Source organism: Kitasatospora sp. NPDC054795 (assembly GCF_053611565.1).
On sequence record NZ_JBSHAP010000006.1, the window covers coordinates 31,700 to 136,502 of the forward strand.

Consider the following 104,803-nt stretch of genomic DNA (forward strand, 5'->3'; position numbering starts at 1 on the left):
TCCACCCCCTCACGGGCCGCCCCTCACGGGGCTGCCCCCCGCCGGGCTGGCGGGGGGGCCGCACACCCCCCCTGTTGGGGGCCCCCCCCCCCCCCCCCGGCACGCCCCCGTACGGGGGGGCCCGCCGCGCCGCCCGTGGCCAGAGCCGTGCCCGGCGGCGCCCGACGCAGCGAGGAGACAGCGAACATGACGGTCTACCAGCCCCCCGGCACGCCCAGCAGCATCGTCGCCTACCGCTCCCGGTACGAGCACTGGATCGGCGGCGAATGGACGCCTCCGGTGCGCGGCGAGTACTTCGGCAACCCGACCCCGGTCACCGGCGAGGTGTTCACCGAGGTCGCCCGGGGCACCGCCGAGGACATCGAGGCCGCGCTGGACGCGGCCCACGCCGCGGCCCCGGCCTGGGGCCGCACCTCCGCCGCCGATCGCGCGCAGGTGCTGCTGCGGATCGCGGACCGGATGGAGACCAACCTGGAGCAGCTGGCCGTCGCGGAGAGCTGGGAGAACGGCAAGCCGGTGCGCGAGACGCTGGCCGCCGACCTCCCGCTCGCGGTCGACCACCTGCGCTACTTCGCCGGTGCGCTGCGGGCCCAGGAGGGCAGCCTCTCCCAGCTGGACGAGGACACCGTGGCGTACCACTTCCACGAGCCGCTGGGCGTGGTCGGCCAGATCATCCCGTGGAACTTCCCGATCCTGATGGCGGTCTGGAAGCTCGCCCCGGCGCTCGCCGCCGGCAACGCGGTGGTGCTCAAGCCCGCCGAGCAGACCCCGGCCTCGGTGCTGCTGCTCGCCGAGCTGACCGCCGACCTGGTGCCGCCCGGCGTGTTCAACATCGTCACCGGCTTCGGCGAGGAGGCCGGCGCCCCGCTGGCCGCCAGCCCCCGGATCCGCAAGATCGCCTTCACCGGCGAGACCGGCACCGGCCGGCTGATCGCCCGCTCGGCCGCCGAGAACCTGATCCCGGCCACGCTGGAGCTCGGCGGCAAGAGCCCCAACGTGTTCTTCGCGGACGTCGCCGCCGACGACGACGCCTTCTACGACAAGGCCGTCGAGGGCTTCGCGATGTTCGCCCTCAACCAGGGCGAGGTCTGCACCTGCCCCAGCCGTGCCCTGATCGAGACCCCGGTCTACGAGCGGCTGCTCGGCGACGGCCTGGCTCGGGTGCGGGCGATGCGCCAGGGCAACCCGCTGGACACCGAGACCCAGGTCGGCGCCCAGGTCAGCGTCGAACAGCTGAAGAAGATCCTCTCCTACTTCGAGATCGGCCAGGACGAGGGCGCCAGGATCCTGGTGGGCGGCGAGCGGGCCGACCTCGGCGGCGCGCTGGCCGGCGGGTACTACGTCACGCCGACGGTCTTCGAGGGCGACAACTCGATGCGGGTCTTCCAGGAGGAGATCTTCGGACCGGTCGTCTCGGTCACCCGCTTCGACGGCTTCGACCAGGCCGTCGCGCTCGCCAACGACACCCAGTACGGGCTCGGCGCGGGCGTGTGGACCCGCAGCATCAACACCGCCCACCGGGCCGGGCGCGCCATCCAGGCGGGCCGGGTCTGGACGAACTGCTACCACGCCTACCCGGCCCACGCGGCCTTCGGCGGCTACAAGAACTCCGGCATCGGGCGGGAGACCCACAAGGCGCTGCTGGAGCACTACCAGCAGACCAAGAACCTGCTGGTCAGCTACTCCCCCGACGCGGTCGGCTTCTTCTAGACCCGACGAGCCCGGGAGCCCGGGAGTCCGGGAGTCCGGGAGTCCGGGAGTCCGGGAAAGCGGAGCGGGAGGCCCATCGGGGCCTCCCGCTCCTCGCCACTCCCCGTGGCGGGCTCCGGGGCGAATCGCCTGTTCCGGGGATCAAAGCACATGAATGCGGCCAATTCACCGACGCGCCGCCGACATGCCCGGACGGCCCGCGCGAAAGCCGTAGACAGGACTCCCCGCCCCTCACCCCCATCAGGGAGTCCCGCGTGACCATCGCCCCCACGAAACTCAGCGACCCCGCCGTCCGCGCCTTCGTCACCGCGGTCAACGCGGGCGACCGCGAGGCCTTCTTCGCACTGCTGGCCCCGGACGCGACCATGGCCGACGACGGCTCCGAGCGCGACCTGGCGGACTGGGTCGACCGGGAGATCTTCGGCCCGAACGGCCGGATGGCCGTCCAGACCGAGTCGAGCGGAGGCCACGCGCTGGTCGCCGAGTTCACCAACGAGACCTGGGGCACCATGCGCACCGCCTGGCGCTTCACCGTCGACGGCGGGAAGATCCACCGCTTCGAGACCGGCCAGGCCTGAGGCTACCGGTCCAGCCCCAGGCACCCCCGCACCGCGCGGATCAGGTTCCGTGAGCGGATGTCCCCGGTGACGCCCGGCTGCATGCCGTTGGTGACGTAGCCGAAGCCCAGCCCCAGGTCGGGGTCGGCGAAGCCGAGCGAACCGCCCCGACCCGGGTGGCCGAAGCTCGCCGGGGAGGCCATCGGCGCGGTCGGGCCGTGCCGCCAGAAGCCCAGGCCGAAGGTGGAGTTGACGATCAGCACCCGGTCCGGCCCGCTCACCGCCGACTCGACCGCGCGTGCCAGCACGTCGGGGCCGAGCAGCGGCGGCAGCAGCGCGCCGGAGCCGTCCGGGCGGTCGGCCGCGCCGATCAGTGCCGCGTAGAACCGGGCGAGCGACCGGGCGGTGCCGATGCCGCCGGCACCGGGGATCTCGGCGGCCTGCACCGCCGGGTCGTTGAGGTCCACGCCGGGGCGCACCGAGGCGAAGGAGCGGGCGGTCAGCGAGGCCGGGTCCTGGTAGGCGTCCCGGACGGACTGCTTGGGTCGCAGCCGCAGCCCGCTCGGACCGGTCCGGGCCGCGTCCGGCGCCGGGAGGTCGACGAGTCTGCCGACCCTGGGCGCGGCGCCGGCCGGCAGCCCGATCCACAGGTCCAGCCCGAGCGGCCGGGCGACCTCCTCGGCGAAGTACTGGCCCAGCGTCCGGCCGCTGACCCGGCGCACCACCTCGCCGACCAGCCAGCCGAAGGTGTACGGGTGGTAGCCGTGCGCGGTGCCGGGTTCCCAGGCGGGCGCCTGCGCGGCGACGGCAGCGGCCGCGCGCTCCCAGGTGAGCACGTCCTCCAGCCGCAGCGGCACGTCCAGCGCGGGCACTCCGGCCTGGTGCGAGAGCAGCCAGCCCACCGGTATCCGGCCCTTGCCGGCCGCCGCGAACTCCGGCCAGTACGAGGCCGCCGGGGCGTCCAGGTCGAGCAGGCCGCGTTCGGCCAGGAGCAGCGCGGTGGTCGCGGTCAGGCCCTTGGTGACCGAGCGCAGCACCTGCGCGGTGTCCGCCGTCCACGGCACCGCGGGCGCCGGCCGGCCGCCGACCTCGGGCCGGGCGTCACCGCCCCACAGGTCGACCACCTTGCGGCCGCGCACGTACAGCGCGAAGGCCGCACCGAGCTCACCGTAGTCGGCGAAGTTCCGCACGAAGGCCGCCCGTACGGGCTCGAACCCCTCGGCCGTCTCGCCCCAGATCTCCACCACCGCGTGCCGCCCTCGACCAGTTCCGTTGCTTCTCGTGCCACTCGCGTTCGTTCTCGATCTCCTTCGATCGAATGCGTTCGAACCGAGCCCCGAAACCCTAACCTGTCCCTCATGACCAACCCTGCCGAGGAACTGCTGGACATCGTCGACGAGCACGACCGCGTGATCGGGACCGCCCTGCGCGGCGAGGTGTACCGGCGCGGGCTCACCCACCGCTGCGTCTTCATCCTGGTCCGCGACCCGGCCGGGCGGATCTTCGTCCACCGCCGCACCGACACCAAGCTCTTCGCCCCCGGCGCGTACGACATGTTCGTCGGCGGCGTGGTCGGCTCCGGCGAGACCTACGCCGAGGCCGCCGTCCGCGAGGCCGAGGAGGAGCTCGGCGTGCACGGCATCGCCCCGCGCCCCCTGTTCAAGTTCCTCTTCGAGCAGGACCGGCTCTCCTGGTGGTGCGACATGTACGAGGCCGAGTGGGACGGCCCGGTCTCCCCCCAGGAGTCCGAGGTCGCCTGGCACACCTGGCTCACCCCCGCCGAACTCGCCGACCGCCTCACCCGCGACTCCTTCGTCCCCGACGGCCGCGAGGCCTACCGCCGCTACCTGGACCTCCGGTCCGCGTAGCGCCGCCACGGCCTCGGCGTTCGGGGCCGGTGCGCGGGCCGGAGGGCAGTGGGCCCCTGTCTCCACCGCGGGGCCCTCGACGAACTAGGGTGGCGCGCATGGCCTCCCGTACGCCGTCACCGACGGCCGATCGCGCAGCACGGACCTCCGCCTCCGCCCGGGCGGCGGGCGAGCGGCCGCGTCGGCGGCTGAGCGTGGACGAGCGGCGGGAGCAGCTGATCGCCGTAGCACTGGAACTGTTCAGCCGACGGCCGCCGGAGGAAGTGTCGATCGACGACATCGCCGCCGCCGCGGGAGCCTCCCGGCCCCTGGTGTACCACTACTTCCCCGGCAAGCAGGCGCTGTACGAGGAGTCGCTGCGGCGGGCCGGGCAGGAGCTGTCGGCCCGGTTCGAGGAGCCCATGGACGGGCCGCTGTCGGAGCGGCTCCACCGGGTGATGGGCCGCTACCTGGACTTCGTGCAGAGCCACGGGCCGGGCTTCGCCGCGCTGCTGCGCGGCGGCTCGGTGGCGGCCAGCGCGGGCACCTCGGCGGTGATCGACGACGTGCGCAGGGCCGCGCAGGAGCAGATCCTGGCCCACCTGGCGCTCCCCGAGCCGAGCGCCGGACTGCGGCTGACCGTCCGGGCCTGGATCGCCAACGCCGAGATCACCTCGCTGGAGTGGCTGGTCGAGCGCTCGGTGCCGCTGGAGGAGCTCCAGCTGCACCTGGTGCAGGAGTTCGTCGCCTCGCTCACCCTCACCGCCGCCCGCGAACCGGCCCTCGCCGCCGAACTGGCCTCCTTCTTCGCCGACGAACGCCCGGACGGCCCGACCGGGCGTCTGGTGCGGGACCTCACGGGGCTGTTCGCCGTGCCGGGGATCGTCGAGGCGGTCACCGCGCTCGCCGCCGGCACCCCCGAGGACGGGTCCGCGCAGGCCACCGGCACCACCACCGAGTGATCATCGGGTCATCCTGCGGTTCGGTCCGGACGGCGGGCTCTGATAGGAATGAGCCGGGATCTGACGACCCGCCGCCGCGGCGGGCCCGGTCCCACCCGAACCACCGACGGCAGACGGAGCAGAGCGGGGGGCTCACCAGGTGACCCAGGACGTGCAGTTCAGCGTGGAGGCCAATCCCTTCGCGGCGGCGGAGCAGGTCTGCGCGACCCTCGGCACCCTCACCGACGCCCTCTTCGACGAGTGCACCTCACGCCACCCGGCGGCCTCGCTGAGCGCCCCGCGGGCGGCCGAACACCCCGCCGCCGAAACGCTGTTCGGCCTGCCCCTGGCCCCCAACGGCCCGGTGCACACCGCCCTCGACCGGCTCGGCACGGTGACCACCGCCGGCACCGCCCGGCCGGGCACCGGCGCACGGCTCACCGACCGGGTGGTCACCGCGCTCCAGGCCCGGTACGGCGGCGGCGCGGTGCGCGGCGCCATCGCCGACCGGGGCACCACCTCGGCCGCGCTGTTCCAGCTCCCGGTCACCGGCGAGTTCGCCGACGCCAAGCTGCGCCCGCCGTTCGCCCCCGCGCTGGCCGCGCTGGCGGCCGGGCAGCAGACCCGGCAACCGGTCGAACTGCCCACCGGCGCGGGCGCCGAGGTCCGGCTGGTCGTGCCGCCCGGCTTCCACGCGCTGACCTCCCCGGGCGGCCCGCCCGGCGTCTCCGCCCGTGCGGTGCCCCCGCTGCCGGCACTGCCCGGCGACACCCACCGGCCCGGCGACACGGACCGGCCCGGCGGTACGGACCCGGCCACCGTGGCGGCCGCCAACGAGCTGGCCCGGCACCTGGCGGAGGTCGCCGAGGAACTGTTCAGCGCCACCGGCCCGGAGCCGCGGCGCGACTTCGCGGTGATCTCCGCCACTCTGGCCGACCTGATCCGCGACGCGGGCGTCGTCTACGCCGGCGTCTGCGCCCTGGAGCTGGACGACCGCACCTCGGACGCCGCCCTCGTCGTCTCGCTCGCCCGGCACCCGCTGCCGATCACCGCGCTCGCCACCGAACTGGCCACCGTCCGGCGGCACGCCGAGGTGTGGACCGTCCTGCTGCCGGCCGGTCCGGCCGCCGTCCTGGTCGAGGGCCGGACCGCCCCGGTGCCCGGCCCGCTGGCCGCCGACGGGCAGCGGCGCTGGGTGGTCACCTCGGCCGTCCAGGCCTTCGTGCCGCTGCCGGACGGCGGGACGGTGCTGTGCGCCCAGCTGTCCACGGCGCGGCCGGAGGACTGGGAGCTGTACACGGAGGCGTTCGCGGAGCTGCTGAAGAGCGTCCAGTTCGGCTGGGACGGCGTGCCGGCCGCGATGAGCGGCGTTCCGGCCCAGGCTCCCGCTCCGGTCCGGACGCCCGCCCCGACGCAGGCCCCTGCTCCGGCTCAGGTTCCGGCTCAAGCCCCCGCTGCCGCTGCCGTCGCTGCCGCCGCAGAGAAGGAGGCGGAGGCGGAGGAGAAGCCGGTGCACCTGCGCGGCACACCGGTACGGGTACCTCCCGCGGACTTCAACCCCTTCGCGCCCGTCGCGGAGGTCCTCTCCTCCGGCGGGGAGGACACGGCACCGGATGCCGAGGGCCGCCCGAAGAGCACGCCGGTGATGGTCCCGCCGGCGGACTTCAACCCCTTCTCCATGGAGGGCATCCCGGACGCGCCGGGCGAAGCACCCGCGGCCGGGCCCGCCGACGCCGCCCCGGTCGCCGACCCGTTCGGGACCACGGTCACGGCCGACCAGAAGGCCGATCCGTTCGGCACCACCCTCCCCTCGCAGGGCCCCGCCGTTCCGCCGCCGCCCTCGACCCCGCCCGTCATCCCGGCCCAGGCCCCGCCCGTCGCGGTGGAAGCGGCGGCACAGGGATCGGAGCAGCCCGAGGACGCGGAGGAGGCGGGTCCGCGCAAGGGCACACCGGTGATGGTCCCGCCGCCGGACTTCAACCCCTTCTCCATGGAGGGCATCCCGGCCCTGCCGACGGACGAACCGGAGCCGGTAGCCGCGGTCGGCGCCGAGCCGGAGAACCGCCCGTTCGGCTGAGCCGGGGGCGCGGCGAGCCGCCGCACGGTGACACGGCGAACGAATGACGGCCGACAGTCGACAGATTTCAGATTTCAGCGAACGAAATCTGTTATCTGTCAGCTGTCATCCGTTACCCGCTGACCGGCTTCGGCGCTCAGCCCGCCCGCCGGGCCAGGTGCACCACGTCCGGCACCCCCCGGGCGACCGGGACCTCGTGCGTCACCACGTCCGAGAAGCCCACCGCCCGCAGCGCGTCCTCGAAGGCCCGCGAAGGCTGCGCACTCCACACGGCCAGCACCCCGCCGGGCCGCAACCGGTGCCACAGCACCGTCAGCCCGTCCGCGCCGTACAGCCCGTCGTTGGACTCGGTGACGGTCCAGTCCGGCCCGTTGTCGATGTCGAGGCACAGCGCGTCGTAGCGCTCGCCGTCCGCCGCCGCGAGGTACTCCAGCAGGTCGGTGTGGAGAATCTCGACCCGCTCGTCGTCCAGTGCGCCGCCCGAGAAGGCGCCGAGCGGGCCGGTCCGGTGCCAGTCGATGATCGCGGACTCCCGCTCGACGATGGCGATCCGCCCCCAGCGCGGCTCGGCCGCCGCGTACGCCAGCGAGAATCCGACCCCGAGGCCCCCGATCAGCACCGACGGCCGCTCGACCGGGCCGCCGCCCGTACGGTCCAGCTCGTCCAGCGCCGTCTGGATCAACAGCCGCTCCGAGCGCCCGTCGGCGGTGTCCATCAGGAAGCAGCCGTTGGCGATGATCTCGAAGTCCCGACCGCGTTGCCGGAGCACCACCTCACCGTACGGGCCCTCCCGCCGGTCGAGCGTGACGACGGCCTCGCGGCCGTCGCGTTCGGGCAGCGCTGTGGTCATCCGTCCTCCTTGGCGGACTCGGGTGAACTCGGGTGAACTCGGCCGCACCACCGCCCTGGTACCGGCGGGCGGGGCGGGCTTGCGCCCGACAATAGCCGAGTCCGCACCGGGGTCCGTCAGGTCGTGACCAGCACCGCCGCGTACGAGACTCCCGCGACGACCACCCAGGATCCGAGCCCGAGCAGTGCGATCCGCCCGCCGGTGCGGGCCATGGTCGGCAGGTGCACCGCACTGCCGAGACCGAACAACGCGGCTGCCAGCAGCAGTTCCTGGGCGTCCGAGGCCAGGCCGAGCACCTGCTCGGGCAGCACCCCGGTGGTCCGCAGGACGATCATCGCGAGGAAGCCCGCCACGAACAGCGGCACGATCGGGGGGCGATTGCCGGTCTTCACCGACTTCTCACCCGGCTTCCCGTCCGCCCCGCCCTCCGCCGGAGCCCCTGCCGCCGACGTCACCGCCGCCGAAGCCCCGGTCGAAACCCCCGCCGGAGCCCCCGCCGTGACCTTCATCGAAGCCACCCGCGCCATCCGCGCCGCCCGCAGGTTCCGCCGCGCCATGACGGCCACCCCCGCGACCAGCGGCGCCAGCAGCACCACGCGCATCAGCTTGACCAGCACCGCCTCCCGCAGCGCCCCGGCCCCACTGGTCTGCGCGGTGGCGACCACCTGCCCGACGTCGTGCACGCTCGCCCCGACCCAGCGCCCGAACTCCAGCTCGTCGAGCCCGAGCGGATGCTGGAGCAGCGGGAGCACGGCGATCGCCAGCGTCCCGCACAGGGTGACCAGCGCCACCGAGGCCGCGACGTCCTCCTCCTCGCTGCCCGCCGCCTGGCTGACCGCGCCGATCGCCGAGGCCCCGCAGATCGAGTACCCGGTGGCGACCAGGAGCGGCTGGTCGCCGGGCAGGCCGAGCCGCCGGCCCAGCCAGAGCGTGCCCGCGAAGGTGGCCGCGACCACGGCCAGCACCATGGCCACGGTGGCCCAGCCGAGGCCGAGCACGTCGTCCAGGCTGAGCTTGAGCCCGAGCAGTACGATCCCGAGCCTCATCAACCGCTTCCCGGCCGTGGAGAGCCCCGGCCGGGCGATCCCGCGGACCACCGGGCGCACCCCGGGCAGGTGGGCCGCCGCCATGCCGAGCACGACGGCGGCGGTGAGCTTGGGCACGGCCGGCACCAGCGCGTGGACGCCCAGCGCGGCGGCCACCCCGAGGGCGGCGAGCAGCAGCCCGGGGGCGTCCCCCCGCATCGGGGGCAACGAGCGGGTACGGGCGGCGCGGTGCCGGAGGGTCAGTGCCACGCCGGGATCACTGCTGCCCGTCGGCGGGCATCCGGTAGACCCGCCGGATGCTGGTGCCGAGCCGGGAGACGTCCGCACCGTAGACGTGGATGGAGATCGCCGTGCTGCTACAGGAGTTGCGCACCAGGTGGATGTCGCCGGGCGGGGCGAAGGCGGCGACGGTACCGGCCGGGCCGGCCACGTGCTCGGTCTCGACCAGCCGGGCGGTGGGGCCGCCGGAGACCAGCCGGTAGCGGGTCTCGCTCTCCTGCCCCTGGTGGACGCCGGCCACGCACCAGGAGACGTGGTCGTGGATCGGGGTCTGCTGCCCGGGCAGCCAGACCAGCGCGACGACGGAGAAGCTGCCGTCCTCCTCGGCGTGCAGGACGTGCTGGCGGTAGCGCTGCGGGTCGCCCTCGCGGTGGGCGGGGGCGAGCAGCGCGTCGGGACCGTCCGGGTCGGCGTGCAGGTGCGGGGCGAGTCGCTCGCCGACCAGGTAGGCGGTGAGCTCCGGCGGGAGCCCGCGGTCCACGACGGCGCGGATCTCACTGATCAGCGCGGTCATCCGCTCGGTGAGTCGGTCGCTGCCGACCGTGGCTGAGGGAGTCATCCCAGCAGGTTCAACCCTGGCGACCTATCACGTCCAAGGAGGGTTCGTAAGGAACCTCCCCACTAACGCTTATATGTCAGCAGGCAGCCGCTCACCGGTTGTCCACTGCCGGTCGCCGGTTACCTGCTGCCGGTCACCTGCTGCCGGTCGCCGGCGCCCTCCTGCTGCCGGTCGCCGCCGGGAGTCGCCACCCGGGTCGGCGCTCAGCACCCGACCCGACTCGCCGCCGCCTGCCGCAGGTGGTCCAACACGAGCCCGGTGGCCGGGATCCGGCGGTGCTCGCGCAGCACGTACGCGCTCACCTGTCGCCGCAGGTGCGGTTCGACGGCCCGCCCGGTGACCTTGCGGTGGCACATGAAGGAGAGCACCAGTGCCGGCATCAGCGCGATCCCGACCCCGGCGGCGACGAGCGACTGCACCGCGAGGTTGTCGTCGGTGGAGAACACGATGTCCGGCGCGAACCCCTCCTCCGCGCAGACGTGCAGCAGGTTGGCCCGGCAGCGCGGACAGCCGGCGATCCAGCGTTCGCCGCCGAGGTCGGCCAGCCGTACGGCGTGCCGGCGGCCGAGCGGGTGCCCGACCGGCAGCAGCACCGTGAGCAGGTCCTCCATCAGCGGGATCTCGTCCACGCCCTCCGGCACCTCGGTGGCCACACCGGGGTAACGGAAGGCCAGCGCGATGTCGCACTCCCCGCGCAGCAGCCGCTGGACGGAGTCCGGCGGCTCGGCCTCCAGCAGTTCGACCCGCACGCCGGGGTGCTCGGCCAGCAGCCGGGCCATCGCCTCGGGTATCAGGGTGGCGTTGGCGCTGGGGAAGGCGCAGACCCGCACCCGTCCGGCGCGCAGTCGGGCGAGTGCGGCGAGCTGCTGCTGGGCGGCGGACATGCTGTCGAGAATCAGCTCGGCGTGCCGGGAGAGTGCCTCGCCGGCCTCGGTGAGCCGCAGTCCGCGCCCGGCCCGGGTGAAGAGCGGAACACCGACGGTGCGTTCGAGCGCCTTCATCTGCTGGGTGATGGCGGGCTGGGTGTAGCCGAGCTCGCGGGCGGCGGCCGAGTAGGAACCGGCCCGGACGACCTCGTGGAACGTCCTGATGTGCCGCGAATCGAACACCGGCTCCATGGCCCCTCCCGCCCATCCGTTCTCGACAGCCCCGCTACGGCCCCGCCCGGACCGTGCTCGGACCGCGCCCGGGCCTCGCCCGGACGCCCGAGAATCATAAGAGGAATTTGGAGGTATCGACCCCAACCCCACCCGTACCTATGGTTCAGCCCCGAACCGGGCTCCTCACTGCTGCGCCGACGGCGGCAGCCCCATCGCCACCTCGGCCTTGACCACCGGTGCCCCGCCGCGCACGCTCGGGCTGCGCCGGCTGCGCCGTTCCACGAAGCGGGCGAGCCAGGAGAGCAGCAGACACATGCCGATGTAGATCGGTGCGATCACCATCACCACCGGGATGAACGGCAGGTCGTAGTCCAGGTTGGTGGCGATCAGCTTGCCTGCGTGCAGGAACTCCTCGTAGGTGATCAGGAAGCCCAGCGAGGTGTCCTTGAGCGCGACCACCAGCTGGCTGATGATGGCCGGCAGCATCGCCCGGTTGGCCTGCGGCACCAGGACGTACGACATCACCTGGGTCTTGCGCATGCCCAGTGCGTACGCCGCCTCCCGCTGCCCCTTGGGCACCGCGAGCACGCCGGCCCGGAACACCTCGGCCAGCACCGAGCCGTTGTAGAGCACCAGCCCGGTCACCAGCGCCCAGAGCGGCTGCACCTTGAGCGCGACGAAGACGAAGAAGATCATCACCAGCACCGGCATGGCCCGGAAGAACTCCACCACCAGTGTGGAGAGCCAGCGCACCACCCGGTGGTCGGAGAGCCGCCCGGCCGCGAACAGCGCGCCGAAGGGCAGCGCGAACAGCACCGTCCAGCCGAAGGCCTTGAGGGTGTTGCCGAGCCCGCGCAGCAGCAGTTCCTGCACGCCCCGGTACTCGAACGGCTGCCACTTGGCGTACGTGAACTGGTTGGTGTGGAACAGCATGTAGATCACCCAGCCGATCAGCGCCGCGATCAGCAGCAGCGCGATCCCGCCGTACAGCCGGTGCCGGGCGAGCGCCTTCGGGCCGGGGATGTCGTACAGCGCCGAGGATTCAACGGTCATCGGGACACCGCCACTCGTCGTTCCAGCAGGTTGAAGACGGCGCTGATGGCCAGGGTGATGATCAGGTATCCGACGGCGATCCAGACGAAGGTCCAGACGATGCTGTAGCCCAGCTCGTTGATGGTCCGGTAGGTGCCCAGCAGCTCGGTGACGCTGAACGAGCCGGCAATCGCCGTGTTCTTGGCCAGCGCGATCATCACACTGCCGAGCGGCGCCACCACCGAGCGGTACGCCTGCGGCAGCACCACCAGGCTCATCGTCTGCCCGAAGCTCATACCCAGGCTGCGGGCCGCCTCGCCCTGCCCGGTCGGCACCGTGTTGATGCCCGAGCGCATCGACTCGCAGACGAAGGCCGAGGTGTAGCAGCCCAGCGCGAGCACCGCGAAGGTGTAGAAGGGCAGGGTGATGTTGAACCGGGGCAGGCCCAGCACCACGATGAAGAACAGCAGCGTGAGCGGCGTGTTGCGCAGCAAGGTCACCCACACCGTCCCGAACACCCGCAGCGGCTTGACCGGCGAGACCCGGAAGCCCGCGATCAGCACGCCCAGCACCAGCGACAGCACGGCGCTCACCGCGAACAGCGAGAGCGTGCCGAGGAACCCCTCCCAGTAGGTCGACCAGTTGTCGATCAGCGTTTTCACGGCGCGGCCCTCTCAGTACCGGTCGATCTGCGGCGGGGTGGGCGCCGGCTCCCCGGAGAGGCCGAGGGTCGCCTCGAAGGCCCTCTGCCAGTCGCCGTTCTGGATGTGGTGCTCCAGCGCGTCGTTGATCGCGCCGCGCAGCACGGTGTCCTCCTTCGGCACCCCGATCCCGTACGGCTCGGTCGAGAACAGCGGGCCGACCACCTTGAGCTCGTCCGGCACCTTGGCCGCGTACCCGAGCAGGATCGCGTTGTCCGTGGTCACCGCGTCGACCTGGTTGGTGATCAGGTTGTCCACGCAGGCCGAATAGGTGTCGTAGCCGATCAGCTCGGCCTTCGGGTACTTCGACTGGATCCGCTGGTACGGCGTCGACCCGGCCGCCGAGCAGACCTTCTTGCCGTCCAGGTCCTCCGGGCCGTGGATGGTGTCGTTGTTCTTGCGCACCAGCAGCGACTGCCCGGCGATGAAGTACGGGCCGGCGAAGCCGACCAGCTTCTTCCGGTTGTCGTTGATGGTGTAGGTGCCGACGTAGTAGTCCACCTGGCCGTTCTGCAGGGCGGTCTCGCGGTTGGCCGAGGCGATGGTCTTGAACTGGATCCGGTCCGGTGGGAAGCCCAGCGAGGCGCCGACCATCTTGGCGATCTCGATGTCGAAGCCGGAGTACTCGCCGGTGGCCGGGTTCTTCTGGCCCAGGTACGGCTGGTCCTCCTTGGCGCCGACCACCAGGTGGCCCCGGCTGCGGGCGGCGTCCAGGGTCGGCGAGCCGGTGATCGCGGAGGCGTCCTGGACCTGGTAGCTGGGCAGGGCGCTGGGCTGCGGGCCCTTGGGCGGCGGGGTCCCGGGCTTGCCGCAGCCGGCCGCCAGCGCGGCGAGCAGCAGGGCGACGGCGAGCACGCGCCTGCCCGCCCGTGCGGCGGGCCGCACCCCGGGCCGCGCGACCGGCCTCCCCGCAGGCCGCACCACGGGCGTCGTCTCACGGTTCACGGCGCCGCCTCAGTGCTTCAGGATCTTGGACAGGAAGTCCCGGGCGCGATCGCTCTCAGGGGCGCTGAAGAAGTCCTCCGGGGCGCGGTCCTCGACGATCCGGCCGTCGGCCATGAACACCACCCGGTTCGCGGAGGCCCGGGCGAAGCCCATCTCGTGGGTGACCACGATCATCGTCATGCCCTCGCTCGCGAGCTGGCGCATGACGTCCAGCACCTCGTTGATCATCTCGGGGTCGAGCGCCGAGGTGGGCTCGTCGAACAGCAGGGCCTTCGGGTCCATGGCCAGCGCGCGGGCGATCGCGACCCGCTGCTGCTGCCCTCCGGACAGCTGCGCCGGGTACTTGGTGGCCTGGTCGGCGAGGCCCACCCGCTCCAGCAGCGCGTGGGACTTGGCGTCCGCCTCCGCCCTGGGCCGGCCGCGGACCTTGATCTGCGCGAGCGAGACGTTCTGCAGCACGGTCTTGTGCGCGAACAGGTTGAAGGACTGGAACACCATGCCGACCTCGGCGCGCAGCCTGGCCAGGCCCTTGCCCTCCTCGGGCAGCGGGCGGCCGTCGATCAGAATGGTGCCGTCCTCGATCGGCTCCAGCCGGTTGATCGCCCGGCAGAGGGTCGACTTGCCGGAGCCGGACGGGCCGATGACCACGACCACCTCGCCGCGCCCGACCGTCAGCTCGATGTCCTGCAGGACGTGCAGGTCCCCGAAGTGCTTGTTGACCGCGCGCATCTCGATCAGCGGGGTGAAGGCCGAGGCGCCGGCCGGCGCCGGCCCGGGGGCTGCGGTCACCTGTTGCGCCGTCCCTTCAGCAGCCAGCCCAGCGCGACGCCCGCGATCAGCGTGGCCAGCAGCGCGATCCAGAGCGGCGCGGTGACGGTGAAGACCCAGAACTGGATCTGAACCCTGTCGAGGTTGGCGAACAGGAACCACACGGCGAGGACGACGATGACGCCGATCCCGATGTAGCGCGTGGGGATGCCGCCGATCTCACCGCGCGGGGAACGGGATGGTCCGTCTGAAATCTTGGTCACCGGAGCAGTCTGCGGGCCTGGCGGCCGATTTGCCCGGTTACGCGCTCTTCCGGGGCAGGGAGTAACCCGTACGGGGCAATCAGGCCCCGTACGGGTTTGAGTCCGCTCCGGTCCAGTCCAGCCCGACTCCGGTCCGGCCGCCGGCCGGACCGGAGTCCCGCTACCGCTCGTCCCGCCAGGACCGCCAGAGCGCCGCGTACGGACCGTCCGCCGCGACCAGCTCCGGGTGGCTGCCGTACTCGCTGATCCGCCCGCCCTCGACCACCGCGATCACGTCCGCGTCGTGCGCGGTGTGCAGCCGGTGGGCGATGGCGATGACCGTCCGCCCCTCCAGCACCCGGGAGAGCGAGCGCTCCAGGTGGCGGGCGGCCCGCGGGTCCAGCAGGGAGGTGGCCTCGTCCAGCACCAGGGTGTGCGGATCGGCCAGCACCAGCCGGGCCAGCGCCAACTGCTGGGCCTGCGGCGGGGTCAGTGAGGTGCCGCCGGAGCCGACCTCGGTGTCCAGGGCGTCCGGCAGGGCGTCCACCCAGGCTCCGGCGTCCACGGCGTCCAGCGCGGCCCGCAGCTCGGTGTCGTCCGCCCCGGGCGCGGCCAGCCGCAGGTTGTCCCGCAGGGTGCCGACGAAGACGTGGTGCTCCTGGTTCACCAGGGCGACCTCCGCGCGCACCCGCTCGGCCGGCATCCGCGCCAGCGCCGCCCCGCCGAGGGTCACGCTGCCGCGGCCGGGGGCGTAGATCCCGGCCAGCAGCCGGCCGAGGGTGGACTTGCCCGCGCCGGACGGCCCGACCAGCGCGACCCGGCTGCCCGGGGGGACGTCCAGGCTGATCCCGTGCAGGACGTCGGCGCCCTCGCGGTACCCGAACCGGACGTCCTTCGCCTCGACCCGACGGCCGTCCGGCAGGACGGACTCGTCCCCCTCGTGCTCGGGCACCTCGCGCACGCCGACCAGCCGGGCCAGCGAGGCCTGGCCGATCTGGAGCTCGTCGTACCAGCGCAGGATCATGTCCACCGGGCCGGTCAGCATCTGCGCGTAGAGCACACCGGTGGTCAACTGGCCCACGGTGATCCAGCCTTGGACGGTGAACAGCCCGCCGAACAGCATGGTGGCGAGCACCGCCAAGGTGTAGACCGCGTCGATGGTCGGGAACCAGACCGAGCGCAGCCACAGGGTGTACCGCTCCCAGGCCAGCCACTCGCGCAGCTTGCGGTCGGTCAGCCGGACCCGCTGGTCCCCCAGCCGCAGCGCCTCCACCGTCCGCCCGGCGTCCACCGTCTCGGCCAGCACGTTGCTCACCGCCGCGTACCCGGCCGACTCGCTGCGGTAGGACTGCGGTGCGCGCCGGAAGTACCAGCGGGAGCTGACCAGCAGCAGCGGCAGCCCGATCAGCGAGGTCAGCGCGAGCAGTGGCGAGGTGACCAGCAGCGCGCCGAGCACCAGCAGCAACGACACCACGGCGACGGCGAGTTCGGGCACCGCCTCGCGCACCGACTTGTCCAGCCGGTCGATGTCGGTAGTGCCCCGGGAGACCAGGTCCCCGGTGCCGGCCCGCTCCAGCACGCCGGTCGGCAGGGCCACCGAGCGGACCAGGAAGTCCTCGCGCAGGTCGGCCAGCACCCGCTCGCCGAGCACCGCGCCGCGCATCCGCGACCAGCCGGTGAACGCCGCCTGCACCACGAGTGCCAGCAGGTACCAGGCGACCGCCACCGCGATGGTGGCCCCGACGGTCCCGGTGGCCAGCGACTCGACCAGGCGCCCGAGCACCCAGGGCCCGACCAGCCCGGCCACGGTGGCCACGGAGTGCAGCGACACCACCGCGGAGAACCCGGCGCGGTGCCGCCGCGCGAGCAGCAGCAGATATCCGCGCACCGCGGCCGGGGAGCCGACCGGCAGGGTGGCGGCCGGCTCCTGTTCCTCCTGGAACGGAGGCTTCATGACGTGCTCCTCGCTTGCGTGGCAGGGAAGTTGACGATGTTCCTCATACGGCCTCACCCACCGGAGCGGCCGCCTCCTCGCCGCGGGTGACCACGGCCCGGTAGGCCGGCTCGGCGCGCATCAGCTCGCGGTGCGGCCCGGCCGCGACGACCCGGCCCTCCTGCAGCAGCACCACCCGGTCCGCCCGGTCGAGCAGCAGCGGGCTGGTCGCGAACACCACGGTGGTGCGGCCCGCCCGGGTGTCCCGCAGCCCGGAGGCGATCCTCGATTCGGTGTGGGCGTCCACCGCGCTGGTGGGCTCGTCCAGCACCAGCACCGGCGGGTCCGCCAGCAGGGCGCGGGCCAGGGCGAGCCGTTGGCGCTGCCCGCCGGAGAGCGAGCGTCCGCGCTCGGTGATCCGGGCGCGCATCGGGTCTCCCCCGCACTCCGGAGAGCCCTCCGCCAGGGCCGTCAGCACGTCCTCCGACCGGGCCGCCGCCAGGGCCGCGGCGGCCGTGACCCGCCCCGAGGACGGGATGTCGAAGAGCTCGGCCAGCGTGCCGGAGAGCAGCACCGGCTCCTTGTCGTGGACCAGCACCGCCGCCCTGGCCTCGGCCAGCGGCACCGCGTCCAGCTCCGTGCCGCCGAGCCGCACCGGGGCCTGCGCCCGCTCGCCCTCGGCCAGCGGGACGTGGCCTCCGAGCCGCTCGGCCAGCGCCCCCGCGAAGTCCGGGTCCCCGCAGACCACCGCGGTCAGCTCGCCGGCCCGCACCGTCAGCCCGCTCGTCGGGTCGTGCAGGTCGGCCTTGTCCGGCCGGACCAGTGCGGCCTCCGCCGTGCCGGCCGTCCGGCCGAGCGAGAGCACCCGGACGGTCCGCGCGGCGGAGACCCGGGCAACACTCCACGCGTGCGCCGCCTCGCCCAGGATGCGCAGCGGGGCGGCCAGGAAGGCGGTGGCGCCGTAGACCGCGATCAGGGTGCCGACGGCAAGCTCGCCGGAGGCCACCAGCCGGGCGCCGTACCAGGTGACACCGACCACGAACAGGCCTGGCAGCAATATCTGTTGAGCCTGCATCAGCGACTGGATCCGGGCCGAGCGGACGGCCGCGGCCCGGACCTTCTGGGAGGCGGCCCGGTACCGCTCCAGGAACAGCTCCTCGCCGCCGATGCCGCGCAGCACCCGCAGCCCGGCAACGGTGTCGGCGGCCAGCTCGGTGGCCTTGCCGCCGAGGGTGCGCTGCTGCTCGTAGCGCCGCTCGAACGGCCCGATCAACGGCCAGACGGAGGCCGCCAGCACCGGGACGCCGAGCAGCACCCCGGCCCCGAGCACCGGATCGACCAGCAGCACCGCCATACTGACGGCCAGCCAGACGATCACCGCCGACCGGACCCGGGCGACCAGTTCGACGTACCAGCCGATCCGCTCGACGTCCCCGCTGCCGACCGCTACGACCTCTCCGGTGGCGATCCGGCGGGACAGCCCGGCCCCGAGGTGCGAGGCCTGCCGGGACACCAACTGCCGTACGTGGGTGGCCGCGTGGATCCAGTTCCAGACCGCCTGGCGGTGCACCAGCACGGCGCCGAGCGCGGCACCCGCGCCGAGCAGCAGCAGGATCCCGCCGGCCCGCCAGATCCCGCCGGCGTCACCGTCCACGGCGGCCTGCACGCCGAACCCGAGCGGTATCGGCAGGGCGGCCCGGCACCCCATCTCGATCAGCGACCAGAGGGTGGCGAGCACCTGCCCGCGCCGCTGGCGGCGCTGCAGCCAGCGCAGGAAGGCCGGGGGTGAGGAGAGGTCGGGACTGCCGGGATCGGCCAGCGGCAGGGGGGTGAGCAGCATGACACTCCGATACGAGCGGTGCGCGGCCACGAGCGCACAGGGGTTCGGGAGAGCTACAGGAGTTCGAGGAACGGCGCACACGGAGCACCGGGGTGACGTGCGCGCAGTGCGGACGGCAGCCCTACGGCGGGCGGCCCGACGAGGAGCGGCCCGAGCCGACAGGCGGATGACGCGCGGCACGGCAGCACGGCTGCGGCGCGACGTCGACGATGCGCCCGGAGCGGAGCCGGACGGGGTGGGATGGGCACGAAGGGCCCGAGAGTCAGGACGTCATGATCGGGAGCCTGCCAACCTCCGCGCGATCTGCGCAACGTGTTTTTCACCACGGGCTTTTCGCCCCGGCCCGCGCGCTCCGCACCCCGGCCACCGCGAGCCGGACCCGCACGCCCCCCGCACGCCCCGCCGGGGCGGTCCCCGCCCCGCCCCGGGTCGGCCGACCCCTCGACCAAACCCCCGCAAAGCTTCACCCAAGATTCGCCCGTTCGGCGGGAACAATCACACCGGGACGCCAGTTGCCCCACTGGAACCACAGGACAATCAGGAGGGCACCCCTTCTCGTGAGCACCATCCCCACCGTCACCCTCAACGACGGCGCGCAGATCCCGCAGCTCGGCTTCGGCGTGTGGCAGGTCCCGGACGCCGAGGCCACCCCGGCCGTCCGCACCGCGATCGAGGCGGGCTACCGCTCCATCGACACCGCGGCCATCTACGAGAACGAGGCCGGCACCGGCGCGGCGATCGCCGAGGCCCTGGCGGGCGGCGTCGCCCGCGAGGACCTCTACGTCACCACCAAGCTGTGGAACTCGGGCACCCGCGACTGGTCCGGCGAGCAGGGCCGCGACGCGGTGCTGCGCGAGTTCGACGCCTCGCTGGCCAAGCTCGGCCTCGAATACCTCGACCTCTACCTGATCCACTGGCCGCGCCCGATGCACGGCGACAGCTACCTGAACATCTGGAAGGCCTTCGAGCAGCTGAAGGCGGGCGGCCGGGTCAGGTCGATCGGCGTCTCCAACTTCGGCACCGAGCAGCTGAGCCGCCTGCTGGACGAGGCCTCCGTCGCCCCGGTCCTGAACCAGGTCGAGCTGCACCCGTACTTCCCCCAGGCGGAGCTGCGCGCGTTCCACGCCGAGCACGGCATCGCCACCGAGGCCTGGAGCCCGCTGGGCCAGGGCAAGGACCTGCTCGCCGAGCCCGCCCTGGTGAAGATCGCCGAGAAGCACGGCCGCACGGTCGCCCAGGTGGTGCTGCGCTGGCACCTCCAGAGCGGCGTGATCGCCATCCCGAAGTCGGTCACCCCGTCCCGGATCCGCGAGAACCTGGACGTCGCCGGCTTCGAGCTGGACGCCGAGGACCTCGCGGCGATCGCCGCCGTGGCCACCGGCAAGCGGATCGGCCCGGACCCGCAGGAGTTCGACTGGAACTGACGCCCGGCCCGGGGGTCCGGCCCCCGGACACCCGGATCGCCTGACGGCCGTCATGCCGAAGGCCGCCCGCTCCCGTGGGGGGAGCGGGCGGCCTCAGGCGTACCCCGATCCGCCAAAGTCCATGGCCATGGACCCTCAGCGTTTTGGCGAATCGTTTTGGCTACTGCGGCGAAGTCTTGACCTAGAGCCTGCCCGCCTTCGCGATGAGCGCGAGCGCGGCCTCGTGCTCGCTCTCCTCCAGCGGAGCCAGCAGCAGCCGCTGGACCTCGGCCACCCCGGCGGCCGAGCGGTGCAACAGGTCCTGTCCCGCCGGTGAGAGCGAGAGCAGGTTGCGCCGCCCGTCCGAGGGGTCGCGCCGGCGCTGCACCAGACCGCGGCGCACCAGTCGGCTGACCATCTCGGCCATCGTGGCCTTGTCCAGCGAGGCCAGCTCGCCGACCGTGCGCTGGTCGGCGCCCGGTTCCAGTTCCAGCGCGTCCAGCACCGCGTACTGCGGAGCCGTCAGCTCGGCGCCCACGTGCTCCGACCAGAGCTTGGTGTGCACCTGCTGGCTCACCCTGATCAGGTAGCCGATCGCCCGCTGGGCGTCCAGTATCGGCCGCGCGTCGGTGATGACGGCGACCGCCGCGGGCTCCAGCCTGGCTATCTTGGCCATCACCCGGACGATCTCGACCTGTTCCTCCGCCGTGAGCGGTTCGAACAGGACGCGCTGAACGCGGACCACACCACCGGTGGCCTCGCGCACCGCCTGGGCGCCGCCCTGCGAGAGCGCCAACAGTTTGCGCCGGCCGTCGGCCGGGTCGCGCCTGCGCAGCACCAGGCCGCGGCGGACCAGCCGCGCGACCATCTCCGCCATCGTGGCCTTGTCGAGCGAGGCCCGCTCGCCGACCGTCCGCTGGTCCGCACCCGGTTCCAGGGCCAGGACCAGCAGCACGGCGAACTGCGGAGCCGTGAGATCGGCTCCGACGTGTTCGGACCACAAACGGGTGTGGACCTGCTGTGCAACGCGAATGAGGTGTCCGGGCGACTGCTGCAGTCGCGCAGACACGCGGGTTGTCGGGATCTCCCCCAGCACCATGTATCCGTCCCGATGTCACACCCGGTGTGTGTGGGACACCCGGGTGGGGCAGTAACGGCGAGTGGGCGTCCAGCTATGAGGGAGGGCGCTCCAGCCGTGCAGCCGGTGGCTGCTGGCGGACACTATACAAACGGCGGGCCCTTGCTGGCAGGCAGGGGCGGATAGTAGACGCAGGTTCGGCAACATTGGCATATTTACGGACTGCGAACGGCTTGCAGTAACCCGTTCTCAGCAGAAAGCCGACCGGTCGGTCCTTACCCACCGTCACCTGCGTCTCTCCACTCTGGCCGCCTTCCCTACCCGCCGGTAGGGTGTGGCCACCCTCTCCGGGGGCTCTCCCCGGGAGGCACCCCAGAGAGAGACGAGACCGAGCATGACCGAGCAGAGCACCGCCCCCCGGGTCGCCGTCGTCACCGGCGCCGCCCGCGGCCTGGGCGCCGCCACCGCCGTCCGGCTGGCCGCCGACGGCTACGCGGTCGCCGTCCTGGACCTCGACGAAGCGGCCGGCAAGGAGACCGTCGACCGGATCACCGCCGCCGGCGGCAGGGCGCTGGCCGTCGGCGCCGACGTCTCGGACGCCGAGCAGGTCCAGGCCGCCGTCGACCGGGTGGCCGCCGAGCTCGGCACCCCGGTCGTCCTGGTGAACAACGCGGGCGTACTCCGCGACAACCTGCTCTTCAAGATGTCCGAGTCCGACTGGGACACGGTCATCAACGTTCACCTCCGCGGCGCCTTCCTGATGACCCGCGCCGTGCAGAAGCACATGGTCGACGCCGGTTTCGGCCGCATCGTCAACCTGTCCTCCTCCTCGGCCCAGGGCAACCGCGGCCAGGCCAACTACTCGGCCGCCAAGGCGGGACTCCAGGGCTTCACCAAGACTTTGGCCATTGAGCTGGGCAAGTTCGGCATCACGGCCAACGCGGTCGCCCCCGGCTTTATCGCCACGGACATGACAGCAGCCACTGCCGCCCGGGTCGGCATGGACTTCGAAGACTTCAAGCGGGCTGCGGCCTCGCAGATCCCGGTCCAGCGGGTCGGTGAGCCTGAGGACGTCGCCCACACCATCTCCTTCCTCGCGAGCGAGGGCGCCGGCTTCGTCTCCGGCCAGGTGATCTACGTCGCGGGCGGCCCCCTCGACTGAGCACGGAACCTACACAGGGTTACCACGGAGTGGGAAGCCGGCCGCACCGGCCTCCCACTCCGCCTGCTTTACCGGGGCTTTTGCAGAGCCATTCGACGACCACACTGACTTTCGATCCTGGAATAGTCGAAATCACCCCCCGAGCCAGCCCTGATCGACCCAATTGTCGATTTCCCGGGAAAATGACAATTACCACCGGAATAGCCCTGTCCGGCTGGGTAAGGTCACCCCGTGCAATCCAGAAGTACCCACGCTCCCATTCCGCGCCAGAGGCCGGAGCGCCGCACCCCCGAACCCGACCGCCGGGAACGACCCACCACCCCGGGACACACCCTCCCCCCGGCAGGCCCCGGCCCCGGTGAACCCGGCTGGCCCCCGATGGGCCGACGGCAGGCCGCCCTGCTCGCCGTCACCCTCGCCGGCTACCTGCTGGTACTGGCCGGGGTCCTGCTCAACACCGAGCTGGTCGACCTCGACTGGTCGGTCCGACTGCTGCGTCCCTACGAGCGGTGGCCCCGGCTGGAGCCGCTGCTCGACACCTGGGTGGTCGCCGGGCAACGCGGGCCCTCGGCGATCGCCGCGTTCTGCTGGCTCGGCTGGCGGGCCCACCGCCTCGGCCGGCTGCGCCCGCTGCTGGTCATGGGCATCGCGCTGCTGTTGCTCAACGTCACCGTCGGCGCGGTCAAGATCGTCACCGGTCGGCTCGGCCCGCACTACGCCCAGTACGTCGGCTCGCCCGAGCTCTTCTCAGGCGGCACCATCTTCCCCTCCGGCCACACCGCCAACGCGGTGGTCACCTGGGGGGTGCTCGCCTACCTCGCCGTCCGCTGGCGGCGCACCGGCGCGCTGATCGCCGCCGCCACCGCCTGCTCGATCGGCCTGACCACGGTCTACCTGGGCACCCACTGGGTCACCGACGTCCTGGCCGGCTGGGCCGCCGGACTGCTCGTCCTGCTCTCGCTGCCACTGCTGGAGCCCCTGGTCGCCACCGCCGAGCAGCGGCTCCACCGGCGCTTCGCCCGCCGGCACCTGCCCTGCTGAACCGAACCGCACCCGAACCGAGCCTCGGCGAACCCCGAAGCCGAACCGGCCCCCGAGCCGACGGAACGGGCCGGACCTACCCCTCCCAGCTGCGCTCGACCACACCGTTGCGCACCGCGAGGTTGAGCCGCCCCTGGCGGTACTCCATGGTCATCAGGTCCCCCGGCTCCAGCACCCGGACCGACGCCCAGCCGTGCCTTCGGGCCAGCTCCCGGGCCCGCTCGATCCGCAGCCCCGCGTATCCCTCGCCGTCCTGGCCCCCCGCCCCCGCACCGGCGCCCGGACCCGCCGCGCCGGACCCCGCCCCCACCGCGCCCGAACCCGACATCGCGCCTCCCCGGCTCGCCTCCTCGGACGTACGCTGGAATCGTAGCCCGACCGGCGTGGTCAAGAGGTGAACGGCATGCGCACCACCACCCCGCGACGGTGGCGCAGCGGCACCGAGCCGGCCACCGCCCGCAGCGATCTCAAGCTCCGCTACCTGCTCTCGCTCACCTTCACGCCGCTGTTCGCACTGGCGACGGTGGGTTTCGCGCTCTGGGCGGCCGCCTCCCCCGCCAACGGCGCACCCAGCCGGGGCACCCTCACCGGCTTCGCCGTGGCCTGCGGCCTGCTCACCCTGTTCGCCGCCGTCGATCTCGTGGTGGTGATCCGGCGTCGCCGGACCGAGCTCTGACGCGGTGTCTCCCATGGAGTGGGAAGTCGGCCCGGCCGACTTCCCACTCCGCACCGCGGACTTCCCACGCCTCCGACACCCGCTCCACGTCCCCGGCTTCCCGCGCCGCGCCACCCACGGCCCCGGTCTCAGCGGCCGCCGACCGCCTGCTTGACCAGCGTCCGCCCGAAGTCCCACATCAGTCCGCTCCCCCGGTGGGCCTCGTCCATGATGTCGGTGAAGGCGTCCACGAACCGGTCCACATCGCGCTCGGTGATGATCAGCGGCGGGATCAGCTTGATCACTTCCAGGTGGTCGCCGGACACCTGGGTCAGGATGCGGTGCCGCTGCAGCAGCGGCACCACCACCATCTGTGCGAACAGCCCCTTGCGCGCCGCCTGGAGCGCGGCCCAACCGGTGCGCAGCTTGAGCGACTTGGGCCGGCCGAACTCGATCCCGATCATCAGCCCGCGCCCGCGCACCTCGGCGAGCAGCTCGTAGGTGTCGACCAGTGCGGCCAGCCGTTCGCGGAAGTGGTCGCCGACCTTGCGGGCGTTCTCCACCACCTGCTCGTCGCGCATCACCTCCAGGGTCGCCAGCCCGGCCGCCATGGCCTGGGCGTTGGACCCGAAGCTGGCCGAGTGCACCAGCACCCGGTCCATCGAGGAGTACACCTTCTCGAAGATCCAGCCCTTGCCGAGCGTCGCCCCGATGGGCACGTACCCGCCGGACAGCGCCTTGGCCGCGCAGACGAGATCGGGCAGGACTCCGTCCTCGTGCTGGTAGGCGAAGAACTCGCCGGTGCGGCCGATGCCGGTCTGCACCTCGTCGCAGATCAGCAGCGCCCTGTGCTCGTGCAGCAGGGCCTGGGCGGCGCGCAGCCAGCCCGGCGGCGGAGCCTGGACGCCCTTGCCCTGGATCGGCTCGACGATCAGCCCCGCGACGTCGCCGCGCTTCAACTCCTTGGCCAGCGCGCCGAGATCGCCGAGCGGGATGGCGGTGTCCGGCAGCAGCGGATCGAAGCCCTTGCGGAATCCGTTCTCCCCGTTGACCGAGAGCGAGCCGGTGGTCAGTCCGTGGAAGGCGTGGTCGGCATAGAGGATCCGCCGGCGTCCGGTGGCGTACCGGGCGAACTTGAGCGCGGTCTCCACCGCCTCGGTGCCGCTGTTGCCGAAGAACACCCGGTCCAGTCCGGGCGCGTACGACAGCAGCCGCTCGGCCAGCAGTCCGGGCAGCGGCGGGCAGTCGAAGCGGACCAGGTCCGGCAGGTCGAGGTCCATCACCTGCTGGACCGCCGAGCGCACCACCGGGTGGTGGCGGCCGAGCGCGAAGATCCCGAAGCCGGCCAGCATGTCGAGGTACTCGTTGCCCTCGGCGTCGTAGAAGTACTGGCCCGCGGCGCGCTCGTAGTACTTGTCGAAGCCGATGGTGTGCAGCATGCGCGGCAGCTGCGGATTGAGGTAGCGGCTCTGCAACTCGTAGCGCTCGCCGCCGCGTTCGGCGATCAGGGCGGCGAGGTCGAAGGGGCGGTCTGGGTCAGCCGGCATGGCGCGGGTTCGCTCCTCGGGTCGGTAGCAGGTTCTTGGCGAAGACGGCGGTCTGGGCGGCGACCCCGGTGCCGGTCAGTCCGGCCTCCTCCAGGATCTCCCCGCGCGAGGCGTGGCCGAGGAACTCCTGGGGCAGGCCGAGCACCCGCACCGGCACGTCCACGTCGGCGTCGCGCAGCGCCTGGGCGAGGACCGAACCGACGCCGCCGGTACGGCCGTTGTCCTCGACGGTGACCACCAGCCGGTGGGCGGCGGCCAGTTCGGAAAGCGCCGGGTCGACGGGCTTGACCCAGCGCGGGTCGACCACGGTCGCGGTGAAGCCCTCGGCGAGCAGCAGCCGGGCCGCGTCCAGGCAGGCGGAGGCGGTGGTGCCGACCGCGACCAGCAGGATCTCCGGCACCCGCCCGGTGCGCAGCAGCACGTCCACCCCGCCGATCCGCTCGACGGCCGGCACCGCGGGTCCGACGTTCCCCTTCGGGAAGCGCACGACGGTCGGGGCGTCCCGGACCTCGACGGCCTCGCGCAGCTGGGCGCGCAGCTGTTCGGCGTCGCGGGGCGCGGCGAGCCGCAGGCCGGGGACCACCTGGAGGATCGACATGTCCCACATGCCGTTGTGCGAGGCGCCGTCCGGCCCGGTCACTCCGGAGCGGTCGAGCACGAAGGTGACGCCCAGCCGGTGCAGGGCGACGTCCATCAGGACCTGGTCGAACGCCCGGTTGAGGAAGGTCGCGTAGACCGCGACCACCGGATGCAGCCCGCCGGTGGCCAGCCCCGCCGCACTGGTGACGGCGTGCTGCTCGGCGATCCCGACGTCGAAGGTCCGCTGCGGGTAGGCCTTGGCGAACGGGGCCAGGCCCACCGGCTGGAGCATGGCCGCGGTGATCGCCACCAGGTCCGGCCGCTCGGCGCCGAGGGTGACCAGCTCGTCCCCGAACACCGAGGTCCAGGAGACGCCGCCGCTGGGCGAGATCGGCAGGCAGGTGTAGGGGTCGATCGGGTTGACGGCGTGGAAGCGGTCGGCTTCGTCCTGCTCGGCCGGCCGATAGCCGCGCCCCTTGACGGTCAGGCAGTGCACGATGACCGGCCCGCCGAAGTTGCGGGCCTGGCGCAGCGCCTGTTCGACCGCGCCCAGGTCGTGGCCGTCGATCGGTCCGAGGTACTTGAGGCCGAGGTCCTCGAACATGCCCTGCGGGGCGAAGGCGTCCTTGAACCCCTTCTTGGCTCCGTGCAGCGCGTCGAAGATCGGCTGGCCGACCAGCGGGGTGCGCTGCAGGGCCTCCTTGCCGAGGGCGAGGAAGCGCTCGTAGCCCTGGGTGGTGCGCAGGGTGGCCAGGTGGTTGGCGAGGCCGCCGATGGTCCTGGCGTAGGAGCGCTCGTTGTCGTTGACGACGATGACCAGCGGCCGGTCGCGCGCCTCGGCGATGTTGTTGAGCGCCTCCCAGGCGAGCCCGCCGGTGAGCGCGCCGTCGCCGATCACCGCGACGGTGTGCCGGTCGTGCTGGCCGAGCAGTCGGGCGGCCTTGGCCAGGCCGTCGGCGTAGGAGAGCGCGGTGGAGGCGTGCGAGTTCTCGACCAGGTCGTGCTCGGACTCGCCGCGCGAGGGGTATCCGGAGAGTCCGCCGCGCATCCGCAGCCGGCTGAAGTCCTGGCGGCCGGTGAGCAGTTTGTGGACGTAGCTCTGGTGTCCGGTGTCGAAGACGATCCGGTCGTACGGCGAGTCGAAGACCCGGTGCAGCGCGATGGTCAGCTCCACCACGCCGAGGTTGGGCCCCAGGTGGCCGCCGGTGCGGGTGACGGCGTCGATCAGGAAGTCGCGGATCTCGTCGGCGAGCAGCGGGAGTTCGGCCGCCGGGAGCTTGCGCAGCTCGGCCGGCGACGTGACGCGGGAGAGCAGTGACATGGGTACACCTCACGACTCGGAGCGGTGCGGTGGCGCCTCCGGCCGGCCCGGGCGGCGCGGGGCCCGGCCCGGTTCGGGAACGGACCCGGTTCGGGAACGGGCCCGGCCCGGTAGGGCGGAGCAGGCCCGGGCGCGGGGCCCGGGCCGGGGTGCCGACCCGGGGGCCGGCTCCCGTCTCAACGGCCCTTGTTGCCGCTGACGGTCTCGGTGATGGCGCGCAGCGACTGCTGGAGCGAGCCCATCGTCGCGAGGACGGCGGTCGGCTCGTAGCCGCAGTGGGCCATGCAGTTCTCGCAGCGCGGGTCCTTGCCGCGGCCGTACTTGCTCCAGTCGGTCTTCTCGACCAGTTCGCGGTAGGTCGGCACGTAGCCGTCGGCCATCAGGTAGCAGGGCCGCTGCCAGCCGAACAGTGAGTAGTTGGGGATGCCCCAGGGGGTGCACTCGAAGTCGGCCTTGCCCTCCAGGAAGTCCAGGAAGAGCGGGCTGTGGTTGAGGCGCCAGCGCTTGCGGTTGCCGTCGGCGAAGGCCGTGCGGAAGAGCTCCCTGGTCTGCTCGACGCCGAGGAAGTGCTCCTGGTCGGGGGCCTTCTCGTAGGCATAGGCGGGCGAGATCATCATCTCGTCCACCTTGAGCTCGTCGTTGAGGTAGTCCAGCACCTCGATGACGGTCTGCGGGGTGTCGGTGTTGAAGAAGGTGCTGTTGGTGGTGACCCGGAAGCCGCGGCGCTTGGCCTCCTTGATCGCGGCCACCGCCTCGTCGAAGGTGCCCTCCTTGGCCACCGACTCGTCGTGCCGCTCGCGCATGCCGTCGATGTGCACCGCGAAGGTGAAGTACGGCGAGGGCGTGAACTTGTCCATCTTCTTGCGCATCAGCAGCGCGTTGGTGCAGAGGAAGACGTACTTGCGGCGCTCGACCAGCTGCCGGACGATCTCGTCGATCTGCGGGTGCATCAGCGGCTCGCCGCCGGCGATCGAGACCATCGGGGCACCCGACTCCAGGACCGCGCCGACCGCCTGGGCCACGGGCATCCGCTGCTTCAGGACACCCGCCGGGTGCTGGATCTTGCCGCAGCCCTCGCAGGCGAGGTTGCAGGCGAAGAGCGGCTCCAGCTCGACGATAAGCGGGAACTTGTCCCGGCGCTTGAACAGCTTCTGCTGCATGAGGTAGGTGCCGACCCGCACGGTCTGGCGCAACGGCATGGCCATGGCTAGCTCGCCTCCTGGGGGAGCGTCGAGGATGTGGGGTGGTTCAGGTCTGCGGAGCCGGGCGCGCGCTCCTGCCGGTACCAGTCGACCAGGGCGGGGACCGTCGCCCGCAGGGTCCGCCAGGCACGCACCCCGGCCGGGAGGGTGCCGAACCGCAGCAGCTCGTGCTCGGGCGTGTCCACCACCACCCGCAGGACGGCCGCCGGCAGCGCGGGCCGCACCTCGCACAGCGCGGCCAGGACGGCGGCGGCCTCCATGTCGACGGCGAGCGCGCCCTGGAGGTGCAGGGCGCGCCGTTCGATGCCGCGCACCACGTGGTCGGCGGTGTGGTGGACGCCGGTGTGCACGGTCAGGCCGCGCTCCTTCAGCGCCCGGGTGAGCCCCGGGCCGGAGTCGACCGGGTACAGGTGGCCCTCGGCGTCGCGCACGCCGTCGGCGGCCACCACGTCGCCGGGCAGGACGCCCGGGCCGACCGCGGCCCCGAAGCCGGCCACCACCACGGCGCCGTAGCCGGCGGGGGCGGAGCCGAGCAGCCGTCGGACGGCCGTCCCGGCGCGCCGCCGGCCGACCCCGGTGCGCACCAGTACCGGGGAGCCGCCGACCGCGCCGCGCCAGTCACCGCCGCGCAGGGCCCAGACCTCGGGGCCCAGGGCGCAGAGCACCAGCAGGGGCGCGGTGGTCACCGGGCCGCCCCGATCGCCGGGGCGCCATCGGGCCGGCCCGTACCCGGGGCGCCGTTGAGGTAGCGGCCGAGCGCGGTGACCGGGAAGACCAGCCGGTACAGGTGGTAGTTGATGGAGAAGTCCCACGGGAAGCCGGTGCCGGTGAACTGCGGCTCGTCCCAGGTGCCCTCGGGCAGCTGGGTGCGCACCAGCCAGTCCACGCCGCGCTCCACCGCCGGGTTGGCCCGGCCCTGCGGCCCCTCGCCGGCCGAGAGCAGCGCCATCAGCGCCCACGCGGTCTGCGAGGCGGTGGAGTCGCCGCGCCCGGCCCAGCGCGCCGGGTCGTCGTAGGAGCGCATGTCCTCGCCCCAGCCGCCGTCGGCGTTCTGCCGGTCCTCCAGCCACCGCACCGCCCGGCGGATCGCCGGGTGCTCGTCCGGGACGCCGGCCGCCACCAGGGCGGGCAGCACCGAGCCCGTGCCGTAGATGTAGTTGGTGCCCCAGCGGCCGAACCAGGAGCCGTCCGCCTCCTGGTTGCGCAGCAGCCATTCGACTCCGCGCCTGGTCCGGGGGTCGCGGGAGCGGCCGGTCTCGGCAAGCATCTCCACCACGTGCGCGGTGACGTCGGCGGACGGCGGGTCGACCACCTCGCCGAAGTCGCAGAACGGCAGCCGGTTGGGCAGTGTGCCGGTGTTGTCCACGTCGAAGGCGCCCCAGGCGCCGTTCTTGGACTGCATGCCGAGGTTCCACAGCACGCCCCGGTCCACCGCCGCGTCGACCTTGCCCGGATCGGGGTGGGCGACCCGGCGCAGCGCCAGCACCACCTCGGCGGTGTCGTCGATGTCGGGGTAGGTGTCGTTCTCGAACTCGAAGGCCCAGCCGCCGGGGGCGAGCCCGGGCCGCTTCACGGCCCAGTCGCCGGGTTTGCGGATCTCCTCGCCGAGCATCCAGTCGACGGCGGAGACCAGCGCCGGGTGGTCGGCCGGCACCCCGGCGTCGACCAGGGCGATGGTGGCCAGGCAGGTGTCCCAGACCGGGGACTGGCAGGCCTCCAGCCAGCGCTTGCCGTCCTCGGTGTGCACGGTGAAGCGGTCGAAGGAGGAGAGCCCGGCCTTCACCACCGGGTGCTCCAGCTCGTAGCCCTCCAGGTGCAGGGCGATCAGCGAGTAGACGGCGGGGGGCTGGATGCCGCCCCAGCAGCCGTCGGCCTCCTGCCGTTCGACGATCCAGCGGCAGGCCTGGGAGACGGCCAGTCGGCGCAGCGGGCGGAAGGCCCGGCGGTGGTAGGCGTGCAGCGCCTTGTCGAGGCGTTCGAAGAGGCCGTCCCAGGTGGTGGCGGGGGCGAGCGGCCGGTGGGGGTACGGGTCGTTCGGGTCGGTGTGCAGCTCGGTGAGCGCGAAGGGGGCCGGACGGACCGGGCGGTGGGACGAGACGACGGTCAGCGGGACGATGGTCTGGCGGGCCCAGCAACCGAAGGCGTAGATGTTCAGCGGCAGCCACTTGGGCAGGAAGATGATCTCGGGCGGCATCTCGGGCAGCCGGTCCCAGGGCCACCAGCCGAACAGCGCGAGCCAGATCCGGGTGAACACCCGGGCGGCCGCGATGCCCCCGGCGGAGCGGACGTAGCGGGCGGCGGCCAGCATGTGCGGGGCGTCCGGGTCGTCGCCGGCCAGCTTGAGCGCGACGTACGCCTCGACGGTGGTGGACAGCTCGGGCGGCCCACCGTGGAAGGTGGACCAGGTGCCGTCCTCGCGCTGCTGGGAGCGGATCCACTCGGCGGTGGCGTGGGTCAGTTCCTCGGTGCGGATTCCGAGGAACTGGCGGAGCAGTAAGTCCTCGGCATCCATGGTGACGTTGGTCTCCAGGTCGCCCTTCCACCAGCCCTCGGACGACTGCAGGGAGAGCAGGTGGGTGGTGGCGCGGGCCAGGGCCTCCCGCGCGTCGGCCGGCCGCAGGTCCGCTCCACCGGCCGGCCGGAGCTGGTCGGTGTCCTCGGGCTGCCACCGCCCCGTACCCAGCAGGGCCGGGGGGCGGTCGCCCACCGCGACCGGCTCGGGATCGTACTCAGGGTCGAGCCGGCCGTCCGCGGTTGCTGTCAACGTAACGTCACCTCTCTCGTACCACCACGAATTCGGCGAGTGCGACGAAGTGCTCGCGCACCTCGTCGGTCATGGGCACCTCGTCCAGGGCGGCGAGGGCAGTCGTGTGCTGGCGGCGGGCCTCCTCCCGGGTCCAGGCGCGGCCGCCGGCCTCCTCGATCAGCGAGGCCCGGTCGGCGAGCTCGGGCTCGCTCTCCTCCCCGCGTCCCTTCGGGTCGGCCAGTTGCTCGGCGAGCCGGCGCGAGGCCGCTCCGCCCTCGGCCAGCGCGGCGGCCACCGGCAGGGACTTCTTGCGCTGGCGCAGGTCTCCCCAGTGCGGCTTGCCGGTGACCTCGGTGGCACCCCAGATGCCGAGCAGGTCGTCGACCGCCTGGAAGGCCAGGCCGAGGTGGTGTCCGTAGCGCTGGAGCGCGCCGGAGACCTTGTCGTCGGCGCCGGCCAGGACGGCGCCGATCGCCGAGGCGGCGGCCAGCAGGGCCGCCGTCTTGCCGCCCTCCATCTCCAGGCACTCCGCGACCGTGACGCTGTCGCGCTGTTCGAAGGCGACGTCCATGGCCTGGCCGTCGATCAGCCGGCGGGTCGCCGTGGTGAGCAGTCGGACGGCACGCGCGGCGTCGGTGGCGCTGGCGCCGCCGGTCACCGCGGCGTCGAGCAGCACCTCGGTGCCGAGCGTCGCCAGGGCGTCGCCGACCAGGATCGCCTGGGCCGGCCCGAAGACCGTCCAGGCGGTGGCCCGGTGCCGTCGGGTCTCGTCACCGTCCATCAGATCATCATGGAGGAGGGAAAAGTTGTGCACCAGTTCAACCGCGACCCCGCCGGGCACCCCCACCTCGGCCGCCGCGCCGGTGGCCCGGGCGGACAGCAGCGCCAGCGCCGGGCGCACGGCCTTGCCGCCGTCTCCCGTCACCGGCGTGCCGTCCCGGTCGATCCAGCCGAAGTGGTAGGCGGCGACGGTGTCCATGGGTGCGGCCAAACGGGCGACGGCGGCCCGTAGCGGCGGGGTGCAGAGCGTACGGCTGCGGGCGAGCAGCTCCGGCACCGAGACCGGTTCGGCGTGCGCCGTGCCTCCGACGGCGAAGCCGGTGCGTGACTCCACGTGCGTTCCCTCTCCCTCGTGGTGCCGGACCGCACGGGGCGGCCGGGTGCCGGCAGTGCGGCAGGTGTCGAATCGAGTGCCGGTGCCGATGGTGCCGGTGGTGCCGATATCAGTGGTGCCGGTGCGGCCGGACGGGCCGCGGCCGGCGGTTGCGCCGATGCGCTCGACGGTACGCCCGTCGGCTCTGGCGGGCTCTCCGGCGGCGGGGCCCGCCGTCACCTGGGCCACCTCCCGTCGCCGCGGTCCACCGGCACCCGGGTGCCGGCCGCGGCGAGCGCGGCGTCCGCCGCGGCGTGGCCGCTGCGCACGGCCCCTTCCATGGTCGCGGGCCAGCCGGTGGCCGTCCACGAGCCGGCCAGCAGCAGGCCGGCGACGTCGGTGCGGGCCGACGGGCGCAGCGCCCCGTTGCCCGGGGCCGGGTCGAAGGTGGCGGTGCGCTCCCGGGTGACGAAGAAGTCCAGCACCTCCGCCTGGGCCGCGGCCGGCAGCAGCCGGCCCAGCTCCGGCAGGTAGCGGCGGCGCAGCTCGGCGACCGGGAGGTCGATCTCGTCCTGCGCGGCGGACTGCGACAGCGCCAGGTACTGGGCGCCCGGGTGGGCCCGGCCCAGCGGGGCGGCGGCCAGGCCGGAGTGCGCCGTACGGTCGAAGACCCACTGGACCGGGGAGCCGAGCGCGGCGAAGAACGGCCGGCGCAGCACCTTGCGGTCGTAGATCACGTGCACGTTGAGGATCGGCGCGGTGCCGAAGCCGGCCAGCCGGTCCTGCCCGGGGATCGCGCTCGGCGGCAGCAGCGCGGCCGCGCTGTCCTGGGCGCCGGCCAGGACGACGGTGTCGGCGGTGAGCAGTTCCCCGCTCTCCAGCCGGACGTCGTGCTGCGGCGCGGCCGGCTTCAGTTCGGCCACCCGGGACCGCAGCAGCACCCGGACGCCGGCCCGCTCCAGCTCGGCGAGCGCCCGGTCGTGGTGGATCGTTCCGAGCGGGACGGCGGAGACGCCGATGTCCGAGGCGCCCGGGTCGGAGAGCAGACCGGTCTTGAACACCATCCCGGCGAGCGCCATCGACACCTGGTCGGCCCGGCCGTTCAGGGTGGCGACGCCGACCAGGTCCCACAGCGCGGCCTGGGTGGCGGCGTTCTGCCCGTTGCGGCGCAGCCACTCGCCGAAGGAGATCGCGTCCAGCTCCGGGTCGGCGAGGTCCAGCCGCTGCAGGGCGAGCGCGCCGCGGACCACCCGGGCGCGGTCGGCCGGGGACAGGTGCGGGTAGCGGGCCAGGCTGGCGGCCAGGTGCAGCGGGACGGGCAGGCCGGCCCGGCGCAGCCGCCCGAGGGTGCGCACCGGGGCGGCCTGCGGCCCGGTGACGGAGAGCACCGGGATGTCGAGGCGCTCCTGGAGGTGGACCAGCCGGGTGGCGCCGAGCCGCTCCAGCAGGCCGCGGTAGGCGGTGCAGCAGCGCAGGTAGACGTGCTGGCCGTTGTCGACGGTCAGCTCGCCGCGCTGGAAGGAGAAGGCCAGGCCGCCGAGCCGCGGCCGCCCCTCGGCGAGGGTGACCCGGTGGCCGGCCTCGGCGAGGCGCAGTGCGGTGGTGATCCCGGCCAGACCGCCGCCGACCACGACGGCGGCCGGGCGCGCGGCATCGGCTCGCCCGGTCATCGGCCCTCCCCCTCGCAGTCGGTGGACCGCCCGCAGGCGGTCGCCGAAGCCGGTACTCGTCCGGTCGGCACGGATCTACCCGCACGTGATTCCACGCTGACACAGCGTGACAGAACTGGTGTGAGAATCAAGAACGCCCCCCGGCGAGCCCGGAAAGCGCCACGTACGCCTTCTCCCAGCCCGGCAGGGAGACCCGCCCGCGCAGCACCGATTCCGGGTCGGTGGCGATCCGGCCGAGCAGCCGGTGGTAGATCCCGGCCATCGCGGCGGTGCAGGCGCGGCTGCGGCGGTCGAGCATCGGCAGCAGCCGCAGGCCCTCCTCGAAGGCCGCCTGGGCTCGGGCGGCCTCGAAGGCCACCAGGCCGGTGAAGTCCGCGCCGACCGGCGGCTCCGGCAGGGCGAAGCCCTGCTCGCAGCCGAACCGGACCAGGTCCTCGGCGGGCAGGTAGGTGCGGCCGTTCAGGGCGTCCTCGCGCAGGTCGCGCAGGATGTTGGTGAGCTGCAGCGCCAGGCCCAGGGTGTCCGCGTAGCGCGCCCCGAGGGCCGGGTCGTCGCAGCCGTAGACGCCCAGCGAGAGCCGCCCGATCGCGCCCGCCACGCAGCGGCAGTAGACCTTCAGCTCCTCGTAGGTCTGGTACTCGGCGCCCTTGAGGTCCATCTCGACGCCGTCGATCAGCTCGTCGAAGCCGCCGAGCGGGATCGGGAAGCGCCGGGCCGCGTCGGCCAGGGCGACCTTGATCGGGTCGGTGTCGTCCTCGGCGACGACCCCGGAGCGGACCTCGTCCACCAGTTCCCGGGTGCGCAGCAGCGCCTCGGCCTTGCGGTCGTCCGGGAGGTCGCCGTCTCCGATGTCGTCCACCCGGCGGGCCAGGGCGTACAGGGCCGACATGGCCAGCCGCTTGGGTTCGGGCAGGAGCCGGATGCCGTAGCTGAAGTTGCGCGCCTGCAGTCCGGTGACTGCCTCGCAGTACCGGTACGCCGCCATGACCTGGGCCGACGCCAGTGGTGATACCGCCACTCGGGCGTTCACCTTCCCTTCGCGAAGATGGCCGCCGCCTTCGCTGCGAGGCGGCGCTTGTCAGGCTTCGCCTGCTGGGCGAGCACGTCGTACCCGGCGTCCTCGACGGCCGCCAGGGCCGCGTAGCCGCCTGCGGTGAATCCCGCCAGGAGCAGTCGAAGCCTCCCCCGAACCGTACCTACCAATGGTGCGCCGCGGTCGAGCAGGGTGCGGGCCCGCTCGACCTCGAAGGCGATCAGCTCGCGCACCGCGCCGTCGGCGGAGGGGGCGGCCAGGTCCGCCTCGGTGACGCCGAAGCGGGCCAGGTCCTCGGCGGGCAGGTAGATCCGGCCGTGGGCGAGGTCCTCGGCCACGTCCTGGATGTGCTCGACGACCTGGAGGCCGCTGCACACGGCGTCCGAGAGCTCGATCCGCTCGGGGGTGGAGACGCCGGCGATGGCCAGCACGAGGCGGCCGACCGGGTCGGCGGAGAGGGTGCAGTAGCCGAGCAGGTCGTCGAAGGTCGCGTAGCGGGCGGTGGTCTGGTCCACCCGGTTGGCCTCGATCAGACGGCGGAACGGCTCGGGGGTCAGGCCGTGCCGGTCGACCAGCGGGACGAGCGCGTCCAGCAGCGGGTGGCGGGGCCGGTCGGCGCCGGTCCCGGAGCCGCCGGCGGTGCGCAGCGCGGTCTCGAAGACCCGGTCGAGGTCCCGCTCCAGTCCGTCGAGCAGGGCGAGCCGGAAGGCGGTCTCCTGCGGGGTCGGCGGGCCGGGCTGGGCCGAAGGGGTGGCGGGGGACGGCTGCTCGACCCCGAGCAGGCGGGCGGCGGCGGCCGGGTCGGCCAGGTCGCCGTCGCCGGCGTCGTCGACCAGGCGGGCGAAGCCGTACACCGCCATCAGGTCGTCGCGCCAGGCCGCGGGAAGGAAGAAGGGGGCCACGGGGAAGTTCTCCGCGCCCGCCTTGTTCAGGGTCTGTCCTGCGGAACCGTTCACCGGCGTATCTCTGGGCTGGGCCGAAGCCGACACTGCTGTCACTCCCCCGTTCTACACCGCGTGGCACGACCGGCCCGACTCGGACACGCGTCCGAGCGCGGGGGCCACGCACGGCACACCGCCCCCGGGACCACCAGGCTGGCACGCCGGGGCCCGGCGGAAAAGAGCGCCCCGCCCCGGGCACCACGCGCTCACCCCCGCGGCGGCGGGCCGACCGGGGCCGCGGGGCGTACGGACCGGGCCGCGGGCACGGTGAAGGGCCGGCTCCGGAAGTTCCGGAACCGGCCCCTGGGGTGTGACGGAGACTACGGTCGGTCGCCGCGCTCGTAGCGGCTGACGACCTCCTCGGTGGGTCCGTCCATGACCAGCTCGCCGGCCTCGATCCATATGGTCCGCTCGCAGACCTCGCGGATCGAGTTGTTGTCGTGGCTGACCAGGAAGACCGTACCGGCGGACTTGCGCAGCTCGTCGATCCGGCGCTTGCTGCGCTGCTGGAAGGCCTGGTCGCCGGTGGCGAGGGCCTCGTCAATCAGCAGCACGTCGTGGGTCTTCGCGGCCGCGATCGAGAAGCGCAGCCGGGCGCCCATGCCGGAGGAGTAGGTGCGCATCGGCAGGGAGATGAAGTCGCCCTTGTCGTTGATGCCGGAGAAGTCGACGATGTCCTGGTAGCGCGCCTTCACCTGGGCCGGGGTCATGCCCATCGCCAGGCAGCCGAGGATGACGTTGCGCTCACCGGTGAGCTCGTTCATCAGCGCGGCGTTGACGCCCAGCAGCGAGGGCTGGCCGTTGGTGTAGATGCCGCCCTTCTCGGTCGGCAGCAGGCCCGCGATGGCGGCCAGCATGGTCGACTTGCCGGAGCCGTTGGAGCCGATCAGGCCGATCGCCTCACCCTTGTACGCGGTGAAGCTGACGCCCTTGACCGCGTGCACCTCGCGCACGCCGGAGGCGCGCTTGCGGCTGATGATGCGGCTCAGCGCCGAGGTGGCGCTGCCCTTGCCGGAGCCGGCGCCGTGCACCTTGTAGACGATGTGCACGTCGTCGACGACGACGGTGGGCTCGCGGGCCACGTCCGTGTCCGGGACGGTGTCGCTCGTGCTCAGGTCGATGTCAGCCACGGCCGTACTCCTCTTCGGCCTTCCAGAAGAAGACGTATCCGACGACGAACATGCCCACGCCCCAGGCGAGGCCGTACGCCCACTGGTGCGGCGGGAGGGCCTGGTGCACCGGCTGGTGCGGGTTGTAGATGACCGGCGCGAAGGCGTGCCGCAGCAGGTCCATGTAGATCGACGCCGGGTTGAGCGACATCAGCGTCTGGATGTAGTGCGGCCAGTGGGTGATCTTGTCCTGGATGCTGAACATCACACCGGACAGGAACATCCAGGCGCGCATCACGAACGGGATCAGCTGGGAGATGTCGCTGGTCCGGGAGCCGATCCGGGCCATCACCAGCGAGATGCCGGTGTTGAAGAGCGTCTGCAGGAGCAGCGCCGGGATGATCAGCAGCCAGGTCCGGCCCGGGGTGATGCCGGCGGCGAGCACGGTGACGACCAGGACGACCATGGAGATCAGCAGCTGCTGGAGCTGGATCACGGTGAAGGCGATCGGGAGGCTGGCCCGGGGGAAGTGCAGCGCCCGGATCAGCCCGAGGTTGTCGGAGATCGCCCGGGTGCCGGCCTGCACCGCGTTCTGGGTGAACTGGAAGACGAAGACGCCGATGCAGAGCCAGGCGATGTAGGTGTTGTCCGGGAAGCCCTGCTTGCTCGCCAGGATCACGCCGAAGACCAGGTAGAACACCGCGCAGTTGAGCAGCGGGGTCACCACCTGCCACAGCTGGCCGAGCTTGGCGTTGGTGTACTGGGCCACCAGGCGGGCGGTGGCGAAGGCCCAGATGAAGTGGCGCCGGGCCCAGAGCTGCTTGGAGTAGGCGAACAGGCCGGGACGGGCACCGCTGACCGCCAGACCGTACTTGTCCGCAAGCTGCTTGGGGGTCAGGCCCGCGTCCACCCCTCTGGGGGCCGAGAGGCTGACGGGTTCACTCACTGTCGACACATTCGTCCTTCACGCGGGATCGGTCGGGGCGGCCGGTCGGCGAGGTCCGCCGGTGCACCGATGGGGATCCACTGGGATCTCGGGGGAGCCGGCCGGTGTGTGGGCACCGGCCGCAGCGATCGGGCATTCGATGCGGATGCCATCGGATGCGATCAGATGATCGGTGGTCGGCCCAGCCTGGTCAGTCGCCAGACGGTACGCCACCGCATGGGCCGCCGCGGACCGCAGGGTTCGCGCCAGCCCGCCCGGAACCCGCCCCACCAGGCCTTCAGCGCCTCCGGGGAGGGGCGGCGGGCCAGGGTCAGCAGGAACCAGGTTCCCGGATAGAGAGGCACCAACAGGGCCGGAAGGTTCCGCCTCGCGAGCCAGACCCGGTTGCGGGCCACGTTGTGGAAGTACGTCGCGTGGCGGGCCGGAGAGGTCGTGGGGTGGTGCAGCACCACGTCCGCCCGGTAGTCGATGGCCCAGCCGGCGTCCAGCGCGCGCCACGCGAGGTCGGTCTCCTCGTGGGCGTAGAAGAACTCGGCGGGCAGCTGCCCGGCCTGCTCGAACACCTTGCAGCGCACCGCGCTCGCGCCGCCGAGGAAGGTCGTCACCCGGGACGAGCGCAGCGGGTCGCTGGCGCGCAGCCGGGGGACGTGGCGGCGCTGGGTGACCCCGGTGTCCGGATCCGCGATCCGGAAGGCGACGATGCCCAGCTCCGGGTCGGCGGTGAAGGCCTCGCGCAGCAGGCGGGCCGAGTCGGTGCGCGGCAGGTTCCCGTCGTCGTCCAGGAAGAGGACCGCGTCGACGTCCGCCCCGTTCCGGCCGAACAGCTCGATGCCGACGTTGCGCCCGCCCGGGATGCCCAGGTTCTCCGGCAGCTCGACGCTGCGCACGTCCTCCGGCAGCGGGGGCAGCTTCACGCCCTGGCCGACCACGGCCAGTTCGACCGCCGGGCCCTCCTGGGCGCGGACGGCCTCGATCAGGGCGTTCAGCTCGGCCGGCCGGTTGCCCATGGTGATGATCACGGCGCCGAGGCGGAAGTTCTCCGCGGTGGTCCCGTTCATCGCAGCCTGCTGGAGAGGACGATGCTCAGCAGGTGCAGCACGGTCTGGAGCATCGCGATCGCCGCCAGGACGACCACCGCGAGCCGGGTGAAGAGGAGTCCGCCGTGCACGGCGTCCGCGACGCCGGCGGCCAGGACGAACAGCGAGGCCTCGACCGCGCCGACCAGGCGGTGGAACTTCAGGAAGGAGGCCGCCCGGCGGGCCCTGGCGACGGAGGAGGACCGCGGCACAGAGGCACTGTCCTCGACGGCCGTCATGCCGCTGCGCGCCCGGGCCACGTCCACCAGGTCGGTCTCGGACTTGATCAGGATCGCGCCGAGCGCGGCCAGGGTGCCGAGGAAGGCCCACTCCCAGTGCGACCCGGCGCCCTCGCGGTGCAGCAGGTCGGTGGCGCGCAGGCCGAGGCCGGTCAGCAGGGCCGCCTCGGACATGTAGTGGCCGACCCGGTCCAGGTAGACCCCGGTGAGCGAGGTCTGCCGGCGCCAGCGGGCCACCTCGCCGTCCACGCAGTCCAGCAGCAGGTAGACCTGGATCAGCAGGGCGCCCAGGACGGCGCCCGCGATGCCCGGCACGACCAGCGCGGCACCGGCCAGGATGCCGGTGAACATCATCAGGTACGTCAGGCCGTTGGGCGTGATCGCCGTCATGGTGGAGAGCACGCGGGTGATCCGCAGCGAGATCTTCCGCATGTACAGGCGTCCGGCCCAGTGCTCGGCGCTGCGGCGCTGGAGCATGCCCTCCGGGTGGATCACCGCGCGCAGTTCCTCGATCGAGGGCCTGCGGCTCAGGTCCACCGGGGGCCGTTGGGCTCCCGCGGTGGAGGGGTCAGCTGTTGACGGCTTGGACATAGTCGGCGTACGCGTCCCTGATTGCGGAAGGGGAGAGGTCGAGGTGTTCGAGGATGGTGAAGCGCCCCGGTCGGGTGTTCGGAGCGTAGTGCACCGCTTCGGTGAACTCCGCCTCGGTGAAGCCGATCTGAGCGGCGGTCACCGGCAGTCCGTGGCTCGCCAGGCGCTCCACGATCAGACCGGTCAGCTCGCGCTCGCCCCGCAGGAAGCTGGCGAAGGCGGCGCCGAGGCCGACCTGCTCGCCGTGCTGGGCGGACCGCTTGGGATACAGCACGTCCAGGGCATGCGAGATCTCGTGGCAGGCACCCGACGAGGGCCGGGTGCTGCCCGCGATGTTCATCGCGATGCCGGACAGTACCAGGGCCTCGGCGAGCGCCGTCAGGAGGTCCTGGTCCTGGATGCCGCCCGGGTGCCGCAGCAGGTTCTCGCCCGCCGAGCGGGCCATCGCCACGGCCAGTCCGTCCACCGGCTCACCGGTCACCGCGTGCGACAGCTCCCAGTCCGCGCACGCGGAGATGTTGGAGACGACGTCGCCCACTCCGGCCGCCACGAAGCGCGGCGGGGCCTGCCGGATCACGTCCAGGTCGACCACGATGCCGATCGGGCTGGGCACCCCGTAGGAGCCGCGCCCGGCGTCGTTGTCCAGGGTGGAGACCGGCGAGCAGATGCCGTCGTGGGCCAGGTTGGTGGCGACCGCGACCAGCGGCAGGCCGACCCGGGCCGCGGCGTACTTGGCGGCGTCGATGATCTTGCCGCCGCCGAGGCCCACGATCGCGTCGTAGTGCCCGCCGCGCATCGCCTCGGCCAGCCGCACCGCGCTGTCCAGGCTGCCGTCGTCCACGTTGTACCAGTCGGCTCCGGGCAGGGCCGGCTCCAGGCGACGGCGCATGGCCGAGCCGGAGCCGTTGCTGATCGCGACCGCGATCCGGCCCGAGGCCGACAGCCGCTGGTCCGCGAGGATGCCGCCGAGCGCGTCCAGCGCGCCCGGGCGGATCTCGACGAACAGCGGCGACGGAACCAGTCGGGTCAGTACCGGCACGCGATCTCCCGCGCCTTCGCCAGGTCGTCGTGGTTGTCGACCTCGACCCAGGAGACCTCGCCGATCGGCTGCACGTCGATCCGCAGGCCTCGGTTCACCATCTCCTGGTAGCCGTCCTCGTAGTACAGCTGCGGGTCGCGCTCGTAGGTGGCGCGCAGCGCGTCGGTCAGGTCGGCGGCGGCGGACGGGTTGATCACCGTGACGCCGATGTACTCGCCGGTCGCCTCGGCCGGCTCCATCAGCTTGGTGATGCGGCGCATGCCCGTGGCCGGGTCGACGATCACCTTCATCTCCTCGTCGGCGAGCTTCTTCACCGTGTCGAGGGCGAGCAGGATGCCGGGGGCGGTACCGGACTCGGTCAGCCGCCGGTTGCCCTCCAGCATGGTCCGCTGGACGGAGACCGGGTGGACGGTGTCGCCGTTGGCGAGCAGCAGGCCCTCGGCGAACAGCTCGCGGGCGCACCACAGCGAGTAGGCGTTGTTCCACTCCTCGGCCTTGTCGTTCTCGACCAGGTGGAGCTTGACGCCGTACTTGTTCTCCAGGGCGTCCTTGCGGTCGTACACCGCCTCCTTGCGGTAGCCGACGACGATCGCGGCCTCGCGCAGTCCGACCTCGGCGAAGTTGCCGAGCGTGAGGTCCAGGACGGTCCGCTCCCCGTCGACCGGCACCAGAGCCTTGGGCAGGGTGTCGGTGTACGGGCGCAGCCGGCGGCCGGCGCCGGCTGCCAGAACGAGGCCGATCATGCGGGTCTCCTGATCCGTCGTGCTGTGCGCGGATCTGTGCCGGAGGTCGGCGGCGCCACCGGTTCGCCCGGACCGGCGTTCGACCGGGGCGGGCGGCGGCGCGCCGGTGCCGGCACAGATCCGGGCACCGTGTCGTATGTGATGGTAGGCGACCGGGGCGACCGGCCAGAACGCGCCCGGGGGCCCGGGGCGGCCGACGGGGCGGCGGGACCGGGGCTGCGGGCGGGGCGGCAGGCGGGCACGACGGCGGCCGGAACGGCAGGCGGAACGGCGGCCGGGGCGGCGGCGGAGCAGCCCGGGGCGGCGGCGGAGAGGCCCGGGTGACGGCGGAGCGGCCCGGGGTCCGCACCGGCTCCGCCGGGCCGGTCGAACAGGCTCCGAACGCGCGGCGAACGGTTCTGCGAATTCCGTGCCCCTTTCGGGGGCGTCCCGGATCCTTCTCTGGCAGGTTTCCGATTCCTCCGGGTCATGATCCGTCCGGTTGTGCGTGGGACCCCTGGCGAGTGCCACCCATACGGCAGACTGGGGCCCGACGCCGGCGCCGGTGCCCCTGCTGTGTCCGCCGCACTCCACCCGGTGCGTCGGAGACACCCGATGCTCCCGTTGCTCCCGCTCCCGAAAGAGGCCCCATGCCCCAGAGTCTGCCGACCGACCCGACGCACTTCGCCGCCGAGATCGACACCGGTCTCGACGTGGAGACCGATGTCACGGTCGACCCCAGGGCCACCGGATCCGCCCCGGCCGGAGCCGAGATCCTGCTGGAACTGGTCGACGACGAGGGCGTCACGATCGGCACCGGCGAGAAGCTCTGGGCCCACCAGCAGCCGGGCCGCCTGCACCGGGCCTTCTCCGTCTTCCTGTTCGACCGCCAGGGCCGGCTGCTGCTCCAGCGCCGGGCGCTCGGCAAGTACCACTCCCCCGGCGTCTGGTCGAACACCTGCTGCGGCCACCCGTACCCGGACGAGCCGCCGTTCGTCGCCGCCGCCCGGCGCACCGCCGAGGAGCTGGGCGTCGCGCCGGCGCTGCTGTGCGAGGCGGGCACCGTCCGCTACGACCTGCCGGACGAGGCCTCCGGGCTGATCGAGCGGGAGTGGAACCACCTGTTCGTGGGACTGGTCACCGCGCCGGTCGAGCCGACCCCGGAGGAGGTGGACGACTTCGCCTTCGTGACCGCGCAGGAGCTGCGGGAGCTGCGGGCGGAGCGGCCGTTCTCGGTCTGGTTCGAGACGGTCTTCGAGGCCGCGCTGCCGGGCATCCGGGAGATCGCCGGGCGGGACTGGTAGTCCTGGCCCGACCGCTCCGGCCGCTCCGGCCAACCCGGCCGTCGGCCCGGTCATCGGCCCGGCCGGTCAGTGGCCGGGCTCCGGGGGGACGGGCAGCGAGGCCCAGATGACCTTGCCGCCCTCCCCCGTGTGTTCGACGTCGCACACCCCGCCGGCCTGCAGGGTGACGCTCTTCACCAGCAGCAGGCCGCGCCCGCCGGTGCTCGCGGTGTCGTTCTCCAGCGCCTTCGGCCGGTACGGATCGCCGTCCTCGACCGACACCCGCACCGAGGCCCGGCGCACCGACAGCTCGGTGACCACCTCGGGGGACAGGTCGGCGGCGTGCGTCACCGCGTTGCTCACCAGCTCCGACACGATCAGCAGCAGGTCGTCCACCAGCTCCTGGTAGCGCACCCCGGCCATGCCCTGGGCCAGCAGACGGTCCCGCACCGCGTGCCGGGTGAGCGGCACCGAGGCCTCGGTGGCGGGCACCGGGAAGCGCCACACGCCCTCGGCGGGACCTCCGGAGACCGTGGCCCCGCCCCGGCCCTCCATCCGCCTGTCGCGTCTCGGTTCGGCCTTCGCCGCTCCGCTGATCTGCTCCACGTCCAGCCGCCCTTCGTCCGCGACCCGGGAATCAGGCGATCCGCTTCATGGCGCCCTCGGTCCACAGACGCTACGAGAGCCGTCGCGGCGGCCGTGGCACCGTCGACAAGTTGCCCGTGTCGGACCGGTTCCGGCCGCAACCGACCGCGGCCGGTGCGGGAGTCGACCGATTCCTTCGCGGACGCCACCGGTTCGGGCCGGATTCGAGCGCGTTCCCAGGCCGTACCAACCTGTGCGGGCCGCGCTCCGGGCCGTGTGCGGGCGGTACGGGCCGCACTCCGGGCAGGCTCAGGGCTCGCCGCGGGCCCGGTACGGCCCTGGCGTTGCGGCCCGCGGGGGCCGGACGGGCCTCGGACCAGGATGTCCGGTGGCCCCGCCCCGAGGAAGCGCAGGTGAGAAGCACTCCAGAACCCTGGTAATGTTCTCTCTGTCGCCGAGGGGGCGAGAAAAAAACCCCCGAAGCACACACCCGGTCCGGGTGGCGGAATGGCAGACGCGCTAGCTTGAGGTGCTAGTGCCCTTTATCGGGCGTGGGGGTTCAAGTCCCCCCTCGGACACAGCCGAATTCCCCGTGGGAGCCGAAAGGCACCCACGGGGAATTTCGTTTTTCGGGCCGCCCCTTTCCCGGGCCGGCCCCGGTCGCCATCCCCGGCCACCACCCCTTCCGGGCACTGTGGCCCCGGTCTCCTCGCCGGTCCGCACCGGCCCGGACGCCGGACACGAGATGGCAACAATCGGACGGTTTGAGCTTCCTCTGAGGTATTCGCCCGTTTTCGGAACATAGGCTGCTCTCCGTTTGTCCGAAATACCGACTCAAAATCGCAAAAACACCGACACCACCCGATGAACCACGAGCGAGAGGACCGATACGTTGAGTGAGCCCGAATCGTCGACGGCATCACACCAGAACTACCGCCGATCGCTCGGCACGATCAGCCTGACCGCGGTCGGGCTGGGGTCGATCATCGGCTCCGGGTGGCTGTTCGGTGCCGAGCGGGCCGCCAAGCTCGCCGGACCCGCCTCGATCCTCGCCTGGGTGATCGGTGCCGCGGTGGCGCTGACCATCGCGCTCACCTACAGCGAGCTGGGCTCGATGTTCCCCAAGGCCGGCGGCATGGTCCGGTACGGCCAGTACTCGCACGGGTCGCTGGCCGGCTACCTGGCCGCCTGGGCCAACTGGATCGCCATCGTCTCGGTCATCCCGGGTGAGGCCACCGCCTCCGTGCAGTACATGAGCTCCTGGCACTTCGGCTGGGCACAGGGGTTGTTCGACGGCAAGGAGCTGACCCTCAGCGGAGTGGCGCTGGCCAGCGTGCTGCTGCTCGTCTACTTCGCCCTCAACTGGTTCGCGATCACGCTGTTCGCCAAGACCAACACCGCGATCACCGTCTTCAAGGTCGTCGTCCCGACGGTGACCGCCGGTGCGCTGCTCTTCGCGCACTTCGACACCGCCCACTTCACCGACCACGGCGGCTTCGCGCCGAACGGCTGGAGCTCGGTGTTCACCGCCGTCGCGGTCTCCGGCATCGTCTGGGCCTTCAACGGCTTCCAGTCCCCGCTCAACCTGGCCGGCGAGGCCCGCAACCCGGGCAAGTCGCTGCCGAAGGCCGTCATCGGCTCGATCCTGATCGCCCTGGTGATCTACGTCGCGCTGCAGATCGCCTTCCTCGGCGCCATCCCCGGCGGCGACCTGGCGAACGGCTGGAGCAACCTCTCCTACACCTCGCCGCTGGCCGACCTGGCCATCGCCTGGGGCCTGAACTGGCTGGCGATCACGCTGTACGCGGACGCCTTCATCTCGCCCTCCGGCACCGGCATGATCTACGCCGCCACCACCTCGCGCATGATCCACGGCGTGCAGGAGAACGGCCACCTGCCCAAGATCTTCGGCAAGGTCGACGCCAAGACCGGCATCCCGCGTCCGGCGCTGGTGCTCAACCTGGTGGTCGCCTTCCTGTTCCTCGCGGTCTTCCGCGGCTGGGGCTCGCTGGCCGAGATCGTCTCGGTGGCCACCGTGATCTCGTACATCACCGGCCCGGTCGCCGTGATGGCGCTGCGCCGCCTGGCCCCGGACCTGCCCCGGCCGGTCCGGCTGCGCGCCATGCCGGTGATCGCTCCGGTCGCGATGGTGTTCGGCTCGCTGGTGCTCTACTGGGCCCGCTGGCCGCTCACCGGCAAGGTCATCCTGCTGATGGCCGCCGGTCTGCCGATCTGGGCCTGGTACGAGCTGCGCAAGCCGTTCGCCGAGCTGAAGCCGCACCTGAAGGCGGGCGCCTGGATGGTCGCGTACCTGTTCGTGATGGCCGGCGTCTCCTGGGCGGGCAGCGCCGACTTCGGCGGGCACGACTACCTGCCGGAGGGCTGGGACCTGCTGATCGTCGCCGCGATCGGGCTGGCGTTCTACCACTGGGGCGTCGCCAGCGCCTGGGCCAACCCCTCGCTGGCCGCGGTCCGCCAGGAGATGGCCGAGGAGGCCCGGAGCGCCGCGCCGGACGACGCCGCGGAGCCCTCGCGGGTCTGAGGCGCCTGAGCGCGTGAACTCACGGTGAAGGGCCGGTCGGAATCCTCCGACCGGCCCTTCGGCGTGCGCGGGGACCGTGCGCGGTGCGCTCCGTTCCCGGTGCGCTTCGTTCCCGGTGTACGTCCATCCTGCCGTGGCGGGCACCCCCGGGTCACCGTCTTCGGGGATGATCTTCGTCGCGGTTTCCGCGCCTAGCGTGGTCGCGGGCGGTCCTCGACGCGAGGGCCCGGGTAGGGAGCGTCGTCGACGTGACGGAAGCACAGCAGTACGGTCAGGATCCGGCCCTCGTGCGGGAGCTGACCGGGATGATGACCGAGGACGGCGCGGCCGCCCGGCTGGCGAACAGCCCCGACCTGGCCGATCAGGCGGCCTGGCGCCGGCTCACCGCCCGGCACGGGGACCGGCTCGCGGAGATCATGGCGGCGCACGGCTGGCCGACCGAGCGCACCGTCGGCCCCGAGGCCGCCCGGGCGGCCTGGCTGGTGGCGCAGCACGCGGACCGGCAGCTCGATGTCCAGCGGCGGGCGGTGGCCCTGATGGGCGGGGCCGTCGCCAGGGGCGAAGCCAGCGCCCGCGACCTGGCCTTCCTCCAGGACCGTCTGGCGGTCAACGAGGGCCGGGAGCAGCGCTACGGGACGCAGATCGGCGCGGTGACGGACGGCCGCCCGGTGCCGTGGCCGTGCGAGGAGCCCGAGCGGCTGGACGAGCGGCGCGCCGAAGTGGGCATCGAGCCGTTCGACGAGTACACCGCGCGGTTCGCCCCGAAGTAACCGTCACGTCCGCCGGTCGGGATTGACTCTTGCGCGCGGCCGTCCGCGCCGCATTGACTGACCTCCGACCAGCGCTGCTGGTCGAGGGTCGGCTGAGTGGACGAGAGGACGATCGGTGCGGCAGTACGCGCAGTACCCGGAGCACGGCGACCAGTACATCGACGGCGAGTGGCGGCCCTCCGGTGACACCGGATCGATCACCGTGCTGAACCCGGCGACCGAACAGGTACTGGCCACGGTGCCGGCCGGCGGTCCGGCCGACGTCGACGCGGCGGTGACGGCGGCCCGCCGGGCGGCCCGGAGCTGGGGCTCCACCACCCGCGAGGAGCGGCTGGCCCTGCTGACCCGGCTGCGGGACGGGATCGCCGCCGCGCAGAACGAGATCACCGAGACCGTCGTCGCCGAGCTGGGCTCGCCGGTCGGCTTCGCCGGGGCCGTGCACGCCGGGCTGCCGCTCGCCGTGGCGACCTCCTACCTGACCCTGCTCGCCGAGCACCCCTTCGAGGAGCGGATCGGCAACTCGGTGGTGCACGCCGAGCCGGCCGGCGTGGTCGCGGCGATCACGCCCTGGAACTACCCGTTGCACCAGATCGTGGCCAAGGCCGTCCCGGCGCTGGCGGCCGGCTGCCCGGTGGTCCTCAAGCCGGCCGAGGACACCCCGCTGGTGGCCCGGCTGTTCGCCCGGCTGGTGCACGAAGCCGGCTTCCCGGCCGGCACCTTCCACCTGGTGACCGGCACCGGCGCGGTCGCGGGCGCGGCACTCGTCGGGCACCGGGAAGTGGACCTGGTCTCCTTCACCGGCTCCACCGCCGTCGGCCGGCAGATCGCCGAGACGGCCGGCCGCGGGCTGAAGCGGGTCTCCCTGGAACTGGGCGGCAAGTCCGCCAACGTGGTGCTGCCGGGCGCCGACCTGGCCCGCGCGGTCAAGGCGAACGTCGCCAACGTCTTCGCCAACTCGGGCCAGACCTGCAGCGCGCTGACCCGGCTGCTGGTGCACGAGGACCAGTACGACGAGGCGGTCGCCCGGGCCGAGGAGCTGGCCGCCCAGTACCGGCCGGGCGACCCGAGCGACCCCCGGACCCGGATCGGCCCGCTGGTCAACGCCAGGCAGCTGGACCGGGTGCGCGGCTACATCGACGGCGCGCTGGCCGAGGGCGCCCGGCTCGTCGTCGGCGGCTCGGAGCCCGTCGCCGAGCTGCCCACCGGCTACTACGTCCACCCGACCGTGCTCGCCGACGTGACCCCGGAGATGACGGTGGCCCAGGAGGAGGTCTTCGGCCCGGTCCTGGCGATACTCCGCTATCGCGACGAGGACCACGCCGCCGAACTCGCCAACGGCACCCCGTACGGCCTGGGCGGCGGCGTCTGGGCCCGCGACACCGACACCGCCGCCGCCTTCGCCCGCCGCCTCGACACCGGCCAGGTGGACCTCAACGGCGGCCGCTTCAACCCGCTCGCGCCCTTCGGCGGCTACAAGAACTCGGGCCTCGGCCGGGAGCTGGGCCGCCACGGGCTGGAGGAGTTCCTCCAGTACAAGTCTCTGCAGTACTAGCCGCACCGGGCCGCCGCCCGCGCCCGGTGAGGTGGGGACCGGGCGGGGCCGGAGGCCGGCCGACAGCTGACGGCTGACGGCTGACGGCTGACGGCTGACAACTTTCAGCGAACAGATGACAGATTTCGAAATCTGTCATCTGTTCGCCGTCAGCCGTCCGCCGTCTGCCGTCCGCCGTCAGACCAGGTCGACGCCCGGGTAGAGCGGGTACGGGGCGAGCAGGTCGGCCGCGCGCTTGGCGGTGGCGTCGCGGAGGCCGGCGTCCAGGCTGTAGGCGGCCTTGGACGGGGAGCCCTTGGCCGTGGTGGTGGGGGTGGTGGCACTCAGGACGGTGTGGACCAGGTCGGCGATCTCGTCCATCTCCGCGGTGCCGAGACCGCGGGTGGTGAGGGCCGGGGTGCCGAGGCGGACGCCCGAGGTGTACCAGGCCCCGTTCGGGTCCAGCGGGACGGAGTTGCGGTTGGTGACGATGCCCGAGTCGAGCAGGGCCGCCTCGGCCTGGCGGCCGGTCAGGCCGTAGCCGGAGACGTCGGCGAGGACCAGGTGGTTGTCGGTGCCGCCGGTGACCAGCTTGCCGCCGCGGCGCAGCAGGCCCTCGGCGAGCGCCTGGGCGTTGGCGACGACGGCGCGGGCGTAGGCCTGGAACTCGGGGCGGCGGGCCTCGGCGAGGGCGACCGCCTTGGCGGCCATGACGTGCGAGAGCGGGCCGCCGAGCACCAGCGGGCAGCCGCGGTCGACGTGCTCGGCCAGTTCGGACTGGCACAGCACCATGCCGCCGCGCGGGCCGCGCAGGGACTTGTGGGTGGTGGTGGTGACGATGTGGGCGTGCGGGATCGGGTCGTGGTCGCCGGTCAGCACCTTGCCCGCGACCAGGCCGGCGAAGTGCGCCATGTCGACCATGAGGGTCGCGCCGACCTCGTCCGCGATCTCGCGCATCCTGCGGAAGTTCACCAGGCGCGGGTAGGCGGAGTAGCCGGCGACGATGATCAGCGGGCGGAACTCGCGGGCGGTCTCGCGCAGCGCGTCGTAGTCGATCAGGCCGGTGGCCGGGTCGGTGCCGTAGCTGCGCTGCTCGAACATCTTGCCCGAGATGTTGGGCCGGAAGCCGTGCGTGAGATGGCCGCCGGTGTCCAGGGACATGCCGAGCATCCGCTGGTTGCCGAGCTCCTGGCGCAGCCGCGCCCATTCCTCCTCGGTGAGGTCGTTGACGTTGCGCACCTCGGCGCGCTCCAGGGCCGGGCTCTCGACCCGCTGGGAGAGGACGGCCCAGAAGGCGGTGAGGTTGGCGTCGATGCCGGAGTGCGGCTGGACGTAGGCGTGGTCGGCGCCGAACAGCTCGCGGGCGTGCTCGGCGGCGATGCTCTCGACGGTGTCGACGTTGCGGCAGCCCGCGTAGAAGCGGCGGCCGACGGTGCCTTCGGCGTACTTGTCGCTTAGCCAGTTGCCCATGGTGAGCAGGACCGCCGGGGAGGCGTAGTTCTCGCTGGCGATCAGCTTGAGCGAGGCGCGCTGGTCCGCCAGCTCCTGGCCGATGGCGGCGGCGATCCGGGGTTCGACGCCGGCGACCACGTCGAGGGCGCTGCGGAAGGCGGTGTCGGCCGCGGCGGAGGCGGCGGTGTGGGGCTGCTGGGCCATGGCGGTCTCCTGGTGGGGATGCGGGGGCCCAGGCGCTCGGCAAGTTCACGTGAGGATTCACGGGGCCGCTTCCCGATGGTTGATTCCATCCCTACGCGCCAGTTGCGGCCCACCGGGATCGTACCAACACCGGAGGGACTGTGGCGGAGGTCTCAGAATGCGGAACAGGCAGTCCGCTATGTGCTGCTATGTCCGTTCTTTTGCAACACCGGTGTTTCGGCGAAATGAAGCCGCCACATATCCCGAAACAGTTCCGCAGGAATGACCCGAACGACCGCCGAAGGTGATTTGCGGAACCTCGGACGCATCCGATCAAATGGCGCTCGAACGGCCGCCGGAAAACCCCGGACGCCGTACCGGAAATGCACACCAGCGCACCCTCACCCATGGGGCGGCGGAGAATTCGGGGGTTACGCCTCATGGCAGCGGTCGACACCGTCCCAGGCACCACGGCCGGGCCCGCGCCCGCCGCCGACCCCGGCCTGCTCCGCCGGATCCTGCGCGACCGGGTCGGCGCCGCCGCCCTGGCGGTGGTGGTGCTGTTCCTGCTGCTCGCCCTCGGCGCCCCGCTGGTCGCCGCGCTGTACGGGAAGAACCCGGTCGACCACTACGGCCAGAACGCCCCGGGCCTGCTCAGCGACAGCGGACTGCCGATGCTGCCGAACGGCGGGATCTCCGGCGACTTCTGGTTCGGCCTGGAGCCCGGCCTCGGCCGGGACGTGTTCACCCAGCTGCTGTACGGCATCCGCACCTCGCTGCTGATCGCCTTCGCGGCCGCCGCGGTGACCACCACCCTGGGCGTGCTGGCCGGCGTCGCGGTCGGCTACCTGGGCGGGATCACGGACCGGCTGTTCGGATTCCTCGCGAATGTGCTGCTGGCCTTTCCCACGCTGCTCCTGCTGCTCGCGCTCAGCCCGGTGATCCAGTCCCGTTTGGTCGACCCGGGCACCGCGGAACCGGAGTGGATGCAGTTCCTGGTGCTGATCCTGGTTTTCTCGGCGTTCGGCTGGATTCCGCTCGCACTTTCCCTTCGGGCCACCGTCCGCTCACTTCGGGAAAGGGATTTCGTGCAGTCCGCACGGGCCCAGGGCGCCGGCCGGTTCCATGTCGTCGTCCACGAACTTCTGCCGAATGTGCGCTCGCAGCTGCTGGTGCACGCCACCATGGCGGTGCCGACCTTCGTGGCCTCGGAGGCCGCGCTGTCCTTCCTCGGCGTCGGCATCACCGAGCCGGTCCCGGACTGGGGGCGGATGATCGCGCGCGGCTCCGAGGTCTTCCGGGCCGACCCCACCTACATGGTGTTCCCCGGCGTGGCGCTGCTGCTGTTCGTCATCGCCTTCAACCTGCTCGGCGACGCCGTCCGGGACGCGCTGGACCCGCGCGCCCGCACTGCCCGCTGACCCCCTCGCCTCCTCCCTTCCATCAACCCGAGCCCGCCCCGGCACGATCCGCCGGGGCAAGGAGAGATTCGCCATGCGCTGGACCAGACCGTCCCTCGCCGTCATCGCCACCGCCCTGCTGGCGACCTCCTGCTCGGCCGGCGCGGGCAGCACCACCGGCTCCGGCGGCGCCGCCGGGGCCTCCGCCAAGGAGACCTCCCCGCTGACCGCCGTGCTCGGCAGCGAGCAGGAGAGCGCCGGCCCGGCCCCGGCCGTCCCGGGCGCCCGCGCGGGCGGCACGGTGAACGTGTACAACAGCGTGGAGTTCCGCCACCTCGACCCGCAGAAGGTCTACGCGGGCGCCACCTACAACGCCTCGCTGCTCTGGGGCCGCCAGCTGACCCAGTACCAGGTCGTGGACGGCAAGGCCAAGCTGGTCGGTGACCTGGCCACCGACACCGGCACCCCGGCCGACGGCGGCCGCACCTGGACGTACCGCCTCAAGCCGGGCGTCGCCTGGGAGGACGGGCAGCCGATCACCGCCCAGGACGTCAAGTACGGCATCGAGCGCACCTTCGGCAAGGGCTACGAGGTCGGCCCGCCGTACTGGCCGCAGTGGCTCACCGGCGAGGCCGGCTACGAGGCGGCGCGCACCAAGTACGCGGGCCCGCAGGCCGGCGACCTGGACGCGATCGAGACGCCGGACGAGCGCACGATCGTCTTCCACTTCCCGCAGCCGCAGGCCGACGTCCCGTACATGGCCGCGCAGTCCTCCTCCTCCCCGGTGCGCCGGGACAAGGACACCGGGACGGACTACGACCGGCTGCCGTTCGCGACCGGGCCGTACCGGATCGTCGAGCACGTCCAGAACACCCGCATGGTGCTGGAGCGCAACCCGGCCTGGAAGCCCGAGACGGACCCGATCCGCAGCCAGTACCCGGAGAAGTTCGTCTTCACGTACGGCAAGGAGGCGCTCAACCTCAACCAGGAGATCCTCTCCGGACGGGACGGCGGCGCCAACGCCACCACCGCCTCCGACACCCTCTCCCCCGAGCTGTACCAGACCACCGACACCGACCCGAAGGCCAAGGAACTGGTGGTCTCCGGACGGCAGGGCGCCTTCGTCACCCAGCTGATGATCAACAACGAGCGGGTGCCCGACGTCGAGGTCCGCAAGGCGCTGCACCTGGCCTACCCGCGCCAGCAGGCCCGCCAGGTCCAGGGCGGCGCCCGGACCGGCGAGCTGGCCACCACGCTGAGCTCCCCCGCGCTGATCGACTACCAGAAGTACGACCTCTACCCGGCCAGGCCCGAGGGCGACCCGGAGGCCGCCAGGGCCGCGCTCGCCAAGGCCAAGCAGGCGCCCGGGAGCCTGACCTACGCGTACCGGAACACCCCGACCGGGCAGCGCGTCGCGCAGGTGCTGGTCGAGGGCTTCGGCAAGGCCGGGATCACCGTCGTGCCCAAGCCGGTAGACCCCAAGGCCTTCCTGGACGAGGTGCACCGCACCGATTCCCCGTACGACCTGTTCGAGGAGACCAGCTCGGTCGACTGGCCGACCCCGTCCACCCTCGTCCCGTTCTCCTTCGACGGCCGGGCCGGCAGCGACATCAACTCCGCGCGCTACCGCAACCCGGAGGTCGACAAGGAGATCGACCGGATCAACCAGATCGGCGAACCCCGCGCCAAGGCCAAGGAGCTGTACGCGCTGGAGCAGACCGTGATGAAGGACCTGCCGGTGCTGCCGTTCGCCTACCCGACGGTCAACCAGCTGCGCGGCAGCAACGTCGGCGGGGCGTTCGTCCACCCGATCTACGGGACCGTCTCGCTGGCCTGGCTGTACCTGAAGTCCTGAGTGCCGGGGCCCGCTCCCGCTCCCGCTCCCGTTCCTGTTTCCCGGGTTACACCGGTTCCCCGGGTTCCCCCGCGGAACGGGGGCGGGCCCCTCCCCGCTCGCCCGCTCCCTCTCGCCCGCTCCCCGCTCAGCTGCTCGCCCTCCGCGCGCCTCCCCCGTCACGTCGACCCCGGATCGGCCATGCTCTCCTTCGTCCTGCGGCGGACCGCCCAGGCCCTCGCGGTCCTGGTCGCGGTCTCCGCCGCCGCCTTCGCCCTCTTCTACGCCGCGCCCGCCGACCCGGCCCGCGCCGCCTGCGGCCCGCGCTGCGACAGCGGGCAGGTCTCGGCGGTGCGCCAGGGCATGGGCCTGGACCAGCCGCTGCTCACCCAGTACACCGACTACCTGGTCGGCGTGGTCGCCGGGCGGGACATCGGCGACGTGGACGGCTCGACCATCCACTGCGACGCCCCCTGCCTCGGCTACTCCTACCGGCTGCACCAGCCCGTCACCGAGGCACTGGCCGACCATCTGCCCGTCACCCTCTCGCTGACCGCCGGGGCGCTCGCCGTCCTGCTGGTGTTCGGCCTCGGCACCGGGTTCGTCTCCGCGCTGCGGCACGGGCGGCGGACCGACCGGCTGCTCTCCGGCTTCACCCTGGTCGGCGCGAGCGTGCAGATCTACTTCCTCGGGTACGTCGCGCAGTGGCTGCTGGTGTACTCCACCGGGCTGCTGCCGCTGCCCTCCTACACCCCGCCGGCCGAGGACCCGGCCGCCTGGGCGGGCGGGATGCTGCTCCCCTGGTTCGTCCTCGGCTTCGTCAACTCGGCCGTTTTCGCCCGGCTTTCGCGCTCGCAGCTGCTGGAGACGATGAACGAGGAGTACGTCCGCACGGCCCGCGGCAAGGGTCTGGGACGGCTGCGCGCCCACCTGAAGTACACCTCGCGCGGCGCCGCCGGGCCGCTGGTGCAGCTGATCGGGCTGGAGGCCGGGGTACTGCTCGGCGGAGCCGTGATCACCGAGACGGTGTTCGGGCTGAACGGGGTCGGACGGTTCGCCGCGGAGGCCGTTGCCGGGCAGGACCTGCCCGCCGTGGTCGGCGCGGTGCTGCTGGCCGCCTGCTTCATGGTGCTGTTCGTCGCGCTGGCCGACCTCGCGGTCGCCTGGCTCGATCCGCGTGTGCGGCTGAGCTGATGGGGAGTCCTTCGATGAAATCCACTGTTCCCGGGGACGGCGTGCGGCGCGAGGGGGCGAAGGGCACCGCGGCGGGGAGCGACGAGCCGGTGCTGAGCGTCCGCGACCTGACCGTCGCCTTCGCCGACCCGCGCGGCGGCGCACCCGTGACCGCCGTCCGGAACCTCTCCTTCGACCTCGCTCCGGGTGAAGTCCTGGGCCTGGTCGGCGAGTCGGGCTCCGGCAAATCGACCGTCGGGCTCGCCGTCCTCGGCCTGCACGACCCGCGCACGACCACCGTCACCGGCTCGATCCGGCTGGGCGGACAGGAGGTCGTCGGCGCCGAGGAGTCCGCGCTGCGCGGGGTGCGGGGCGGACGGGCCGCGCTGGTCTTCCAGGACGCGCTCACCTCGCTCAGCCCCTTCCACGGCGTGGGCGCCCAGCTCGCCGAGATGTACCGGCTGCACCACCCGGGCACGGGCCGCGCCGAGGCGGGCCGGCGGGCAGCCGAGATGCTCGACCGGGTCGGCATCCCGGCGGCCCGGAGCCGCGACTACCCGCACCAGTTCTCCGGCGGCATGCGCCAGCGGGTGATGATCGCGATGGCACTGATGAACGACCCCCGGCTGATCATCGCGGACGAGCCGACCACCGCCCTGGACGCCCGCGTCCAGCGGCAGGTCCTCGACCTGCTCGGCGAGTTGCAGCGCGAGCACGGGACGGCGGTGCTGCTGGTCAGCCACGACCTGGGCGTGGTCGCCGGGACGACGGACCGGACGCTGGTCATGCGCGGCGGGGCCGGGATCGAGTCCGCGCCGACCGCCGAGCTGCTGGCCGCGCCGCGCGAGCCGTACACCCGGGCCCTGGTGGGCGCGGCGCTCCGGCTGGACTCGGTACCGGGCACCGCCCTGCCGACGGTCGACGAGCCGACACCCTCGCGGACGTTCCGGCCGCGGACCGTCGGGCGTCCCGAGCGCTGGCTGGTCGAGGTGGAGGACCTGTCCGTGCACTTCCCGGGGCGCCGGCGCCTCCCCGGCCTGCGGGCCGAACCGGTCCGGGCGGTCGAGGGCGTCGGCCTGCGGATCGCCCCGGGCGAGACACTCGGGCTGGTCGGCGAGTCCGGCTCCGGGAAGTCCACCACCTCACGGGTCCTGGCCGGACTGCAACGACCCACCGGCGGAAGGGTGCTGTACGACGGCCAGGACGTCACCCGGCCGGACCGGGAACTCCGGAAGCGGCTCAGCCGCGAGATCCAGCTGGTCTTCCAGGACCCGTACGCCTCGCTCAACCCGCGCCGGACGATCGGCCGGACCCTGGACACCCCGCTGCGCCTGCACACCTCGCTGGGCCCGGCCGAACGGCGGGAGCGCTCCGTCGAACTGCTGGAGCAGGTCGGGCTGGAGGCCGGGCACCTGGACCGCTACCCGCACGAGTTCTCCGGCGGGCAGCGCCAGCGGATCGGCATCGCCCGGGCGCTGGCCCCGCAGCCGCGGCTGATCATCGCCGACGAGCCGGTCTCCGCGCTCGACGTGTCGGTGCAGGCCCAGGTGCTCAACCTGCTGATGGAGCTGCGCGAACGGCTCGGCGTGGCCTTCCTGTTCGTCTCCCACGACCTCGCGGTGGTGCGGCACTTCTGCGACCGGGTGGCGGTGATGCACCGGGGGCGGCTGGTCGAGTCCACCGACCGGGACCAGCTCTTCGAGGCGCCGCACACCGTGTACACGAGGGAACTGCTGGCGGCGGTGCACTGAGACGGTCCGGGCCGCCGGGCCGTCCGCCGGGCGAGTGGCTCGGCGAGTGGCTCGGCGAGTGGCGTGGGAGTGAACGGGCAGGTCGTTCGCCGTTCGTTCGGCTGCGCCGGTCCGGCTCAAGACGCTAGCGTGCAGGCGATGTGACGTAGGAGACCCGAGCAAGGAATCACCAACCGAGGAGGCACATTTGTCGGACGACCTGCTCATCGCAAAGATCAACCACGGCTTCGATCACCTCGACGCCGACGGCGACGGCCTGCTCACCGAGCGGGACCACGTCCTGATGGGCCTCTCGGTGGCCCGCTCGCTCGGCCATCAGGAGGGCTCCGAGGCCGAGGCCGTGATAGTCCGCGCCTACCTGACGACCTGGCACGACCTGCACCTCGCCCGGCTGCCCGCCGGCACCGAGGCGATCACCCGTCAGCAGTTCGTCACCTCGACCGGCTCGCTCGCCGACGACCCCGAGGCCGCGCGCGAGATCCTCGGCGCGCTCGCCGAGGCCTTCCTCGCCGTCGCCGACGCCGACCGCAGCGGGACGGTGGACGCCGGTGAGTTCTTCGTCTTCCAGCGCGGCCACTTCGCCGGCCTCTCCCGCGACGACGCCGACGAGGCCTTCCGCCACCTCGACACCGACGGCGACGGCGTGCTCTCCGCCGCCGAGTTCACCACCGCGATCATCGAGTTCTGGACCAGCCGCGACCCGGACGCGCCCGGCAACTGGTGGACGGGCAAGCCGCCGTACGCCTTCTGAGCCGTACGGCGGACGACCCTCCCCCGTGAGCCGGAAGCGCGGGGGCGGGCCGCCGTTGACGTCGTGGACGCCGTGGCCGTCATGACTGCTGTGGCCGCCGTGGGTGTCGTGGCCGTCATGGGCGTCGTCCGGGGCGGTGGTGGCGGGCCGGGCTCAGCTCCGAGCGGTCGGCTCCTTCGCCGGACGGGCCGGACTCCCGGCGCGCGACGAGCCGCCCGAACGCCGGCTGACGCTCACCACCAGGCAGACGCCCGCCACCACGATCGCGCCGCCCGCGAGGGTCGGGCCGGTCAGCGGTTCGGCGAGGATCAGCCAGCCCAGCAGCACCGCGACCACCGGGTTCACATAGGCGTAGGTGGCGACCAGGGTCAGCGGGGCCGACCGCAGCAGCCAGGCGTACGCGGTGAAGGCGAGCAGCGAGCCGAACATCACCAGGTAGGCGAGGGCCAGCCAGGACCGCCCGGAGATCGTTCCGAGGTCCAGCCCGTGCTGCTCACCACGGCCCAGTCCGATCACCAGGTCGCCGACTCCGCCGACCAGCATCTGGTAGGCGCTCGCGGCCAGCACGTTGTCGGGCATCGGGATCTTCTTGGTCGCGAAGGAGCCGGTCGCCCAGAGCAGGGTGGCAGCGATGATCATGATCACACCGGCCGGCTCGATCGACCCGCCGATCGCGGGCGCCGACAGGACTCCGAGGCCGACCAGTCCGAGCAGCACCCCGGCCAGCTCGGCGGGCCTCGGGCGCTCGCCGCCGACCGCCGTGAGCACCACCATCCACAGCGGGACCGCGGCCACCAGCAGGGCGGCCAGCCCGGAGGGGACGGAGGTCTCGCCCAGGACCACCAGTCCGTTGCCGCCGGTCAGCAGCAGCAGGCCGACCAGGGCGGAGGAGGCCAGCTGCCGCTTGGTCACCTTCAGACCGGCCGGGCCCTGCCGCACCAGGAGGTAGCCGGTCAGCAGCAGGCCGGCGACGAGGAAGCGGGCGGCGGCGGAGAGGAAGGAGGGCATCGTCTCCACGGCGATCCGGATCGCGAGGTACGTCGACCCCCAGACGACGTAGACCACGAGGAGGGCCAGCCAGACCGCGCCGCCGAGGCGGGGGGCACGGGTGGGGGCCGCCTTGGCCCTGACGGCGGCGTCGACGGGGGCGGGAACGTCGGGAGCCACGCCGGGGGTCGGGCCGGGATCCGCGGCCGGTTGGGAGGGTGAAGCGGGCGATGTCATGGGTGTCCCCCTTGGACGGTGCTGGCCGAACATCCGACATGACAGCGCATGGACGGCCCGGTGCGCCAGTCCGTATCGGAACCCGGACCGCGGGACGTACGGTGGGCGATCCCCGACGAGGAGGTCGAACCCGTGCCCGCATCCGAGGAGTCCCTGCCGTTCTTCGTGTACGGCACCCTGCGCAGCGGCGGCCGCAATCACGCCGCCCACCTGGCCGGACGCTGCGCCGAGATCCGGCCGGCGGTCCTGGAGGGTGCCGCGCTGCACGAGGGCCCCGGCTTCCCGTACGCGGTGCCGGATCCGGCGCCCGGGCGCCGGATCCTGGGCGAGCTCGTCACCGTACGCCCGGGCGCGTACGCCGGAGCCCTGGCCGCCCTGGACCGGCTGGAGGATTGTCGGGCGGACGGGACCGGGCTGTACGTGCGGCGGCGGATGGCGGTGCGGACGGCGGCGGGCGAGCTGCGGGAGGCCTGGGTCTACCTCGCCGGGCCGAGGGCCGAGACACGGCTGCGGGAGCGGCCGGCGCTGATCGAATCGGGGGACTGGGGAGCGGCCGGGGGAGGAGTGGGATGACGGGTGGCGGATGACAACCGCCAGGTAGGCTGCCCCGGCCAATGAGATTTCCTGCTCATCGGCCCATCGAACGACGAGGAGCCACCCGGTGCCCGAGCTGCCACCCCCGATCACCGTCGTCGGGATCGGGGCCGACGGCTGGCCCGGCCTCGCCGCCGGCTCCCGGGCCGCGCTGCGGGAGGCCGAGACCGTCTTCGGCGGCCCCCGCCAGCTGGACCTGCTCCCCCACGACGACGTCACCGCCGAGCGCGTCCCCTGGCCATCCCCGCTGCGCCCCGCCGTCCCCGGACTGCTCGCCGCCCACGCCGGCCGCCGCATCGTCGTCCTGGCCAGCGGCGATCCGATGTTCTACGGCATCGGCCGCACCCTCGCCGAGACCGTCGGCGCCGAGCGCCTGCGCGTCCTGCCGCACCCCTCCTCCGTCTCCTACGCCTGCGCCCGGCTCGGCTGGCCGCTGGAGGCCACCGAGGTGGTCAGCCTGGTCGGCCGACCTCTGGACGCCCTCTCCCTCGCCCTCCACCCCGGCAGCCGCCTGCTGGTGCTCAGCGCCGACGCCGCCACCCCGGCCGCCGTCGCCGAGCTGCTCACCGCCCGCGGCTTCGGCGGCGCCCGCCTGCGGGTACTCGAACAGCTCGGCGCCCCCGCCGAACGCCACCTCGACGGCCCCGCCGACGGCTGGCCGCACCCGCCCGGCGACCCGCTGAACGTCATCGCCGTCGACCTCGGCGACGGCCCCCGCGCCTCCCTCGTCCCCGGCCTGCCCGACGCCGCGTACGAGAGCGACGGCCAGCTCACCAAGCGCCACGTCCGCGCCGCGACCCTCGCCACGCTGGCCCCCTCCCCCGGCGGGCTGCTCTGGGACGTCGGCGGCGGCTCCGGCTCGATCGCCGTCGAGTGGCTGCGCGCCCACCGCGACTGCCGGGCCGTCAGCATCGAGCGCGACCCGGCGCGGGCCGAGCGGATCGTCCGCAACGCCGCCGCACTCGGGGTGCCCCGGCTCCGCGTGGTGACCGGCCCCGCCCCCGCCGCTCTCGCCGGACTCCCCACCCCCGACGCCGTGTTCATCGGCGGCGGCCTCACCGCGCCCGGCCTGCTGGACGCCTGCTGGGCCGCGCTGCGCCCGGGCGGCCGGATCGTCGCCAACACCGTGACGCTGGAGTCCGAGGCGCTGCTCACCGAGTGGTACCGGCGCCACGGCGGGGAGCTCGTCAAACTCGCCGTCGCCCACGCCGTCCCGGTGGGCGGCTTCACCGGGTGGCGCCAGGCCATGCCGGTCACCCAGTGGTCCGCCGTCAAGCCCGAAACCCCTCAGGAGAACGCCTCGTGACCGTCCACTTCATCGGAGCCGGCCCGGGCGCCGCCGATCTGATCACCCTGCGCGGCCAGCGCATCCTGGCCCGCGCCGAGGTCTGCCTGTACGCGGGCAGCCTCGTCCCGCGCGAGCTGCTGGACGAGTGCCCGCCCGGCGCCCGCCTGATCGACACCGCCCAGCTCAACCTGGACCAGATCACCGCCGAGCTGGTCGCCGCCCACCGGGCCGGCCAGGACGTCGCCCGGCTGCACTCCGGCGACCCGTCCGTCTTCTCCGCCGTCGCCGAGCAGATGCGCCGCCTGGACGCGGCCGGCGTGCCGTACGAGGTGGTCCCCGGCGTGCCCGCCTTCGCCGCCGCCGCGGCCGCGCTCAAGCGGGAGCTGACCGTCCCGACCGTCGGCCAGACCGTCATCCTCACCCGGATCGCCAAGCGCGCCACCCCGATGCCCGAGGGCGAGGACCTCGCCACCCTCGGCCGCAGCGGCGCCCTGCTGGTGCTGCACCTGGCCGCCGGCTACGTGGACGACGTGGTCGAGCAGCTGCTCCCCCACTACGGCGCGGACTGCCCGGCCGCCGTGGTCGCGATGGCCAGCCGCCCCGACGAGCTGGTGCTGCGCGGCACCGTCGGCGACATCGCCGAGCAGGTCAAGGCGGCGGGCGTGGTCCGCACCGCCGTCATCCTCGTCGGCCGCACGCTGGCCGCCGAGCAGTTCCGCGACAGCCACCTCTACTCGGCGGACCGCGAGCGCCCGCACGAGCCCTGCGGGGCGTGATGCGGCACGTCCTGATCCTCGGCGGCACCACCGAAGGGCGGGCGCTGGCCGCCGAGCTCGCCCCGACCGCGCACCGGGTCACCAGTTCGCTGGCCGGCCGGGTCGCCCAGCCGCGGCTGCCCGCCGGGGAGGTGCGGATCGGCGGCTTCGGCGGACCGGAGGGTCTGGCCGACTGGCTGCGCACCGAGCAGGTGGACGCGGTGGTGGACGCCACCCACCCGTTCGCCGCCGGCATCTCCCGGAACGCCGCCCTCGCGGCCGCCGCCACCGCGGTGCCGCTGCTGGTGCTGCGCCGCCCCGGCTTCACCCGCGTCGACGGCGACCACTGGCTCCCCGCCCCCTCCCTCGCCGCGGCGGCCGACCTGCTGCCCCGGCGCGGGGAACGGGTCTTCCTCACCGTCGGACGACAGGGCGTCGGCGCCTTCGCCCACCTGGACGGGGTCCACTTCCTCGCCCGCTCGGTGGACCCGCCCGAGCCCCCGGTACCGCCCTCGTTCGAAGTCCTGCTGGACCGGGGGCCGTTCACGATCCACGGCGAAGAGGCACTGCTGCGCGGACACGACATCGACGTCCTGGTCACCAAGGACAGCGGCGGCGCCGCGACCGCCCCCAAGCTGACCGCCGCGCGCGGACTCGGCCTGCCCGTCATCATCGTGGAACGCCCGCCGGTCACGGAAGGCGTCCCGGTCGCACCGGACGTCCCCGGCGCGCTGCGCTGGCTGGAGCACCTGGGCTAGCCGGCCCGGGCGCCAGCCGGAGCGGCGCTGCGACTGCTCACCGTCGTGCTGGCGCCCGCTCGCCGTCGTGTTGGTGCCCGCTCGCCCGGTCGCCCCGCGGAAATTGCGGGGCGGCCCCGGTGGACGTCGGGAAGGATGGCCCGATGACCGATGATCAGCGTACTCGGACTCCCCGCACCGCCGACGAACGCGCCACCCTGGCGGGCTTCCTGGACTACCAGCGCGACACCCTCGCGATGAAGTGCGCGGGCCTCACCGCGGAGCAGCTCCGCGCCCGCGTGCTGGAACCGTCCGGGCTCTCCCTGCTCGGGCTGGTCCGCCACCTCGCCGAGGTGGAGCGCAGCTGGTTCCGCAACGTCCTCGCCGACGAGGGCCTTCCGGGCTTCTGGAAGCACCCGGACGGGTCCTTCGCCGAGTTCGACGCCGACACCGCCGACCCCGACGAGGCCTTCGCGATCTGGCGCCGGGAGTGCGACCACGCCCGGGAACTCGTTTCCGCCGCCGAGTCGTTGGACGTCCTGGGCCACTACGGCGACGAGGTCTTCTCGCTCCGCTGGATCCTCACCCACATGATCGAGGAGTACGCCCGCCACAACGGCCACGCCGATCTGCTCCGCGAGCACCTCGACGGCACCACCGGCGAGTAGCACCGAACGCCACCGGGCGGCACAGCACAGGACGGAACCGGGCAACGCCAGGACCGGCACCGGACGCAGCGCCGGACGCAGCCCGACGACGAGGGAGCGAACAGAGCGTGCGGACCCGCCAGAAGGAACGCGACACCCCCGGGCCGTCCGGGCCCTGGAACGAGATCGTCCCCGGGCTCTGGATGGGCGGGCACTACTTCACCCGGCCCGGCGGCGAGCTGGAACTCGCGATCGTACGGGCCGAGTTCGACCTGGTGGTCAGCCTGTTCACCCGTTCCGGGCACGGTCCGGCACCGGGGGTGGAGCACGTCGTCCGGGAGGTGCCCGACGCCCCGCTCTCCCCCGGTCAGCTGCTCGCCGTCCAGGAGGCGGCCGAGCTCACCGAGGCGGCCGTCCGCCGGGGCCGGCGGACGCTGGTGCGCTGCCACTCGGGGTACAACCGCTCGGGCCTGGTGGTGGCGCAGGCGCTGATCGGCCTCGGCCATGAGTGCGGCGAGGCGGTCCGGCTGGTCCGGGAACGGCGCTCGCCCTGGGCACTGAACAACCCGGTGTTCGTGGACTACCTGGACACCGGGTTGGAGGTCGCCGTGCTGCTGACCGGCCTCAACGGGTGAGGCCGGTCAGCGGCATGACGTTCCGTCAGGTTCTCAGATGTCGCGGAAGGTCTCGATCTGGGCGCCGATGGAGTTGAGGCGCTCGGCGAGGTCCTCGTAGCCGCGGTTGATGACATAGACGTTGCGCAGCACCGAGGTGCCCTTGGCGGCGAGCATGGCGAGCAGGATGACCACGGCGGGGCGCAGGGCCGGCGGGCACATCATCTCGGCGGCGCGCCACCGGGTGGGCCCCTGGACCAGCACCCGGTGCGGGTCCAGAAGCTTGACGTCGGCGCCGAGGCGGGTCAGCTCGGTCAGGTAGATCGCGCGGTTGTCGTACACCCAGTCGTGGATCATCGTGGTGCCGTGCGCGGCCGCGGCGATGGCGGCGAAGAACGGCACGTTGTCGATGTTGATGCCGGGGAACGGCATCGGGTGGATGGTGTCGATCGGCGCGGTCAGCTTGGACGGGCGCACGGTGAGGTCGACCAGCCGGGTGTGACCGTTGTGGGCCCGGTACTCGGGGGTGCGGTCGTAGTCGAGACCCATGCCCTCCAGCACGGCGAGCTCGATCTCCAGGAACTCGATCGGCACCCGGCGGACGGTCAGCTCGGAGGAGGTGACGACGGCGGCGGCCAGCAGGCTCATCGCCTCCACCGGGTCCTCGGCCGGGGTGTAGTCGACGTCGCAGGTGATCTGCGGGACGCCGTGCACGGTGAGGGTGGTGGTGCCGATGCCCTCGATCCTCACGCCCAGCCTCTCCAGGAAGAAGCAGAGGTCCTGGACCATGTAGTTGGGCGAGGCGTTGCGGATGACGCTGACGCCGTCGTGCCGGGCGGCGGCCAGCAGGGCGTTCTCGGTGACCGTGTCCCCGCGCTCGGTCAGCACGATCGGGCGGTCCATCGGGGCGCCCGGCTCGACCGAGGCGTGGTAGGCGCCGCCGGTGGTGGCGACCTCCAGGCCGAAGCGGCGCAGCGCGGTCAGGTGCGGCTGCACGGTGCGGGTGCCGAGGTCGCAGCCGCCCGCGTACGGGATGGCGAAGTGCTGGGCGCGGTGCATCAGCGGGCCGAGGAACATCAACACGCTGCGGGTGCGGCGGGCCGCCTCGACGTCCATCGCCGCGAGGTCCAGCTCGGCGGGCGGGGTGAGTTCGAGGTCGCGGCCCTCGTTGATCCAGCGGCTCTTGACGCCGATGCTGGTGAGCACCTCGAGGATGCGGTAGACCTCCTCGATCCGCGCGACGCTGCGGATCGTGGTGCGGCCGGTGGTCAGCAGCGAGGCGCAGAGGATCGCCACGCAGGCGTTCTTGCTGCTGCGGACGTCGATCGCACCGGAGAGCCGGGTGCCGCCGGCGACGCGCAGGTGCATCGGGCCGGAGTAGCCGAGGGAGACGATCTCGCTGTCGAGGGCTTCGCCGATGCGGGCGATCATCTCAAGGCTGACGTTCTGCTTGCCCTGTTCGATGCGGTTGACCGCGCTCTGGCTGGTTCCGAGGGCCTCTCCGAGCTGCGCCTGGGACCAGCCGCGGTGCTGGCGCGCGGTACGGATGAGGGTGCCGATACGGGTGAGGTAGTCGCCTGTCACTCGCCAGACGATATCTCATGGTTGAGATGGCAACAGAACAGGGGTCCGGCGTGGCACTCCATTTGTCCGCTTCTCGCCCCGTATGGACGTCAGTTCTTCACATCACCAGGTGAGGTTGTCACGCCATCGTGACACTCGTGACAGTGTCACGGCCCCACGAGGTCACGGCCCGACGTCCTCACCGGCAGGCCGTGCGACGGGCGGGCAAGGGTCACGGCCCGAGCGGCTCCGCCCGGCCGACGACGGTGCCCGCCCGGTCGATGCAGATGACGTCCACCGCGACCGGCGAGCCCAGCAGCACGCCGAGCGCCGTCGCCCGGGCCGCCTCGGCGACCAGATCCCCGAGCGGCACCCCGGCCGCCCGGCACAACTGCACCGCTTCCAGTGCGGTGTTGGCGCCCGCGACCGCCCCGGCCAGCGCCACGTCGGCCCCGCCCCGACGGGCCAGTTCGGCCAAGTACCCCTTGTCCACCTGGGAGCGCGCCGAGTGGAGGTCGAGGTGGCCGGCCGCGAGCTTGGACAGCTTGGCGAAGCCACCCGCGATGGTCAGCCGGGGCACCGGGTGGCGCTTGAGGTACTTGAGCACGGCGCCGGCGAAATCGCCCATGTCCAGCAGCGCGTCCTCGGGCAGCCCGTGCTCCGCCACCGCGACCTTCTCCGAGGTCGACCCGGTGCAGCCGGCCACGTGGGTGCGCCCCGCTGCCCGGGCCACGTCCACCCCGCGGCGGATCGAGTCGATCCAGGCCGAGCACGAGTAGGGGACGACCACCCCGGTCGTGCCGAGGATGGACAGACCCCCGAGGATGCCGAGCCGGGGGTTCCAGGTGGAACGAGCGATCTCCTCGCCGTGGTCGACCGAGATCTCCACCACCACGTCCCCGCTGCCGCCGCGGGCGGCGGCCACCTCGGCGACCGCGTCCCGGATCATCTGCCGGGGCACCGGGTTGATGGCGGGCTCGCCGACCGGCAGCGGCAGCCCGGCCTTGGTGACCGTCCCCACCCCGGGACCGGCCCGGAACACCACCCCGGTGCCGGGCGCGCCGGGCCGTACGGTCGAGCGGATCAGCGCGCCGTGGGTGACGTCGGGGTCGTCGCCCGCGTCCTTGACCACCCCGGCCATGGCGGCGATGCGCCGGTCGGGGCCGGGCGCACCGGGCACACCGGTCGTACCAGTCGGCGTTCCGGCGGTGGGGTTCGCGGCGGCGGCCGACTCCTCGGCGGTGGCCGGCTCTCCGACGGTCGCCGGCGCATCGGCGGCGGTCAGTTCCTCGGCGGCGAGGGCGAAGGCGGGCTGCTGACCCTTGGGCAGGGTGATGACCACCGGGTCCGGGAACTCGCCGGTGAGCAGCGCGGTGTACGCGGCCTTGGTGGCCGCGGTGGCGCAGGCCCCCGTCGTCCAGCCGGGCCGCAGGCCGCTGCTCTTCAGCTGGCCGGCCCGGCCCCCTGCCCCGGCTCCCGCCTCGGCTCCCGCTGCGGCCACCTGCGCCCCGTTTCCGACGGCGCCCGCGCCGTCCTGCTCCGCTCCGGCGGCCACACCGGCCGCCGCCGCCGATTTTCCCCCACCAGGCCGGGTGGGACCCGACCGGGGTGGCGGCACCCGCGCCCCGCGCGGTGCGGAGGAATCCCGAGCACGAGCTGCACGGGGCCGCTGCCCCGCGTTCCCGAAGAGTTCTCTGCACGGGCCTCGCCCACCGTGCCTACCAGTGAGTAATCTGGCGGTCCGCCAGAAGCGGGTTCATGACAGACGTGGGCCCGGCCGGGGTCGAAGCGCCCCGCCGGGCCATCAGCATGTGGGGGTTTTTGTGGCAGGGATGAGTCGGCGTACGTTCCTCACCGGTACGTCGGTGGCCGCCGCCTGGTCGGCCTTGTCGCTGGGCGGCGCGCAGTTCGCCTCGGCCGCGGCGCGCGACCGGGCGCTGGCGACGACGGCCGAGCGGGCGGTCAGGATCACCGGGACCACGCTGGAGCAGGTGGCCACCCCGGTCGGCACCGGTGGCTACAAGCGGCTGACGGCCGGACCGGGCTGGCCGCTGATGGTGCGCGGCGACCTGGCGTCGGCGACCACCGGACGGGACGACCGCCGGACCGGCCTCGCCAGCTTCGTCCAGTTCAGCGACCTGCACCTGGTGGACACCGAGTCCCCGGTGCGCTTCGAGTACCTGGCCAAGCTCAACGGCAGCGCCTACCGGCCGCAGGAGGCCCTGAACGCCCGCGGTGTCTCGGCCCTCGTCGAGCGGGTCAACTCGCTCGCCGGCGGCCCCTACACCGGGATGCCGTTCAGCATGGTGATGGCCACCGGCGACAACACCGACAACCACGAGCTCGCCGAACTCGACTGGTACCTCAAGGTCATGGGCGGCGGCCGGCTGGCCCAGAACACCGGTGACCCGAGCCGCTACGAAGGGGTGCAGAACTCCGGCAACGCGGCCTACTGGAACCCCGAACTCTCCTACAGCGACGGCTACAAGGCGAAGGGCTTCCCGCAGATACCCGGCTTCCTTTCCGCCGCCGGCCGCCCCTTCGACGCGCCGGGCCTGCGCACGCCCTGGTACACCACGGTCGGCAACCACGACGACAGCATCGAGGGCTCGCTGCCGGACCTCGGACTGCTGAACGACCTGTACACCGGCCAGTACAAGCTGGAGGGCTGCGACGACGCCACGGCAGCCCAGCTGACGGACTCGCTGCGCCGCGACCCGGCGGGCGCCGTGCTGCTGCTGGCGAAGCTGATCGCCAGCGGCGACCTGGTGCGCAAGGTCACCCCGGACGAGCGCCGCCGGCCGTTCACGCTCAAGGAGTTCGCCAAGGCCCACCTGAACCCGGCGGTCACCGGCGCCGGCCCCTACGGGCACGGCTTCACCTCGGACATGGCCAACAGCGGCAAGCTCTACTACACCTTCCGCATCTCGGAGAAGGTGGTCGGCATCAGCCTGGACACCACCAACCAGGCCGGGTTCGCCGACGGTTCGCTGGGCACCGCGCAACTGCGCTGGCTGGAGCAGCAGTTGAAGGCGCACAGCGGACACTGGTACGACGCCGACGGACGCAAGGTGACCGGTGGGAGCACGGACGAGCTGATCCTCGTCTTCAGCCACCACACCAGCGGCACGATGGGCAACCTGCTGCCGGACCCGCGCAACATCTTCGAGGGGCGGCACGACGGCAACGAGCTGGTGGCACTGCTCCAGCGCTACCCGAACGTGGTCGCGTGGGTGAACGGGCACACCCACATGAACAAGATCACGCCGCACGGCCACGCGGTGCCGGAGCGGGCGTTCTGGGAGATCAACACCGCCTCGCACATCGACTACCCGCAGCACGGGCGGATCATCGAGGTCGCGGACAACGGGGACGGCACGCTCTCGCTGTTCACCACGCTGATCGAGTCCTCCGCGCCGTACGGGACGGACTTCGGCGGCACCTCGGACGCCAACCTCGCGGCGCTCTACCGCGAGCTGTCGTACAACGACCCGAACGGCCGGCCGACGGCGCTGCTGGGCACGGACGGGGACCACAACACGGAGCTGCTGCTCACCAAGCCGACCCGGTAGCAGCAGTCGGGGTCCGGCGAGCGGCGGCCGACGGGTGACGAGTGACGAGTGACGAGTGACAGCCGACGGCTGACAGCTGACGAATGACAAATAACGGATGACAGCGAACAGATGATGAAATCTGTTCGCTGTCATCCGTCGCCCGTTACTCCTCCGGGTACCGACGCGGCGTCCAGACGACCTCCACGCCGCCGCCCCGCTCGACCGCCCGGGTCTGCGAGGAGCCGATCAGCAGGACGGTCCGCATGTCGACCAGCGCCGGGTCCAGCTCGCCCAGCCGGACGATCCGCACCCGCTCGGTCGGGCCGCCGACGTCGCGGGCCATCACCACCGGGGTCTCCGGCGCCCGGTACTCCAGCAGCAGGTCCCGGGCGAGCCCGACCTGGGTGGTCCGGGACTTCGAGCCCGGGTTGTACAGCGCGAGCACCAGGTCCGCCCCGGCGGCGGCGCGCAGCCGCTTCGCCACCACGCCCCAGGGCTTGAGCCGGTCCGAGAGCGAGATCGTCGCGTAGTCGTGCCCGAGCGGGGCGCCGACCCGGGAGGCGGCCGCATGGGCGGCGGTCATCCCCGGGAGCACCCGCACCGGGACGTCCCGGTACGCCTCCTCGCAGGCGACCTCCAGCACCGCGGTGGCCATCGCGAACACCCCCGGGTCACCCGAGGAGACCACCGCGACGCGGTGCCCGCGCCGGGCGAGGTCCAGGGCGTACTCGGCGCGCTCCGACTCCACCTTGTTGTCCGAGCCGTGCCGCCGCTGCCCCGGCCGTTCCGGCACCCGGTCCAGGTAGGTGGTGTAGCCGACCAGGTCGGTGGCCTCGGACAGCGCGCCGCGAGCCTCGGCGGTCAGCCAGAGCGGCCCGGCCGGCCCGGTGCCGACCACGGTCACACTGCCGACGCCGTCCGACAGCCGGATCTCCGGCTCCAGCGGCGCGACCTTGCTCGGCAGCACCGCGACCGAGAAGTACGGCACCGTTTCGTCCTCGACCTCGGCGAGCGGCGCGACCCGCTCCCCCGCCATGAAGGCCCGCTCCACGTACTGCGCGTCCGCCAGCCGCCCGGCCCGTTCCAGGGCCCGGCGGACGGTCGGGAAGGTGCGCCCCAGCTTCATGATCACGGCCGAGTCGGCGGCCGCGATCCGCGCCGTCAGCTCCTCCTCGGGCAGCGTGCCGGGAATGACGGTGAGCGTCTCCTCGGCCTCGGTCAGCGGCTGTCCGAGCCGGGCCGCGGCCGCGCTGAGCGAGGTCACGCCCGGCACCACCTCGGTCGGGTAGCGGTGCGCGAGCCGCTTGTGCATGTGCTGGTAGGAGCCGTAGAAGAGCGGGTCGCCCTCGGCGAGGACCACCACGTCGCGCCCGGCGTCCAGGTGGGCGGCCAGCCGGGCGGCGGCCTCCTGGTAGAAGTCGTCCAGCGCGCCGCGGTAGCCGCCCGGGTGGTCGGTGGTCTCGACGGTGAGCGGGTAGACCAGCTTCTCCTCGATCTGACCGTCCGTCAGGTACCGCTCGGCGATCGAGCGCGCGATGGACCGCCCGTGCCGGGCGCTGTGGTAGGCCACCACGTCGGCCTTGCCGATGAGTTCGGCGGCCCGGACGGTCACCAGCGACGGGTCGCCCGGACCGAGCCCGACACCGTACAGCCGGCCCGTGGGGTTCTGATGCTCCGTCACTCTTCTTCGCTCGCAATCGCGTTGACGGCGGCGGCGGCCATCGCGCTGCCGCCGCGCCGGCCGCGCACCACCAGGTGCTCCAGGCCGGACGGGTGCTCGGCCAGGGCCTGCTTGGACTCGGCGGCACCGATGAAGCCGACCGGAACGCCGATCACCGCGGCCGGTCGCGGTGCGCCGGCCTCGATCATCTCCAACAGCCGGAACAGCGAGGTCGGCGCGTTGCCGACGGCGACCACCGCGCCCTCCAGCCGGGGCAGCCACAGCTCCATGGCCGCGGCGCTTCGGGTGTTGCCCATCTTCCGGGCGAGTTCGGGCACCGACGGGTCGGTGAGGGTGCAGATCACCTCGTTGTCGGCGGGCAGCCGCTTGCGGGTGACGCCGCTCGCGACCATGTTGACGTCGCAGAGGATGGGCGCACCGGCGTGCAGCGCGGCACGCGCGGAGGCGACCACACCGGGCGAGTACACCAGGTCCTCGACCAGGTCGACCATGCCGCAGGCGTGGATCATCCGCACCGCGACCTGGGAGACGTCCGCCGGAAGGGCGGCCAGATCGGCCTCCGCGCGGATGGTGGCAAAGGACTGGCGGTAGATGGACGCGCCGTCCTTCTCGTACTCGATCACTTCGTGGTCCTCCTGGCCTCGGCGACCGCCTCGGCCATCTCCTCGTTCGTCACGTCGACGCCCGTCGCGTCCTTGACGTCCACCGCATCGGCAGCCGTCGCACCGGCTCCCGCGGCGTTCACCGTCACCCGGTAGCCGCGCCCTGTGGCGAGCACGTCCACCCAGCGCCCGGCCGGGTGGCCGCAGCGCCGTTCACAGCCCGACCAGTGGACGGGCAGCACACCTGTGGGCCCGGCGCCGGCCCCCACCGCGAGACCCATTCCCGCCGCGGCACCGGCACCGGCGGCCGGCGCGGCACCCGCTCCCGCAGCGTCACCGGCACCGGCACCGGCGTCCAACGCCCGGGCCGCGTCCGAGCGGACGTCGGCCAGCGACTTGGCGCAGCCCGGCAGTCCGGTGCAGGCGGTGGCCCGCTCCCAGGCCGAGCCGGGCTCGGTGCGGAAGCCGGCCGCGGCGAGCGCCGGCAGCCGGTCGGCCGGAGCGCCGGGCAGCACCGCCCCGCGCCAGGGGGTCAGTCGCAGTTCGCCGGCCGAGGCGGCGACCAGCGTCCGCCACTGCCCGGCGTCCGCCCGGCCGAAGCGCAGTCCCACCGAGAGCCCGCCGGGCAGCGCGCCGACGGCGGGCGCGGCACCGGCGAAGGCGGGCAGCGGCACCGGGCCGGCCGGCAGCAGGTCGGGGACCTCGCGCAGGTGCCAGGCCTTGCGCCCATTGGTCCGCAGCGCCGCCAGGAAGGAGCGGGCCGCGTCCAGTACGGCCGTCACCTCCTGCCCGGCCTCGACCGGGTGTCCGCGGTCGGCTCGCCCGAGGCGCAGCAGCCGGGTGCCGTCCGGGCCTGCGATCAATGTCACATCGGCGTCGAGCGCGGCGACGTCGCCCCGCCCGTCGTCCAGCGCGAACAGGAACTTGCCGGAGAGCCCGGCCGCCCAGTCGCTCGCGCACAGTCGTGCGTCCAACTCCCGCACCCAGGCCTGTACATCGGCTCTGCCGGGGCCGCCCGCGGCGTCCAGTCCGGCCGCCGGTGAGGCGACGATGTTGCGGACCCGCTCGTGGGTGTCCGAGGGCAGCAGTCCGACGGCGCGCAGCCGGTCGGCGAGTTCGGCCGCGCAGTGCGGGGCCAGGCCGCGCAGCTGGACGTTGCCGCGCGAGGTGGTCTCCAGCTCGCCGTCGCCGAGGGCCTCGGCCGCCTCGGCGAGGGCGAGGGCCTGACGGTCCGTCAGTAGCCCCCCGGGCAGGCGGATCCGGGCGAGGGCGCCGTCGTCGGCCGTATGCAGACGAAGCGCTCCGGGGCAGGCGTCCGCACGCCCCCGGTCGGGCACCTCCCGGTCGGGTCCTGCGGCGCCCGGCGCGGTGGCGTCGGGTGTCGGTGGCATGGCGGCGAGCATACAGATGATCCGATCGCTTGCCTCCGTCCGCTGCATCACACCCAGGCCGCACCTCGGTCGCATCCCGGCTGCATCCCGGCCGCGCTCCGACCACCTCATCGGCTTCACCACCGGCCCCGCCCCCGCTTCGGCCCCGCTGTGCCCCCCGCCTCGGCCCCTCTTCGTCGCGCTTCGGCCCCGCTTCGGCCCCGCTTCGGCCCCGCTTCACCGCCGCCTCGTCGTCGCCTCGCATGCCCGAACGTCCGAAAGCTCACTCTCCCCCAGGTCAGCCGTACCCCGTACGATGCTGACGGGCGGTCCCAGCGGGCCGCCCACACGCCAGCGACGGCGCAGGGGAGGAAACCGGTGCGAACCCGGTGCGGTCCCGCCACTGTGACCGCGGTTCACCGGTAGACCGGTCGGCCGCGGGAGCCAGGAACTCCTGCCGTCCTCCACCGGCCCGGGGCGCGGACCCCGAGGAAGGCAGACATGTTCCAGCGCTGTCGCATGCCCGCGCCCGCGTCCCCGGCCGCCATCACGGCCGTTCCGGCCGCCGCCACGACCACCCCGGTCGACCGCGCGGCCGCTCCGGCCGTCTCAGCGGCCGACCCGGCCCAGATCCCGGCCGCCCTGGCCACCGACAAGGCCGGGAGGGCCTTCACATGATCCTGCTGCTGTCGACGTCCGACACCGACCTGCTCAGCGCCCGCGCTTCCGAGGGCCCGGTGCGCTACCGGCTCGGCAACCCGGCCCGACTCACCCCCGAGGACCTTCCCGCGCTGCTGGAGGGCACCGAGCTCGTCGTGGTCCGCCTGCTCGGCGGGCGCCGCGCCTGGCAGGAGGGCCTGGACACGCTGCTGGCCGGCCCCCGCCCGGTCATCGTGCTGACGGGCGAGCAGGCCCCCGACGCCCAGCTGATGGAGCTGTCCACCGTCCCGGCCGGCATCGCCGCCGAGGCGCACGCCTACCTGGCCCACGGCGGCGCGGCCAACCTGGCCGAGCTGGGCGCCTTCCTCTCCGACACCGTGCTGCTGACCGGCCACGGCTTCGCCCCGCCCGCCTCCGCCCCGGCCTGGGGCCCGCTGGAGCGCGAAGCCCGTACGACCGAGGGCCCGACCGTCGCGGTGCTCTACTACCGCGCCCACCACATGAGCGGCAACACCGCCTTCGTGGAGACGCTCTGCCGGGCCGTCGAGGACCAGGGAGCCCGGGCCAAGGCCTACTACTGCGCCTCGCTGCGCGGCGCCGAGCCCGAGCTGCTGGCCGCGCTCGGCGAGGCCGACGCGATCGTCACCACCGTGCTCGCCGCCGGCGGCACTCGCCCGGCCGACGCCCAGGCCGGCGGGGACGAGGAGGCCTGGGACGCGGGCGCGCTGGCCGCCCTCGACCGCCCGATCCTCCAGGCGCTCTGCCTCACGTGGTCGCGCGCCCAGTGGGAGGCCAGCGACGACGGCCTGTCCCCGCTGGACACCGCCACCCAGATCGCCGTGCCGGAGTTCGACGGCCGCCTGATCAGCGTCCCGTTCTCCTTCAAGGAGCTGGACGAGGACGGCCTCACCGTCTACGCCGCCGACCCGGAGCGCGCCGCCCGCGTCGCCGGCACCGCCGTCAAGCACGCCCGGCTGCGGCACGTTCCGGCCGCCGAGCGCCGCCTCGCCCTGGTGCTGTCCGCGTACCCGACCAAGCACGCCCGGGTCGGCAACGCCGTCGGTCTGGACACCCCGGCCAGTGCGGTGCGGCTGCTCGAGCGGCTGCGCGCGGAGGGCATGGACCTCGGGAACGACCTCCCCTCGTTCGACGGCGGCGAGGGCGGCCACGAGGGCGACGCGCTGATCCACGCCCTGATCGCGGCCGGCGGCTACGACCAGGACTGGCTCACCGAGGACCAGCTGGCCCGCAACCCGGTGCGCATCCCCGCGGCCGACTACCGCCGCTGGTACGCCACCCTCCCGCAGGGCCTGCGCGAGCAGGTCGAGGAGCACTGGGGCCCGGCCCCCGGCGAGCTGTACGTCGACCGCTCGCAGAACCCGGACGGCGACATCGTGCTGGCCGCGATCCGCTCCGGGAACCTGCTCGTGCTGATCCAGCCGCCGCGCGGCTTCGGCGAGAACCCGGTCGCCATCTACCACGACCCCGACCTGCCGCCGAGCCACCACTACCTGGCCGCCTACCGCTGGATCGAGGCCGCCCAGGAGGACGGCGGCTTCGGCGCCCACGCGGTGATCCACCTCGGCAAGCACGGCAACCTGGAGTGGCTGCCCGGCAAGACCGCCGCGCTGTCCGCCGAGTGCGGCCCGGACGCCGTCCTCGGCGACCTGCCGCTGGTCTACCCCTTCCTGGTCAACGACCCGGGCGAGGGCACCCAGGCCAAGCGCCGCGCCCACGCCACGCTCGTCGACCACCTCGTCCCGCCGATGGCCCGCGCCGACTCCTACGGCGACATCGCGCGCCTGGAGCAGCTGCTGGACGAGCACTCCAACATCGCCGCGATGGACCCGGCCAAGCTGCCGGCGATCCGCGCCCAGATCTGGACCCTGATCCAGGCCGCCAAGCTCGACCACGACCTCGGCCTGGACGAGCGCCCCGAGGACGACGGCTTCGACGACTTCCTGCTGCACGTCGACGGCTGGCTCTGCGAGGTCAAGGACGCCCAGATCCGCGACGGTCTGCACGTCCTCGGCCAGGCTCCGGCCGGCACCGACCGGGTCAACATCGTGCTCGCCATCCTGCGCGCCCGGCAGATCTGGGGCGGCGTCAGTGCCCTGCCCGGCCTGCGCGAGGCGCTCGGCCTGGACGAGGCGGCACTCACCCTCGGCGCCACCGACGCGGCCGAGGCCAAGGCGCGCGCCCTGGTCGAGGCCATGGAGGCGGAGGACTGGGCACCCGAGGCCGTCGAGAAGGTCACCGCCGAGCTGCCGGAGACCGTCCAGGAGGCCGTCCGCCAGGTGCTGGACTTCGCCGCCACCCAGGTGGTGCCGCGGCTGTCCGCCACCACCGACGAGCTGGACGCCGTGCTGCACGCGCTCCAGGGCGGCTTCGTCCCGGCCGGCCCGTCCGGCTCGCCGCTGCGCGGCCTGGTCAACGTGCTGCCGACCGGCCGCAACTTCTACTCCGTCGACCCGAAGGCCGTCCCCAGCAAGCTCGCCTGGGAGACCGGCCAGGCCCTCGCCACCTCGCTGGTCGAGCGGTACACCGCCGACAACGACGGCGCCTACCCGCCCTCGGTCGGGCTCTCGCTCTGGGGCACCAGCGCGATGCGCACGGCCGGCGACGACATCGCCGAGGCCTTCGCCCTGCTCGGCGTGCGCCCGGTCTGGGACGACGCCTCGCGCCGGGTCACCGGCCTGGAGCCGATCCCGCTGGAGGAGCTGGGCCGTCCGCGCATCGACGTCACGCTGCGCATCTCCGGCTTCTTCCGGGACGCCTTCCCGCACGTCGTCGCCCTGCTGGACGACGCGGTGCGCCTGGCCGCCGCCCAGGAGGAGTCCCCCGAGTCGAACTACGTGCGCGCCCACGTCCAGGCCGACCTCGCCGTGCACGGCGACGAGCGCAAGGCCACCGTCCGGGTCTTCGGCTCCCGGCCGGGCACCTACGGGGCGGGTCTGCTGCAGCTGATCGACAGCCGGGACTGGCGCACCGACGCCGACCTGGCCGAGGTGTACACGGTCTGGGGCGGCTACGCGTACGGCCGCGGGCTGGACGGGCGCCCGGCGCGCGAGGAGATGGAGACCGCGTACAAGCGGATCACCGTCGCCGCGAAGAACACCGACACCCGCGAGCACGACATCGCCGACTCGGACGACTACTTCCAGTACCACGGCGGCATGGTGGCCACCGTGCGCGCCCTCACCGGCAAGGCACCGACCGCCTACATCGGCGACTCGACCCGCCCGGAGACGGTCCGCACCCGCACCCTGACCGAGGAGGCCGCCCGCGTCTTCCGCGCCCGGGTGGTCAACCCGCGCTGGATCGAGGCGATGCGCCGCCACGGCTACAAGGGCGCCTTCGAGATGGCCGCGACGGTGGACTACCTGTTCGGCTACGACGCCACCACGGGCGTGGTCGCGGACTGGATGTACGAGAAGCTGACCCAGGAGTACGTCCTCGACCCGGTCAACCGGGAGTTCCTCGCGGGCGCCAACCCGTGGGCGCTGCACGGGATCAGCGAGCGGCTGCTGGAGGCGGCGAGCCGCGGGCTGTGGGAGCAGCCGGACCCGCAGCTGATCGAGCAGCTGCAGGCCGCGTTCCTGGAGACCGAGGGTGACCTGGAGGGCGGCGAGGAGTGACGCCCCGCTGAGCGGAGGCCGCCGGTGTCAGGACCGGCGGCCTTCGCGTTCCCACCACTGCGCTTCGAGGCGGGCCCGCCAGCGTTCGGCCTCCTCGGTCCGGCCGGCGGCGATCAGGACGTCCAGGTAGGTGGCCTGGAAGGCGAGACCGACGTGGTCGTCGTCGACGCGTCGTTCCACCAGTTTCAGCGCGTCGTCGTACCTCTCGGCGGTCAGCAGGATCCGGGCCAGGATCTGCGCGATGTACGCCCGGTCCGTCAACGGGCGCAGCTCCTGCTCCGCCTCGTCGAACTTCCCTTGGAGTGCCAGGGCCTGGGCAAGCCACTCCTTGACCTCTATGTCGTCGCTGCCCGACGACCGGGCGACCCGCTCGGCCTCGGCGAACTGGCCGGCCTTGACCAACGCCCTGGCACAGCCGGCCACGCAGAGGTTGTCGGTCGGGAAGAGCTCGGCGCCCCGCCGGTAGTACGGCAGAGCCTCCTCCGGACGGTTCAGGTAGTCGAGATAGCCCGCCACGGACCAGGCGTACAGCCCGTTGCCGGGGTCGAGCCGAAGGGCGTTCAGCATGTGTCCGAGCGACGCCTCGACGTCCCCGAGGTGGTCCTCCAGGTAATCGGCGACCGCTTCGGCCGCGTCCGCCGACTCCATGTCCACGCCCCGGAGCATCTTCAGAACAGCTGTGATCCCGCTGTCATTCGACTTGGCCAGAGCGCGCAGGTACAACACCGTCAACGGGCTCCGAGGGCTCCCTTCGAATTCCTTCTTCAGGAAGATCGCAGCTTCTTGATGATTTCCGGAGTCGAGCATCCTCTCGGCGATGCGGTACGCAATTCGCTGCCTCCCCAGACCCGTTTCCGTCCCTTCCGACAGCCGATAGCGGCGACTGTCCGCGGGCATCGCCCGGTCGGCGGGTTCCTCCGGGCGGTCCTCCTGAAGCCGAGCGGACTTCCAGGCGGCGCGGAACTCCTCCGGATCTCCCCCGAGCGCCTCCACGATCAGCTCCAGCGCGCCCCACCTGGGCAGGCGCCTGCCGGTCAGCGCCTGGTGGACGGTGCTGTGGCTCACCGCGCCGGCGGTCCCGGCGGCGATCCGGCGGGTGCTGGGCTCGCCGGCGTTGAGGTGCAGCTCACGAAGTCGCATGGTCAGGTCGGCGAGCGCTCCACCATTTTGCACGTATTGCCCCCTTTTTCCGTAATCCCTCGTAAAACGTTACACCACTCCCGTCCCTCCGGGTCCCGCCACGTATCACTCGGTAACGCTTTGCCCGGCCCCGTATTCGACACGTCCCGGTACACCAGATTTGAAGCATGACGACGAACACCGAAACCAGCACGGCCGGGAACGGGAAACTCCTCGAGCGCATCAAGGTCACGGTCGGCCTCCTTTCCGCGGCCAATCTCCTCACGCAGGTGATTTCGGGGGTGATCCAGCTGTTCCGATGATTCGCCTATCCGCCGATCCGCGTCGGCCTCCCGTGCGGCCCTCTGGCACCGAGGGCGGTCCGAGCGGACAATACGGGGCATGTCGCGCCGCACCGCTCCCACCGGCCCTGCTCCGACCACGACGACCACGCCCCCCACGACCCCCGCCGAGGGGCGGGAGCCGCACGCACCGCACCGGTACCGGGGGCGGGTGGGAGCGCTGGCGGCCGGAGCGGTTCCGGTGCTCGCCTTCCCCGAACCCGGGCAGGCGTGGCTGGCGTGGATCGCGCTGGTGCCCGGGCTGCTGCTGATGCAGCGGGCGCCGTCGGGCCGGGAGGCGGCGGTGCGCGGCTGGTGGTTCGGGGCGGGGTTCATCCTCGCGGCGATGTCCTGGCTGGTCCCGTCCATCGGGCCGGGGCTGCCGGTGCTCGCGGTGCTGCTCGGGGCGCTCCAGAGCGGCGTCGGGTACACCGTGCACCGGCTGCTGCACCCCCCGCTCTCCGCCCGGCGGGCGCTCCTGGCGCTCCTGGTCGTGCCGGCGGCCTGGGTGACCACCGAGTACGCGCGGTCCTGGCCCGCGCTCGGCGGCCCGTGGGCGCTGCTCGGCGCCACCCAGTGGCGGCACCCGGCGATCCTCGCCCTGGCCTCGGCCGGCGGGATCTGGCTGGTCAGCGCGGCGGTGGCGGCGGTGAACACCGGGGTGCTGATCGCGCTGACCGCGGTGCACCGGCGGCCGCGGGCCGTCGCCGCCGGGGCCGTCGTGCTGGTACTGGCCTCCGGCCCGCTGCTGTTCGCACTGCGCGAGGCGCCCGCCAGGGACGGGGCCGCGACCGTGGCACTGGTCCAGCCCGGCATCGTGGAGGACCCGAGGGCCCGGTTCGAGGCGAGCGCGCGGATCACGGCCGGACTCGTCGGGCAGCCGGTGGACCTGGTCGTGTGGGGCGAGAGCAGCACCACCGCCGACCTGGACCGCGACCCGGCCGCGCTGGACACGCTGCGCGGGCTCGCCGCGACCACCGGCGCCGAGGTCGTCGCCGGGGAGGACGCGCGCAAGGCGGACGGGCGGATCTCCAAGGACGCGGTACTGGTCTCCCCCGCCGGCGTGGTGGACCGCTACCGCAAGATCCGGCTGGTGCCGTTCGGCGAATACATCCCGCTGCGGCCGGCGCTCGGCTGGATCGCCGGGGTCAGCCGGGCGGCGGGCGAGAACCGGGCGCCCGGCACGTCCTTCCACGTCCTGCCCGCCACCGACCGGGCGGGCGCGCCGCTGCCCGTCGGGGCGCTGATCTGCTTCGAGTCGGCCTTCCCCGACATGGCCCGCACCGCCGCCCGGGACGGCGCCCGGGTGCTGGTCTACCAGTCCTCGACCTCGACCTTCCAGCGCACCTGGGCGCCCGAGCAGCACGTCTCGCTGGCGGCGATCCGAGCCGCCGAGACCGGCCGACCGGCCGTGCAGGGCTCGCTGACCGGGGTCTCGGCCGTCTTCGACGCCCAGGGCCGGGAGCTCGCCCGGCTCGGTACCGGCGGCACCGGCGTGCTGAGCGTCCGGCTGCCGCTCACCGCGCCCGGGACGCTGACCTGGTACGACCGGATCGGCGACGTGGTGCCGCTCGGGGCGCTCCTGGTCAGCGCGGGAGCGGCGCTGGCGGCCGTGGCCGGGTGGCGTCGCTCGCGCGTCCTCAGGCGGGCCGCTCAGCCCTCGACGCCGGCGGTGTAGACGCCGAACGCGGCGCCCTGGGGGTCGCGCAGCACGGCGATCCGCCGGCCTCCCGGCACGCCGGTGGCGGGCATCAGGACGTCCCCGCCGAGCGCCGTCGCCCGGCTGACGGTGTTGTCGACGTCGGCGGCCGCGAAGTACGGCAGCCAGTGCGGCGGAACCTGGGGCGGGAAGCGGTCGTCCATCGTCAGCATGCCGCCGAAGTCCAGGCCGTCCAGGCCCCATTGGGGGTAGTGCTCGGAGGGGGCGACGGACCAGCCGAAGACCTTGGGGTAGTAGGCGAGCGCGCCGGACGGGTCCCGGGTGAGCAGTTCCACCCAGCCGAGCGAGCCGGGCTCGTTGAACACCCCGGCGCCCTGGAAGGCGCGGGCCTGCCAGAGGATGAGCACCGCACCGGAGGGGTCGGCGGTCACCGAGAAGCGGCCGAAGTCGGAGACGTCGGTGGGGTCCTTCAGGATCCGGCCGCCGAACTCCTTGACCCGCCCGGCGGTGGCGTCGGCGTCGGCGACCGCGATGCAGACCGTCCAGGCGATCGGCTGCTGCGGGGCGTAGCGCGGGGTGATGGCGGCGGCCGGGGCGCCCCCGACCAGCATCTGGGTGTAGTCGCCGTGCCCGGGGCGGGCCGTGCCGTCCACCTGCCAGCCGAAGAGTTCGGTGTAGAAGGCCAGGGCGGCGGGCGGGTCGGAGGTACCCAGCTCCGTCCAGCAGGGGGCGTTGGTGGTCACAGAGGTCTGCTTCATGGCGTCTGTCCTCGCAGCTTGCTCGGGAACTCCCGGGTTTTTCGGCGCCTCGGCCCCCGCACCTCCCGCCCCAGCATGCGGGGCGGGGGCGGAGTTTGGCGGGCGGTGGTGGGCCGAACGGGGTGGACGAACAGATGACAGCTGACAGATTTCGAAATCTGTCAGCTGTCATCTGTTATTCGTCATCGGTTATCTGTCGGCTGTTGTCCGACGGCGGGCGTCCGGCGACAGGTGTCCGACGGCAGGAGCCCGTCGACTGCCGCCCGCCATCCGTCAGCTGCGCACGGCCCGTGCCACCGGGATCCACAGCTCCGCCTCGGCGTCGCCCGTCCCCGGCACGGGGCGGACCCGGAGGATCTCCGGACCCGGCCGGGCCTCGTACGGGTTGGACGGGAACCACTGGCTCGCCACGTCCCCCCACATCTCCTGCAGGGCCTGCGGGAACGGCCCGGTGTTGGTGAACACCGCCCAGGTGCCGGCCGGGACGTCGAGCACGTCCAGATCCGCCGGGACGTCGACGCCCTCGCGCGCCACCACCGCGTGCCAGTAGTCGAGTTCGGACCCCTCCTCGCGGTTCGGCGAGAAGTCGTCGCTCACCGAAAGGATCCCGGCCGGGTCGTCCCCGGACAGGGCCGCGATCCGAGCGACCGTGTCCTTGTCGAGCCCCTTGATGAACTCGGCGATCCCCGGGTTGATCCCCACGTAGATCAGGGTGACCCGGGCCTTCTTGCCGACGATCCGGAAGTCCGGCTTCTCCACGATCCGGTATTCCATGCTGCTGCTCCCCTCCACGACGAGTCGGAAGGACATCCGGGGCTGGGAGACGAGCACCGCACCGTCGCGCCGGACCTCGCCCGGCCCGACTCCGTGCATGGCCCGGAACGCCCGGGCGAACGCCTCTCCCGAGGAGTACCCGTACCGGACCGCGATGTCGAGCAACGTCCGCTCACCGTCGAGGACTTCGGCCCCGGCGACGGTGAGCCGCCGACGCCGGAGGTACTCCGACAACGGCATCCCGGCGAGCATCGAGAACAGCCGCCGGAAGTGGTACTCCGACGTCATCGCGATCCGCGCCAGCTCGGCCACGTCGACCTCGCGGTCCAGGTCTCGTTCGATCCGGTCCATCGCCCGGTTCAGGTGCTCCAGCACGCCAACCCCGTCCTTCCCTTGTGCCACTCACCGTAGGAAGGACCCACCCTGCCGCACCCGACAATCGGTGCCCGCTCCGGTCGGGTACCGATCGCCGGGTGACGGCCGTCGGGTGACGGCCGTCGGCGGCTCGGGTTCGGCGGCGCTTCCTCGGCGGGGCCGAGGCAGCGGCCTTGCGCCGGCGGGCCTCGCGTCAGCGGCTCAGATCAGGCCCTGGGCCAGCATCGCGTCGGCGACCAGCTCGAAGCCGGCGATGTTCGCACCGACCACGTAGTTGCCCGGGTGGCCGTAGCGCTCGGCGGTGGTGAAGCAGGAGTCATGGACGTGCTTCATGATCCCGGCCAGCCGCTCCTCGGTGTGCTCGAAGGTCCAGGAGTCGCGCGAGGCGTTCTGCTGCATCTCCAGGGCGCTGGTCGCGACGCCGCCGGCGTTCGCCGCCTTGCCCGGACCGAAGGCCACCCCGGCCTCCTGGAACACCCGCACCGCCTCCGGGGTCGTGGGCATGTTCGCGCCCTCGGCGACGGCCAGCACCCCGTTGCGCACCAGGGCCAGCGCGTCGGCCTCCGCCAGCTCGTTCTGAGTGGCGCAGGGCAGCGCGACGTCGCAGGGAACGCTCCACACCCCCGGGCCCTCGACGAACCGGACGTGGCCACCGCGCAGTCGGGCGTAGTCGGAGACCCGGCCGCGCCGGACCTCCTTGACCTCCTTGAGCAGGTCGAGGTCGATGCCCTTCTCGTCCACCACGTAACCGGAGGAGTCGGAGCAGGTGAGCACGGTCGCGCCGAGCTGCTGGGCCTTCTCGATCGCGTAGACCGCGACGTTGCCGGCCCCGGAGACGACCACCCGGCGCCCGTCCAGGCTCTCGCCGCGGCTGTGCAGCATCTCGGAGGTGAACATGACGCAGCCGTAGCCGGTGGCTTCGGTACGGACCTGCGCGCCGCCCCAGCCGAGGCCCTTTCCGGTGAGCACGCCGCTCTCGTACCGGTTGGTGATCCGCTTGTACTGGCCGAAGAGGTAGCCGATCTCCCGGCCGCCGACGCCGATGTCCCCGGCCGGCACGTCGGTGTACTCGCCGAGGTGGCGGTAGAGCTCGGTCATGAAGGACTGGCAGAACCGCATGATCTCGGCATCCGACCGGCCCTTGGGGTCGAAGTCGGAGCCGCCCTTGCCCCCGCCAATGGGCAGACCGGTGAGCGCGTTCTTGAAGATCTGCTCGAAGCCCAGGAACTTGACGATCCCGAGGTTCACCGAGGGGTGGAAGCGCAGCCCGCCCTTGTACGGCCCGAGGGCGCTGCTGAACTCCACCCGGAAGCCGCGGTTGACGTGGATGTCACCGGAGTCGTCCGTCCACGGCACCCGGAACATCAGCTGCCGCTCGGGCTCGCAGATCCGCTCGATGATCCGGGCGTCGAGGAGCTCGGGGCGGTGGGCGAGCACCGGCGCGAGGGTCTCCAGCACCTCGTGGACGGCCTGGTGGAACTCGTCCTCGCCCCGGTTGCGGCGGACCACGTCCGCGTAGAGCGCCTCTATCGCGCGCCGCTCGGCGTCGAGGGAGGAGTGGGGGGAGGACTGGGGGGAGGAGTGGGGGGTGGCGGGGGTCAGCGGCATCTGGTCAGGACCCTTCCGTGGTCGTCGATTGGCGTGCGCGGTGTCCCGGCGGGCCTGAGGGACGTGCCCAGGAAACGCGGCAAGTCTCGCAGTGTCCACACCGCGGCTCCCGCACCATCCACATGCTGGAAGGCCTGGTGGGAACAGTCGGGACCGGTGGGGTGTTGTGCGCCTCCGCGGTCGAGCCCCGTCCCATCGGCCCGGTAGTTGTTCAAATTGGAACTACCTAGTACGGTCGACCTCCGATCCACCGCGATCCGTCCGGACCGGTCGAACCGACCCGGTTCGTCCCGGTCCACCTCTGATTCGTCCCGGTCCATCCCCGATCCACGGAGGCCCACCCATGCCGCAGCCCGGCTCCGCCACGGTGCGCTCGCGTGTGCGCATCCCGCTGACCTTCCCCGACGGCTACCGCGCCGAGGCGGAGACCTTCACCTTCCACGGCCTCGCCGACGGTGCCGAGCACCTGGCGCTCGCGCTCGGCACGGTCCCCGAGGGCGGGACGCCGCTGGTGCGGCTGCACTCCGAGTGCCTGACCGGCGACGTCTTCGGCTCCGACCGCTGCGACTGCGGGCCGCAGCTGCGCGAGTCGGTGGAGCGGATCAGCGAGGCCGGCGGGTACCTGCTCTACCTGCGGCAGGAGGGCCGCGGCATCGGGCTCTACAACAAGCTGGACGCGTACGCCCTCCAGGACTCCGGCCTGGACACGTACGACGCCAACACCGCCCTCGGCCTGCCCGAGGACGGCCGGGACTACACCGCGGCCGCCCAGATGCTCGCCGCGCTCGGCGCCACGGGCATCGACCTGCTGAGCAACAACCCGGACAAGGCGGCGCAGCTGGCCGAGCTGGGGATCGTCGTGCGGCACCGGGTGCCGACGGGCGTGCACCTGTCGGCGAGCAACGTCCGCTACCTGCGGGCGAAGGTGGAGCGGACGGGACACTCGATCGAGCTCTCCCGACTGGTCGGCTGAGCACCGGCAGAGAACGGGCCGCAGCGAACAGCGAACAGCGAACAGATGACGGATGACAGCTGACAGATTTCGAAATCTGTCAGCTGTCATCCGTCAGTCGTCAGTCGTCATCCGTCCGCTGCCAGCTGTCAGTCGTCGCCCCTCACCTGCGCCCCGCCCGTCCCCGGACCGTCCGCAGCCCCCCGTACGCCGCCAGTGGCAGCATCACCAGCAGGGCGGCCCAGAAGGCCCCGTGCCCCCACAGCCCGGCGATCGATCTGAACGGCCCTTCGAACACCGGTATCCGCAGTGCCTCGATCGGTCCCAGCGGCCCGGGCCAGGCCCCCAGGAACAGGGTGGCCGGGATCCAGAGCGCGAACAGCCCCCGGGCGGTGGCCGGAGTCCCGAGGGCGCTCACCAGCGACACCACCGCCAGCAGCAGGACGAACCCGGCCTGGTAGGCCGCGCCGCTCTGTCCCGTCCCCCAGGAGCCGGGCGTCCGGTGCACCCCGGTGGCCGCGAGCCTGACCTCGACCGCCGCCCACAGCAGCAGCACCAGTACCGCCGTCGTCCCGAGCGCGAACCGCACCCGGTCGCGGGTCCCCGCGCCGCCCGTCCGCCACCGCCCGGACGGCGCGCTCCACATCCGTTCGCCGCCGGCGGCCCCGGGCGAGTGCTCAGCGCTCCGCTCGTCCAGCCGCCGCCAGGCCGCCCGGACCTGGCTGCGCGCCTCCTGGGCGGGCTTCAGCAGCCGGTTGGAGGCCCGTTCCACCAGGACGAGCGAGACCACGATCGCCACCACCGCCGCGATGCCGGCCCAGCTCCCCATCCCGCCCTCGAACACGACCACCCGGTCGGCCACCGACTGCGGCGTCGCCGGCACCGTCACCGGCGGCCCGAGCCGCAGGTAGCCGATGGCGACGGCCCCGGCCCCGGTCAGCAGCGCCGTGCCGATGCCCACCCGGGCGGGGAAGAAGGCGATCACGGCGGCCGCCACGAGCCCCGCACCGAGCTGTCCGACCACCTGCCGGGCCGCGTGGTCGCCGGCGTTGCGCAGGTGACCGCCGAAGGCGCCGGCGGGCGAGAGGTCGAGCTTCTCGCCCGCCTCGACCGGGTAGCGGAGCACCGCTCCCGCCCACAGCAGCAGTCCGAAGGCGAGGAGCAGCACCAGGACCGCCCCGGCCCGGCGCGGCAGCGCGGTGCGGGCGTAGGGCCACCAGGCCGCCAGTCGGGCCCGCCGGTCCACCGGGGGCCGCCGGCGCCGGTTGCGCCACAGCCGGGCCACTCGCCCTTCCCGTCGTACCCCGGCCTCCGGCTCGGGCCGCTCGGGCTGCTCGGGCTGCTCGGGCTGCTCGGACCGTCCCCGGCCGCGCCGCCGCAGTGCCTCCGCCGCGATCAGGGCCGCCCGTCCGCCCGGCTGCGCCGGGTCGGCGCCCACCGCCCGGCGCCGCAGCGCGGACCAGCGGCGCCGCACCACGTCCCGGGCGGTGGCCGCCGCCGGGTCGGGCGCCGGCCTGCGGGCCGCCGCCCGTACGGCGGTGCGGGCGCCCGCGTCCACCGCCAGCGCGCCGTCCACCACCGTGGCGGCCACCACGGCCGCGAGCTCGGACACCCGCTCGGGCAGCGGCAGCCGGTGCAGGGCGGCGGGCAGCGGCGAGAGCCGACCGAGCAGCCGTGCGCGCTCCTCGGGCCGGATGCTCAGCCAGACCGCCTGCCGGTGCGCCTCCTCGCGTTCCTCGGGGCTGAGCCCGTGGCCGCCGCGCCGGCCGCCGCCGACGGTGCGCGCCAGCCGGTCCACCTCGGCCAGCACCTCCGGCAGTCCGGCCAGCGCGAGCTGCCGCGAGCAGTGCTCGCCCGCGCACTCGGGGTGGCAGCAGTCGTAGCGGGCGACCACGGTCGGCGCCCCGCCCCGGACCAGTTCGTCGATGAACTCGGCGCCGTCCGGTTCGGTGACGACGCGTTCCAGGCCGGTGGTGTCGATCGGGCGGTCGCGGTAGTGCGGGACGGTGCCCGGGGCGAAGGCGGCGCCCAGGGCGAGCACCGCGACCGCGGCCACGGACTCGCGCCGGGAGCCGGGCGCCCGGGCCACGTCGGAGAGGTAGTGCAGGTCGAAGACGGTGTCCTCGACCTCGTCCCGCAGCCAGTCGCGCACCCGTTCCGCTCCCCCGGTGGAGAGCCAGCGGGCCGCCGCGCCGGAGTTCTTGAGCAGCGCCTCGGTGAGCCGGACCGGGTCGGTGAACGGGTTGCCGAGAAAGGTGACCGGCCGGTGCGCCCGGGCCTGCGCCTGCGGCCGGCGGCGGATCACCTCGGGGGTGCCGCCGGCCAGCCAGCCGCGGACCTGCGGCGCGGTCCAGCGGTCCTCCGGCTTCTTGGTGAACAGCCCCTGGAGGAGCAGCAGTTGGCGCGGGTCACGGACGGCTGCGAGGTCCACCTCCTCGCCCATGACCAGTTCCAGTTCCAGCTCCTGGTCGGCCGGGCGCTCGCCGTCCGCGCCGATGAAGCGCGGGCGGCCGACGAACAGCTCGTACAGCACGTTGCCGAGCCCCCACCAGGGCCCGGCCTGGTGGTTCTTGCCGGCCAGCTGCTCGGGTGCCATGTAGGCGACGGTGACCATCATCGCGGAGGTGAACCGGCGACTGTCGGTGAGCCGGTCGACGCCGCCGAAGTCGGCTATCACGAACTCCCCGGACCCGCTGCCGGGGCGCACCAGGATGTTGGCGGGCTTGAAGTCCAGCGGGTTGCGCTTGATCCGCTGCTGCCAGAAGTCGAGCAGGGCGACGAGCTCGTAGACGATCTGCTCGGTGGTCCGCCGGTCGCCGTGGCCGCCCTCCCGCCACAGTCCGGCAACGTGCGCGGCGAGGGTGACCGGCAGGTACTCCATGGCCACCCAGTCCACCTGGGCGCCGTGGTGGCCGACCCGGCCGAAGTCGATCAGGTGCGGGACGTGCCGGCGGAAGCCGTCGTTGCGCAGGTGGGCGAGCAGGTCGTGGTCCATCGGGTGGCCGGCGACGGCCACCTTGACGGCCGCGTCACCGCCTCCGTCGGTGCGCCGGACGTACCAGACGGTGCCCTCGGAACCGGCCCCGGCCCGGCCCAGCGGGATGAAGCGGCCGCGCAGGGCGTCCGGGAAGGCGCCCTCGAACGAGCCGTCGGAGCCCGGGCGTCCGCCGGGGCCTCCGGCCGGAGCGGGACCGCCGGGCCCGATGCCGTCCTGCCAGGAGGGCGAGCCGCCTCCGCCTCCCGCCCCGGACCTGGGCCGGACGACCTCGGTGACCGCCTCCGGGTCGGCGCCGCCCGAACGCCCCGGGTGCGTCGGATACCCCGGCCGGCCCGGACTCCCAGGCCTCCCCGGCCTCCCCGGCCGGGCCTCCGTCAGCGCGTCCGGGTCGGACCCCCGCCCGGGATCCGGCCTGCGACGGGTGGCCGCCTCCGGGTCGAACCGCGGCTCGGCGCGGGACGTCCGACGCGTCGCCGCCTCCGGGTCGAAGCGCGGCGGGACGGCGGGCGCCCGACGGGTCGCGGCGCGCGGGTCAACCCGGGTCGGCGGATCCACCCCGGGCGGCACCGGCCCTGAAGACACCGACCCGGGCGGGACCGACCCGAGCCGGGAGGGCCGGTCAGAGGCGGCTTCGGAGCGCCAACGCCCCCTCGACCACCGCTCCACCCTGCTCCCCGGCGGATTCCCCGGCTCGGCTCCGGCGGCCGACCGGGGCCTCGGCCCGCGCCGTTCGCCCTCGGCCGGATCCGCGTCCTCCGTCGTGCCCATGCGACGTTTCCCTCCCCCGCAGCCCGGACCGGCGCGGGGTCGTGACCGCGGGCGCACCGGTGCCGGGGTGGATTGTGACGCGTCATCATCCCGCACGGCGGGCGCGGGTGTCGGTCGCTTTTCCGGATCAGGACCGACCCGTCGCAGGACCGGTACGCAAGCGCCTCCCGCGACGCGGAACCGGGCGCCGTCGGCCCTCAGTGCTCCCCGACCGGGCGCCCCGTCGGCTCCTCCACGATCCGCCGGGCGATCTCGTCGGGCCGCACCGGGCGCCCGAAGTGCCACCCCTGCGCCCAGTCGCAGCCCATGGTCCGCAGCCGCTCCGCGTCCCGGTGGGTCTCCACGCCCTCGGCGGTGACGTTCAGCCCGAGCGCGTGCGCCATCGACACCAGTCCGCTGACGATCCGCCACCCGGTGGACTCGTCCTTCCCCGGTTCGTGCAGGTCGCCGACGAAGGAACCGGCGATCTTCAGCCCGGAGACCGGCAGGTCGCGCAGGTAGGCGAGGTTGGACCAACCGGTGCCGAAGTCGTCCACGGCCAGCGACACCCCGAGGTCGACCAGCCCGTGCAGGGTGCGCAGCGCCTCGTCCTCGGGCCCGACCACGGTCGACTCGGTGATCTCCAGCTGCAGCCGGGCCGGGTCCAGTCCGGTGCCGTCGAGGATCCGGCCAAGGTCGGTGACCAGGGCGGCGCTGCGGGCCTGCCGGACCGCCAGGTTGACGTTCAGCTGCGGGGCGGCGTCGCCGTACCGCTTGATCCAGTCCGCGGCCTGACCGCAGGCCTGCTCCAGCACCCAGCGGCCGAGCGGCATGATCAACCCGGTCTCCTCGGCGGTGGTGACGAACTCGTCCGGGCCGAGCACGCCGAGCTGCGGGTGGCGCCAGCGCACCAGCGCCTCCACGGCGGCCAGCCGGCCGTCCGCGAGGCGGTAGAGCGGCTGGTAGTCGATGAAGAACTCGCCGCGGTCGAGGGCCGCGGGCATCCGCACCGACACCGCGTAGCGGCTGACCGCGCGGGCGTTCTCCTTGGGGTCGAACAGCGTCCAGCGGCCGCGGCCGGCCTCCTTGGCGCGGTACAGCGTGAGGTCGGCGGCGCGGACGGCCGCGCCCGGGGTGGTGGTGGACACCCGCCGCTCCAGCACGCCGACGCTGGCACCGACGGCGAGCTTGTGGTCGCCGATCAGCACCGGCCCGGCGAGCGCCTTGAGCACGGTCTTCGCGGCGGCCACCGCCTCCTGCTCGCCCCGGCAGCGCTCCAGCAGGACGACGAACTCGTCGCCGCCGAGCCGGGCGACCAGGTGGCCCAGCGGGCTGAGGGCGGCCTTCAGCCGGGCGCCGACGGCGGCCAGCAGCTGGTCGCCCATGTCGTGGCCGAGGCTGTCGTTGACCACCTTGAAGCCGTCGAGGTCGACGTAGCAGAGGCCGAAGCGGGCACCCGGCTCGGGCTCCTCGAACAGCTTCTCCAGCCGCTCGAAGAAGGCCGCGCGGTTGGGCAGGCCGGTCAGCGGGTCGTGGGTGGCCTGGTGGCGCAGCCGCTCCTGGAGCCGGTAGCGGTCGGTGACGTCCTCCAGCATCGCGACCTGGTACTGCGGGATGCCGTCGTCGTCGCGGATCAGCGAGACGGTCAGGTGCGTCCAGATCACCTCGCCGTCCTGGCGGTAGTACGGCTTGTCGAACTGGAAGTAGTCCCGCTTGCCGCTGATCAGCTCCTCGTACGCCTCCCAGACGCCCGGGGTGTCCTCGGGGTGCACGAGGTCGCCGACCCGGCGCCCGATCATGTCCTCCGGGCCCGCGCCGAACAGCTCCTGGAGGGCCTTGTTGACCGCCATGATGTTGCCGTCGGTGTCGCCGATGCCGATGCCGATCGCGGCGCTCTCGAACAGCGCCCGGAACCGGGCCTCGGACGCGCGCAGCGCCCGCTCGGCCTCCTTGCGGGCGGCGTCGGCGGCGGTGCGGATCGCCTCCTGCTCGATCAGCGTGCGCTCGCGCAGGGCGCCCGCCCAGCCGGCCGCGAAGGCGCCGGTCAGGGCCGGGCCGCGGTCGTCGTGGACGGGCTGCGCCTGGAGCAGCTCGACCGCCCGGGCCAGCAGCACCGGGTCGGTGAAGTGCGCGTCGACCAGTTCGGCGCCGGCCCGCGCGGCCAGCCTCGGCTCGAACGGGTCGTCCTCCTGGGCGCGGTGCAGCAGCGCGGCGGTGCGCGCGACCAGCCGGCCGAGCAGGCCGGGGTGGACGGCGATGCCGTGGTCGGCGGAGAGCAGCCGGGCCCAGTCCTCGTGGAACCGCTCCGCGTTGCCGCGCACCGGGGTGGTACTCATCTGCTGAACCTGGTTCCTCTGCTGTGCGCGCCGGTTGCGGCGGGCCCGGCGACGGCCGCTCGGCCGCTCCCGTTGCCCCGGGTCGTGCTGCCGCCCGGGCCCGGCACCGCGCTTCCGGCGGCCGCCGCGCGGGGCGCACGGCCGTCGGCGCCTCGTCCGTCGCGTCCGATCAAGGGCGGAACCCCACGCCCGCCACCCCGGTCATCCGCTCGGGGTGCTCACCGACCGTACCGGGCTGGTCCGGGCGCCACTGCGGCAGGTAGACCACTCCCGGCTCGACCAGCTCGAAACCGGAGAACATCGCGGTGATCTGCTCGTGGGTGCGCATGGTCAGCGGGGTCGGCGTCATCCGGTACAGCTTCTGATGGTCCTCCGCCTGGTCCGGGCGGCCCTCCAGGGAGGCGTGCGAGAGCACCAGCGCGCTGCCGGGCGGGAGGGCGTCGCGGATCACGCCGATCAGCTTCCACGGGTCCTCCTCGTCGCTGACGAAGTGGGCGACGGCGACCAGCAGCACGGCCACCGGCTCGCCGGCCGCCAGCAGCTCGGCGACCTCGGGGCGGGCCAGCAGGTCGGCCACGTCGCGCAGGTCGGCCTGGACGACGGCGCTGTCCCGGTCGTCCTCCAGCAGCAGACGGCTGTGCGCGACGGCGACCGGGTCGCGGTCCACGTAGACGACCTTCGCCCCGGGGCGGATCTCGCGGGCGATCTCGTGCACCGCACTGAAGGTGGGGATGCCGGAGCCGATGTCCAGGAAGCGGCTGACGCCCTGCTCGGCGAGGAAGGTCACGGCGCGGCGCAGGAAGGCGCGGTTGGAGCGCATGATCTGCGGCAGCTCCGGCCACAGGGCCATCGCCTTGCGGGCCATCTCCCGGTCGACCTCGAAGTTGTGGGAGCCCCCCAGGTAGTAGTCGTAGACCCGCGCGGCGTTCGGTTTGTCCAGGTCCGTACCCTCCGGTACCCAGCTCGGTCGCCGCATGCCTGTGACTCCTTCACTCCGGTTCTGGGGTGGCAGCACCCTGGGGATGCCGCTGTGACTGTTGAGACTACAAGCACACAAGATCCTCCCCCGCACCCCGAACGGGTGCAAGCGGAATGCATCCTTCCCGAAGGACGGACACCTCCGGAACGCCCGTCCGCCGGCGCGGGTCCACACCGGGGACCAACTCGACAACGGTCCACCGGCGTTCGCCCCTCGGGCCGGCCGGGCCGCACTAGGGTGGGGTGGTGGACCCCAACCACTACCGATTCCGGGGCGTCTGGCGGCTCGCGGCTCCGGCGCCCGCCGTGTACGCGGCACTGGAGGACGTGCGGAGCTACCCGCTGTGGTGGCCGGAGATCCGCGAGGTTCGGCCGACCGGCGAGGACCGCGGGGACGTGGTGGTGCGCGCGCTGCTGCCGTACCGGCTGGTGATCGGCCTGGTGGCGACCCGGCGCGACCCGGCCGCCGGGGTGCTGGAGGTGATCATGCGGGGCGACCTGACCGGGTGGACGCGGTTCACGGTGACGCCGGACGCCGACGGCGGCACGGGCGGCACGGGCAGCACGGGCAGCCGGGTGCTGTTCGAGGAGGACACCCGACCCGGCAAGCCGTTGCTGCGCCGGCTCGCCCTGCCGCTGCACCCGCTGTTCCGGGCCAACCACGCGGTGATGATGCGCCGGGGGCGGCGGGGGCTCGCCGCCCACCTGGCGGGCGGCGGGACGACGGACGACGAGCGGCCGGTGACGGCGAACAGATGACGGACGACAGCTTTCAGCAAACAGATGACAGATTTCGAAATCTGTCATCTGTTCGCGGTGCCCTCGGCCCCGGCCCCGACTTGGGGTTCGACTTCGGGTTCGACGCCCCCTTCGACCGGACCGGCACCGGCAGCAGCAAGTGGGCCCGCGCGGGCGCACCCGAGGTGATCCCGATGAGCCTCGCCGACATGGACCTGCCCGGCCCGCCCGCCGTCGCCGAGGCGCTGGAACGGCGCGCCCGCCACCGCGCGTACGGCTACACGGTGTGCGACCCGGCCGGCCGCACCCTGGTGGCCGACTGGTACCGCGCCCGGCACGGCGCCGCGGTGGACCCGGACTGGGTCCTGCTGCTGCCCTGCGGCCCGCGCACCGCGCTGCGCATCCTGCTGGAGACCGTACGGCCGCAGGCCCCCGTCCTCTTCCCCACCCCCGAGTGGGGCGGTTTCGCCCAGCTCTGCCGCGCGGCCGGCCTCCCCCACCACGCACTGCCGCTGCACCTGGGCCCGGACGGCTACCGGCTCCCGCACGGCCCGCTCCCCCGCCCCGCCGGCGCCGTACTGCTGAGCAACCCGCACAACCCCTCCGGCACCGTGTGGCCCCTCGGCGCGGTGCGCGGTCTCGCCGCGCGGGCGGCCGAGAGCGGCGCGCTGCTGGTCTCGGACGAGGTGCACGGCGACCTCACCCACCCCGGCCGCGCCCACCCCGTCGCCGTCGCCACCGCCGACCCGGCGCACCTGCGCCACGTCGTCACCCTCAACTCCGTCGGCAAGACCTTCAACTGCTCCGGCATCCCCAGCGGTTTCGCCCTCGTCCCCGATGCCGGGCTGCGCACCCGGTTCACCGAGGCACTGGCCGGCTACGGCCTCTGGGAGGGCGGCTTACTGGAACAGACCGTGCAGCAGGCGGCACTGCGCGAGGGCGGCCCCTGGCTGGACGCGCTGCTCGCCCACCTGACCGCCGCCCGCACCCGGCTGACCGACCGGCTCGGGCCCGCCGTCCGCTCCGCCCCGCACGCCTCCTACCTGCTCTGGCTGGACGCCGCCGCGCTCGGCCTGCCGCCCGCCGACGCCCGCCGGGCCCTGCTGGAGCGCTGCGGCCTGGAGGCCTCCGACGGCGCCGAGTTCGGCTCCGGCGGCCGGGGTTCGCTGCGGCTGAACTACGCCCTGCCGGGGCCGGTCCTGACGACCGTCCTGGAACGGCTGGAGCGCCTGTGACCCCGGCACATGCCCCGGCCGGATCGGGCCCGGGCCCCGCCCGCCGGTCGGCCGGAAAATCCCGCCCTCACTCGTTCGCCACACCTCTGACCTGCGAAAACGAGCGTTCACGCGAATTTTGCGGGGCGCCCCCGCATGCTCCGTAGCAGACTGGGCAGGGTAGACCGGGCCGCAATCGTGATCCCGAGGATGGTGAGTCCGGTGATACCGGTATCCCGCACCACTCCGCCCGAACGGCAGAGCACGCCACTACCCCCGTCGGGGGTGACCCCGTTGACCGAATCGGGGGCGCGCAGCCACGTGTCGGGCGTCTGCTTCAAGATCGGACCGCCCCGCCTGGTGGGGGTGGAGGTCGAGTGGTTCGTCCATGACGATCAATGTCCCACCCGGCCCGTACGGCCGGAACTGCTCCACGCCGCACTGGATTCGCTGCCCCTCGGCGGCCCGGACGGCGACTCCCTCCCCTCCGGTTCGCGCCTCACGCTCGAACCCGGCGGACAGGTCGAGCTCAGCTCCCCGCCCGCCACCGGCCTCCTGGCCTGCGTCGAGGACACCCGACGTGATCTGACCGCCCTGCGGGCCGCCTTCGCGGCGCAGGGCCTTCGACTCACCGGCACCGGAACGGACCCGCTGGCCCGTCCCCGACCGATGGTGCTGGACCACCCCCGCTACCTCGCGATGGAGCGCTTCTTCGACTCCGCGGGGCCCTGGGGCCGGATCATGATGACCGGTACCGCGTCGGTGCAGGTGTGCCTGGACGCTGGCGACACGGACGGTCCGCACGCGGTGGAGCGCCGCTGGCGACTGGCCCATCTGCTGGGCCCGGTGCTGGTCGCCGCCTTCGCCAACTCGCCGATCCTGGAAGGCAGTCCGACCGGTCACCGGTCCACCCGGCAGACCGTCTGGTCCAGGATGGACCCGACCCGCACGCTGGCCCCCGAGCCGGACCACGGCGATCCGCGCGAGGCGTGGGCGCAGTACGTGCTGGACGCCCGGGTGCTGTGCGTGCGACGGCCCGAGGGCCTGCCCTGGACGGCCCCGGCCGGTCTGACGTTCCGCGACTGGATCCGCGGCGGGGGCGAACGCCCGCCCACCCTCGACGACTTGGACTACCACCGCACCACCCTCTTCCCGCCGGTGCGCCCGCGCGGCCACCTGGAGCTGCGGATGATCGACGCCCAGCCCGGGGACGGCTGGGTGGTGGTCACCGCGCTGGTCACCGCACTGCTGGAGGACGCGCTGGCCGCCGATGCCGCACTGGCCGCGCTGGAGCCGCTGGACGCCATCGACCGGCGGGAGGGGGCGGACGGCCCGCGACCGCCGCGCAGCGGGGTCTGGCGCCGCGCCGCCACCCTGGCGACGGCCGACCCCGAGCTGCGCCGCGCCGCCCTCGCCTGCTTCGCCGCCGCCGACGCCGCACTGGGCCGCCTGCCCGGTGCCGGGCGGCTGCGCACCACCGTCGCCGAGTTCGCCGAGCGCTACCCCGCGCGCGGCCGCTGCCCGGCCGACGACCAGCTGGACGCCCTGCGCTCCGGCACCCGACGCACTCCCCCGGAGGAGGCCGCATCATGACCGACGTCCGATCCCACGGGGATGCCGGGGCAGGCAGCACGGACCGTACCGACGCCACGGGTGGAACCGGCCTCACCGGCCCCACCGGCAGCCTCGACGGCCTCGGCACCGCCGGCACCGCCGGCACCGAGGCACTGCGCGAGAGCATCGCCACCGAGCTGCTGGCCGCCCGCGCCCGCACCGCCGCCCTGACCGACTGCGTCGAGGACGGCGATCTCACCGCCCAGCACTCCCCGCTGATGTCCCCGCTGGTCTGGGACCTCGCGCACATCGGCAACCAGGAGGAGCTCTGGCTGCTGCGCAACGTCGGCGGCCGCGACCCGATGCACCCGGAGATCGATCCGCTCTACGACGCCTTCCAGCACCCCCGCGCCGAGCGCCCCGCCCTGCCGCTGCTGCCGCCGGCCGAGGCCCGCGCCTACGCCCACGAGGTGCGCGGCCGGGTGCTGGACCTGCTGGCCGCCAGCCCGCTGGAGGGCGCGCCGCTGCTGGAGGCCGGGTTCGCGTTCGGGATGATCGCCCAGCACGAGCAGCAGCACGACGAGACCATGCTGATCACCCACCAGCTGCGCACCGGCGAGCCGGCCCTGGCCGCTCCCCCGCCGCCGCCCGCGCCCGCCGAAGCGGCCACCCTGCCCGCCGAAGTCCTCATCCCCGCAGGGCCGTTCACCATGGGAACGGACACCGAGCCGTGGGCGCTGGACAACGAGCGCCCGGCGCACACCGTCGACCTGCCAGCCTTCCTGCTGGACACCACCCCGGTCACCAACGCGGCCTACCAGCGGTTCATAGCGGACGGCGGCTACGACGACCCGCGCTGGTGGACGCCGGAGGGCTGGGAGCACCGCCGGCGCGCCGACCTGACCGCCCCGCTCTTCTGGCGCCACCTGGACGGCCAGTGGCTGCGCCGGCGCTTCGGCACGGTCGCACCGGTAGAGCCGGACGAGCCGGTCCTGCACGTCAGTTGGTACGAGGCGGACGCGTACGCCCGGTGGGCCGGACGGCGGCTGCCGACCGAGGCCGAGTGGGAGAAGGCGGCCCGGCACGATCCGGCCACCGGCCGCTCCCGCCGCTACCCCTGGGGCGACGGGCCGCCCGGCCCCGAGCACGCCAACCTCGGCCAGCGCCATCTGCGCCCGGCCGGTGCGGGCAGCTACCCGAAGGGGCAGTCCCCGTACGGGGTGCGCCAGTTGATCGGCGACGTGTGGGAGTGGACGGCCAGCGACTTCCGCTCCTACCCGGGATTCCGGGCCTGGCCGTACCAGGAGTACTCGGAGGTGTTCTTCGGCCCCGAGTACAAGGTGCTGCGCGGCGGCTGCTTCGCGGTGGCGCCGGTGGCCTGCCGGGGCACCTTCCGCAACTGGGACTACCCGATCCGGCGGCAGATCTTCGCCGGGTTCCGCACCGCGCGCGACCTGGAGTCGGCCTGATGTGCCGTCACATCGCCTATCTGGGCGAGCCGTTGACACCCAGAGAACTGCTGGTGCAGCCGCCGTACAGCCTGTACCGGCAGTCCTGGGCCCCCCGGGTCCAGCAGTACGGCACGGTCAACGCGGACGGCTTCGGCCTCGGCTGGTACGCGGACGGCGACGAAGTACCCGCCCGCTACCGCCGGACCGGTCCGATCTGGGCGGACGAGACCTTCGCCGACCTCGCCCGGGTGGTCCGCACCCGGGCGCTGCTGGCCGCCGTCCGCTCCGCCACCGAGGGCTGCGCGCCGGGCGAGGGCGCGGCCGCGCCGTTCGCCGCCGAGCGCTGGCTGTTCAGCCACAACGGCGCGGTGGCCGGCTGGCCCGGCAAGCTGGACGCCCTGGCCGCCCTGTTGCCCCCGGCCGAGCTGCTGGACCTGCAGGCGCGCACCGACTCGGCGCTGCTGTGGGCGCTCGCCCTGCACCGGCTGCGGGCCGGCGCGGGGCTCGGCGAGGCGCTGGCGGGCACCGTGGCGGATGTCGCCGCGCACACCACCGGCCGGCTCAACCTGCTGCTCACCGACGGCACCGCGATCGCCGCGACCACCTGGGGCGACACCCTGTACCACCGCACGCTGCCGGGCCTCGGCACGGTGGTGGCCTCCGAGCCGTACGACGACGCGCCCGGCTGGACGCCCGTCCCGGACGGTTCGCTGCTGCTGGTGGACGCGCGCGGCATCGCCGTGAACCGCCTCCCCGGCCGCGACTGACCCCCCACTCTCCCTTCATCTTCTGAACAGAGGAACCACCCTGTCATGGACACCTTCGATCTCGTCCGACTGCTGCCCTCCGACCACTTCAGCACCGCGCTGCGCCACGACGTGCGGCACGGGCTGACCTCGCAGCCCAAGTGGCTGCCGCCGAAGTGGTTCTACGACGCGCGGGGCAGCGAGCTGTTCGAGGAGATCACCCGACTGCCCGAGTACTACCCGACCCGCGCGGAGCGGGCCATCCTGACCGCCCGGGCCGGCGAGATCGCGGCCGCCACCGGGGCCCGCACCCTGGTCGAACTGGGCTCCGGCTCCTCCGAGAAGACCCGGCTGCTGCTGGACGCCCTGCGCGCGCTCGGCACCCTGGAGACGTACGTCCCGGTGGACGTCAGCGAGAGCGCCCTGACCGCGGCCGGCGCCGCGCTCGCCGCCGAGTACTCCGGACTCGCGGTGCACGGCGTGCTCGCCGACTTCACCACCCGGCTCGGGCTGCCGCCGGAGGGCGGCCCGCGCCTGGTCGCCTTCCTCGGCGGCACCCTCGGCAACCTGCTGCCCCAGGAGCGCGCCGCCTTCCTGCGCGGCCTGCGCGCCGCCCTCGACCCGGGCGACTTCCTGCTGCTCGGCACCGACCTGGTCAAGGACCCGGCGGTGCTGGTCGCCGCCTACGACGACGACGCCGGGGTGACCGCCGAGTTCAACCGGAACGTGCTGAACGTGCTCAACCGCGAGCTGGGCGCCGACTTCGACCCGGAGGCCTTCGAGCACGTCGCGCTCTGGGACGCCGAACAGGAGTGGATCGAGATGCGGCTGCGCTCGCTGCGCTCGCAGACCGTGAAGATCCCGACCCTGGACCTGCCGGTGCACTTCGCCCGGGGCGAGGAGCTGCGCACCGAGGTCTCGGCCAAGTTCCGCCGGGAACGGGTGGCCCGGGAGCTGTCGGCGGCCGGGCTGCGACTGAGCCACTGGTGGACCGACCCCCGGGGCCGGTTCGGACTCTCCCTCGCCTCGCCGGCCTGACCGGCACACCCGGGCGGCCCAATTTGCTTGTTCACCTTACGAATTCTCAGAGCGAAACTTGAGGGTCCAGGTGTACAAGACTTAAACGAATAGGGGTTACGATCTCGGCTACCGAGCTCAGCGTTGAGTACCAGGAGTCAGATCGTGAGCGTCACCCAGAAGCCCTCCGGGGCGGTCGAGGCCCCCGCGCCCGGCCGCCTCGGCTTCGTCGTCTTCATCACCGCGGCAGCGGCCCTCGGCGGCTTCCTCTTCGGCTACGACAGCTCCGTGATCAACGGCGCCGTCTCCGGGATCCAGGAGAAGTTCGGCGTCGGCAGCGGCGTGACCGGCCTGATCGTCTCCTCCGCGCTGCTGGGCTCGGCGGTCGGCGCCGCGTTCGCCGGACGGTTCGCCGACCGGTACGGCCGCATCAAGGTCATGAAGGCGGGCGCGCTGCTCTTCGCGATCAGCGCGGTCGGCTCGATGCTGCCGTTCTCCGCCTGGGACCTCGCCCTCTGGCGCGTCCTCGGCGGCGCGGCCATCGGCATCGCCTCGGTGATCGCCCCGACCTACATCGCCGAGGTCGCGCCGACCAAGTACCGGGGCCGGCTGGCCTCCTTCCAGCAGGCCGCCATCGTGCTCGGCATCGCGATATCCCAGCTGGTCAACTGGGTGCTGGCGCAGGCGGCCGGCGGCGACACCCGCGGCCAGCTGCTCGGGCTGGAGGCCTGGCAGTGGATGCTCGGCATCTGCGTCGTCCCGGCCGCGGTCTACTTCGTGCTCTCCTCGGTCATCCCCGAGTCCCCGCGCTACCTGATCCAGGCCGAGCGCCTGGACGACGCCCGCAAGGTGCTCGCCGAGGTCGAGGGCGAGCGAACGGACACCGACGCCCGGATCGCCGAGATCCAGTCGCTGATCGCCTCCGACCACCGCCCGCGCTTCCGCGACCTGCTCGGCGGCCGGTTCGGTCTGCTCCCCGTCGTCTGGGTCGGCATCGGCCTGTCGGTCTTCCAGCAGCTGGTCGGCATCAACGTGATCTTCTACTACTCGTCGATCCTGTGGCAGTCGGTCGGCATCGACCAGAGCAACTCGCTGCTGATCAGCTTCGTCGGCTCGGTGATCAACATCCTCGGCACCGTGATCGCGATCGTGCTGGTCGACCGGATCGGCCGCAAGCCGCTCGCCCTGATCGGCTCGGTCGGCATGGCGGTTGCGCTCGGCACCGCCGGCTGGGCCTTCTCCTCGGCCACCGGCAGCGGGGACAACCTCACCCTGCCCGACCTCCAGGGCACCGTCGCGCTGGTCGCCGCCAACGCCTTCGTGCTGTTCTTCGCGATGTCCTGGGGCGTGGTCGTCTGGGTGATGCTCGGCGAGATGTTCCCGAACCGGATCCGCGCCGCCGCCCTCTCCGTCGCCGCCTCCGCGCAGTGGATCGCGAACTGGGTGATCACCGTCTCGTTCCCGTCCATGTCGCACTGGAACCTGTCGGCGACCTACCTGGTCTACGCCGCCTTCGCGGCGCTGTCCGTCCTCTTCGTGGCGAAGTTCATGAAGGAGACCAAGGGTGTCCGGCTGGAGGACATGGGCTGATCCGCCGTCCCTCGGCCTCCCGGCCCCCGCACCCCCGCGCGATCGGCGCGGAGGCGCGGGGGCCGCGTCGTTTCCGCAGGGCCGGGCCCGCACGGCGAAGAGGCGAGGCCGGCCAGGCGTCGCGCGGCGGGCATCGCTCGACGGGTCAGGGCCGCTCGGCGAGCCGGGCGTAGCGCAGGGCGAGCCCGTCGAGCAGCGCCTCCAGCCCGGTCTCGAAGGCGCCCTCGTCCACCGTCCCCCGGTGCCCGGCCAGTCGGTGCGCCTCACCGAGGTGCGGGTAGTCGGCCGCGTCGTAGACCTCGGCGTCCGCCGGGAATCCGGCCGCGAAGGAGGCGAGCGCCGAGCCCGTGACGAAGTAGCGCATCAGGGCGCCGATCCTGGTGGCCTGTCCGCGGGGCCACCCGGACTCGACCAGGTGGCCGAAGACCGCGTCGGCCAGCCGCAGCGCGTTCGGCCGGCGCCCGGGGCCCTGGGCCAGGACCGGGACGATGTTGGGGTGAGCGGCCAGCGCGGCGCGGTAGGAGCGCGCCCAGTCGCGCAGCGCCTGCGGCCAGGCGCTCCCGGTACTCCCAGCAGCTCCCGCGGCCCCGGCGTCCCCCACGGCCCCGGCCGCGGCCCCGAACATCGACAGGTCGACCTCGCCGATGACGCTGTCCACCACCGCGTCCAGCAGGTCGTCCTTGGTGGCGAAGTGGTTGTAGAGCGAGGGCCCGCTGACGGACAGCTCGGTGGCGAGTCGGCGGGTGGAGAGGGCGTCCAGCCCCTCGTCGTCGATCAGCCGCAGTGCGGCGGCGACGATGCGCTCGCGGCTGAGCAGCGGGGTGCGTGGACGGGCCATCGCGGCGGGTTCCTCCGGTCGGGTGTGTCGGGGACCGATTCTGGCAGGTGCCCCTTCCCAGCGCGGGCCGGGCGGGGCTACAGTCGCCCTCATAAAACTTGCAGCGCTAGTTTAATCGGCCCGGACCCCGCACCGGGCCCAGGACACCGGATTCGGGAGCCGCCGTGAACCTGGAGCTGTCCGAGGAGCAGAGCGCCGTCCGTGACCTCGCCGCCTCCTTCACCGACCGCGAGATCGTCCCGTACGCCGCCGAGTGGGACCGCGCCGAGTCCGTCGACCGGGCGATCGTCGGCAAGCTGGCGAAGGTCGGCTTCCTCGGGCTGACCATCCCGGAGGAGTACGGCGGCAGCGGCGGCGACCACCTCGCGTACTGCCTCGTGCTGGAGGAGCTCGGGCGCGGCGACTCGGCCGTGCGCGGGATCGTCTCGGTCTCGCTCGGCCTGGTCGGCAAGTCCGTCAACGCCTTCGGCACCGAGGAGCAGAAGCGGCACTGGCTGCCCCGGCTCACCTCCGGCGAGTCCCTCGCCTGCTTCGCGCTCACCGAGCCGGGCACCGGATCGGACGCCGCCAACCTCACCACCCGGGCCGTCCGGGACGGCGACCACTGGCTGATCAGCGGCGCCAAGACCTTCATCACCAACGGCACCTGGGCCGACGTCGCGCTGGTCTTCGCCCGCACCGGCGGCGACGGACCGCAGGAGCGCGGCCACCGGGGCATCACCGCCTTCCTGGTCCCCACCGACCTGCCCGGCTTCACCCGCACCGAGATCCACGGCAAGCTCGGCCTGCGCGGCCAGGCCACCGCCGGGCTCTCCTTCGAGGACGTCCGGGTGCCGGACACCGCCCGGCTCGGCGAGGTCGGCAAGGGCTTCACGGTGGCGATGGCCGCGCTGGCCAAGGGCCGGATGTCGGTGGCGGCCGGCTGCGTCGGCATCGCCCGGGCCTGTCTGGAGGCCGCCGTCCGCTACGCGGGCGAGCGCGAGCAGTTCGGCAAGCCGATCGCCGCGCACCAGCTCGTCCAGGAACTGCTGGCCGGCATCGCCGTGGACGTCGAGGCGGCCCGGCTGCTCACCTGGAAGGTCGCCGACCACATCGAGCGCGGCCTGCCGTTCGCCACCGAGTCCTCCGTCGCCAAGCTGTACGCCAGCGAGGCCGCCGTGCGGGCCGCCAACAACGCGCTCCAGGTCTTCGGCGGCTACGGCTTCATCGACGAGTATCCGGTCGGCAAATACCTGCGCGACGCGCGGGTGATGACGCTCTACGAGGGCACCAGCCAGATCCACCAGTTGCTCATCGGACGCGCCCTGACCGGCGTCAACGCCTTCTGAACCCGCCCACGGACACCACCGCCCCGCCACCCGACAAGGAGCCCGACGACGTGCGTCCCGTCTACTTCGCCGCCGCCCGCCGCACACCCATCGGCCGGCTGCGCGGCGCGCTCGCCACGGTCCGCCCGGACGACCTCTCGGCCACCGTGCTGCGCGCCCTGCTCGCCGACGTCCCCGCGCTCGACCCCGCCCGGATCGACGACGTCTACTGGGGCGCCGCCAACCAGGCCGGCGAGGACAACCGCAACGCCGCCCGGATGGCCGTCCTGCTGGCCGGCCTGCCGGAGACCGTCCCCGGAGCCACCGTCAACCGGCTCTGCGCCTCCGGCCTGGAGGCCGTCACCCTCGCCGCCCGGGCCATCGGCTCCGGCGAGGCGGACGTGGTGCTGGCCGGCGGCTGCGAGTCGATGACCCGCGCGCCCTTCGTCCTGCCCCGCCCGGACGAGGCGCTGCCGCACCGGATGGAGACCTTCGACACCCGGCTCGGCTGGCGGCTCACCAACCCGCGGATGGCCGAACTGCACGGCGTGCTCAGCATGGGCGAGACCGCCGAGGAGGTGGCCGCCCGGTACGGCATCGGCCGGGAGCGCCAGGACGCCTTCGCGCTGCGCAGCCACCAGCGGGCCGGCGCCGCCCGCAAGGACGGGCACTTCGACGCCGAACTGGTCCCGGTCGAGCGGCCGGACGGCGTGACGGTGAGCCGGGACGAGGGCATCCGCGAGGACACCAGCCTGGCGAGGCTCGCCGGCCTCAAACCGGTGTTCCGCGCCGGGGGCACGGTCACCGCCGGGAACGCCTCGCCGATGAACGACGGCGCGGCCGGGCTCGTCCTGGTCGGCGAGGAGGCGCTGCGCGACCTCGGGCTCCAGCCGCTCGGCCGGTACGTGGCCGGCGCCTCGGCCGGGGTGCACCCGGATGTCATGGGCATCGGTCCGGTACCGGCCACGGCGAAGGTGCTCGCGCGGGCCGGCTGGTCGCTCGCCGATCTGGACACCGCCGAACTGAACGAGGCCTTCGCCGCCCAGGCGCTGGCCTCCGCCGACGGCATCGGTTTCGGCCCGGAGCAGGCCGAGGAGGTGGTCAACCCCAGCGGCGGGGCGATCGCGCTCGGCCACCCCCTGGGCGGCTCCGGCGCCCGCATCCTCACCACCCTGCTGCACCGGATGCGCCGTACCGGTGCCCGGCGCGGCCTGGCCACCATGTGCGTGGGTGTGGGGCAGGGAACGGCCGTGCTGGTCGAAAACGTCTGACCATCCGTGGTCCACCGCTTGTCGACCGTCAACTTGTCGACTGTCGATCCTAACCACCGAGGAGTTCACATGACGCGGTTCGCGGGCAAGGTCGCCGTGGTGACCGGCGCGGCGCAGGGCATCGGGGCGGCCACCGCCCGCCGGCTGGCGGAGGAGGGCGCGGCGGTCGCCGTCGTCGACCTCACCGCCGAGCGGGCGGCCGGGACGGTCGCCGAGATCACCGCCAAGGGCGGCACCGCACGGGCGTACGGCTGCGACGTGGCCGACTACGACGCCGTGGAGGCGGTGTTCGCCCAGGTCGCGGCGGACCTCGGCGGACTGCACATCCTGGTCAACAATGCCGGGATCACCCGGGACAACCTGTTCTTCCGGATGCCCAAGGCCGACTGGGACGCGGTGCTGACGGTCAACCTGACCAGCGCGTACAACTGCAGCCACGTGGCCCAGAAGTACATGGTGGCGCAGAAGTACGGGAAGATCGTCTCGCTCAGCTCGCGCTCCGCCCTCGGCAACCGGGGCCAGGCCAACTACGCGGCCGCCAAGGCCGGCATCCAGGGCCTCACCGCGACCCTGGCGATCGAGCTGGGCCCGTTCAACATCAACGTCAACGCCGTCGCGCCCGGGTACATCGCCACCGCGATGACCGCGGCCACCGCCGAACGGGTCGGCAGCAGCGCCGAGGACCACCAGGGCGAGGTCGCCGCCCGGACGCCGCTGCGCCGGGTCGGACAGCCGGAGGAGATCGCCTCGGTCGTCGCCTTCCTGGCCAGCGAGGAGGCCTCCTACGTCAGCGGGCAGACGCTGTACGTCAACGGCGGGGCGCGCTAGCCACCTTTCTGACGCATCGTCACCAGGTCGCCCCAAGTGGGAAGTTACTTTCCCCTGGGGCGACCTTTACCTTTTCGCGTGGCCGAGCATGACCATGCCCTTGATCATATGACCCCACCAATTGACTATGGCATGATCATGCGGCTCTCGATGGGATGGCCGGACCGACCCGACCGAACCAGGTCAGGCCCTGCGCCCCAAGGAGCCCCATGGGCAGCCCCGCCACCCTCCGCCGCGCCCTGGCCCTTCTCGCCGTGGGGGCCACCGCCCTCACGGCCGGCACCGTCGCCGTACCGGCCGCCGGTACCGCGATCGCCTCCCCCGCCCACGACCTCACGGGCGTCCACGTCCGCCCCGCCTCCTTCGGGCAGCACAGCGCCCAGGGCCGCCCCGCGCCGCTGAGCACCACCCAGTGCGTCAGCCAGGTCGGCATCCACTGCTACTCGCCGCTCCAGTACCGGGCCGCCTACAACCTGAACCCGCTGTACCAGGAGGGCATCACCGGCAAGGGCCGCACGATCGTCATCGTCGACTCCTTCGGCTCGCCGACCATCCAGCACGACCTGGAGGTCTTCGACAAGCAGTGGGGCATCCCGGACACCAACGTCGAGGTGGTCAAGTGGGGCAACGTCCCCACCTGGGACCCGAAGAACCCCGACCACACCGGCTGGGCCGGCGAGACCACCCTGGACGTCGAGTACGCCCACGCGATCGCCCCCGACGCCCACATCATCCTGGTCGAGACCGGCGTCGCCGAGACCGAGGGCACCACCGGCCTGCCCGAGATGATGGACGCCGAGAAGGCCCTCATCAAGGCCGGCCGCGCCGACGTCATCTCGCAGAGCTTCGGCGCCACCGAGAACACCTTCCCGGGCTACGACAAGGGCGACTTCAAGTCGCTCACCGATCTGCGGTACGCCTTCCAGGCCGCCGCCGACCACAACGTGACCGTGCTCGCCGCCTCCGGCGACAACGGCGCCACCGACGCCCAGGAGAACGGCAGCGACCTGTACCCGTACAAGGTCAACTCCTGGCCGTCCTCGGACCCGCTGGTCACCTCCATCGGCGGCACCCAGCTCACCCTGGACGACTCCGGCAACCGCACCGCGCCCGACAAGGTGTGGCACGACAAGTCCGGCGCCGGCGGCGGTGGCGTCTCGGGCATCTTCGAGCGCCCGTGGTACCAGGCCGGCGTCGCCGGCGTCACCGGCAACCACCGCGGCACCCCGGACATCAGCATGAGCGCGGCCGTGGACGGCGCCGCCTGGACCTACGAGTCCTACGACCCGACCTCGGTCGGCTGGCACCTCACCGGCGGCACCAGCGAGGCCACCCCGCTGTTCTCGGGCGTCGTCGCGCTCGCCGACCAGCTCGCCGGCCACCGCCTCGGCCAGCTCAACTGGCGCCTCTACGGCATGAACCTGCTGCCGAGCAAGTGGAGCGGCATCGTGGACGTCAAGCAGGGCGACAACGGCTGGAACGGCGTCACCGGTTACAACGCCACCGAGGGCTACGACCTCGCCAGCGGCCTGGGCACCATCGACGGCGCGAAGTTCGTGCACGCGATCGCCGGTCGGTGAGCCGCCCGGTCGTCGCCGGGTCGCGAGTGACAGGTGACCGGTAACAGGCGACCGGTAACAGATGACAGCGAACAGCTGACAGATTTCGAAATCTGTCAGCTGTTCGCTGTTTTCCGTCTGTTGTCGTGCGGCCGCCCACCCCCCCTGCCCCCCCGGGGGGGGGCGGGGGGCACCCGCAGGCCGGGCCCGCCGCCCGGCGGGCAGGCGGGCCCCACCCGGAA

Annotated in this window: 86 protein-coding genes, 1 tRNA gene and 2 riboswitches; of the genes, 42 read left to right on the plus strand and 45 right to left on the minus strand. The window is 73.2% G+C overall.

The window, feature by feature from the left end; translation table 11 throughout:
• Window positions 1-186 precede the first annotated feature (186 nt).
• Both exaC and ACWGJO_RS03610 read left to right on the plus strand, forming a co-directional pair.
• A complete protein-coding gene (gene exaC / locus ACWGJO_RS03605; protein WP_452181962.1) occupies window positions 187-1,710 on the plus strand; it encodes an acetaldehyde dehydrogenase ExaC in 1,524 nt (507 codons plus the stop codon).
• Window positions 1,711-1,964: 254 nt separating this feature from the next.
• Complete coding sequence (locus ACWGJO_RS03610) at window positions 1,965-2,288, plus strand: nuclear transport factor 2 family protein (RefSeq protein WP_359911682.1); 324 nt, start codon at window positions 1,965-1,967, stop codon at window positions 2,286-2,288.
• A gap of 2 nt (window positions 2,289-2,290) precedes the next feature.
• Here ACWGJO_RS03610 and ACWGJO_RS03615 read toward each other — a convergent pair whose 3' ends face one another.
• Window positions 2,291-3,514, minus strand: coding sequence for a serine hydrolase domain-containing protein (locus ACWGJO_RS03615; protein ID WP_452181963.1), 1,224 nt, complete (start codon window positions 3,512-3,514; stop codon window positions 2,291-2,293).
• A gap of 111 nt (window positions 3,515-3,625) precedes the next feature.
• Here ACWGJO_RS03615 and ACWGJO_RS03620 point away from each other — a divergent pair, with 111 nt between their 5' ends.
• From ACWGJO_RS03620 to ACWGJO_RS03630, 3 genes are all read left to right on the plus strand, one after another.
• Complete coding sequence (locus tag ACWGJO_RS03620) at window positions 3,626-4,135, plus strand: NUDIX hydrolase (protein ID WP_359911677.1); 510 nt, start codon at window positions 3,626-3,628, stop codon at window positions 4,133-4,135.
• Window positions 4,136-4,233: 98 nt separating this feature from the next.
• A complete protein-coding gene (locus ACWGJO_RS03625) occupies window positions 4,234-5,076 on the plus strand; it encodes a TetR/AcrR family transcriptional regulator (protein ID WP_452181964.1) in 843 nt (280 codons plus the stop codon).
• A gap of 139 nt (window positions 5,077-5,215) precedes the next feature.
• The gene (locus ACWGJO_RS03630; RefSeq protein WP_452181965.1) at window positions 5,216-7,132 is read left to right on the plus strand and encodes a hypothetical protein; all 1,917 of its coding nucleotides are present in this window, start codon (window positions 5,216-5,218) and stop codon (window positions 7,130-7,132) included.
• A 136-nt stretch (window positions 7,133-7,268) separates the two neighbouring features.
• Here the strand turns inward: ACWGJO_RS03630 and ACWGJO_RS03635 are convergent, their stop codons facing one another.
• The 11 genes from ACWGJO_RS03635 to ACWGJO_RS03685 form a co-directional block, all read right to left on the minus strand.
• A complete protein-coding gene (locus tag ACWGJO_RS03635) occupies window positions 7,269-7,982 on the minus strand; it encodes a spermidine synthase (protein ID WP_452181966.1) in 714 nt (237 codons plus the stop codon).
• A gap of 116 nt (window positions 7,983-8,098) precedes the next feature.
• Window positions 8,099-9,226 (minus strand): YeiH family protein, encoded by a 1,128-nt coding sequence (locus tag ACWGJO_RS03640; RefSeq protein WP_452182020.1) that lies wholly within the window; start codon window positions 9,224-9,226, stop codon window positions 8,099-8,101.
• Between the two features lie 58 nt (window positions 9,227-9,284).
• Complete coding sequence (locus tag ACWGJO_RS03645; RefSeq protein ID WP_359911665.1) at window positions 9,285-9,866, minus strand: cysteine dioxygenase family protein; 582 nt, start codon at window positions 9,864-9,866, stop codon at window positions 9,285-9,287.
• Between the two features lie 203 nt (window positions 9,867-10,069).
• Window positions 10,070-10,975: a LysR family transcriptional regulator gene (locus tag ACWGJO_RS03650; protein ID WP_359911662.1), complete on the minus strand. Its 906-nt coding sequence runs from the start codon at window positions 10,973-10,975 to the stop codon at window positions 10,070-10,072.
• A 174-nt stretch (window positions 10,976-11,149) separates the two neighbouring features.
• Window positions 11,150-12,019, minus strand: coding sequence for an amino acid ABC transporter permease (locus ACWGJO_RS03655; protein ID WP_452181967.1), 870 nt, complete (start codon window positions 12,017-12,019; stop codon window positions 11,150-11,152).
• Window positions 12,016-12,660, minus strand: a complete 645-nt coding sequence (locus ACWGJO_RS03660; RefSeq protein ID WP_359911656.1) for an amino acid ABC transporter permease — start codon at window positions 12,658-12,660, stop codon at window positions 12,016-12,018. The genes ACWGJO_RS03655 and ACWGJO_RS03660 overlap by 4 nt, the downstream gene beginning before the upstream one ends.
• Before the next feature lie 12 nt (window positions 12,661-12,672).
• Window positions 12,673-13,584, minus strand: coding sequence for a glutamate ABC transporter substrate-binding protein (locus ACWGJO_RS03665; RefSeq protein WP_452182021.1), 912 nt, complete (start codon window positions 13,582-13,584; stop codon window positions 12,673-12,675).
• A 69-nt stretch (window positions 13,585-13,653) separates the two neighbouring features.
• Window positions 13,654-14,382, minus strand: a complete 729-nt coding sequence (locus tag ACWGJO_RS03670; RefSeq protein ID WP_452182022.1) for an amino acid ABC transporter ATP-binding protein — start codon at window positions 14,380-14,382, stop codon at window positions 13,654-13,656.
• A 47-nt stretch (window positions 14,383-14,429) separates the two neighbouring features.
• Window positions 14,430-14,675 carry a LapA family protein gene (locus tag ACWGJO_RS03675; protein ID WP_359911650.1) on the minus strand — a complete coding sequence of 82 codons (246 nt, stop codon included), beginning with the start codon at window positions 14,673-14,675 and terminating at the stop codon, window positions 14,430-14,432.
• Window positions 14,676-14,835: 160 nt separating this feature from the next.
• Window positions 14,836-16,608: an ABC transporter ATP-binding protein gene (locus ACWGJO_RS03680; protein ID WP_452181968.1), complete on the minus strand. Its 1,773-nt coding sequence runs from the start codon at window positions 16,606-16,608 to the stop codon at window positions 14,836-14,838.
• Window positions 16,609-16,651: 43 nt separating this feature from the next.
• The gene (locus tag ACWGJO_RS03685; protein WP_452181969.1) at window positions 16,652-18,427 is read right to left on the minus strand and encodes an ABC transporter transmembrane domain-containing protein; all 1,776 of its coding nucleotides are present in this window, start codon (window positions 18,425-18,427) and stop codon (window positions 16,652-16,654) included.
• Between the two features lie 557 nt (window positions 18,428-18,984).
• Here ACWGJO_RS03685 and ACWGJO_RS03690 point away from each other — a divergent pair.
• A complete protein-coding gene (locus ACWGJO_RS03690) occupies window positions 18,985-19,851 on the plus strand; it encodes an aldo/keto reductase (protein ID WP_452181970.1) in 867 nt (288 codons plus the stop codon).
• A gap of 181 nt (window positions 19,852-20,032) precedes the next feature.
• Here ACWGJO_RS03690 and ACWGJO_RS03695 read toward each other — a convergent pair whose 3' ends face one another.
• Entirely contained in the window at window positions 20,033-20,833 is an 801-nt protein-coding gene (locus ACWGJO_RS03695; RefSeq protein ID WP_452181971.1) for a MarR family winged helix-turn-helix transcriptional regulator, read from the minus strand.
• A gap of 469 nt (window positions 20,834-21,302) precedes the next feature.
• Here ACWGJO_RS03695 and fabG (ACWGJO_RS03700) point away from each other — a divergent pair, with 469 nt between their 5' ends.
• Together fabG (ACWGJO_RS03700) and ACWGJO_RS03705 are read left to right on the plus strand one after the other, a co-directional pair.
• Entirely contained in the window at window positions 21,303-22,070 is a 768-nt protein-coding gene (gene fabG / locus ACWGJO_RS03700; protein ID WP_359901584.1) for a 3-oxoacyl-ACP reductase FabG, read from the plus strand.
• Between the two features lie 378 nt (window positions 22,071-22,448).
• A complete protein-coding gene (locus tag ACWGJO_RS03705; protein WP_452181973.1) occupies window positions 22,449-23,111 on the plus strand; it encodes a phosphatase PAP2 family protein in 663 nt (220 codons plus the stop codon).
• Between the two features lie 76 nt (window positions 23,112-23,187).
• Here ACWGJO_RS03705 and ACWGJO_RS03710 read toward each other — a convergent pair whose 3' ends face one another.
• On the minus strand, window positions 23,188-23,439 hold the full coding sequence (locus tag ACWGJO_RS03710; protein WP_387685261.1) for an I78 family peptidase inhibitor: 252 nt from the start codon (window positions 23,437-23,439) through the stop codon (window positions 23,188-23,190).
• A 75-nt stretch (window positions 23,440-23,514) separates the two neighbouring features.
• Here ACWGJO_RS03710 and ACWGJO_RS03715 point away from each other — a divergent pair, with 75 nt between their 5' ends.
• Entirely contained in the window at window positions 23,515-23,787 is a 273-nt protein-coding gene (locus ACWGJO_RS03715) for a DUF6343 family protein (RefSeq protein ID WP_387685259.1), read from the plus strand.
• A gap of 128 nt (window positions 23,788-23,915) precedes the next feature.
• On the opposite strand, the gene ACWGJO_RS03720 is transcribed toward ACWGJO_RS03715, so the two are convergent.
• The 15 genes from ACWGJO_RS03720 to ACWGJO_RS03790 form a co-directional block, all read right to left on the minus strand.
• Window positions 23,916-25,313 carry an aspartate aminotransferase family protein gene (locus ACWGJO_RS03720; protein WP_452181974.1) on the minus strand — a complete coding sequence of 466 codons (1,398 nt, stop codon included), beginning with the start codon at window positions 25,311-25,313 and terminating at the stop codon, window positions 23,916-23,918.
• Window positions 25,303-27,213, minus strand: a complete 1,911-nt coding sequence (gene dxs, locus ACWGJO_RS03725; RefSeq protein WP_452181975.1) for a 1-deoxy-D-xylulose-5-phosphate synthase — start codon at window positions 27,211-27,213, stop codon at window positions 25,303-25,305. The genes ACWGJO_RS03720 and dxs overlap by 11 nt, the downstream gene beginning before the upstream one ends.
• A gap of 176 nt (window positions 27,214-27,389) precedes the next feature.
• Window positions 27,390-28,418: an adenosyl-hopene transferase HpnH gene (gene hpnH / locus ACWGJO_RS03730; RefSeq protein ID WP_359901601.1), complete on the minus strand. Its 1,029-nt coding sequence runs from the start codon at window positions 28,416-28,418 to the stop codon at window positions 27,390-27,392.
• A 2-nt stretch (window positions 28,419-28,420) separates the two neighbouring features.
• Entirely contained in the window at window positions 28,421-29,101 is a 681-nt protein-coding gene (locus tag ACWGJO_RS03735) for a phosphorylase family protein (RefSeq protein WP_452181976.1), read from the minus strand.
• Window positions 29,098-31,035: a squalene--hopene cyclase gene (gene shc / locus ACWGJO_RS03740; RefSeq protein WP_387727827.1), complete on the minus strand. Its 1,938-nt coding sequence runs from the start codon at window positions 31,033-31,035 to the stop codon at window positions 29,098-29,100. The genes ACWGJO_RS03735 and shc overlap by 4 nt, the downstream gene beginning before the upstream one ends.
• 151 nt (window positions 31,036-31,186) lie before the next feature.
• Complete coding sequence (locus tag ACWGJO_RS03745; protein WP_452181977.1) at window positions 31,187-32,275, minus strand: polyprenyl synthetase family protein; 1,089 nt, start codon at window positions 32,273-32,275, stop codon at window positions 31,187-31,189.
• Window positions 32,276-32,490: 215 nt separating this feature from the next.
• Complete coding sequence (gene hpnE / locus ACWGJO_RS03750) at window positions 32,491-33,924, minus strand: hydroxysqualene dehydroxylase HpnE (protein WP_452181978.1); 1,434 nt, start codon at window positions 33,922-33,924, stop codon at window positions 32,491-32,493.
• Window positions 33,925-34,051: 127 nt separating this feature from the next.
• On the minus strand, window positions 34,052-34,909 hold the full coding sequence (hpnD, locus tag ACWGJO_RS03755; RefSeq protein ID WP_452182023.1) for a presqualene diphosphate synthase HpnD: 858 nt from the start codon (window positions 34,907-34,909) through the stop codon (window positions 34,052-34,054).
• 41 nt (window positions 34,910-34,950) lie between these two features.
• The gene (hpnC, locus tag ACWGJO_RS03760; protein ID WP_452181980.1) at window positions 34,951-35,913 is read right to left on the minus strand and encodes a squalene synthase HpnC; all 963 of its coding nucleotides are present in this window, start codon (window positions 35,911-35,913) and stop codon (window positions 34,951-34,953) included.
• Between the two features lie 305 nt (window positions 35,914-36,218).
• Window positions 36,219-37,028: an ABC transporter ATP-binding protein gene (locus ACWGJO_RS03765; RefSeq protein ID WP_452181981.1), complete on the minus strand. Its 810-nt coding sequence runs from the start codon at window positions 37,026-37,028 to the stop codon at window positions 36,219-36,221.
• Window positions 37,021-37,962 carry an ABC transporter permease gene (locus ACWGJO_RS03770; protein WP_380348796.1) on the minus strand — a complete coding sequence of 314 codons (942 nt, stop codon included), beginning with the start codon at window positions 37,960-37,962 and terminating at the stop codon, window positions 37,021-37,023. The genes ACWGJO_RS03765 and ACWGJO_RS03770 overlap by 8 nt, the downstream gene beginning before the upstream one ends.
• A gap of 152 nt (window positions 37,963-38,114) precedes the next feature.
• Entirely contained in the window at window positions 38,115-39,011 is an 897-nt protein-coding gene (locus ACWGJO_RS03775; RefSeq protein ID WP_452181982.1) for a glycosyltransferase family 2 protein, read from the minus strand.
• Entirely contained in the window at window positions 39,008-39,745 is a 738-nt protein-coding gene (locus tag ACWGJO_RS03780; protein ID WP_359901747.1) for a CDP-alcohol phosphatidyltransferase family protein, read from the minus strand. Before ACWGJO_RS03780 ends, ACWGJO_RS03775 begins: the two co-directional genes overlap by 4 nt.
• Before the next feature lie 91 nt (window positions 39,746-39,836).
• A complete protein-coding gene (locus tag ACWGJO_RS03785; protein ID WP_452181983.1) occupies window positions 39,837-40,898 on the minus strand; it encodes an iron-containing alcohol dehydrogenase family protein in 1,062 nt (353 codons plus the stop codon).
• On the minus strand, window positions 40,886-41,641 hold the full coding sequence (locus tag ACWGJO_RS03790) for a phosphocholine cytidylyltransferase family protein (RefSeq protein ID WP_359901623.1): 756 nt from the start codon (window positions 41,639-41,641) through the stop codon (window positions 40,886-40,888). The genes ACWGJO_RS03785 and ACWGJO_RS03790 overlap by 13 nt, the downstream gene beginning before the upstream one ends.
• A 629-nt stretch (window positions 41,642-42,270) precedes the next feature.
• On the opposite strand from ACWGJO_RS03790, the gene idi reads away from it, so the two are divergent.
• The gene (gene idi / locus ACWGJO_RS03795; protein WP_387685241.1) at window positions 42,271-42,924 is read left to right on the plus strand and encodes an isopentenyl-diphosphate Delta-isomerase; all 654 of its coding nucleotides are present in this window, start codon (window positions 42,271-42,273) and stop codon (window positions 42,922-42,924) included.
• Window positions 42,925-42,990: 66 nt separating this feature from the next.
• On the opposite strand, the gene ACWGJO_RS03800 is transcribed toward idi, so the two are convergent.
• Entirely contained in the window at window positions 42,991-43,458 is a 468-nt protein-coding gene (locus ACWGJO_RS03800) for an ATP-binding protein (protein ID WP_452182024.1), read from the minus strand.
• 523 nt (window positions 43,459-43,981) lie between these two features.
• Between ACWGJO_RS03800 and ACWGJO_RS03805 the strand changes: the two genes are divergently transcribed.
• From ACWGJO_RS03805 to ACWGJO_RS03820, 4 genes are all read left to right on the plus strand, one after another.
• Window positions 43,982-44,066, plus strand: a tRNA-Leu gene (locus ACWGJO_RS03805).
• 314 nt (window positions 44,067-44,380) lie between these two features.
• Window positions 44,381-46,030, plus strand: coding sequence for an APC family permease (locus ACWGJO_RS03810; RefSeq protein WP_452181984.1), 1,650 nt, complete (start codon window positions 44,381-44,383; stop codon window positions 46,028-46,030).
• 305 nt (window positions 46,031-46,335) lie between these two features.
• Entirely contained in the window at window positions 46,336-46,800 is a 465-nt protein-coding gene (locus ACWGJO_RS03815; RefSeq protein WP_452182025.1) for a DUF6624 domain-containing protein, read from the plus strand.
• 115 nt (window positions 46,801-46,915) lie between these two features.
• Window positions 46,916-48,352, plus strand: a complete 1,437-nt coding sequence (locus ACWGJO_RS03820; protein ID WP_452181985.1) for an aldehyde dehydrogenase family protein — start codon at window positions 46,916-46,918, stop codon at window positions 48,350-48,352.
• A 177-nt stretch (window positions 48,353-48,529) separates the two neighbouring features.
• Here the strand turns inward: ACWGJO_RS03820 and ACWGJO_RS03825 are convergent, their stop codons facing one another.
• Window positions 48,530-49,987, minus strand: coding sequence for a glycine hydroxymethyltransferase (locus ACWGJO_RS03825; RefSeq protein ID WP_452181986.1), 1,458 nt, complete (start codon window positions 49,985-49,987; stop codon window positions 48,530-48,532).
• Between the two features lie 19 nt (window positions 49,988-50,006).
• Window positions 50,007-50,103, minus strand: a riboswitch (ZMP/ZTP riboswitch).
• A gap of 303 nt (window positions 50,104-50,406) precedes the next feature.
• Here ACWGJO_RS03825 and ACWGJO_RS03830 point away from each other — a divergent pair.
• The 5 genes from ACWGJO_RS03830 (at window position 50,407) to ACWGJO_RS03850 (ending at window position 56,875) form a co-directional block, all read left to right on the plus strand.
• On the plus strand, window positions 50,407-51,387 hold the full coding sequence (locus ACWGJO_RS03830; protein WP_452181987.1) for an ABC transporter permease: 981 nt from the start codon (window positions 50,407-50,409) through the stop codon (window positions 51,385-51,387).
• A 73-nt stretch (window positions 51,388-51,460) separates the two neighbouring features.
• Window positions 51,461-53,221, plus strand: coding sequence for an ABC transporter substrate-binding protein (locus ACWGJO_RS03835; protein WP_452181988.1), 1,761 nt, complete (start codon window positions 51,461-51,463; stop codon window positions 53,219-53,221).
• Window positions 53,222-53,401: 180 nt separating this feature from the next.
• Window positions 53,402-54,394: an ABC transporter permease gene (locus ACWGJO_RS03840; RefSeq protein ID WP_452181989.1), complete on the plus strand. Its 993-nt coding sequence runs from the start codon at window positions 53,402-53,404 to the stop codon at window positions 54,392-54,394.
• Window positions 54,395-54,408: 14 nt separating this feature from the next.
• Window positions 54,409-56,124 carry a dipeptide ABC transporter ATP-binding protein gene (locus ACWGJO_RS03845; RefSeq protein WP_452181990.1) on the plus strand — a complete coding sequence of 572 codons (1,716 nt, stop codon included), beginning with the start codon at window positions 54,409-54,411 and terminating at the stop codon, window positions 56,122-56,124.
• Between the two features lie 187 nt (window positions 56,125-56,311).
• Window positions 56,312-56,875, plus strand: a complete 564-nt coding sequence (locus tag ACWGJO_RS03850; protein ID WP_359901645.1) for an EF-hand domain-containing protein — start codon at window positions 56,312-56,314, stop codon at window positions 56,873-56,875.
• Window positions 56,876-57,028: 153 nt separating this feature from the next.
• Here the strand turns inward: ACWGJO_RS03850 and ACWGJO_RS03855 are convergent, their stop codons facing one another.
• Window positions 57,029-58,042 carry an EamA family transporter gene (locus tag ACWGJO_RS03855; RefSeq protein ID WP_452181991.1) on the minus strand — a complete coding sequence of 338 codons (1,014 nt, stop codon included), beginning with the start codon at window positions 58,040-58,042 and terminating at the stop codon, window positions 57,029-57,031.
• A 189-nt stretch (window positions 58,043-58,231) separates the two neighbouring features.
• Between ACWGJO_RS03855 and ACWGJO_RS03860 the strand changes: the two genes are divergently transcribed.
• The 6 genes from ACWGJO_RS03860 to ACWGJO_RS03885 all read left to right on the plus strand — a co-directional run bounded on the left by ACWGJO_RS03860 (window position 58,232) and on the right by ACWGJO_RS03885 (window position 62,755).
• Entirely contained in the window at window positions 58,232-58,672 is a 441-nt protein-coding gene (locus tag ACWGJO_RS03860; RefSeq protein ID WP_452181992.1) for a gamma-glutamylcyclotransferase family protein, read from the plus strand.
• Between the two features lie 88 nt (window positions 58,673-58,760).
• Window positions 58,761-59,999: a precorrin-6y C5,15-methyltransferase (decarboxylating) subunit CbiE gene (gene cbiE / locus ACWGJO_RS03865; protein ID WP_452181993.1), complete on the plus strand. Its 1,239-nt coding sequence runs from the start codon at window positions 58,761-58,763 to the stop codon at window positions 59,997-59,999.
• Window positions 59,996-60,757 carry a precorrin-4 C(11)-methyltransferase gene (gene cobM, locus ACWGJO_RS03870; RefSeq protein ID WP_359901657.1) on the plus strand — a complete coding sequence of 254 codons (762 nt, stop codon included), beginning with the start codon at window positions 59,996-59,998 and terminating at the stop codon, window positions 60,755-60,757. Before cbiE ends, cobM begins: the two co-directional genes overlap by 4 nt.
• The gene (locus ACWGJO_RS03875) at window positions 60,757-61,494 is read left to right on the plus strand and encodes a cobalt-precorrin-6A reductase (RefSeq protein WP_452182026.1); all 738 of its coding nucleotides are present in this window, start codon (window positions 60,757-60,759) and stop codon (window positions 61,492-61,494) included. Before cobM ends, ACWGJO_RS03875 begins: the two co-directional genes overlap by 1 nt.
• A 143-nt stretch (window positions 61,495-61,637) precedes the next feature.
• Complete coding sequence (locus ACWGJO_RS03880; RefSeq protein ID WP_452181994.1) at window positions 61,638-62,141, plus strand: DinB family protein; 504 nt, start codon at window positions 61,638-61,640, stop codon at window positions 62,139-62,141.
• Window positions 62,142-62,248: 107 nt separating this feature from the next.
• Window positions 62,249-62,755 carry a protein-tyrosine phosphatase family protein gene (locus tag ACWGJO_RS03885; protein WP_452181995.1) on the plus strand — a complete coding sequence of 169 codons (507 nt, stop codon included), beginning with the start codon at window positions 62,249-62,251 and terminating at the stop codon, window positions 62,753-62,755.
• A gap of 33 nt (window positions 62,756-62,788) precedes the next feature.
• Here ACWGJO_RS03885 and ACWGJO_RS03890 read toward each other — a convergent pair whose 3' ends face one another.
• Together ACWGJO_RS03890 and ACWGJO_RS03895 are read right to left on the minus strand one after the other, a co-directional pair.
• The gene (locus tag ACWGJO_RS03890; protein WP_452181996.1) at window positions 62,789-64,318 is read right to left on the minus strand and encodes a UDP-N-acetylglucosamine 1-carboxyvinyltransferase; all 1,530 of its coding nucleotides are present in this window, start codon (window positions 64,316-64,318) and stop codon (window positions 62,789-62,791) included.
• Window positions 64,319-64,529: 211 nt separating this feature from the next.
• Window positions 64,530-65,798: a cobalt-precorrin-5B (C(1))-methyltransferase gene (locus ACWGJO_RS03895; protein ID WP_452181997.1), complete on the minus strand. Its 1,269-nt coding sequence runs from the start codon at window positions 65,796-65,798 to the stop codon at window positions 64,530-64,532.
• Window positions 65,799-66,129: 331 nt separating this feature from the next.
• Here ACWGJO_RS03895 and ACWGJO_RS03900 point away from each other — a divergent pair, with 331 nt between their 5' ends.
• Window positions 66,130-67,869, plus strand: a complete 1,740-nt coding sequence (locus ACWGJO_RS03900; protein ID WP_452181998.1) for a TIGR03767 family metallophosphoesterase — start codon at window positions 66,130-66,132, stop codon at window positions 67,867-67,869.
• 145 nt (window positions 67,870-68,014) lie between these two features.
• Here the strand turns inward: ACWGJO_RS03900 and ACWGJO_RS03905 are convergent, their stop codons facing one another.
• From ACWGJO_RS03905 to ACWGJO_RS03915, 3 genes are read right to left on the minus strand one after another with little or no spacing between them, the layout of a single operon-like run.
• Window positions 68,015-69,532: a precorrin-2 C(20)-methyltransferase gene (locus ACWGJO_RS03905; RefSeq protein WP_452181999.1), complete on the minus strand. Its 1,518-nt coding sequence runs from the start codon at window positions 69,530-69,532 to the stop codon at window positions 68,015-68,017.
• Entirely contained in the window at window positions 69,529-70,155 is a 627-nt protein-coding gene (locus ACWGJO_RS03910; RefSeq protein WP_359901678.1) for a precorrin-8X methylmutase, read from the minus strand. Before ACWGJO_RS03910 ends, ACWGJO_RS03905 begins: the two co-directional genes overlap by 4 nt.
• Complete coding sequence (locus ACWGJO_RS03915; RefSeq protein ID WP_452182000.1) at window positions 70,152-71,525, minus strand: hypothetical protein; 1,374 nt, start codon at window positions 71,523-71,525, stop codon at window positions 70,152-70,154. Before ACWGJO_RS03915 ends, ACWGJO_RS03910 begins: the two co-directional genes overlap by 4 nt.
• Window positions 71,526-71,872: 347 nt before the next feature.
• Window positions 71,873-71,958: riboswitch (cobalamin riboswitch) on the plus strand.
• Between the two features lie 47 nt (window positions 71,959-72,005).
• Between ACWGJO_RS03915 and ACWGJO_RS03920 the strand changes: the two genes are divergently transcribed.
• Together ACWGJO_RS03920 and cobN are read left to right on the plus strand one after the other, a co-directional pair.
• Complete coding sequence (locus tag ACWGJO_RS03920) at window positions 72,006-72,182, plus strand: hypothetical protein (protein ID WP_452182001.1); 177 nt, start codon at window positions 72,006-72,008, stop codon at window positions 72,180-72,182.
• Complete coding sequence (cobN, locus tag ACWGJO_RS03925) at window positions 72,179-75,802, plus strand: cobaltochelatase subunit CobN (RefSeq protein WP_452182002.1); 3,624 nt, start codon at window positions 72,179-72,181, stop codon at window positions 75,800-75,802. The genes ACWGJO_RS03920 and cobN overlap by 4 nt, the downstream gene beginning before the upstream one ends.
• Window positions 75,803-75,829: 27 nt before the next feature.
• Here the strand turns inward: cobN and ACWGJO_RS03930 are convergent, their stop codons facing one another.
• Window positions 75,830-76,975: a tetratricopeptide repeat protein gene (locus ACWGJO_RS03930; protein ID WP_452182003.1), complete on the minus strand. Its 1,146-nt coding sequence runs from the start codon at window positions 76,973-76,975 to the stop codon at window positions 75,830-75,832.
• 134 nt (window positions 76,976-77,109) lie between these two features.
• Between ACWGJO_RS03930 and ACWGJO_RS03935 the strand changes: the two genes are divergently transcribed.
• Both ACWGJO_RS03935 and lnt read left to right on the plus strand, forming a co-directional pair.
• Window positions 77,110-77,244, plus strand: coding sequence for a hypothetical protein (locus tag ACWGJO_RS03935; protein WP_387685194.1), 135 nt, complete (start codon window positions 77,110-77,112; stop codon window positions 77,242-77,244).
• A gap of 79 nt (window positions 77,245-77,323) precedes the next feature.
• Window positions 77,324-78,940 carry an apolipoprotein N-acyltransferase gene (gene lnt / locus ACWGJO_RS03940; protein WP_452182004.1) on the plus strand — a complete coding sequence of 539 codons (1,617 nt, stop codon included), beginning with the start codon at window positions 77,324-77,326 and terminating at the stop codon, window positions 78,938-78,940.
• Here lnt and ACWGJO_RS03945 read toward each other — a convergent pair.
• The 3 genes from ACWGJO_RS03945 to gdhA form a co-directional block, all read right to left on the minus strand.
• Window positions 78,916-79,680, minus strand: coding sequence for a VOC family protein (locus ACWGJO_RS03945; protein WP_452182005.1), 765 nt, complete (start codon window positions 79,678-79,680; stop codon window positions 78,916-78,918). The two genes, lnt and ACWGJO_RS03945, sit on opposite strands and share 25 nt — an antisense overlap.
• Before the next feature lie 273 nt (window positions 79,681-79,953).
• Window positions 79,954-80,829, minus strand: coding sequence for an AraC family transcriptional regulator (locus ACWGJO_RS03950; protein WP_452182007.1), 876 nt, complete (start codon window positions 80,827-80,829; stop codon window positions 79,954-79,956).
• Between the two features lie 201 nt (window positions 80,830-81,030).
• Window positions 81,031-82,437: an NADP-specific glutamate dehydrogenase gene (gene gdhA / locus ACWGJO_RS03955; protein ID WP_452182008.1), complete on the minus strand. Its 1,407-nt coding sequence runs from the start codon at window positions 82,435-82,437 to the stop codon at window positions 81,031-81,033.
• Window positions 82,438-82,780: 343 nt separating this feature from the next.
• Between gdhA and ACWGJO_RS03960 the strand changes: the two genes are divergently transcribed.
• Window positions 82,781-83,410 carry a GTP cyclohydrolase II gene (locus ACWGJO_RS03960; RefSeq protein WP_387727691.1) on the plus strand — a complete coding sequence of 210 codons (630 nt, stop codon included), beginning with the start codon at window positions 82,781-82,783 and terminating at the stop codon, window positions 83,408-83,410.
• 142 nt (window positions 83,411-83,552) lie between these two features.
• Here ACWGJO_RS03960 and ACWGJO_RS03965 read toward each other — a convergent pair whose 3' ends face one another.
• From ACWGJO_RS03965 to ACWGJO_RS03975, 3 genes are all read right to left on the minus strand, one after another.
• Window positions 83,553-86,942 carry a protein kinase domain-containing protein gene (locus ACWGJO_RS03965; RefSeq protein WP_452182009.1) on the minus strand — a complete coding sequence of 1,130 codons (3,390 nt, stop codon included), beginning with the start codon at window positions 86,940-86,942 and terminating at the stop codon, window positions 83,553-83,555.
• Window positions 86,943-87,352: 410 nt separating this feature from the next.
• Complete coding sequence (locus ACWGJO_RS03970; RefSeq protein WP_452182010.1) at window positions 87,353-89,470, minus strand: putative bifunctional diguanylate cyclase/phosphodiesterase; 2,118 nt, start codon at window positions 89,468-89,470, stop codon at window positions 87,353-87,355.
• 169 nt (window positions 89,471-89,639) lie between these two features.
• Window positions 89,640-90,446, minus strand: coding sequence for an SAM-dependent methyltransferase (locus tag ACWGJO_RS03975; protein ID WP_359901715.1), 807 nt, complete (start codon window positions 90,444-90,446; stop codon window positions 89,640-89,642).
• Between the two features lie 248 nt (window positions 90,447-90,694).
• Here ACWGJO_RS03975 and ACWGJO_RS03980 point away from each other — a divergent pair, with 248 nt between their 5' ends.
• The 7 genes from ACWGJO_RS03980 (at window position 90,695) to ACWGJO_RS04010 (ending at window position 98,758) form a co-directional block, all read left to right on the plus strand.
• The gene (locus tag ACWGJO_RS03980) at window positions 90,695-91,207 is read left to right on the plus strand and encodes an SRPBCC family protein (RefSeq protein ID WP_452182011.1); all 513 of its coding nucleotides are present in this window, start codon (window positions 90,695-90,697) and stop codon (window positions 91,205-91,207) included.
• Window positions 91,208-91,287: 80 nt separating this feature from the next.
• Window positions 91,288-92,421, plus strand: coding sequence for a MalY/PatB family protein (locus tag ACWGJO_RS03985; protein ID WP_452182012.1), 1,134 nt, complete (start codon window positions 91,288-91,290; stop codon window positions 92,419-92,421).
• 189 nt (window positions 92,422-92,610) lie between these two features.
• Entirely contained in the window at window positions 92,611-93,993 is a 1,383-nt protein-coding gene (gene egtA, locus ACWGJO_RS03990) for an ergothioneine biosynthesis glutamate--cysteine ligase EgtA (protein WP_452182013.1), read from the plus strand.
• Window positions 93,990-95,423, plus strand: coding sequence for an ergothioneine biosynthesis protein EgtB (gene egtB, locus ACWGJO_RS03995; RefSeq protein ID WP_452182014.1), 1,434 nt, complete (start codon window positions 93,990-93,992; stop codon window positions 95,421-95,423). Before egtA ends, egtB begins: the two co-directional genes overlap by 4 nt.
• Window positions 95,423-96,172 (plus strand): ergothioneine biosynthesis protein EgtC, encoded by a 750-nt coding sequence (egtC, locus tag ACWGJO_RS04000; RefSeq protein ID WP_452182015.1) that lies wholly within the window; start codon window positions 95,423-95,425, stop codon window positions 96,170-96,172. Before egtB ends, egtC begins: the two co-directional genes overlap by 1 nt.
• A gap of 45 nt (window positions 96,173-96,217) precedes the next feature.
• Window positions 96,218-97,189 carry an L-histidine N(alpha)-methyltransferase gene (gene egtD / locus ACWGJO_RS04005; RefSeq protein WP_452182016.1) on the plus strand — a complete coding sequence of 324 codons (972 nt, stop codon included), beginning with the start codon at window positions 96,218-96,220 and terminating at the stop codon, window positions 97,187-97,189.
• Window positions 97,190-97,333: 144 nt separating this feature from the next.
• A complete protein-coding gene (locus ACWGJO_RS04010) occupies window positions 97,334-98,758 on the plus strand; it encodes a sugar porter family MFS transporter (RefSeq protein WP_452182017.1) in 1,425 nt (474 codons plus the stop codon).
• 145 nt (window positions 98,759-98,903) lie between these two features.
• Here ACWGJO_RS04010 and ACWGJO_RS04015 read toward each other — a convergent pair whose 3' ends face one another.
• Window positions 98,904-99,596 (minus strand): TetR/AcrR family transcriptional regulator, encoded by a 693-nt coding sequence (locus ACWGJO_RS04015; RefSeq protein WP_452182018.1) that lies wholly within the window; start codon window positions 99,594-99,596, stop codon window positions 98,904-98,906.
• Between the two features lie 164 nt (window positions 99,597-99,760).
• On the opposite strand from ACWGJO_RS04015, the gene ACWGJO_RS04020 reads away from it, so the two are divergent.
• The 4 genes from ACWGJO_RS04020 to ACWGJO_RS04035 all read left to right on the plus strand — a co-directional run bounded on the left by ACWGJO_RS04020 (window position 99,761) and on the right by ACWGJO_RS04035 (window position 104,582).
• Window positions 99,761-100,924 (plus strand): acyl-CoA dehydrogenase family protein, encoded by a 1,164-nt coding sequence (locus ACWGJO_RS04020; protein WP_387685162.1) that lies wholly within the window; start codon window positions 99,761-99,763, stop codon window positions 100,922-100,924.
• A 50-nt stretch (window positions 100,925-100,974) separates the two neighbouring features.
• Complete coding sequence (locus ACWGJO_RS04025) at window positions 100,975-102,174, plus strand: thiolase family protein (protein ID WP_452182019.1); 1,200 nt, start codon at window positions 100,975-100,977, stop codon at window positions 102,172-102,174.
• Between the two features lie 69 nt (window positions 102,175-102,243).
• Window positions 102,244-103,002, plus strand: a complete 759-nt coding sequence (fabG, locus tag ACWGJO_RS04030; RefSeq protein WP_387685159.1) for a 3-oxoacyl-ACP reductase FabG — start codon at window positions 102,244-102,246, stop codon at window positions 103,000-103,002.
• A gap of 209 nt (window positions 103,003-103,211) precedes the next feature.
• Window positions 103,212-104,582: a S53 family peptidase gene (locus ACWGJO_RS04035; protein ID WP_387685157.1), complete on the plus strand. Its 1,371-nt coding sequence runs from the start codon at window positions 103,212-103,214 to the stop codon at window positions 104,580-104,582.
• The last annotated feature ends 221 nt before the right edge of the window (window positions 104,583-104,803 follow it).

What these genes read in the sequence shown, in the direction of transcription:
- exaC (WP_452181962.1), top strand. Translation starts at nt 187, where the DNA reads ATGACGGTCTACCAGCCCCCCGGCACGCCCAGCAGCATCGTCGCCTAC.
- ACWGJO_RS03620 (WP_359911677.1), top strand. Translation starts at nt 3,626, where the DNA reads ATGACCAACCCTGCCGAGGAACTGCTGGACATCGTCGACGAGCACGAC.
- ACWGJO_RS03625 (WP_452181964.1), top strand. Translation starts at nt 4,234, where the DNA reads ATGGCCTCCCGTACGCCGTCACCGACGGCCGATCGCGCAGCACGGACC.
- ACWGJO_RS03635 (WP_452181966.1), bottom strand. Translation starts at nt 7,982, where the DNA reads ATGACCACAGCGCTGCCCGAACGCGACGGCCGCGAGGCCGTCGTCACG.
- ACWGJO_RS03640 (WP_452182020.1), bottom strand. Translation starts at nt 9,226, where the DNA reads ATGCGGGGGGACGCCCCCGGGCTGCTGCTCGCCGCCCTCGGGGTGGCC.
- ACWGJO_RS03645 (WP_359911665.1), bottom strand. Translation starts at nt 9,866, where the DNA reads ATGACTCCCTCAGCCACGGTCGGCAGCGACCGACTCACCGAGCGGATG.
- ACWGJO_RS03655 (WP_452181967.1), bottom strand. Translation starts at nt 12,019, where the DNA reads ATGACCGTTGAATCCTCGGCGCTGTACGACATCCCCGGCCCGAAGGCG.
- ACWGJO_RS03680 (WP_452181968.1), bottom strand. Translation starts at nt 16,608, where the DNA reads ATGAAGCCTCCGTTCCAGGAGGAACAGGAGCCGGCCGCCACCCTGCCG.
- ACWGJO_RS03685 (WP_452181969.1), bottom strand. Translation starts at nt 18,427, where the DNA reads ATGCTGCTCACCCCCCTGCCGCTGGCCGATCCCGGCAGTCCCGACCTC.
- fabG (WP_359901584.1), top strand. Translation starts at nt 21,303, where the DNA reads ATGACCGAGCAGAGCACCGCCCCCCGGGTCGCCGTCGTCACCGGCGCC.
- ACWGJO_RS03705 (WP_452181973.1), top strand. Translation starts at nt 22,449, where the DNA reads ATGGGCCGACGGCAGGCCGCCCTGCTCGCCGTCACCCTCGCCGGCTAC.
- ACWGJO_RS03710 (WP_387685261.1), bottom strand. Translation starts at nt 23,439, where the DNA reads ATGTCGGGTTCGGGCGCGGTGGGGGCGGGGTCCGGCGCGGCGGGTCCG.
- ACWGJO_RS03715 (WP_387685259.1), top strand. Translation starts at nt 23,515, where the DNA reads ATGCGCACCACCACCCCGCGACGGTGGCGCAGCGGCACCGAGCCGGCC.
- ACWGJO_RS03720 (WP_452181974.1), bottom strand. Translation starts at nt 25,313, where the DNA reads ATGCCGGCTGACCCAGACCGCCCCTTCGACCTCGCCGCCCTGATCGCC.
- dxs (WP_452181975.1), bottom strand. Translation starts at nt 27,213, where the DNA reads ATGTCACTGCTCTCCCGCGTCACGTCGCCGGCCGAGCTGCGCAAGCTC.
- hpnH (WP_359901601.1), bottom strand. Translation starts at nt 28,418, where the DNA reads ATGGCCATGCCGTTGCGCCAGACCGTGCGGGTCGGCACCTACCTCATG.
- hpnE (WP_452181978.1), bottom strand. Translation starts at nt 33,924, where the DNA reads ATGACCGGGCGAGCCGATGCCGCGCGCCCGGCCGCCGTCGTGGTCGGC.
- hpnD (WP_452182023.1), bottom strand. Translation starts at nt 34,909, where the DNA reads ATGGCGGCGTACCGGTACTGCGAGGCAGTCACCGGACTGCAGGCGCGC.
- ACWGJO_RS03775 (WP_452181982.1), bottom strand. Translation starts at nt 39,011, where the DNA reads ATGAACGGGACCACCGCGGAGAACTTCCGCCTCGGCGCCGTGATCATC.
- ACWGJO_RS03780 (WP_359901747.1), bottom strand. Translation starts at nt 39,745, where the DNA reads ATGCTCCAGCGCCGCAGCGCCGAGCACTGGGCCGGACGCCTGTACATG.
- ACWGJO_RS03790 (WP_359901623.1), bottom strand. Translation starts at nt 41,641, where the DNA reads ATGATCGGCCTCGTTCTGGCAGCCGGCGCCGGCCGCCGGCTGCGCCCG.
- idi (WP_387685241.1), top strand. Translation starts at nt 42,271, where the DNA reads ATGCCCCAGAGTCTGCCGACCGACCCGACGCACTTCGCCGCCGAGATC.
- ACWGJO_RS03800 (WP_452182024.1), bottom strand. Translation starts at nt 43,458, where the DNA reads ATGGAGGGCCGGGGCGGGGCCACGGTCTCCGGAGGTCCCGCCGAGGGC.
- ACWGJO_RS03815 (WP_452182025.1), top strand. Translation starts at nt 46,336, where the DNA reads ATGATGACCGAGGACGGCGCGGCCGCCCGGCTGGCGAACAGCCCCGAC.
- ACWGJO_RS03825 (WP_452181986.1), bottom strand. Translation starts at nt 49,987, where the DNA reads ATGGCCCAGCAGCCCCACACCGCCGCCTCCGCCGCGGCCGACACCGCC.
- ACWGJO_RS03830 (WP_452181987.1), top strand. Translation starts at nt 50,407, where the DNA reads ATGGCAGCGGTCGACACCGTCCCAGGCACCACGGCCGGGCCCGCGCCC.
- ACWGJO_RS03835 (WP_452181988.1), top strand. Translation starts at nt 51,461, where the DNA reads ATGCGCTGGACCAGACCGTCCCTCGCCGTCATCGCCACCGCCCTGCTG.
- ACWGJO_RS03840 (WP_452181989.1), top strand. Translation starts at nt 53,402, where the DNA reads ATGCTCTCCTTCGTCCTGCGGCGGACCGCCCAGGCCCTCGCGGTCCTG.
- ACWGJO_RS03845 (WP_452181990.1), top strand. Translation starts at nt 54,409, where the DNA reads ATGAAATCCACTGTTCCCGGGGACGGCGTGCGGCGCGAGGGGGCGAAG.
- ACWGJO_RS03875 (WP_452182026.1), top strand. Translation starts at nt 60,757, where the DNA reads ATGCGGCACGTCCTGATCCTCGGCGGCACCACCGAAGGGCGGGCGCTG.
- ACWGJO_RS03880 (WP_452181994.1), top strand. Translation starts at nt 61,638, where the DNA reads ATGACCGATGATCAGCGTACTCGGACTCCCCGCACCGCCGACGAACGC.
- ACWGJO_RS03900 (WP_452181998.1), top strand. Translation starts at nt 66,130, where the DNA reads ATGAGTCGGCGTACGTTCCTCACCGGTACGTCGGTGGCCGCCGCCTGG.
- ACWGJO_RS03915 (WP_452182000.1), bottom strand. Translation starts at nt 71,525, where the DNA reads ATGCCACCGACACCCGACGCCACCGCGCCGGGCGCCGCAGGACCCGAC.
- ACWGJO_RS03920 (WP_452182001.1), top strand. Translation starts at nt 72,006, where the DNA reads ATGTTCCAGCGCTGTCGCATGCCCGCGCCCGCGTCCCCGGCCGCCATC.
- cobN (WP_452182002.1), top strand. Translation starts at nt 72,179, where the DNA reads ATGATCCTGCTGCTGTCGACGTCCGACACCGACCTGCTCAGCGCCCGC.
- ACWGJO_RS03935 (WP_387685194.1), top strand. Translation starts at nt 77,110, where the DNA reads ATGACGACGAACACCGAAACCAGCACGGCCGGGAACGGGAAACTCCTC.
- lnt (WP_452182004.1), top strand. Translation starts at nt 77,324, where the DNA reads ATGTCGCGCCGCACCGCTCCCACCGGCCCTGCTCCGACCACGACGACC.
- ACWGJO_RS03945 (WP_452182005.1), bottom strand. Translation starts at nt 79,680, where the DNA reads ATGAAGCAGACCTCTGTGACCACCAACGCCCCCTGCTGGACGGAGCTG.
- gdhA (WP_452182008.1), bottom strand. Translation starts at nt 82,437, where the DNA reads ATGCCGCTGACCCCCGCCACCCCCCACTCCTCCCCCCAGTCCTCCCCC.
- ACWGJO_RS03960 (WP_387727691.1), top strand. Translation starts at nt 82,781, where the DNA reads ATGCCGCAGCCCGGCTCCGCCACGGTGCGCTCGCGTGTGCGCATCCCG.
- ACWGJO_RS03970 (WP_452182010.1), bottom strand. Translation starts at nt 89,470, where the DNA reads ATGAGTACCACCCCGGTGCGCGGCAACGCGGAGCGGTTCCACGAGGAC.
- ACWGJO_RS03975 (WP_359901715.1), bottom strand. Translation starts at nt 90,446, where the DNA reads ATGCGGCGACCGAGCTGGGTACCGGAGGGTACGGACCTGGACAAACCG.
- egtA (WP_452182013.1), top strand. Translation starts at nt 92,611, where the DNA reads ATGGTGAGTCCGGTGATACCGGTATCCCGCACCACTCCGCCCGAACGG.
- egtB (WP_452182014.1), top strand. Translation starts at nt 93,990, where the DNA reads ATGACCGACGTCCGATCCCACGGGGATGCCGGGGCAGGCAGCACGGAC.
- egtC (WP_452182015.1), top strand. Translation starts at nt 95,423, where the DNA reads ATGTGCCGTCACATCGCCTATCTGGGCGAGCCGTTGACACCCAGAGAA.
- egtD (WP_452182016.1), top strand. Translation starts at nt 96,218, where the DNA reads ATGGACACCTTCGATCTCGTCCGACTGCTGCCCTCCGACCACTTCAGC.
- ACWGJO_RS04015 (WP_452182018.1), bottom strand. Translation starts at nt 99,596, where the DNA reads ATGGCCCGTCCACGCACCCCGCTGCTCAGCCGCGAGCGCATCGTCGCC.
- fabG (WP_387685159.1), top strand. Translation starts at nt 102,244, where the DNA reads ATGACGCGGTTCGCGGGCAAGGTCGCCGTGGTGACCGGCGCGGCGCAG.
- ACWGJO_RS04035 (WP_387685157.1), top strand. Translation starts at nt 103,212, where the DNA reads ATGGGCAGCCCCGCCACCCTCCGCCGCGCCCTGGCCCTTCTCGCCGTG.